This window comes from Pseudidiomarina indica (assembly GCF_900104245.1).
GTDB lineage: Bacteria > Pseudomonadota > Gammaproteobacteria > Enterobacterales > Alteromonadaceae > Pseudidiomarina > Pseudidiomarina indica.
On sequence record NZ_FMXN01000003.1, the window covers coordinates 115,343 to 224,458 of the forward strand.

Genomic DNA, 109,116 nt, shown 5'->3' on the forward strand with positions numbered 1-109,116 from the left:
ATATTCGGGTCACTTTCCAAGTGGATGCCGACGGGTTGTTAAGTGTTACCGCAATGGAAAAATCAAGTGGAGTGAGTGCTTCGGTACAGGTGAAGCCGTCTTATGGCTTGGCCGAAGAAGAAATCACCCAGATGATTCGCTCGTCCATGACCCATGCGAAAGAAGACATGGAAGCACGGATGTTGCGCGAGCAACAAGTCGAAGCCGACCGTGTGCTTGAAGCACTCATGAGTGCATTAGCCGCAGATGCAGAATTATTATCAGCAGCTGAACGAGACACCTTAGCGCAAGCCATGGACGAACTACGCCACGCGCGTCAGGGAAGCTCTGCTGAGGTGATTGAGCAAGCCATCGAACGGGTTGATCAAGCCAGTGCCGATTTTGCTGCTCGCCGAATGGATGCAGGAATACGTAAAGCGCTCGCTGGTAGCAACATTGACGATATGTAAGCGTGACCAAGTTAGTTTTTACCAGCTGGGAAACGTCGAGCTGGTCCAGATGAGGTAGTTAGAATGCCAAAAATTATTTTTCTTCCCCACCATGAGCTGTGCCCTGAAGGGGCGGTGGTCGAAGCGCAAGATGGTGAGAGTGTATTGGATGCTGCACTACGGAGTGGCATTGGAATCGAGCATGCGTGTGAGAAAGTTTGCGCATGCACGACCTGTCACGTGCATATTCGTGAAGGCGGCGATTCGCTCAATGATATCGAAGAAAATGAAGATGATATGCTCGATAAAGCATGGGGCTTAGATCCTGACTCACGGTTAGGATGCCAAGCCCGTGTAAATGGCGAAGATTTAGTGGTTGAAATACCGAAATACAGTATTAACCACGCACGCGAAGGTTAAGCTAATTTGCTGGCAAAGGTGCGTCGAAACTTCGCGAGTTTCGGCTGCACCACGGCTTGGCAATACGCATTTTCAGGATTACGCTCAACGTAATTCTCATGGTAGGATTCCGCGGGCCAAAATACCGTGATCGCTTCGAGTGCTGTAACGATAGGTTGAGGCCACACCTGTTCTTGCTCCATTTCAGCAATGATTGCTTCTGCCGCTAGGCGTTGTTCGTCTGTATGATAAAAAATTGCGGACCGATATTGCGTTCCAATGTCATTCCCTTGCCGATTTAATTGGGTGGGATCGTGGATCGCAAAGAATATTTCTAAAATTTCCCGTACTGAAATAACGGTTGGATCAAAGGTTAACTGTACGACTTCCGCATGCCCCGTTTGTCCGGTACATACTTCTTCATAGGTTGGGTGTTCCGTGTGCCCACCGGCATAACCTGATTGCACTTCGGTAATGCCCCGTACTTGCTTATAGGCACCCTCGGTGCACCAAAAGCAGCCCCCGCCTAAGGTAATTTGTTGCGTCATAGTGACTCCATGAAAGAATGATTGGCCGTCTAAGCGGCCAAATTATTTTTTCAAGATACGCCTTTGCAGGGGCTTTGTAAAGCATTGAACTCGACCTTTAGGCCCGTTCTTTAAATGGGGACGTGCCAGGTCAACACCCAAAAGTCGAGACCGTCGTTAGGGCGTGCTAAATCAGCTTGTGAATAGTGTGCATAACTAAAACTTAGCCGTGCTTCAGAGATGGGGTCGTATTGCCAGCTTAAGCCAATGCGGTCTTCGAACTGGAAAGAAATGGATAAATCACGATCAGAGATCTGTTGGTCATCCAATAGGGACACACCAATCCCAGCTTCAAGGAAAAGTGGGCGATTCGATTGCGTTAACGTCCATTGCAAGACCGGGCTAAAGGTTAATGCATTCAGGCGGTCGTCGGAATGACGCGAGTTGACCCAAGTATTTAAGCCCAGCTCCCAGTGGACACGCGGTGAGCCCACCAAGGCGAACCACGACTCTGGCAAAATTTTGGGGCCATCAGTCCAGCGATAACCGACGCGTAGCCCATTTAAATGATCGGTGGAATAGCTGGCGGCAACATGCAATTCATCGGCCTGCACAGGGGAGCTTAACAGGGCTGGCAAGAGCAACCCTCCCAACAGCACCCCAAATGTTTTGTTCTTAATATTTTTCATACGCCTACATCCTTACAACAAGCGTTCCTTGCAAAACAAAAGGGCTATTATTTTACATACATTCATGCATGTATGTAAGTTTTGGGGGTGTTATTTAATCGAACGCAGCAATCGATTTTTTCGAATGAGTGAGAATTGACAAAACGGTGGATTCACTAGCTCTAAAGCTGGCTTTTCGGTATAATCCGCGCGATTTCAATTTTGCTTATTAATTCAACTTAATCGGAGAAAACCATGGCTTTAGAGCGCACTCTTTCAATCATCAAGCCAGATGCCGTTGCTAAAAACGTCATCGGCGCAATCTATCACCGTTTTGAAACAGCAGGTTTCCGTATTGTTGCTGCTAAAATGATGCACTTAAGCACCGAGCAAGCCGAAGGCTTCTATGCTGAGCACAAAGAGCGTCCTTTCTTCCGTGCTCTGGTTGATTTCATGACCTCTGGTCCAATCATGGTACAAGTGTTAGAAGGCGAAAATGCGGTTAAACGCCATCGTGACATCATGGGTGCAACCAACCCAGCCGACGCATTGGCGGGAACCTTACGTGCAGACTATGCTGTATCTATTGATGAAAACGCAGTGCACGGTTCAGACGCACTCGAATCAGCGGCTCGTGAAATCGCCTACTTCTTCACTGAAGAAGAGCTTTGCTCACGCACTCGTTAATTCATTAACATCACACACAGCAAGCCATTTACGACAACGACTAACGGTTATCCATGAACATTAATGATAAGAAAGTAAATCTCCTTGATTTGAACCGTCACGCCATGCGTCAGTTCTTCGAGGAATTGGGAGAAAAACCATTTCGAGCCGATCAGGTGATGAAGTGGTTGTATCATTATTGCGTGGATGACTTTGAGCAAATGACGAATCTCAATAAGGGATTACGTGAAAAGCTCAGCCAAGTGGCCGAGATTCGTGCTCCGGAAGTTCGTCTGCAACAACAGTCAGCGGACGGCACGATCAAGTTTGCGATGACGTTATTCGATGGTCAAGATGTCGAAACTGTCTGGATTCCAGAACGGGATCGGGCCACGCTGTGTGTGAGTTCGCAGGTTGGGTGCGCGTTAGAGTGCACCTTCTGCTCAACCGCCCAACAAGGGTTTAACCGTAACCTTCGGGTGGCGGAAATTATCGGCCAAGTTTGGCGGGTGAATAAATTATTGGGGCCATTTGGGGAAACTGGGGTGAAACCCGTGACCAACGTGGTCATGATGGGCATGGGAGAACCCTTGCTCAACTTGGCGAATGTGGTTCCTGCCATGGATTTAATGCTGGATGACAATGCTTTTGGTTTGTCAAAACGCCGCGTGACCCTGAGTACCTCAGGGGTGGTGCCGGCCCTTTATAAATTAAAGGAAGAAATTGACGTTGCTTTAGCCATTTCGTTGCATGCTCCGAATGATGAATTGCGTAACGAAATTGTGCCGATCAATAAAAAATATAATATTCAAGAGTTTCTACAAGCTAGCCGCGATTATATTGAAGGCTCGAAAGCCAATAAAACCATTACCATCGAATACGTGATGTTGGATCATATTAATGACTCCATGGAACAGGCGGCAGAATTAGCGGAATTATTGAAAGATACTCCTTGCAAGATTAACCTCATTCCATTTAATCCATTCCCAGGTTCTGATTATGGTCGTTCGTCGAATTCGAGAATCGACCGATTCGCAAAAGTGTTGATGGAAAAAGGCTACATTGTTGTGGTGCGTCGCACGCGTGGCGACGATATCGACGCTGCTTGTGGTCAGCTGGTGGGTGATGTGATTGACCGGACCAAGCGCATTGTCAAGAAACAACAGGCCCAACGGGGTGGTGCCGAAATTTCTGTGAAACCCGTTTAACTGCCGTTGATAACTGTCCGCGATAACTTAGTGAGCCAGTAGTGATTGGCTCCTCCTTACCAAAACTTCCTCAATGGATTGCTTCTGATAGCTTGATCTGACCTGAATAACCGTTAAGATAACGGTCTTTACAGGGGATTCGTGATGCGAATAATGCTGCTGATGGTGTTGGCTGGGATGCTGACCACAGGGTGTGCGCAACCAAGGTCGCACAATGATGCGGCCGCAAACACGCGGTTAGCGCTGGGCTTACAGTATTTGCAAGGGGGCAACCTGGAGCAAGCAAAAGCAAATTTAGTGCGAGCCCTGCAGCATAGTCCTCAATCCGCCAATGTTCAGGCTGGGTTGGCGCATTATTACCAGCATGTTCATGATTGGCCAAAAGCAGAGCAGCATTATCAACGTGCCATTGAATTAGCTCCAGAAAATGGTGATAACTATAACAATTTAGGCGTATTATTATGTCGCCAACAACGCTATGCCGCGGCGCAGCGAATGTTTCAGCGAGCATTGACGCAGCCCAGTTATGCAAAACTGGCCACCACGTACCAAAATGCGGCCCATTGTGCGCAACAACAAGGTGATTCAGCTCAGGCAAGAGCATTGCTAAAACTTGCTCGTATTCATAGTACGGGTGAACGTCAGTAGGCATCTCGCCACCACTGATGAATTTTGATAGACAATTAAACAGCGATAAATTATGGCATCTGAACACGAACAAGAGCACGACCACGTACAAGAACAAGATCAAGAACAGCAGGTTGCGTCGGGTCCGGCGAGTGTCACTCCGGGGCAGCTATTGCGGGCTGCACGAGAAGAAAAGCAGTGGACCACACATCAAGTGGCCGCCATGCTGCGGCTGCGCGTGAGTCTGGTGGAGCAATTAGAAGCTGATAATTACGATAAAATTGAACCGACGGCGTATGTGCGTGGTTATTTGCGCATGCTTTGCAAAGTGTTAGAGCTTGACGAAGGTCAATTGATGGCTGCGTACCAGCAGATGGGCTTTGCAGAAGTTGCCCCTGCTGCCATTAACATGAAAAGCTTTTCAAAACGCAAAACCCGCGAGCGCAATGATCATCGATTAATGCTGATCAGCTATGCTGTTATTGGGGTTGTGATTGCAATGGCGGTAATTTGGTGGTGGCAAGATATGCAAGCCGAAGGGCTGTTTGGTGGCGAAGACGCTGATGCTCGTTCCACGGTTGCGGTTGAAACAGTGACGCAGCCTGCCCCTGTGGTGACACCGCAAGTAGAAGAAACGGCTCCGCCGGAAGCCGCCGTAGTCGATGACTTGTTTGAGCTGACGGAAGATGAGCCTGTGTTCGAGCCAGTGGTCGAGGATGCGCCACCGGCCGATGAAATGATTGCAGACGTCATTGCGGAAACCACTGAGGACACGACTGAGGAAGCTGCGGCAGAAACTGTACGCGCTACCGAGAATCCATTGGTCGATGAGCCACTGGCGAACTTACATTTCACCTTCAGCGGCGAGTGCTGGGTGAAAGTGACGGATGCGACGGGCCGGGAGATTGCTATTGGAGTGAAAGCAGCGGGCTATGAAATGCCGCTGACGGGAACGCCGCCGTTTGATATTATTGTGTGCAAACCTGAATTCGTCACATTAATCTATAATGATGAGCCGGTCGATTTGAGTGGTTATCGCCGTAATCGAAGCGTTAGCCTCACGCTCGACTAATCGTTACGAACCCAACACGCGAAATGAGCATGACTTATACACCCCCAATTCAGCGCCGTCCTTCACGTCGTATTTATGTCGGTAACATTCCAATTGGGGATGGTGCCCCGATTGCTGTCCAATCCATGACGAATACTGAAACCACCGATGTGGCGGCAACAGTGAAGCAAATTCAAGCCATCGCTAATGTCGGGGCTGACTTAGTACGAGTCAGTGTTCCTACCATGGACGCTGCCGAAGCATTTCGGTTGATCAAAGAGCAAAGCCCGATTCCCGTGGTGGCCGACATTCATTTCGATTATCGGATTGCTTTAAAAGTAGCTGAGTACGGGGCAGATTGCTTGCGTATTAACCCAGGGAATATCGGTAATGAAGAACGCATTCGTGCTGTTGTTGATGCGGCTCGTGACCGCAATATCCCGATTCGGATTGGTGTCAATGGCGGGTCGTTAGAGCGCGAATTGCAGGAAAAATATGGTGAGCCTACGCCTGCAGCCCTAGTCGAATCAGCCATGCGTCACGTGGATATTTTAGATCGCCTTAACTTTCATGATTTTAAAGTTAGCGTGAAAGCATCGGATGTATTCCTTGCCGTTGAGTCGTATCGATTGCTCGCGCAACAAATTGAACAGCCGCTGCACCTTGGAATTACTGAAGCGGGTGGCATGCGTAGTGGTGCCGTGAAGTCAGCGATTGGGCTCGGCATGCTGTTGGCGGAAGGCATTGGTGACACCTTGCGAATTTCGCTAGCGGCTGACCCGGTGGAAGAAATAAAAGTTGGTTTTGATATTCTTAAATCCTTGCGCATACGTAGCCGCGGCATCAACTTTATAGCCTGTCCGAGTTGTTCGCGCCAGGAATTTGATGTGATTGGTACCGTCAATGCGCTGGAACAACGGCTCGAAGATATTACTACGCCAATGGATGTTTCCATTATCGGCTGTGTGGTTAATGGTCCTGGTGAGGCGTTGATTTCTCACGTGGGTTTAGCAGGCGCCAAAAATAAAAGCGGATTTTACCTGAACGGTGAGCGGCAAAAAGATCGGCTCGATAACGAGAACTTGGTGGATGAATTAGAAAAACGCATCCGTGACCAAGTAAAACGGCTATCTGCCGAACAGATTCCCGTGAAGCAAAAATAAAGCTGCGGTATACTGTGCGCCATTTTTCGTATTAGGTTAATCGAACGTGGCAAAAAATATTCAAGCAATTCGCGGTATGAACGACATTTTGCCGAGTGACACGCCAGCGTGGCAATACGTTGAAGGCGTGCTTCGGCGCGTGGCCGCACAATACAGTTATCAAGAAATTCGGATGCCGGTGCTGGAAAGCACCGATCTCTTCAAACGCTCTATTGGCGAAGTCACTGATATCGTTGAAAAGGAAATGTATACCTTTGACGATCGAAACGGTGATAGCCTTACTCTACGTCCCGAAGGAACCGCAAGCTGTGTTCGTGCTGGCAACGAGCACGGGTTGTTGTATAACCAAATACAACGCTTGTGGTACTTAGGTCCGATGTTTCGTCATGAGCGCCCTCAAAAAGGTCGCTATCGTCAGTTCCATCAATTTGGCATTGAAGCATTTGGGATGGAAGGCCCGGATATCGATGCTGAAATCATTTTACTCACCGCTCGGTTGTGGCAAGAATTTGGGATTGCTGAGCAAGTTGAGCTGCAATTAAATTCACTTGCCTCGAATGAAGCACGCGCTGCCTACCGTGAAGCATTGCGCGAATTTTTGCGCGCCCATGAAGATGGTTTAGATGAGGACTCCAAGCGTCGCTTAGACACGAACGTGTTAAGGGTTCTTGATAGTAAATCACCAGAGACTCAAGCGATTTTAGCCGATGCTCCCAAGCTGTCTGATTATTGGGATGATGAATCACGCGCTCACTTTGATGGTTTATGTCAACGTTTGGATGCAGCCGGCATTCGTTACGTGTTGAATGAACGCCTAGTGCGTGGCCTTGATTATTATAACCGTACGGTATTCGAGTGGGTCACGACTGAGTTGGGTGCTCAAGGGACAGTGTGCGCTGGCGGTCGTTATGATGGCCTGGTCGAACAATTGGGTGGTAAAGCAACACCAGCGGTTGGTTTTGCGATGGGAATGGAGCGATTAGTCCTGTTATTAGAAGCGCAGGGCAAAATTCCGCCGTCACCCACGCTTGATTTATACGTGATGGCCGTGACACCCGCAGCGGAACTAAATGCACCTGCTGTTGCCGAACAGATTCGGACAGCACAGCCGCAATTACGTGTTCAGCTGCATAGTGGCAGCCAAAACATCAAGAAAAAACTAGCACGTGCTGATAAATCTGGGGCAACCTATGCTTTGTTAGTCCGTGATACGGATTTTGAGTTAAAGCATTTACGTCAGCGTGAGATTGAACCGGTAGTGTTGACGTCACTCAGCGATTTGAACCTGGGAGTAAACGGATGAATACCGAAGAACAACAAATTGAACAAATAAAAGATTTTTGGCAGGAGCATGGCAAAGGCATTGTGGCGGGGCTGGTGATTGGCTTTGCGATTTTTTATGGCTGGCGTTATTACGGTGATCATGTCCGTACCGAACAGGAAGCAGCATCGGAGCAATTTGAACAAGTCGCGGCTCAATTGTTTGCCGGAGACGGATTGACTGAAGCACAGACGTTTGTCACGTCAAGTAACAGTGCTTATCGCCATTTAGCAGCGATGCAATTGGCAAAAGCTGCCATTGATGCCGGTGATTACGCAACTGCGGTGAGTGCGCTGCAACAAGTGCGTGACGCTGGTGAGCCGGAGTTGGCAGCATTGGCTGCGATTCGTCAGGCGCGTGTGTTGTTGGCGCAAGAGCAATATGATGCTGCGATTGAAGCGGCCACGGCAGCGACTCAGGTGAAAGCATTTGCTGCCAGTGCGTATGAATTGCAGGGTGATATTCTGCTAGCCAAAGGCGATTACGCTGGTGCACGCCAAGCCTACTTGGCTGCTCAGCAGCAGGGGGCTGATGGGTTAGCTGAACTTAAACTGAACAGTATTGTGGCGGGTTCATGAAACACGTAAAAAAACTCGGACTGATTGGTGCGATAGCAGTTTTATTGTCAGGGTGCTCAATTTTCTCTAAAGAAGAAATCACCTACAAGTTACTGCAACCGATTGATGCCCAAATACAACCCCAGGTCGCCTGGAAAACAAGTGTCGGGAAGGGGGTTGGTCATTATTATTCCCAGCTAAACCCCGTGTTTGTCGACGATAACTTAATCGCTGCCGATCGTGACGGTGTGGTCATGGCAATCAACCCCTCCACTGGTAAAACACTGTGGCGTGTTGATTTGCGGACCGACGTTGGGCAGCAGGGTAGCTCTTGGTGGCGTAAAGGCGAACCTTTTCGTATTGCTGGCGGGCTAACCGCAGCAGACGGCGTGGTTTATCTTGGGACTGAGAACGGCGATGTGGTTGCACTTGAGGCTAGTACGGGTGCAGTAAAATGGCATCAAAGTGTCCGTGCTGAAATTCTCGCAGACCCCGCCGTGGGTGGTGGCATGGTTTATCTGGCCGGTTCCACCGGTGAGGTGATTGCACTGGATGATGAATCCGGTGCGGTCAAGTGGCGCAACACCTCTGAAACGCCATCACTTTCATTGCGTGGCACGGCTGCCCCCACATACGCGCAAGGCGGGGTGTTTGTTGGCACCGCGAATGGTAAGTTGGTTGTGTTGGTGTCAGAAAACGGACAACCAGCGTGGGAAACACGGTTAGCGATTCCAACGGGCACGACCGAGCTACACCGCTTGGTGGACGTTGATACGCGCCCAGTTATTTCGGGGCGTCAAGTCTATAGCGTGGCCTACAACGGTGCCCTGTATGCGCTGGACGCAGGTTCGGGCCAAGTGATTTGGCGTCGTGATTACTCGTCTTATCAGAATTTACTATTCGCTGGCGGCCGCTTATTCGTCACCGACGTTGAAGACACAGTGACAGCGCTCGACGCTCAAGGGGGCGTGGAAATCTGGTCTAACAATGATTATACCGGGCGTCATTTAACCGCCCCAGTGCGCTTTAATAATTATATTGTCGTAGGCGATCGGCATGGTTATTTGCATTTTATCAATATCCTCACAGGGGTCACCGAAGGGCGTCTTGAGGTAGGTCAAGATGTGTACACTGCGCCGGTAGCTAGTGATGATACCCTTTATGTACAGTTACGCGACGGCACGTTACTCGCGGTAAGGATTTAACTTAGCATGTTACCAGTCGTTGCTTTGGTCGGGCGCCCGAATGTGGGCAAATCAACCTTATTTAACCGGCTCACCCGTACTCGGGATGCGCTGGTTGCAGATTTTCCCGGGTTAACGCGTGATCGTAAATACGGTCAGGCCAACTACGATGGGTTTCAATTTATCGTTATCGACACTGCCGGGGTGCATGGCGAGGAAGTGGGCATTGACGCTGAAATGGCGGCTCAGTCCATGCGCGCCATTGATGAAGCCGATGTGGTGTTGTTTATGGTGGACGCTCGTGAAGGGGTGACCGCAGCGGATCAAAACATTGCGGACCATTTACGGCGTATCAACAAGACTGCGTTTGTGGTGGCTAATAAAATTGATGGCATTGATGCCGATGCTGCCCGTGCGGACTTCTATGAATTAGGCTTAGGCGAAGTTCACGGCATTGCTGCAGCACATGGTCGAGGCGTTGAGCAACTCTTGAAGACCTGTTTCACTCCGTTGCTTGAAGACTATCCTGATATCTTAGTGCAAGCCCCGAAAGAAGCCACCGTCATCACCCACGATAAAGACGGCAATGTCATTGATGCGGATGGTGCTATCCTTGACGCCGACGGCCAAATCATTGGGCAAGTAAGTGATCATGCCGAAGCCGCGATCGATTATGACAGTTTACCCTTAAAGCTTGCGATAGTCGGACGTCCCAACGTTGGTAAGTCCACACTAACCAACCGAATTCTAGGGGAAGAGCGGGTGGTGGTCTATGATTTGCCTGGAACCACACGTGATTCAATTTATATCCCCATGGAGCGCGATGGGCGCGAATACATTCTTATTGATACCGCTGGCGTTCGTCGTCGTGGACGCATTGATGAGATTGTTGAAAAGTTTTCGGTGATTAAAACCCTGCAAGCCATTGAAGATGCCAACGTGGTGATTGTCGTCATTGATGCGCGTGAGACCGTGTCGGACCAAGATCTGAACTTGATCGGTTTTGCCATTAATGCAGGGCGTTCAATTGTAATTGCGGTGAATAAATGGGACGGCTTAGACCAAGACCATCGTGACGAAATTAAACGCGAACTCGACCGTCGTCTTGGTTTTGTTGATTTTGCTCGAGTGCATTTTATTTCTGCGTTACACGGCAGTGGCGTGGGGAACTTATTTGAGTCGGTGCTTGAAGCCTACGCATCTGCAACGGCTCGTGTGGGTGCCGCAAAGCTGACTCGGATTCTGGAAGCCGCCGTAGATGACCATCAGCCGCCGTTAGTTGGAGGCCGTCGGGTTAAGCTCAAATATGCGCACGCGGGTGGCTATAATCCGCCACGGGTCATTATTCATGGCAACCAAGTGGATTCATTGCCAGGCTCATACAAACGTTATTTAACGAATTATTTTCGGAAGTCACTGGGTGTGATGGGTACGCCGATTAAAGTTGAGTTTCGTGAGTCGGTGAACCCTTATGCGGGGAAGAAAAACCAATTAACCTTGTCGCAGCAGCGCAAGCGGCGACGTCTGATGAAACACCTGAAACGAAGCTAACCTTCGTTTCAGGGGCTATCATTCGTGCTTGAGTTTAGCGATGAACGGTCGCAACATCCTCTGCGGTAAACTCATAAACATTCTGACAGTAGTCACAGGTCATCGTAATGTGACCATCTTCAATTAAAATCTCTTCCAATTCTGCGGGGGAAACGGATGCCAACGCATTCAAGGTGTTCTCTCGCGAACAACCGCACTTGAACTGAACCGGTTGTGCAGGATAAAGCTCGACCTCTTCTTCGTGATACAGGCGATGCAGAACTTCCACCCCCGGTAGGGTAAATAGCTCATTAGCCGTGATTGTTGCGGTCAAATGCTCTAAGTGTTCGAAGTCTGCTGCCGACGTACCCGCTGCAGGCAATACCTGTAGCATCATTCCCGCTGCATGTTCTCCGTCAGCATCTAACCACAACCGCGTATGCAATTGTTCAGACTGCGCAAAGTAGGCTTCTAAGAATGCCGCTATCGAGTCCCCTTCAGCATTCACCACCCCTTGGTAGCGTTCACCCACCAAAGGCGTTATGGTAATGACTAATAGGGCCTTTGCACCTAATAGCTCTTTAAGCGTTTGCGCCTCGGCGGGTAACTCGTCACGCATTCGGGCTACGCCGCGTAACTCTTGCTGATGAGTGCCGTTCACAGTAATAAAGTTAACGGGACCATCGCCATGAATTTGCAGGCTAATTTGACCTTCAAATTTCAAGGTAGCGGTGAGCAATGAGGTTGCAGCCATGAGTTCGCCAAGTAAACGTTGAACCGGTGCAGGGTAATCGTGTCCAAGCATCATGCGCTGGTAACTTGTGCTTAATTGCACCAGTTCGCCCCGCACGTCTTTGTCGATAAAAGTGTAGCGTAATAGCTGATCAGTAGGGTAATGATTCGTTTGCTTACTCATGATTGTTGGGCGTCTGTCATACGAATGAAAAAAAGTTAACGCAGTATACCAGATTCCGCAAATTTGATCTGTTCTCTTGAGGTGAGTAAGGCTAGAATGACTAAAAGACGAATGTGTCACATAATTATAACGAAAGTGTAGTTTTCATCCATGCAAATACAGAACACCCACGTCAACACTGTCCTTACCATCGTGTTTGCTGTGGCCGCAACTTGGCTCGCAGCACAACTGACGTGGCGTTTGGTGACGCCGTCGCCGACCATTGCTGCGGGGCCTATCCGTATGACCGAAACCCCCGCTCATCAGCAAAATTCTGTTCGACCGTTATTGGCCTTGAACCTATTTGGCACGGCCAATGCCGAAGCACCTGTCACAACCGTTAACGCCCCCCGCACCTCACTAAATATTCGCTTGCTGGGAGTTTCTGCTGCGACGGTCGCGTCACGTTCGGCCGCAATTATTGAGCGCAACGGTACGCAACAGGTCTATGGGGTGGGTGAAAAGCTGGATGGCACTGCCGTCGAAATTAAAGAAATTTATGCTGACCGACTCATTCTGGACAATAACGGCCGTTTAGAAACTCTGGAATTGGAAGATATTGGCGAATTAAGTCCAGGCTTATCACTCAGCATGGCGAATAGCGCCAATACCGAAGTTCGGACATCACAGCGGGCGGCAGCGCGCAACCCGAATGTGCAAGCACAAATTGTGTCGAATGAACGCCTTAGCGATGGGTCGATTTTGGATGTCGTACGCATTACCCCAGTACGAGCTGGCAATCGTTTGACAGGTTATCGATTACAAGCCGGACGGCAGCCACAGTGGTTTGAGCAGGTCGGATTCAAAGATGGCGATATTGCCATTGTGATTAATGGCAAGGACTTAACCGACGTCAGGGGGGCGATGGCGATAACCGGGCAACTCGGACAGTTGACGGAAGCGACGGTCACCGTTTTACGAGATGGCGAGACGTTAGATATCCCCATCAGTATGACTGAATTACTTACTGCACTCCCGACCGTCGAACCAGAACAAGAGAATTAAGGGAACCCTATGCAAAAAACGTCATTGGCATTCGCGATTTTACTCAGCTTAGCGCTGGCGAGCTCTCTTCCTGAAGTGAGCGCTCAACAATCGCGTCAGCTGAGCCCGGGCAGTGAGCCAGTGGAATATGCAGCCAGCTTCAAAAATACGGATATTACCGAATTCATTCAAGTGGTTGGTCGAAACTTAGAACGCACCATTATTATTGACCCAGACGTGCGTGGTCGTATCGATGTACGTAGCTACGACGTCATGAATGAACAACAATATTGGCAATTCTTTTTGAATGTGCTGGAAGTGTATGGGTTTGCCACCGTTGAAATGGAATCCGGTGTCATTAAAGTCATGCGTGATAAAGACGCGCGCAATGGGGCGATTCCAGTGGTGGATGATAACTCCCTAGGCGGTGATACTTTAGTCACGCGAGTGGTGCCTGTGGCGAACGTGAGTGTGCGTGAATTAGCGCCATTGTTACGCTTGCTCAATGACCAAAGCGGTGGTGGCAACGTGGTGAGTTATGACCCATCGAACGTGATTATGCTGACCGGCCGTAGTGAGACCGTCCAGCGCCTGGTCGAAATTATTGAACGGGTTGACCGCGCGGGCAACCAAGACGTGACCGTGGTGAAATTGAATCATGCGTCGGCGGCGGAAGTTGTGCGTATTGCGATTAGTTTGTACGAGCGAGTTACTGATGGGACCCCTCCATTATTGATTCCAAAAATTGTTGCTGATGAGCGTACCAATAGTGTGGTGATCAGTGGCGACCCGCGTGCTCGTGAACGCGTGATGGGGCTCATTAAGCAATTGGACCAAGATTTAAAAAGTGAAGGCAATACGCGCGTCTATTACCTGAAATATGCGAAAGCCACAGAGTTGGTCGATGTATTACAAGGAGTGAGCCAGTCGTTACAGGCTGAGCGCGATGGAAGCACCGCGGCGCCTACTCAGGGCGTACCAGGGGCACGCCGTGCTGCCTTGGGGCGCAATAATAGTGCGGTTTCGATTAATGCCCATGAGTCGTCGAACTCGTTAGTTATTACGGCACAGCCTGACTTGTTAGCAAACTTAGAAGGTGTCATTCGCCAGCTCGATATCCGCCGTGCACAAGTGCATGTGGAAGCCATTATTGTCGAAATTATGGAAGGCGATGGCATGGATTTTGGGCTGCAATGGATCAGTGAAGACGGCGGGATGGTTCAATACAACAACGGTCGTCAAGCTGGGATTGGGCAAATTGCAGCGGGAGCTTACCTAGCGCGTGAAGAAGAAGGCCGCGAAACCACCACGGTAGTGGATGGCAATATGGTGACTACCAAAGAACCGAATCGCCGAGGCGATATGACGTTGCTGGCGCAAACATTGCAAAATGTGAATGGCATGATGGTTGGGGTGGTGAAAAATGATTGGGGCGCGATTCTGCAAGCCGTCAGTACCAATACCAACTCAAATATTCTCGCTACTCCTTCATTGATGACCGTCGATAACGAAGAAGCATCCTTTATTGTTGGCCAATCCGTGCCAACCATTACCGGTTCCACCACCGGGGCTAACAATGATAATCCGTATCAGACAGTCAAACGTGAAGATGTGGGGATCAAGCTGAAAGTGACGCCACAAATTAACGAGGGCAGTGGGGTGCAGCTGATTATTGAGCAAGAAGTCTCCAGTATCAGCGGCGCGACAGCAGTCGACATTACCATCAGCAAGCGTGAGTTGAAAACTGTGGTCATGGCGGATGATGGTGAAACCATTGTGCTGGGCGGATTGATTGACGAAGACGTGCAAGAATCGATCTCAAAGGTGCCGATCCTAGGAGATATTCCAGTGTTGGGGCATTTATTTAAAAGCACCTCAACCACCAAAAGTAAGCGCAACTTAATGATCTTTTTAAAGCCGACCATTGTGCGCGATGGCTTAACCGCGTCACAGCTGTCTTCGCGGAAGTACAACTACATTCGGGCAGAGCAAATCAAAGCAGATGATAAAGGAATTTCGTTGATGCCCTTCACGGCGCAACCGGTGTTACCTGAATGGGATGGCCCGCTGACATTGCCGCCGAGCTTTGATGAATATATGCAACAGCAGGAAAGCACCGCGGTCAAAGACGAAGGTGACAATCATGACTGATATCGCGAATGTGGCCGCGCAAGTGGCTCCGCGACGGTTACCCTTTTCTTTTGCTAAACGTTACGGGGTGGTCGTGGCCTATACGGCGAACGAAGACACCCCTGAAGCTGTGGTGCATGCGCGTGAGTCAGTGAGTGCTGCCGCCTTGTTAGAAGTCCGTCGGGTATTAGGGACACCCTTTACCTTGCAACGCCATCCTGACGAGGAATTCGAGGCCATTCTGACCCAAGCGTATCAACGTGATTCCTCCGAAGCGAAACAGCTGATGGAGGATATTGGCAACGAAAGCAATTTATTTTCGTTGGCGGATGAGTTGCCGCAAACCGAAGATTTATTAGAAAGTGAAGATGATGCGCCCATCATCAAATTAATCAACGCCATGCTATCAGAAGCGATTAAAGAAGGTGCGTCAGATATTCACATTGAAACCTTCGAAAAAGAATTGGTCGTGCGCTTCCGGATTGATGGAGTGTTGCGGGAGATTATTCGACCGAACCGCAAGCTAAGTTCATTGTTGGTATCCCGGATTAAAGTCATGGCGCAATTAGACATTGCCGAGAAGCGTGTTCCGCAGGATGGCCGGATCAGTTTATTGATTGCTGGACGAGCGGTGGATGTGCGGGTATCGACCATGCCATCCAATCATGGTGAACGGGTGGTGTTGCGGTTATTAGATAAAAATAATGCACGGTTGAATTTGAAGCAACTGGGAATGACGGAAGCCAACCGTAAGATTTTTGCGGAACTGATTAAAAAGCCCCATGGCATTATTTTAGTGACTGGCCCTACGGGCTCTGGGAAATCGACCACCTTATATGCAGGGTTAACCGATATTAACTCGCGCGACCGTAATATTTTAACGGTGGAAGACCCCATTGAATACGCGATTGATGGCATTGGGCAGATGCAGGTAAACCCCAAGGTAGATATGACCTTTGCCCGAGGGTTGCGTGCTATTTTGCGGCAAGACCCCGATGTGGTCATGGTGGGGGAAATCCGGGACGTTGAAACTGCCCAGATTGCGGTGCAAGCGTCATTAACGGGGCACTTGGTGCTTTCGACATTGCACACCAATACCGCCGCCGGCGCCATTACCCGCTTAGAGGATATGGGGGTTGAACCTTTTTTACTGAGTTCGTCATTGTTAGCGGTGCTTGCGCAACGGTTAGTGCGGACGCTCTGTGATGAATGCAAGGAAACTTATCCTGCTAGCGCGGAAGAATTAGCCTATGTGGCCGGCCTGAACGTGGCGGGGCAAACTCACCTGTATCGTGCCGTTGGTTGCGATAAGTGTAGTCATACGGGCTATCGTGGGCGTACCGGAATTCATGAAATGCTGGTGGTGGATGAGCAAATACGATCGTTGATTCACAACGGCCATGGCGAACAAGCCATTGAGAAATATTTACGTGGCCGCGCACCTTCTATTCGTGATGATGGCTTAGTAAAGGCGTTAGCTGGAATCACCACACTGGAAGAAGTGTTGCGTGTGACGCGTGAGGAGTAAGCGGTGGCAGCCTACTCATTTCAAGCGTTAAACGCCAGTGGTCGCACCACGAAAGGGGTGATGGAAGCAGACACCGAACGTCAGGTACGCGCACAATTGCGTGACCAAGGGCTGATTCCAATTAAGGTGGAACTGGCCGAAAGCACCACCTCAGGCGCCACATCGACCAGCCAAAAGCCCCTCTCAAATTGGCGCAAACGCTTACAAACCCGAGGCGTGAGTGCAGCTGATTTAGCGCTAATTACACGTCAGTTGGCCACCTTGGTTGCCGCTGCGTTGCCGATTGAGCAAGCGTTGCTGGCGGTGTCGGAGCAGACCGATAAACCGCGTCTCCAAAAACTATTGATGGCCGTCCGCTCGAAAGTGGTGGAGGGGTATTCCTTGGCTGAAGCCATGGCCGAGTACGCCCACGTATTCGACCGGCTGTACACCGCGATGGTGGCAGCGGGTGAGCGTTCTGGGCACTTAGATGAGGTATTGAGTCGGCTGGCAGATTACACCGAGCAGCGTAACCGATTGAAAGGGCAATTGATTCAGGCGTTGGTGTACCCGAGTATTTTGACCTTGGTCGCTATCGGTGTCATTATTTTTTTATTGGTCAGCGTGGTACCACAAATTGTCGATCAGTTTACCGGCTTGGGCCAAACTCTCCCGCCGACTACCACATTTTTATTGGCCGTAAGCGAGTTTCTACAACGCTTTGGCATGTATCTACTGGTGGCGTTAGTAGCGGGCTTAACGCTTGGTGCTCAGCTTTTAAAAAAGCCAGAACGGCGTGATCGCTTCGATGCCTGGTTGTTAAAAGTACCTGTCTTTGGGCGAGTGATTAAAGGGGTTAACACCGCGCGCTTGGCACGCACGCTAAGTATTCTGACCGCCTCAGCGGTGCCGTTATTAGATGGTCTGCGGATTTCTGGCCGGGTGTTAAGTAACCGTGCGATGCAAATTGCGGTGGAGGAAGCCGCGGATCGGGTGCGAGAAGGGTCCTCGTTACGAGCGGCTCTTGCGCAAACCAAACTGTTCCCGCCAATGATGTTGCATATGATTGCGGCTGGTGAAAAATCGGGAGAACTTGAACAGTTGCTGGGTCGCGCCGCCGATAACCAAGATCGTGACTTTGAAACTACCATGAACGTGGCACTAAAAATATTTGAACCTGCGTTGATCGTGGTGATGGCTGGGGTAGTCTTATTTATTGTGCTGGCGATTATTCAGCCCATATTGGCATTGAATCAAAGCGTTGGCTTGTAACAACAAGAGGTTGAAGATGAAACGAAATCATGGATTTAGCTTGATCGAAGTGATGGTAGTCATTGCGATTCTCGGATTATTGGCATCCTTAATTTTACCAAACGTATTAGGGTCAGCTGATCAAGCCAACCGACAAAAAGCACGGACTGATATTGTCGCGTTGGAAAATGCCTTAGCGCAATATCGACTAGATAACGGCACTTTCCCCAGCACTGAGCAGGGCTTGGATGCGTTAATTAATGAGCCGACGGTTGAACCGCGGCCGCGTAATTATCGTCGGGGTGGCTATATTCAACGCTTACCGCAAGATCCATGGGGCAACGATTATTTGCTGCTTAGCCCAGGTGAATATGGCGATTTTGACGTGTTTTCGGCAGGTCCGGATGGTCAAACCGGCACCGATGACGATATTGGTAACTGGAATATTGAGTAATTAATGCTGCGGCGCTGGCAAGGGTTTACCTTAGTTGAAGTGATGGTGACGATTGCGGTGATCGCCATGCTGGCGCTGACCGTGAGTTTTGTGGTTCCTAGTCGTCAGCAAGATACCACTGCCGAAGCGGCACATACCCTCTATGAACGCCTCCGTTATGCGCGCGATTATGCGTTACTTCGTCATGCCGTGATTGGCCTTAGAATCGATAATGGCGATCACTATCGATTTTTGGAATTTACCGAGGGGCGTTGGCAAAACCTCCAGCATCGCGCGCTGCCACCGACGACGGTCGAAGGTCTCGATCTGATGATTGCGACCGATGACTTGGCATTGCTCGCACAAGACGGCACTCGCGTCGAAGATGTGTTTGGGGAAGAAGAAAAAGATTACGGGGTGCGTCGTGACAGCGATGAAGATCCGCGCGAACCACCCCCGCAATTAATGATCTTGGGCAGCGGAGAGCTCCCGCTATTTGAACTCGTGCTGCGGCATTTTGACCGCTTAGGCGATAGCCATAGCTGGCGCATTGCCAGTGATGACGGGTTGCATCTTACCTTAGAGCGAATCGACTAATGCTAGGGCAGCGAATGCAGGGATTCACCTTGGTGGAAGTGATGTTCGCCTTGGGGCTGTTTGCACTGGCTGCTCTGGCTGGCGTGGTGGCCACCAGCCAACATTTGGCGAGTCTCACGCAACTCCAACAAAAAACCTTTGCTCAATACGCTGCCAGCAATGCGTTGGCACGAGCTAGCTTGGCCTATCCCCCTACGGATAAACAGACGGGGATGGAACTCATTGCCGATCAAGAATGGGGCTGGCAAATTGAGGTAACGGAAACTGCGACGGATAAGGTGTTTTACCTGACTGTGCGAGTTTATGCAGGCGAGGTGGATACCAATAACAACCCAGTGGTGGTGATGAGCCGTTATCTTGGTCCACGCAACGGCACGGCACCCACAACCGAGGCCATGCCATGAAGAGAAACGCCGGCTTTACGTTAGTGGAAGTCCTAGTGGCCGTCGTGGTAATGGCCATCATTGGGCTGGCCTCTGCCGCGGTGATTCATACCATGATGCGCGCCAGTGAACAAAGTGAAGCCGCGCTGCTTGAATTGGAAGAATTACAGTTTGCCATGCTGACACTGGAACAGGATGTGCGCCAGATCATCAAGCGCAGTAATATCACGCGTAGTTATTTGCTGATCGATGAAAATCGACTGGCATTTATCCGCACTGGCTGGCTCAACCCACAAGGATTATTCCCGCGCAGTGAGCTGCAACCCGTGGCCTATTTCATTCGTGATGACGCGTTAATCCGAGAGCATTATTATTACGTGGATGTTAGTGAGTCGACCGAGCCTATCGCGCGGCAATTATTGACCGGCGTGACAGGGCTTGAGGTGACACCGTTGAGCGACGCTGAGGTGCGCAATTGGTCTAAACGCAATGCTGGACTCAGTGCTGGGCCACGATTCACTCACCAACTTCCTCCTGCACTTGAAGTAACCCTGACGACTGAACGCTGGGGCACCATGACGCGGGTGTTTTTGATTGCTGAAGGAGGGGATGATGTCACCTCAGAGAATTAGCAATTGCGCCCGTCCTCAGCAGCAACAAGGCGTCGCTTTATTGATGGTGCTCCTTGTGATTGCACTGGTGACGGTGCTCGCGGTGAGTCTAAGCGGGCGTTCACACCATGCGGTACAGCGCACCCTCAATTTGGGACAAGCCGAGCAAGCGTATTGGTATTGGTTAAGTGCAGAAGACATTGTGCGTGAGTTGGTGCAAACTGAGATTAAAGAAGATGACGGCATCGCTCATCTGCAGCAATTATGGGCGCAGCAAAGTACCGGAGCAGGAATGGCGTTCCCAGTTGAGGGGGGCGTGATTCAAGGAAAAGTCAAAGATTTGCGAAGTTGTTTCAACTTGAACTCGCTTGCTTTCGGGGCAAGTGAGGATGATGCTTTGTTACCAAGACGGAAAGCTCAATTACGGCATTTATTGCTGGCCGTTGTCACGGAGATTGATGCTTATACGGCGGATGTCATTGTGGACTCGGTGGCCGATTGGTTGGATGAAGACAGTGATATTGGGGGCAGTTATGGCAGTGAGTCCATTGATTATTTGAGCCTGCCGTTCCCCTATCAGGCGGCGAATGCGTGGTTTGCTCAGGTGAGTGAATTGCGTTTAATTCGAGGGGTCAGCGCGAGTATTTATCAGCAACTGCGGCCTTATATCTGTGTTTTACCCAAGGATAATAGCTTGCGTATCAATGTGAATACCGTCAGCCCAGACCACCCAGAGTTATTACATGCGGTAACCGTCGGCGCCATGACAGAAGATGATGCGACGAGTTTTTTAGCAAACCGTCAGCACGGGGGGTATGATTCGATTGATGCTGCCCGCCAGCAAGGTGCATTAAATCATGCTGCTGGACGCGAGCTTGAGGCAAATCTGGGGCAGCCATTGGATGATTTGGATGTGAGCAGTAATTATTTTCAATTGAATGCAACCATTGGTGTCGGCGATTTCAAACTACCCGTAGAAAGCCAATTGATGATCACGCAAGACACCACGGCCGTGATTTACCGCGGTTTAGGAGAGCCCTAACATCATGGAACAATTATTCATTCGCTTAAGTGCTGCGCCGCAAACTGTGGTGCATTGGCTGATTTGGAACCCGTTGCATCAGGAACTCATTGCCAGCGGCACCTTGGCGCAGGTTGAGGAACTGACCCAGCTAACTGAGCATGCGCGGAGTCGTCAGGTGATTGTCTATGCCAGTGGGACAGAAATCCTAATGACCCAAGTTGAGTTGCCCAGCAGCGCCTTGCGCATGTTAACGCAGGTAATTCCGAACGCGTTAGAGGATGAGCTGGCACAAGATATTACTGAGCTTCACTTTGCTTGGCCGCCGATTAAAAAAACCGGACCAATGGTTACCGTGCCGGTGGCGGTGGTTGGGAAACAGCAAATGCACGCATGGTTGGACGCCTTGCAACAAGCGCAGATTATTTGTGATGCCATTTACCCGGATATTTATTTTCTACCCAAACCAGAGGAAGCAGACCACGCAACCACGTTAACTTTGGGTAACCAAATGGTGGTGCGAACAGGCGAGCATCAGGGCTTTGCGTGCGAAGCGCATTTGGCCGAGGCGCTCACTGAAGGATGCACTCTTAATCCGGTGGAGCAGCAAGATATTGAAGTTCCCTTGAGTGTGATGGCAAGTACTTACTACGCGGCTATCCAATCAGGCGCGCTGCCATGGATTAATTTACGGCAGCAACAATTTCGAGCGCTCCGGCAGCGCAGCAGCCACTCAGGCTGGCGAAACTATCGAGGTGCAGCCATTGCAGCCAGTGTGTTGGTGGTGATCGCGTACGCCACTCAATGGGTCCATTACTGGCAATTGGGGCAACAGCAAGCACAATTGCAAACCGCCATTGAAGCAACCTACCGCACCACCTTTCCTGATGAAACGCGCATTGTGAACGTGCGAACTCAGTTAAATAGACATTTGGAAAGCCTTGGCGCGCAGCGAGAAGGTCGTTCTCCGCTGGAGCTCTTGTTGTATCTCGAAAGCGCCTTTCAAGCGAATCGAGATATTCAGCTCGAGTTATTGCGTTATGATAATCACACTTTACGTCTCCAGGTGAGGGCAGATAGCTTTGCGAGTTTGGAAAAATTTCTAAAAATTGCGAACGAGAGTGGTGCAGTGTTGGTGGAGCAAGGGCCGGTATCCAATCAAAATGGGGCCGTGAGTGGCACGTTGACGGTGAAGAAGGAAGCGTAATGGCGATGAAACAACAATGGTTACAGCCCTTATTACAGCGCTTTCCAACCTTGGATGAGCGATTACGACAACTCAACCCGCGGGAACGTATCTTGTTAAGCGTCGCCGGTGCTTTGCTGGTGCTGCTCTGTCTTTACTTAATTTGCTGGCAGCCATTGCAAAGTGGTCTCCAACAGCGAGCCATGCAAGTTGAAGCGCAGCAGCAATTATTACAATGGGTGCGAGAAAACACCGGGCGTTATCAGTCATTACAGCAAGCACAAGGTCCTGGTGGAGCCGCCGCAACCCAGCGGCAAGTAACGATTACCGGCAGCCTGACCGAGCGCATGACTCGGTTAGCGAGTGTTCTCGACATTGAATTGACACGCTTACAACCGCAAAACGACAGTCTCGTTATTGTGATTGATCAAGCGCCTTTTGATGCCCTGCTGAAACTCCTGGAAGCAACGGAGCAGCAGGCAGGATTAACCATTGAACAACTGGATGTCGCACCGGCCTCCCAACCTGGCGAAGTTCGCGTGCGCCGACTACAGGTGCGGTTATGATGAAATGGTGGTGGTTGTTGCCGTTATTTATTCTTGGGTTGGTGGTACAAGCACCTGCGCAATTGTTGCCTTGGGTGCTCCAGCAGGTGAATGGCGCCGATGCTGTGCAATTAACGCACGTGCAAGGAACGCTTTGGAAGGGCTCCACGAATGTCAGTGCGCCCCTTAGTACGGGGGGCCAGGTTGAATTCCAACAGGTGCAATGGCAACTGAGCCCGTGGCATTTATTGTTGGGGCGCGCGGTGGTTCAACTACAGATTCCACAGCGTGCTGGGAATGAGCTGTATGGCGAAGCAAATGTGCAGCTACGGGCCACTGAAGTCAGTGTCAGCAGTCAGTTGCATGGACAACTACAACCGCTTATCCAGCAGTGGCGACTCCCGGTCCCGATTACGGTGGCAGGGCAATTGGAGTTACGCCTTGATGATTATGGTCTGAGCGACTTTGACAGCCAGCAGTGGTGTCATCGACTAGCGGGGCAACTGATCACCCGCAATACTGAAATGCGAATTAACCATGTTTGGCATCCCCTCGGTGATTTTAATACGCAACTTGGCTGCGTCACTGATGGCAATCAGCAGGCAGTGCAGCTGCGGGTCGAGCCACCGAATTTAATCGGGTTGACGGTTGCGGCACAAGTGGGGGGAAGTTGGCGTGCTCCGCGAGTGAAAGTCAATGGTACGCTCCAACCAACCGCGCAGACCCCTGCGCCGATCCGTGAGCTCTTGGTGTTTTTAGGGCAAGCTGATGCGCAAGGGCGCTATCCATTCTCGTGGTAATGCTGCGGTAACAATGCAAACTTCTTCTATAAGCCGCAATTGCCACTTGCGAGTGTGCCTACAGGCGCTTAAAATAACCCGTTTCGATTAACAAATTTACAAAGATTCATATCATACTACAAGGATGAGGTCGTCATGAAAATTGCAGTTGCGGGAACCGGTTATGTCGGTCTTTCTAATGCCGTGTTATTAGCCCAGCATAACCATGTGGTGGCAGTTGATATTGTCGAAGCGAAAGTCGCTCAAATTATGCAACGGCAGTCACCCATCGTTGACGCAGAAATCCAAGACTTCCTAACGCATAAAAATTTACACTTAACCGCGACCACTGATACCAATGCGGCCTACCGGGACGCTGATTTTGTGGTGGTGGCAACCCCGACTGATTACGACCCTAAAACTAATTATTTTAATACCAGCAGCGTTGAAGCAGCCATCGATGCGGTGCGTGCGGTGAACACAAGCTGCACCATCATTATTAAATCCACGGTGCCGGTTGGCTATACGAAGCAATTGCGTGAAGAACGCAATGATGAAAACATCATTTTCTCACCTGAATTCTTACGTGAAGGCCGCGCACTATACGATAATCTTCATCCTAGCCGTATTATTGTTGGCGCACAAACGGCGGCTGCGCACCAGTTTGCAGAGCTGTTGCAACAAGGCGCAATCAAGCAGGATGTTCCGGTTTTATTCACCGACTCAACGGAAGCTGAAGCCATTAAATTATTTGCGAATACCTATTTGGCAATGCGTGTGGCGTATTTTAACGAGTTGGACTCTTATGCGGAAACCCACGGGTTGAACGCCCGTCAGATTATTGATGGGGTGTGTTTAGATCCACGAATTGGTGACCACTATAACAACCCGAGCTTTGGCTATGGCGGTTACTGTTTGCCGAAAGACACCAAACAATTATTAGCCAACTATCAAGATGTTCCGCAAACCTTAATTAAAGCCATTGTGGATGCCAACCGTACGCGCAAAGATTTTGTCGCCGAAAGTATTTTAAAACGCCAACCGAAATGCGTGGGCATTTATCGCTTGGTGATGAAGTCAGGCTCGGATAATTTCCGTGCATCGGCCGTGCAAGGCATTATGAAACGCCTCAAAGCCAAAGGGGTTGAGGTGATTGTTTATGAACCCGTATTGCAAGAACCAACCTTCTTCAATTCCAAAGTGGTGAATGACCTCGATGAGTTTAAGCGTTCATGCTGTATGATCGTTTCGAATCGACTCACGGAAGAACTTAGCGACGTCGCTGATCGCGTGTACACCCGCGATTTGTTCGGCTCGGATTAAAACAAGGAGTAGGGCGATGGTAAACAACCCCCCAGTAACAGCAGCACAGTGCATCGAAACCGAATGGTTAAACTTGGACTATAGCTATCAAGGGTTGACCGACGAACAATTGCGCGCTTATGCGCAGCAAAAACTGCCGGCTAATTTTACGGCCTTAAAGCAGCAGTTGGTGACCGGTGAATTTGAAAACAAAACGGAGCAGCGGAAAGTCACTCATGTGTTGAACCGTAGCATCCATAATGTTGTGAAAGCAGCGAATGGGAAAAACCGTTTTGTCGAAATTGTACGCTTATTGCGTAGTGGTAATTGGTTAGGAGCAACAGGCAAGCCGATTACTGATGTGGTCAATATCGGTGTTGGCGGCTCGGACCTTGGGCCAATGATGGGGGCCTTTGCCCTGCATGAATTTGCCGATGACTATAGCTTACATACCTTGCATACGCACTTTGTTAGTTCGATGGATGGCGGGCAATTGTATGCAGTACTGCCAATTGTTGATCCTGAAACGACACTTTTTATCATTGCGAGTAAAAGCTTTAGTACGGTCGATACACTCGCCAACGTACAGACGGTTAAAGAGTGGATTAAGCCGGTATTGAGCGAAGCCGATTGGTTGCAGCATCACGTGATTGGAGTTAGCTCCAATAACCAGGCGATGATGGAATTTGGTATTCCTCCGAACCAGCAATTAAGTTTCGCTGATTCAGTGGGTGGGCGCTTCAGTATTTGGTCAGCCATTGGTTTGCCCATCGCGTTGTCCATTGGCAGTAACCAGTTCAGTAAAATGCTCGAGGGGGCACAAGCCATCGATGAGCACTTTGCCCAAACCGACGACATTACCCAGAATATTCCAGTGATGTTAGCGCTGCTGGGGGTGTATAACCGCGAAGAGCGGGGCATTAACAACCTTGCGATTTTGCCTTATGACGGGCGTCTGCGGTATTTGCCTAACTACATGCAACAATTGGATATGGAGAGTAATGGCAAGCAAGCAACCCATGACAATCAGCCGTTAACAACTCCCACGGGACCGATTATTTGGGGAGGCTATGGCCCCAACGGGCAGCACGCGTTTTTCCAACATTTGCACCAAGGTTGGGATAGCTTCACGGCAGACTTTATTGCGGTCCTGCATCGCGCTGCGCCAGGTTTTACGCCGCCCGTTCAAGACGCGTTACGTGAACAACAGCGGTTAGCTGTGAGTAACTGTTTAGCGCATCGGAAACTGATGTGGGAAGGGTTTCGTGCGGTGGGGCCGGATGGTCAAGAGGACCCGCGCAATACTTACACTGGGCAACACCCCACCAATTTATTGTATGTGGATGAGCTCACGCCGCAGAGTTTTGGTGCACTGATTGCCGTCTATGAGCATAAAGTGTTTACCCAAGGGGTCATTTGGGGCATCAACAGTTTTGACCAGCCCGGTGTTGAAAAGGGTAAAAATTGTGCAAAAGATATTTTAGCAGTGATTGATGGGGTTAAATCACAAAGCTTCGATGCGAGTACAGATCGTATTATCCGACGTATGTAAGCCTTGATTCACTAATAGGTAAGAAAAAACACAATGACTTGGTACGTGGTACGCACCAAGCCACGGCAAGAGCGTCGTGCCTTGGTAAATTTGACGAATCAACAGATGGTCGCATTTTTGCCAGAGTTCACGGTACATAAAGTGCGGCGAGGGAAGCGAACTCCGGTTACGGAACCTTTATTCCCTGGGTACTTGTTTGTCAATTTAGATGATTATGCGGAGCAGTTTTATAAAATTCGTAGCACCTTTGGCGTTAACAAGTTATTAACGTTTGGTTCACGAGTGGCGACGGTGCCAGACTCGCTCATCGCGGAATTACAACAGTTGAATCAAAACTCAGATGTGGTCCAAAAAGCGACGACAGCAGCGATGCCTCAAGTGGGTGAAAAGGTTGAAATTGAAACCGGTCCTTTTGCCGGTTTTATCGCTGAAATCATTGAGTTAGATGGCGATAGTCGCTGTATCGTCTTGTTGAATTGGTTGCAGCAAGATGTTCAGGCTACCTATTCGTTTGACGAAATCAGACGAAATTAGCGTGATAGTTTCGCACTTTTAAGAATTTTCCCTAATGTAAAAGTTGTTAAATCTGCGTTGATCCATGTTTATCGATATGGTCTAATGGCGTTGCACTCTAGCGTGCAGAAATACAGGCGTTAGAGGAATACGATGAAGTATAACAATTGTTATGTATTGAATGGTTTTTAGGATGCCGCAACCTAAGGGCGGTAGCGTGCCTAAGTGATTATCGTCACACCGATATCACGAAAAATAGGTTGCAAAATGAGCAAGGCTTGTTATGCTTCTAGTGTGTGCGTGTACGACAAGCATTTTAGCAAGCAGGTTACTCTCAAGGAGTTTATGATATGAAATTATTAACAGCTTTATTAGCTGCAGCAACATTGGTATTGACGCCAGTTGCAATGGCACAACAAGAAGGTGCTGCGGGTAGCGCTGGTGGTGCTGGTGCTGGCGCCGCTGGAGCAGGCGCTGCTGCAGGTGCAGCGACTGGTGTTGGAATCACTGTTGGTGCTGCAGTTGCAACTGCGGTTGCTGTCGGTGTTGCCGTGACTGTGGCCAACGATAGCGATGACGAACAACCAACAACGCCACCTACTCCACCAAACCCACCAGTAACAACAACGACTGTAACCACGACAAACTAATTGGTTTGTGTCAAACGAAGTCGTTGAAATGATTGGAGGGTGGTTGTTTGATTAAATCAACCGCACAGAAAAAAAAGCCGCTGAATTACAGTGGCTTTTTTGTTGTCTGTAGCACATTGCTGGCCACACTTTTTATTCCAAATAGTGTAGCGCGAACCCTGCCTAATGACGCCGAAGTGCTGACCACTGAACCCCAAAAGTCTTGGTACGATTCGTTATTAGGACGGACTGCTCGCGAAAGCCTGGATTGGCTATTAAACAAGCATCAAGACGTTGAATTAACGCCAGCAGAAGCAAGAGCCTTACCTTACGCTGCGCAATACATGCGAATGGGCGAAGGTGCACGGAACCTTGTGGTTTTAGGGGAAGTGGATAACGTGGCAGGCGAACCCCGCTTGCAGTGGTATTCAGCCACCGATGAAGTGATCGATACGTATCAAGGACGTATCCTTAGTATTGAAAATTTAAAACATGCGCAGGTGAAGGCTGTGTGGCTCGCTGCAGTCAGCGCGGACCAACTGGTGTTCGATAAACGGATAACCTCCCCGTATCATACCGAGCACGTTCCTCACCTGATGACCATGCGCGAAAGTTATCGAGTGCAACGGCATCAAGAAAGCTCAAGCTTAACCATGCCAAATGGTGATCAGGTGACAACGCGGGTGGTGCTTGAATCCTTATATCCCGCAACTGAACCAACAGATACGGCGGTGAAAACGCCAATAGCCGTGAACGAGTTTCATTACGATGTGGTTAGTGGTCGCGCGGTTAAAACAAAACAATGGCTGGGGACTGAGTTAGGCTATCTCGAGTCTCTGGAAGTGCAACCCTACCTTGCCTCAGCGCCGAACAATCATTCGGTAGCTTGGGGGTTTGAGCCTGCTGCTGGCGTGGTCGATTTAAAACGCCAAGACGGTGGCAACCCAACGGATTACCTTCAAATTCATGTGCTGTGTGGAGTGTGTAGCGATGAGGTTAACGACCCGACACAGCACCATTTTAGTGGCTTGTTTTATAGCCATAAAATGCGCCTGAACACCGTTGTCACCGAGTTTCATCAACAAGGCTTCGCACAACTCCCTTATGAGCCGCTAACCCGTCTTCATAGTCCGAAGCTCGATCAATGGTTTGCCGGCCGTAAATCCGGTATGCTGATGCGTCTGCGCATGCTCGAACAAACGTATCGGAGCGATGGTGAAGAGCAACTCGCAGCGCAAGCTGCTGAATTAGCCGAAGCATTTCTAACTTGGCCGCTACGGGCGACTTACCTCCATGGCTGGTCACTTGGTACCGCCCGGTTGTATCAATCTGATAACCCGATGTTATCGGTCGCTGATGCTGTCGCTGATGTGCGCACCACGGCAGTGATCCCTCGTTATGAAGTGAGTTTTCAACCAGCCCCTCCTGCAGCGGTTCACGTGGGGCTTGCAACACCATTAGCAGCTCATGAATTAGTGTATGTGACTGATGTCACCGGCAAGATCACACGAGTGCCCGTGCAGGGGTATAACAGCACACCTGCGCTGCGAACCATGACAGAACAACCTGGGGCTATTGTTTTACACAGTATTGCCGATAAAGACTTACCCAAGGGGTTTCGTGACTTAAATGAACAATTGGCACTGTTTTTACAACATTGGGACTGGTCGGTTCGTCCCGAATAACAACGATGCATAAAACTTTATCCCAAGTAATTCCACAGCCCAAAGGTAATCGATACAGCGCTGCTCTGGCTTGCGTGGTCGGTGGACTGTTATTGCTGAGTGGCAACGCTTACGCTACATCGGCCCATGGCCCCTACGCCCAAAATGATTTCGGCGTGGTAGGATTATTGCAAACGCCAACAGCGCGGATGAACGCCCACGGCGAGTTCTCAATTAACTACAGTGATACCAATGAATACCGTCGCAGCGCAGTGAGTTTACAGGTATTTCCTTGGCTAACAGCTACTGCACGCTATACGGATATTCGTAATCGACTGTATAGTGAAGACCCCAACTTTAGTGGCGATCAAACCCTCAAAGATAAGGCGTTTGACGGTAAATTATTGTTGTGGCAAGAGTCACGATATATTCCACAAATCGCGTTAGGCCTCCAAGACGTAGGGGGCACGGGAATCTTTGCAGCGGAATATTTTGTTGCGAATAAGCGTTGGGATTTAGACAGTTTCGGCTTCAACAACTGGGGTGGCATTGATGTCAGCCTAGGAATTGGGTGGGGCTATTTGGGCCAACGCGATAATATTACCAACCCTTTTTGTGAAATTGCCGACCGCATGTGTGACCGTGAACGTGGGTTCAGCGGGCGGGGCGGTAAGTTTGAAATCGATAAGTGGTTTCGAGGGCCTGCCGCGTTATTTGGTGGCATTCAGTACCATACGCCTATCCAAGGATTAAGCGTGATAGCCGAGTATGAGGGGAACAACTATCGTTATGATAATGCTGGGGTTCCTATCGTACCTGACTCACCGTGGAACTTTGGGGTTCATTACGCATTAAATCCAAACGTTAGCATGAAGCTTGGCTATGAGCGTGGCAATACGTTCACGTTTGGTTTTACCTTTAATTTCAATTTCAACGAACTTCACCAATTAAAAATTGAGCCGGAAAAGCGGCAAGCCCGTGCCGAATCAGAACAAGCACGCCCGACCGATTGGTCGCAAGTGAATTACGCACAAATAGCGAATGATCTGATTGAAGAGGCAGGCTGGAGCGTTGGTTGTATCGCAAATGAGCTCAATGACGGTGGGAGTGATTGTGATCAGCGAGCCATCCAAGTGGTCGAACAACCGCAAGGAGCGGTGGTTGAGATTGCCGCACAACAAGCCCGTTTTCGCGATACCGACGATGCTGTTGACCGCGCGGCTCGGATTCTGAGTGATTCACTCCCGCGTGACGGCGTGGCGGAGTATCGGATCACGGAATACCAAGGGAACTTGGGATTAGCAACCCACGTCATTCAAGTGCCTGCGTTTGAAACCGCTTACCGCGGTGAACGCTTTTTTGCGGATGAGCAAGATGCCATTCGCACGACCAGTGCCCAACCGATGCAAGAGCGTCCCAACCTGTTAGAGCCGCATTGGAATAAAAATCGGTTTGGTTGGGCAATTCAACCTGACCTAGAGCAAAGCTTCGGTAACGCTGAAGCGTTTTATATGTATCAGTTAAGTTTGAAAGCGGTCGGTTGGTATGTGTTTGATGACTCGCTGATGGCTGTCGGTGAAATGGGAATTAACTTAATCAATAACTATGATAAGTTTAATTACCTGATTGACGGCAGCGATACTCCATTGCCACGGGTTCGTACGCGGGTACGAGAATACGCTGAAAACCAAGATGTGTGGGTGAATAGTCTGTATTTATACAATACGCATCACCTTTCTAAAAACGTTTATGCGGCTGCGTATGCGGGCTATTTAGAACGTATGTTTGGGGGCGTTGGTGCGGAGCTTCTCCACCAAGCGCCGAATAGTCGCTGGGCCTATGGTTTCGATATTAACTACGTGAAGCAACGTGATCCTTATCGGGACTTTGGATTTGACGATTATGAAGCCTTTACTGGGCACGCATCGGTGTATTGGCGCCCAACGTGGCTAGAAAATACGACCTTGATTGCGCGTGCAGGACGTTTCCTAGCGAAGGATGACGGGGTTCACCTCGAGTTACAACATGAGTTTGACTCGGGCATTATTGCGGGGGCTTTCGCCGCATTCACCAATGTTAGTTCAGAAGACTTTGGCGAAGGGAGCTTCACCAAAGGGTTCTATTTGAGCATTCCGTTTGATTTATTTATGCTACGACGGACGAAATCGCGAGGCACCATTGCTTGGATGCCAATCATGCGAGACGGAGGCCAGTTGCTTGGTCGCCCGCAACTTTATCGATAGTTGGAAGAACGCTAATGACACCCATGAAATTAACTCTACTCTCTTTGTCTGCTCTGCTGTGTGCTAGTTGTGCGTTTGCTCCTGGCAGTCATATCGATACCAAAAGCTCGTTGTTTGAAGATTCGAATAACGAATTCAGCGAGGCTGATCTCAGTAAGTTGGTGGCGACTCATAGCATTTCACCGATGTTACTCGCCGAGCTTAACACGCCGAATACGGCACCGCAGTTCAATGAGCAATTGCAAGCTGCGCTGGGCAATTATGACTACCAAGTCGGTAAGGGCGATGTCCTGTTAATCACGGTGTGGAACCACCCCGAATTGACGATTCCAGCTGGTTCAATGCGAAACCCTATTGATGCGGGTAACTGGGTGCATAATGACGGAACCATTTTTTATCCTTACGTGGGTAAGGTCAAAGTTGAAGGTCTGAAAGTCACCGAAATTCGCGATATTCTTGCCAAAAAATTGGCCAAGTATATCGAAAGCCCGCAAGTCGATGTCACGGTGGCAGGGTTCCGAAGCCAGCGCGTGTACGTCACGGGAGAAGTTAACAAGCCGGGCGTATTGCCGGTAACTAACGTGCCGATGACACTGATTGAAGCCGTCAGCGCGGCGGGTGGATTAAATCCTGAAGCCGACTGGACCAATGTGACCCTCACTCGAAATGGTCAAGAACGACAGTTTAATTTGCGTGAGTTGTATCAGCAGGGGAACACCGACCAAAACATTCTTTTGCAGCCGAATGATGTGGTGCATGTGGCACGGAATGACCAAAACAAAGTGTTTGTCTTGGGTGAAGTCCGCCAGCCACGGAGTTACATGATTGGTCGCAATGGCATGAGCTTAGCCGAAGCCTTGGCTGAAGCAGGCGGTTGGTTTGAAGCAACGGCGAATGCTGAAGGTGTGTTTGTGATTCGAGCGGCGGATCCAAATTCCGGTCGCATTGCTGATATCTATCAACTGCATGCAAAAAATGCGACTGCCCTGGTCCTAGCGGAGCAGTTCCCACTGCAACAGCGTGATATCATTTATGTCACGGCCGCACCAGTGGCGCGTTGGAACCGTGTAATTAGCCAAATCCTGCCATCAATTTCTGGGCTTTATAACTTAAGCCGTACGCGCGATGAAATGAGGTAATCGGGAGTATGTTTGATCGAATTTTAGTGGTGTGTTTGGGCAATATCTGTCGCAGCCCCACCGGTCAATTTTTATTGCAACAAAAGTTACCGCACAAAACCATTGATAGTGCTGGAATTACGGCGATGATTCATAGTGAAGGGCACGGCTGGGATATGTGCCCGAAAGCTCGTGCTGTGGCGCAAAAGCATGGTTACGATTTCCCCGTGCATGAGGCGCAGCAGTTAACGCGAGAACTCATTAGCCAGTATGATTTGATTTTGGTCATGGAACAGGCCCATCGACGTCACATTGCCCAGCGTTACCCTGAAGCGCAAGCAAAGACAATGCTGTTAGGGCAATGGCTCGAAGCGGGTGGCAAGGAAATTCCAGACCCGTATAAGAAAAGTGAAGAAGTGTACGATCATGTGCTTAAGCTGATTGTACAAGCAGTGGATTTATGGGGTCAAAAGCTGAATTAATAGGCTGCTTCATGGACTCGAAGATGGTGTGTAACCATCGCTTTAACTAGATTTCGACACCCAACGATTTGAACAAGGTATTTTCGAATGCAACAACAAAAATCAGCTCCCGTTCAGCAGCACCATAACGATGATGAAATCGATTTGGGACGTTTGTTTGGGCTTTTAATTGACCACAAATGGCTGATTGCCATTATCACGGGTGCTTTTATGTTTTTAGGGGTGCTGTATGCGCTATTAGCCACCCCGATATACCAAGCAGATGCGTTATTGCAAGTAGAAAAGAAGTCGTCTGGCATTCCAGCGCTGGGTGAAATGGCGGATATGTTCGCCAGCGAAAGCGAAGCCGCAACAGAAATCGAAATTATCAAATCACGGATGGTGATTGGTGCCGTGGTTGATCAATTGAAATTAACCAACGTGGTGCAGCCGAATTATTATCCAGTAATCGGAAAGTTTTTGGCGCGCCGTGCTGAAGAAGAAGATCGGTTATTGATTGACGTACTCCAAGTGCCAGCTGATCAGCTAGGAGAACCACTGAAGCTTGAATTTGATCGCTTGGGTGGCACTAGCTACACCTTGTACAACAGTACCGGCGACGAGGTGTTAACAGGTGAAGTCGGCAACCGTGCAGAACAGGGTGACTGGGTATTACACATCACCGACGCAGTGGTGGCCAATACGGATTCCTTTACTCTGGTTAAACGGAGTCGTTTGAGAGCCATTCAGCTGATTCAGCAAGAATTAGCGGTCAGCGAGCGTGGCCGTCAAACGGGCATTCTCAACGCCAGCATCCAGCACGCGGACGGGCAACTTGCCGCACAAGTGTTGAATGCGGTCACGCAAGAGTACATGTTGCAAAATATTCGCCGCAACGCTGCGGAAGCTGAGAATAGCCTGGAGTTTTTGCAAGAACAGGTTCCTAGTATCCAAAAAAATCTGCGGGAAGCCGAAGATGAGCTAAACCGCTATCGGTTGGAAAGCAGTTCGGTTGACTTAACACTCGAGACTAAAGGTATTTTGGATCGTGTTGTTGAGCTAGAGAAAGGCATTAATGAGCTGACGCTTAAAGAAGCGGAACTCAGTCGTTTATATACGAAACAGCACCCGACCTATCAAGCCCTCATTCAGCAAAAGCAAGAGCTGATCGCTGACCGTGAGCGGTTATCAAGTCAAGTGAAAGAGTTGCCTGAAACCCAACAGCAAGTGTTACGTTTAGCGCGTGATGTGGAAGTAAACCAAGAGATTTATCTGCAATTATTGAACCGCATGCAAGAGCTGAATGTTCTGAAAGCTGGCACTGTGGGGAATGTGAGAATTCTTGATGAAGCCATGGTCAACCCAATAGCTGTCGCGCCGCGTAAAGCTCTTATTGTCGTGCTTGCAACCATGTTGGGTGGCATGATTGCAGTTGGCTTCGTGTTTGTCCGTTCACTCTTGAATCGTGGTTTAGAAAGCTCGGAAGAGCTGGAGCAAGAAGGAATTAACGTTTATGCGTCAGTTCCTAAATCAGAAACGCAAGATGCGATTAACGAAAAATTACTGAAGCTTTCCAAACGCCGCTCCAATGAAGTCATACGAGCTCCGTTGCTGGCGAACGAAGATCCAACCGATTTGGCGATTGAAGCATTGCGTGGTTTACGGACCAGCTTACACTTTGCCATGTTGGAAGCGCGCAATAACATTATTATGATTTCGGGCCCGAGTCCGGGCGTTGGAAAGAGCTTTGTCACCGCGAACTTGGCTGCAGTTTTGGCCCAAGGTGGTTCGAAAGTTTTATTGATTGATGGCGATATTCGTCGTGGCTATCTGCATAACATGATGAAAGCAGATAACATTAAAGGCTTAGCGGATTACTTGGCTGGCACCTCTGACAATGATGATTATCATGAGTTCGTACAGTCTGGGTATATTGAAAACCTTCACTTTATGCCGCGTGGAACGAGTGCGCCAAACCCTGCAGAATTGCTCATGCATACCCGCATGACTCAATTAATGGAAAAATCAGCGCAGGAGTTTGATTACGTGTTAGTGGATACTCCGCCGATTCTTGCAGTCACCGACCCAGCGATCGTTGGTCGTTATGCGGGAACGACGTTGCTCGTGGCACGTTTTGGTATGACGCCAGTGAAAGAAATGATGTATACGGTCAAACGTTTTGAACAAAACGGTATTGAGGTGAAAGGCGCTATCCTGAACGGTGTTGAGCGTAAAGCAAGCTCTTATTACGGATATGGTTATAACTACCATTACGGTTACGCCTATAAAAGCGAATAATTAATGTGATTCAAAGCCAAGCACGGGGTAAGGTGAACGCACTCAACCCGTTGCTTGGCTAAGCTTATTTAATTCTCCTCTCCCCCTCTCTTGCGATTCTGCTTTCCTGCTTACTAAGCTCTTCCCCCTTAACAGATTCCTACTTTTAAGTTATAACACCTCCCAGTAAGATATTTCGATCAGCGCCTTGGTGTTGCAAACAGGGCAGGAGGGTTCCATGAATATCGATGTTTTCAACGGGGATGCCGATGGAATATTCTCCTTAATTCAACTACGGCGCTACGCTCCCGTTGCGACCTCGCAGCAACAGCTCATTACCGGTGTTAAACGCGATCATGCCTTATTGCAAACGATCACGGATGCACAAGCCAAGGATGCGGAGCTGTGGGTGTTGGATTTACCCTTCGACAAAAATAGCGTGGCGTTACCGCGGCTACTTCAGCAAGTTCGCCATATTCACTATGTGGATCATCATTTTACCAAGTCACGGTTTCACCATGAGCGGCTGACGACGGTCTTCGATTTTTCTCCTACCGTTTGCACGGGGCTGTTGGTGAGCGCACACTTAGGCTATCAGCAGCATGTGTGGGCGTTGCCCGCCGCATTCGGAGACAACTTGTTTGATGTGGCTTATCGTGATTGCCAAGCGTTAGGGCTCTCAACTGCGCAGACTGAACAGCTTCGGGAGCTGGGCATGCTGGTCAATTACAATAGCTACGGTGCCACGGTCGCGGATTTACACATGCATCCAGCCCAACTGTATTGCCAATTAATGGCCTATGAGTCGCCGTTTGCGGTGGTGGCAGATAATGATCGGGAAGCTCCTTTTCTGTTGCTACAGCAAGGTTATGTGAACGATCGTGAACAAGCGCGAAATGCACAAAATTTGGAACACCATCAAACCATACTGGCCATTCGGTTACCTGCCACCGCGTGGGCGCGTCGCATTAATGGTTCCCTCGCGAACGAACTAGCGCAAGAGCACCCGGACCAAGCCATTTTAATTGCGACTGAAAATATGGATGGCAAAACCTATTCCATTAACCTACGAGCTCCGCAAACGAACCGAGTGGGAGCAGGCTCCATCTGTGAGCGCTACCCACATGGTGGGGGGCGTGCAGGGGCAGGTGGCATCAACCACCTGCCGGAGCATGAGCTGGATGGCTTGTTGCGGATCGTGTCAGATTATTACAGCAAGGGGTCAATCGGCAACAATGAGAAAAAGCCGATCAGCAAGCGTTGAAGCCAGCTTGTTTCAGGCTCAATATGATATACCGCAATAATATCCCCTTGCTCATTCCGTTCATGCCATTCTAGCTTGTCTTTCTCGTTTAACACCACTTCATAGGCATGATAGGGGGTGTTATTAAGAAACGTTTGAGCCATCTGTTGTCCCAACGCCTCACTTTCGACGACTAAGCCGAGTTCCGTATTGAGATTGGCGGAACGCGGGTCAAAGTTGAATGAACCGACAAAGACACGATGGCGATCAATGATAAAGGTTTTTGCGTGCAAGCTACTTGCCGACACACTGGAAAATGGCAAATCATTGTCTTCTGGCTCTTCCACCAAAGGGATCGCTAGGGCGGTGGGGCGCAATTCAAAGAGACGCACCCCAGCACGTAGCAACTCTTTGCGATGTTTGGCGTAGCCCGAATGGACCAAGGTGACGTCATTGGTGGCATAAGCATTGGTTAATACCTGCACGTTTACCCCGTGTTCGACCAGAGCGCCCAATGACTGAATCAGCTCAGTGCTCGGTATAAAGTACGGGGAGATCAATAACATCTCTTGCTGAGGCTCATCGAACACAATTCTAAATTTATGGGTAATGAGTTCTTCGGGCGCTGCGTGGCCTAATAGTTTGGTCGGAGAATCGCTGACCACCACGGCATGAACGCCATACCAAGTGGCATTGGAAAAAAAGGTTTGCAAGTGGGGTAAGCGCGGTTGGTAATCAAAGATGACTGCCGCAGGTGCTTTGCTCGGTGGATTTTCTAGCAGCTCGAGTGGGTAAGCCGAATCGCTGTTCCAGTAATTATCAAAGCGCACCGAAATATCCTGCACGATAGGCCCAACAGCAAGCAAATCCATATCCGAAAATAAGATATCAGTATGACCGTTCAGAAAGTAATCATTGCCAATATTCCGGCCCCCAACAATGGATGCTTGGTTGTCTACCGTAAGTGATTTGTTGTGCATGCGGCGATTCGAACGATCAAAGTCGGTGAGAAACCCTAACACCAGAGCCCCTCGCGGCATAAAGGGGTTCATTAAGCGAATTTCCACATTGGGGTAACGATTTAACTCATGCAAAAAAGGCGTGACCGCGCCACTATGAATATCATCGAGGAGCACACGCACGCGCACGCCACGCTGTGCAGCTTGCTCTAAGGCTTGGATGATTAGCACCCCAGAGGTGTCATCACGCCAAATATAGTATTGAATATCGATGCTACGCTCGGCGTTTTCGATCAACAGCAAGCGTGCCGTCAACGAAGGTTCGGCTTCGTCCAATACCAGGACTCCCGCATTGACTCGGGAGTGAGGGTCTGCCTTGATCTCGAAGGCACGAGCAATCAAGGAGCCCAGTTGGGTTTGCGCGGTATCGACAGGATGAATGGCATAACTTGCCTGGCGTTGAGATAAATCGGGTAGGCTAGCACAGCCGGGAGCACCGACCAGCGAGGTCATGAGGATTAACACTTGAATGAATCGCAACAACGTCTTTTAGCTCTCATCAATAATTACTTTGTGTAGTTATAGCATACTGTTAACATTGGCGAAACATTCTCAATGTGACAGAGGACCTAGGGAAGCTTGTTATGTTGTTGAAAGAAAAAGTTTTTCTTTCGAACTGTGATTCAGTTCGAGCGCTTGAACCCACGGAGCTTTATAAGCGCTTATTGCTGGGTTTAACCATGGCATCCGGGGTGGTGGTGTCCCCCAATACGTTATTAGATAATCGTGATGTGGGGGCGTTTTTACGTCGTGCAAATGTCGTGAAATATCTGAATGAGGAAGGGGCAGGGCAACTGGTTGTGCGCGGCTTAAATTTTACCGCCGACCTCACTCTGGAAGACTATTTTGCGGGGCTGCCGGGGGACTACATTGTCTCAAGTATGGATGGTGCTCCGCAAAAACAACAGTTAACCCGGGTGCAAGTGCAGCACTTGAATGCCCGTTTACGCGAAACTCAAAATGCCCTTACAGCATTGCAGCCCGTTTATCATCCGCTGGAGTTACATGCTGATAGTCTGCAACGAGCGATTCACGAGCGGTTACAAGATCCGGCCATTGTTGGACACTTTTTTGCGGATGCCGAGCAGCAATATCAGTTTCTGCAGCAAACGGTGGGCTTGATCAGCCGCTCACAGTGGTATCAAGCCACTCAATCACTGGGCGACGCGTTTCGCAGCGAAGTGATTGACCCTGCTTATCACTCATTGTTTGTCGAACGTGGTGAAGGGTTTTTACAAGATCATATTCGTCATCTCTCCATGATTCCAGCAAGCTTCCTGAACACTGGGTTAACCATTAAATCACTCCAGCGTGAGTTGAGTGTTTTACAATTGCCTTATAAGCTGTTCCAACTCATCAGTAGCTTGGGAAGTACTGAATTGCTCCATTTCATTGCGGATGAAACGATGAGCTATATCGAAGATAAAGCCACAGAAAAAGGGTATGATTTTGCCACCCGTAAAAACTGGTTTGGGCTGTATCCGAAATTACGCCATTATATTGGTTTGGAAATAAAAAAATGACTGCCAAAACTGTCTATCAAAATCCTTGGTTTGAGGTGGTTCAAGATGGCCGCTGGCATTATATTTATGAACCTAATGCGCAGCAGGGGGCGGTGATTATTGCCCGTCAGGAGCAAGAATTTATTTTAGTTCGGGTACCGCGTCACGCTCAGCAAAGTTTGCAGTTGGAATTTCCTCGTGGCTACGGTGAGCCCAACGAACCAGCTGTTCATGCAGCGGTGCGTGAATTACGTGAAGAAACCGGGTTTACCGTGGCGCCGGATACGTTGATTGAGCTAGGGCAAGTCCGGCCAAACACAGCAATACTGGCGAGTCGACTGCCGGTTTTTTACGTGGACATTCCACCTGGCCAAGTACCTGAGCCGCATGATGAAGAAGCAGTTGCAGTGGTACGGCTCACTGGGGAACAACTTGATCAACAAATTGCCGCAGGGGCGATTAGCTGCGGGATAACCTTAGCGGCGCTGCAATTATTATATGTTAAACAACGCACGGATTTTTCAGCGAACGGATAGAGCAAAGGAAATAGTATGATTTTAGTCACAGGCGGTGCAGGTTACATTGGATCCCACACGGTTGTTGAGTTGTTGACGGCAGGGCAGCAGGTATTAGTGCTGGATAATTTTTGTAATAGTTCTGTCGAAAGCCTTCGCCGGGTGGAACAAATCACCAACCAGCCCGTACCGTATATTCACGGTGATGTACGCGATTTATCACAATTAGAGCAGGTATTTGCAGAGCATCCGATCAGCTCCGTGATTCACTTTGCCGGCTTAAAAGCTGTGGGTGAGAGTGTTGCGAAACCCCTTGAATATTACGAAACCAACGTGCAAGGCACACTTAACTTACTGAAAGTGATGGCCGCAAACGGTATTAAAAAGTTCGTATTTAGTTCCTCCGCAACGGTCTATGGCGATCCAGCCACGGTTCCGATTCAAGAACATTTTCCAACCGGCGGCACCACGAATCCGTATGGCACCTCAAAATATATGGCGGAGCGGATCCTTGCGGACTTATGCAACGCGGATCCTGAATGGTCGGTCTTTGTGCTACGCTACTTTAATCCGGTTGGCGCCCATGCGTCTGGGTTGATTGGGGAAGATCCCAACGACATCCCTAATAACCTGCTCCCTTATATTTCTCAGGTAGCCGTGGGGCGGTTGTCGCAATTGAGTGTGTTTGGCAATGATTATCCCACCCAAGATGGCACGGGTGTTCGCGATTATATTCATGTGGTCGATTTAGCACTCGGTCATTTGGCAGCACTGAAGCAATTGGCCCATCGGACTGGCTTTGAGGCGGTCAATTTAGGGACTGGCAACGGGTATTCTGTCTTGGAAATGGTGAAAGCTTTTGAACTGGCTTCAGGTCGCACCGTGCCCTACCAAATTGTCGCTCGCCGGCCTGGCGATATCGCTGTTTGTTATGCGGACCCGAGCAATGCGGAGCGCGTGTTAGACTGGCGTGCAACTCGAGGGCTCGATGAAATGATGGCCGATACTTGGCGTTGGCAACATCAGAACCCGCATGGCTATAAAGTCGACTAAATAAAGACCTCTCCGGTAATGATATTGCTCGCTGTAATGGCTTTCTGAAGAGCCATTTTGGCGGGCAACTCTCCATGCACTAGGCGAACATGATGAACGGGTTTGATTTGCGTTGCTAAGAACTCGATGAGTCCAAGTTGATCGGCATGGGCACTGTACCCTCCTAGTTGATGGACATAAGCTTTAATGGTGTAACGCTGTCCGTCTAACTCCACATAACCACCTCGGGGGCCATAGGTTAAAATATCCCGTCCTGGTGTTCCTTCCGCTTGATACCCCACAAAGATAATATCGGTAATATCTTGTTCGATGAGCGCTTTCAGATAGTTCACGATGCGTCCGCCGGTACACATGCCGCTGGCCGCAATCACGATGGCTGGATAATGTTTGGTACGTAATAACTCGACAATATCGAGATGTTGCTGATGACTTTCGACCACGTGCAAGCGTTCAAAGTTTAACGGGTGGCGCTCATCAGCCAAACGCTCTTTAGCCTCGTCATCCCAGAGTCGCTTTAAACGTCGATACTGAGCAGTGTATTGGCTTGCTAACGGTGAGTCGAGAATGACGGTCACCTTCTGCCAGCTGGGTTCATGATGAATAATGTCTTCAATTTCGTACAGCAGCTCTTGGGTGCGGCCAATGCTAAAGGCTGGAATTAAAACGGTCCCACCGTCTGCAAATGCTTTATTAATGGCTCGTTTTAATCGGTCTTGGCGATCTTCCCGATTTTCATGAACCGAGTCACCGTAGGTGCTTTCCAAGATTAAATAATCGGCATACTCTAACGGTGTGGGGTCCGGCAACAGGGGAGTGTGTTTGCAACCCAAGTCACCGGAGAATACCACTCGAGTTGGCAGTTGTTGTCCCGGCTCGAGGTGCCGCTGCTCCAGTTCAACATAGGCTGAGCCCATAATATGCCCAGCATTTCGAAAGCGAAGTCGCCAGTGATGGTGAACGTCATACCAGGTGTCGTAGGGGATGGGTTCCAGTCGTTGCTGAATTTCGGTGAGAACCTGATCGGCGTTCGCAACCTTGGTGATCTGCATGGCATCGCGGAGCACAATCGGGAGCAGCGATGCAGTGGCTGGTGTGCAATAAATGGGTTCACGGAATCCCTTCGCCCATAAACTGGGTAAACGTCCCACGTGATCTAAATGGCAGTGGGTAATGACCAACCCGACTAGTTGTTGAATCGGGAAATCAATGTCGTTATTACGAGACGATTGACTCCCGCGGAATAGTTCGTCATTGCCTTGAAATTGGCCACAGTCGATGAGCAGCGATGCCGTACGTGATAGTAAAAACTCATGACACGAACCTGTGACCCCCTGATGAGCTCCATGATGAAGAACCCGTTGATGAACCTCCATGACCCACCCTTAATATATTTTTAACCTATTGATATGACAAATTAACATGAATGTCATGAAAAATCTTATTTTTGTTTTAATATTAATCAGCTATTATTTACAAGTGGGTTAAGGAAGATATGAATTAGGTATGAAACCTAATGGGATACCAATATGGAGAATGCGGACGTGAGTGGCTCTGAAAACGTACAAACAAAACAAATAAAACAAGTACAAGCGCCCAAGTCATACTTGCGTCGCAAACTATCCCTTTATAATGGCACTGAGAAGCTGTCAGACTTGGGCGTTCCCAGTCATGAATCGAATCGTGCGGTGGTGCGACGGGCGTTACAGGAACTGAGAAGTTCACCGATTGTGACCCATGTTGTCTTCCGCGATCGGAAGGGCCGTGAATGGAAAATATCGAGAGCGACCTCATTGATAGAACGGCTGAAAATACAACTGCTTGCTAACTAATCATTTTTTGATTTAGCGCTAGTTATTCCTGTGCCGTTATGGTTATATTGAATCTATAACAAAAATAACAGAGCGCAGGGGCTGTGTGATGCGAATCATACAAGTGGATCAACAGGCCAGATCGGTCGTTAACTTGGTGCTGAGCGCCTCGTTGCTTGTTGCTGCCTTGGTGATACTCTGTTACCGCTTTATCGAGACCAGCCAACTCCAACTCTATCAATCATTTAGTGTTTCTTTCCTAGTAGGGATTGCTGCTATTGGTGCGGCGTTGCTGCTGTTTGATCTGAATAGCAAACGCGAATGGTTGAATCTGGGGTCAAGATGCTTTGCGTTGATCGCGATTGCCGCCGCGGCGGACGGGTTAACGGGCGGTATTTTTGATATCCATGATGCCCAAATCCATCCTGCTCTTTATTACGCCATCGGCATCACAGGTGGCTGGGTTTTCCTCCGCTTAAAATCCGCTTGGGCCGTTCGCCTGCAATCCATCGTGGCGGGATTGGCCGCAATTGCTACGCTGATTATCATCCTGCTGCATTTTAATTACTCCACCCCGTTGCTCGCGCGTCACCCTTCAGGAAGTTTGATTTCGGCATCGCTGCTATTGATTCTATTTGGTGCACTGTGGAATTTAAGTACCGCGGCAGCAAGTGAATTACCGCGTGTTAGTGGATTGACGATGTTACTAGCAATCGGCGGTTTAGTGATTGCAACATCTGCCGGAATCGTTTTATTTCACCACGACATGACGGAAGCCCGCTCACGTGGTGAAGAGGCAGCGAAAGCGCTCGCAGCAAGCCGTTCGGTGTTAGGGCGTGAACAAATGAGTTTGTTGCTGCGAGTAGCGGAGCGTTGGGAGCACTATCCGGCTGGCATTCACGATGACATGATGGAACTCGACATCAAGGCGATATTCCGTGATGTGGCTTATCTTGAGAGCTTAATATTGCGGCGCGGGGATAAATTGGTTTGGGAACGGGCCCGCGCAGAGGATTATCGCTTCCGTGAGCATCTGCTCAATGATGCGTTTATTAATGAGCAGTTTGATGAACACCGTAAGGATGCGGTGCAGATGATGATTGGTTCACATCCAGAACCTGACAAAGGAGCACTCCTGTACGTGCATGTTCCCGTCACATTCGATGCCCAAGATTATGAAAATGGGTATTGGGGAGTGTTCGCGGTGTTAAATATCCCACGCATGTTAGCCAACCAAGTGGCTTTGCGTTCGCCTATCTTTACCTACACTGCCGTGAGTGAAGATTTGTTGCTGGATCAGGCGGGCTTTTGGGTGACACCAGAAACGCTGGATTATTTACAAAATCATGCGCTGTTTCTATACCAAGGGAAAATGGTCACGGAGTATATTATTGACCGCCCGGTCTACTCCTTTATGTATGACTTAACCGATTTACAAGCTCGGGCGCTGTTGCAAATGCTGATCAGCGTTGCGGGGATTATCATCGTGTTGTTTATGGCCTTAACAGTCGAACGCAACCGAGAATTAGTGATTCAAGGGCGGCAGTTAAAATTTCAAGCGGAGCATGATGCGCTCACCGGGCTTTATAATCGCACTACCATTGAAAATGCCATTGCCGATCGCTTCCACCACAAACGCGATTTGACGGTTCTCTTTATCGACTTGGATGGTTTCACCCTGATCAATGATAGCTTGGGGCTCCACGTGGGTGACCGCTTACTTCAAGTGTTGGCGCAACGGCTGACCAAAATTGTCGGTAAGATAGGAACCTTGGCACGGTTTGGTGGCGATGAATTTTTATTCGTCACGGTGAAGATGCATGGCGATGCCGAAGCCGTGGCTCATTTGACCCAAGAAATTCTGCAAGCGGTGGCGCAACCATATCGCATTATGCATCACAAAATTTATCTAACCGCGAGTATTGGCGTTGCTCATCAATCTGCTGAACAACACACGCCGCTTGAATTGATTCAACATGCAGATATGGCCATGCACCAAGCTAAACGCTTAGGGCATAACCACGTCCAAATTTATCAAGATAGTATGAGTTTGCAGCTGAAAGCATCTGCTGTCATGCGCTCTAGTTTGCAAGAGGCCATCGAGCGTAATCAGCTCACCTTGCATTATCAGCCCATTGTCCGCTGTAGTGATAGTGCGACGGTGGGGTATGAAGCGTTATTACGTTGGGAGCGAGAACCGGGCAAGTTTGTTTCCCCCGGCGAGTTTATCCCGCTTGCTGAAATGACCGGTCAAATTATTCCACTGAGTGAGTGGGTATTCCGACGTGCGTGTGAAACTGCGGTACGACTGCAAGAAGCTGAAAGTACCGTGAAGATTGCGGTGAACTTATCCACGTTGCATTTTAATCGCACAGAATTTGCCCCATTCTTGGCGCAAACACTGGCAGAAACTGGGTGTAAGCCAGAGTGGTTAGAGCTGGAATTAACCGAAAGTATTTTAATGGATAATACCGACTACGCCGTTGAAGTATTACAAAAACTGCGCGAACAGAAGATTACCATTGCCATCGATGACTTTGGTACCGGCTTTTCATCCCTGAGTTATTTAAAGAAGTTACCGGTTGATAAAGTGAAAATTGATCGCAGTTTTGTGGCAGGCATTCGCACTCACCGTGCCGACCGAGTGCTGATTGGTTCGGTGATTAAAATTGCGCAGAGCTTGAATTTTGAAGTGGTGGCCGAAGGAATAGAAACGCCGCAACAAGCCGAATTTGTCAGTGAAATGGGCTGTGATTATATGCAGGGGTACTATTTTGGACGCCCTGTTCCCTTCGAGGAATTGTAAAACTCACGTTAATCTCGATTTTTTGGTCTATAAGTTACATACACTTAGCTGGGTAATATACATTATCAAGGCCAAATTATGTCGATACCTATTTTATTAAGTATTGTAATCCTGCTGTGGCTGGTGTTAGTCATTGCAGGTGCATTTGAAGCCATCCAACATCGTCTTCTCCTTCGTAAAATTCCCATTCGGGTGCATGTGAATGGTACCCGCGGTAAAACCAGTGTGACCCGTCTAATCGCCGCAGGACTGCGTGGTGGTGGTATGCGGGTCTGTGCAAAAACTACCGGCTCGGCTGCTGCGATGACAGATCCCGAAGGCCGAGAGTTTCCTATTTACCGCATTAGCGGAGCCAACATTATTGAACAAATGCGGATGCTAAAACGCATGGTCAGCTTACAGCCTGAAGCCGTGGTGATTGAATGCATGGCATTGCAGCCGCAATATCAGAGCTTGTGCGAGTTGCGGATGGTTCGCTCAACCGTTGGTGTGATCACCAATGCACGGGCCGACCATTTAGATGTGATGGGGCCAGGTGAACGCGACGTCGCATTGGCCTTAGCGGGAAGTACGCCAGTGCGTGGCACGCTGTTTACGGCGGAGCGGGATTTAATCGATGTTTTCCAAGAAGCCTGTCAAGACCGCCGAAGCCAGTTGCAAGGTGTCACGGAAGAAGAAGTTGCCGCAATTCCCGATTCAGTGCTCGCTCAATTTAACTATGCGGAGCATGCCGAAAATGTCGCGCTGGCACTAAAAGTGTGCGAGTTCATTGGGGTCGATAGAGCTCGCGCGTTACAAGGCATGATTGCATTGGAACCTGAAACGGGTGCCATGCAGGTGATGCATGTGCGGTACTTTGAACGGGATCTGATTTTTGTGAATGCCTTTGCTGCCAATGATCCTGAATCAACCGGACGAATTTGGGAAACCATGGTAGCGAAACACGGTGCCGGGCGGCGTACTATGATGTTGATTAACTGCCGTGCGGATCGACCGCATCGTTCTGCGCAAATGGCGGAAGCTGTCGTGCAGTGGACCGCGCCGGATAAAGTTGTGGTGATTGGCTCGGGCTCCTTCATTTTTGTGCGAGAAGTAACGAAGCAGGGCTTTGATCCTGACAAAATCATGGTGTTAGAAGGCGCTCAAATGACAGAAATCACGGAAGTATTGCTAGAACAATCGCTCGGCAAAGCGCTGATTGTTGGCATGGGTAATATTCATGGGGGCGGCGAGGATGTCGCTCGCTTTTTCCAAAACCGAGCAATGAATAAGGAAGACGTATGATTGCGCTGAACATTCTTGCGGTGGCCATTGGCATCGGGTTGTTTTTTACATTGCTACTTACCACCACCTTAGGGTTGGCAGCCGGGGGATTAGTCGTTCCCGGTTATGTTGCTCTGCAGTTGACCGACCCGCTGAGTTTATCCCTGACATTATTAGCGGCGTTTGTAACTTACTTGGTGGTAAAAATCGTGGCCAGCTTCGTGATTGTGTATGGCCGTCGGCAAACCATCATTATGATTTTAACCGGTTATATCATTGCCGGTTTACTGGATTTACTGCTGGGACATTTGGTGACCTGGGTTGATCTGCAAATGGTCGCTGGTTCAGATAATGCGCAAGCCCATGTGCAAACTCTTGAGTCTGGGTTCATGATGGCGGTGATGGAAAGCAGCATTATTGGTTACATCATTCCAGGTTTAATCGCTATTTGGTTCGAACGCCAAGGCGTTTTACAAACCTTATGTGGATTGGCGGTGACGGCCGTGTTAGTGCGGTTAGCGTTGATTGCCCTGATGCCTGAATCGCTGCAAATGTATGAAGCCAGCCGAGCCTTTCAAATGCCGGGATGGTAATTGAGCGCAGCAATAAGGAGAGCAATGAAATGAGTCGGTTTACAAAAATTTATTGGCGCTCGTCAGGAGTGCCTTTGTGGGGCCAAGTATTTTTGATTGGCTTGGCGCTCATTGCGTTATTCATGGCGGAGAACTTACGGCAGCGGGACCCCACGGTTGACAGCAATTATGCCACCATGGTGAATGCCGCCAAAACCATGCGTGAAGGCATGGATACCTTAATGCCGCTACGGGCGAGAATCGCCCCGATTAATCCCGAGTTTGATCCGCAGCGAAGTGGCCTCATTGGCTTAGAAAACTCCATCATCACCACGAACCAAGGTGGCCGAGAAGCGAAGCAAACCACCATTAACCCTAATTGGGCAGCAGTGGCAGTCAAATTACTGGCGGACGCGGGCGTCAAAGAAGGGGATCTGGTTGCAGTGACGGTTTCAGGCTCTTTCCCCGCCTTGAACTTAGCAGTGTATGCCGCTATTGAAGCGCTGGGGGCTGATGCCGTGATCATTGCTTCAGCATCGTCTTCGCAATGGGGAGCCAACGTACCACAGTTTGCTTGGCTTGATATGGAGCGTGAACTGCGCCGTGCTGGGGTGATTCGGTTGCAACCCGTTTATGCTTCGATTGGAGGTATTGAAGACCGGGGAGTAGGCATGTCGAGTGAAGGCGTGCAAGCCTTAAAAGAGAGTATTCAGCGAGCGGGAATTCGCTACTTAGAACCTCGAAATTACCAAGAAGCGGTGGCCGATCGGATTGCTATTTTCCGAGAGTATTCGGCGGGACGGAATTATCAAGCCTTTGTGAACGTGGGAGGAGGAGCGACCATCGTAGGGCCGCCAGGAATCGATGATTTATTCCGGTCAGGAATGCAACAAGATGCTCCGGCGCGCGCCTTTGCGGTGGACACGGTGATGGGCTATTTTTTACAGGAAAATATCCCCAGCATTCATTTCTCCGGCGTGAAAAACCTCGCAGAACGTTATGGGCTCCCGATTGCGCCGATTGAGCCTGTTCCAGTTGGCAATGGCGGTATTTATTCGGCGACGGTCTATAACCGATGGTTAGCGATTGTGCTTGGCCTCGCATTATTTGGCATGACGTGGTTGATAGTTCGCTCTGCGCGGATTACAAGTATTTTTGAGCGCGCCGGTCGCCATGGCAATATCACCAAACCCATGGTGTGATCAGCCGTTACTTGAGTCAGTGGTCAGAGGACCTTGCGCACGCCTAGGTGGGCTAGAACTCTGACCAAATTCCCCCCGATTTCTCACCGCTGCCGTCGAAATTTTAGATGGCTCCTCTACGTTTGCTGATCCGACTGTGGTAGATTCGCTTCATGTGTATCAGTTAAATTGATGAAAATCAGTGCTCTATTCGTAGGTAGTAGGCACTCCACAGCGGACTTAAGCATGGCGAAATTTTTAATTGCGGATGATCACCCGTTATTTCGTGAAGCCCTGCAAGGGGCTCTCGCTAACCATTATTCTGATTTACAGTTACGGGAAGCTGAGGATCTCGATAGTACGCTGGTGGCCTTGCAAGAGGACGATGATCTCGATCTGCTCTTGCTTGACCTTCATATGCCAGGGAGTGGTGATTTGTATGGATTAATTCGCATCCGCGAAGACTACCCATTGGTGCCTATTGCCATTATTTCGGGCACTGAAGAGCCAGCGGTGGTGGCCAAATGCATTGGCTTTGGTGCGCTTGGCTTTATTCCTAAATCCTTACCCTCTCTTGAAATTGCTGCTGCAATCGATGTGATTTTGCAGGGCGATACCTGGGTTCCCGCAGAAGTGCGGGGCCGGCTCGCAGAGCTGACCAATGAAGAACAAGAGCTCGCTAAAAAAGTTGCCGATTTAACCCCTCAGCAATATCGCGTGCTGCTGCTGTTGCATGAAGGATTGCTGAATAAACAAATTGCTTATCAACTAAATATCACGGAGGCCACGGTTAAAGCTCATATTACTGCTATCTTTAAAAAGTTAGGGGTTTATAGTCGTACCCAAGCTGTTTTGCTAGTCGAACGGCTGCAGTTAGAGCCCAATAAGAATGATTAAAAATATTTGTGGAATTGTTAACACAATGTGGTAACTTTTAGGAACGACTCATTGGTCAGTCGTTCTTTATTGATTTACAGAACACACAAGGGAAGAGCAATGAAAAAAATAAAAACTGCTCATTGGTCTATGGTGGCAATGGCGGTTGCGGCTGCAACATCCATTTCAACACTCACGGCCCAAGAGATTCAACAGGCGGACCTTTCGACGCTGAAGGCAACTCAAGCGATAGAAAGCAAAGCGGGCAAAAAATATAAAATGACGAATGCTGAACGTCAGCTTCAGCGCCACAATAGCAAGCGTTATATCATTGAATTTGAAGCTCCAGCGGCAGCAGTATACAAAGGCGGCGTGCCGGGGTATGCAGCAACTTCAACTCACGTGACTGGCCAAGAACGACTGGATGTCAAGTCGGCACCGGTCCAGTCTTATACGGCTTATCTGAAACAGCAACAAGAACAAACACTAGGATTGGCCGCTCGCGCAGTGCCAAACATGAGTGTGAAAGCGCAGTTAGCGCTGACATTCAACGGTGCGATTGTTGAATACCAAGGTGACGATTTAATTCAACGCTTAAAAGGCGTGCCAGGAATTAAGTCGGTTTATGAAGATTCCGTGGTTTACACTACCATGGATGCCTCCAATAGCTTGATTAACAGTGATGCTGCATGGCAAGCACTCGGTGGTCAAGATGCTGCAGGTAAAGGCATTAATGTTGCCATTATCGACACCGGGATTGATTTTGAACACCTGATGTTTGCCGACAATGGCCATGATGCGGTCATTGTTGAAACCGAGGCAGGCGAAGATTTTTGTGCCGCCAATGAGGGCATTTGTAACGACAAGATTGCCATTGCCCGCTATTACGATGTGCCGAGCTCGGTTCACCCTGAGGAATTCTTTGATTCCCCGTGGGATATGAACGGTCACGGAACCCACGTGGCAGGAACAGCTGCAGGTAACCCTGTCAGCGTCACCTATAATGGGGTGGCCATGAACATGTCCGGGGTCGCACCAGGAGCAACGTTGTTTGTCTACAAAGCGCTATGGAACACGGCTGATGGTCGTGGTTCTGGTGTAACGTCAGCGTTAGCCGAAGCCTTAGAAGACGCCGCGATGGACGGTGCGCACGTGATCAATAACTCATGGGGTGGCAATGCTGGCGCTCATCCATCAACGAGTCCTTATCAAACGATTATGCAAGCGCTTGATGAAATGGGTGTGGTGACGGTGACTTCAGCCGGTAACTCAGGGCCAGGCGCTCAGACTGTTGGCTGTCCAGGGTGTATTGAAGAAACAATTACCGTAGCGAGTACGCATACGGGCCGTGTTTTTGAAAACTGGCTGGCCGTTGACGGCATGGACCCGATTACAACAGCACCGGGTAACGGTGATTTTGAAATGACCGCTGACATTACCGGTGCCTTGCTTCCTTCTATCAGCATCGATGAAGATAATTTCGAAGGTTGTGCTGCGTTTGAAGAAGGCGCGTTTGCGGGTGGCATTGCAATGATTCCACGGGGCTCCTGTGCTTTTACTGAAAAAGCAAATAATGCCCAAGCTGCAGGTGCGATTGGCCTTATCGTTTATAACAACGTTCCTGTGGAAATGGTCAACATGGCGCTGGATGGGGTGACCTTACCGAGCGTGTTCATTTCCCTTGAGAGTGCAGAAGCTGTTCTTGAAGGATGGGAAGAAGGACTGACCGCGACTATTCAGGCAACCACAAAGGCGATTCGTGACGAACAAGTCGATATGATGTCTGACTTCAGTTCACGTGGTCCAGGTGGTGAATCAAGCTTCTTGAAGCCAGAAATTGCAGCACCAGGTCATAATATCTTGTCAGCAGCCCCGGGTGGCGGCTATCAAACCATGAGTGGTACCTCCATGGCGAGCCCACACGTGGCCGGTGCAGCAGCCTTATTGTTAGCAGCTAACTCTGATTTGTCACCGCAGCAAGTGAAGTCGGTACTGATGACTTCCAGCGTGACTGGCACCAAGAAAGAAGACGCTGAAACCCCGACGGATCCGTTCGATGTGGGCGCAGGTCGTCTTGACTTGGCGAACGCGTTCAACACCGGTCTGGTGGTCGATATTCCATCGTTTGCTCACTCCATGTGTGTGAATGTGTGTGATTTCACCCGTACCTTGACCAACTTAGGGGACGGTGAAACCACGTGGAACGTCACGGTTGAAATGAGCAATCCAGGCGTAACCGTAGAACATCCTGACAGTGTCACTGTTACTGCGGAAGGTGCCGAGTTTGCGCTTTCAATTAACGGTTCTGCTGCAGGTGAAGGTTGGCAGTTTGGTACGGTAACGCTCACTGATACCAGCGGTAATTTCGTGGATGCACGGTTACCGATTGCGGTTTATACCGCTCTTTCAGAAAACTCCAGTGCGTTAGCTGCTGCGGTGACTGAAGGGACTGTTGCTGCCAATGAGGACATGACGTTATCAGTCTATGGCGCCATGGGCTCCGTAGCTGGTGCGGAAGTCACCATTACCGCACAACTCCCGATGGATGAAGTGTTTGAGTTGAATCAGGACTCGATCAGTGTCGTCGAAACCTTATCAACCACCACTGATTTAACATTCGATCCTGACACTCGTACCATCACCTGGACGGGCACCCAAACGGATGAAGCACCAATGAATAATTTGGCACTGGTTGGTTTCCCGTTCGGTGGATTGGGTTTGGATGATTTGGAAGCACAATTTGGTATTACCCATCAGAAAGCCTGTACCGCAGGGTGTGATGAATCCGTCCTCAACCTAACTGTGCCTGGTGTGTGGAAATTTGATGGTGTCGACTATTCAGTGTTGGGTATTTGGAGTAACGGTATTGTCGAAGTGGGTGGGCGTCGTTCACCTTCTACATGGGCTTTACAAGCATTCCCGAACCCGGCTCAGCCGAATGGCGTTGTTGCTCCATTTTGGTCAGATTGGGTCACGCTCGCTGGCGAAGGTGAGCTTCGCTATACTTCAGTGAATTATGGCGGTGATCTCTATGTTATCGTCGAGTGGTATAAGGTTCGTGAGTATGATAGCACCGGCGTTTACGACGGTCCTACGTACACCTTCAACACTTGGTTCCGTATGGAGAGCAATGAGGTTCTGTTCAACTATGTTGACGTGAACACGGGCAAACCAACCGATGACATGCTGGTGATTGGTCAAGAAAGCATGGATGGTACCGTAGGTTTCTTAGCCTATGCGTTTGGCCAAGGCTATTACCCAGCGGATGGCGACGTGATGCTCGCTACCAGTGCAGCAGGTGCCGCGGCGAATGTGTTGATCAGCGTCGATGCGAAAGTAACCAGCTTTGGTGACGTTGCTGGTATGAGCGTGGTCGGCAAACATAGCCGTACAACGGCCATTGATTTGACTGCTGCGATAGGAACTCAGCAACGAGACCTGTTGACGCTCTTGAATATCACTGATGGTAACGTTGATTATGATGGCATCCTGCCGTTAGCGATTAAACCGACCGGTGAGTTAAGCATTGAAATTGTCGAAGGACCAGAACATGGAACCTTGGCAACAGACGGCTTTGTCACCAGCTTTACTCCGAACGAAGCCGGCTGGCTTGGAACGGACAGCTTCACCTACCGTGTGGTTGATGAAGCAGGAGCGGCGTCGACTGAAAACACCGTTGAAATCGCTATTGTTAACACGGCGCCAGCAGTGAAAGTCAATGCGCCAAGTTCGGTAGGTCCTGATGCGACAGTTCGCTTAGACGCGTCTGGCACCACTGATGCAGACGGTGACCAACTGACTTACAGTTGGGCCTTTGCTGGCGGCGTTACGGTGAGTTTGAGCAATGCCAATACGCCAGTTGCAACCTTCACTGCGCCACGTCTGGATGAGGCGGGTCAAGCGAAGTTTGTGTTGACAGTATCGGATGGTCTTGAAACGGTTCAACAAGCTGTGACCGTGAACATTGAGCCGCAAAAATCAAGCGGTGCAATGGGCTGGTTCTTAGTCTTGTTAGCTCTACCGTTAGTATGGTTACGTCGTCGCGCGTAATTGAATTGCTAAGTTAGCCTCAACGGCGATAGGATGATTTCTATCGCCGTTTTTTTTCTGTCTGGGAATAACATGCAGAGGTATCATGATGCTAAATAAACGAACTCAAGGTTTTGTTTTGCTTTGCTGCATTACTGCAGTACTTGGCTGCGTCGATGCTGAGCAGTCGGGTGCAGTGAGCCAAGCGGAAACAAGTGTGACGCTGAATACCGATCAGGAGCGACAAACCCAACTTGCCGCCCTCGACCAACAAATTCGCAGTACTGTGGGGTTTCCACGGGCGAGCGAGTTCAGCCAATGTCGACTGTTGGAAGTTGGCATGCGTGCGTGCGGTGGTCCTGAGTATTACATGGCATACTCCACGCAAGTGACCGATGAAGCGACATTGTTGCAGTTGGTGGAGCAATACAACCGGTTACGACAAGAACATATCGAAGCAACTCAGGAGGTCAGTACCTGTGAGATGATTCCGCGTCCGCAATTGGTCCTTGAAGGAGGCCTGTGTCAGGCCGTCTCAACCAGCTATATGTAATGGCTTAGCCGTGCCGCTCTAAATGTTTGAGCAAGGCCTTTAGAGCGGCCGGTTTTATCGGTTTGGTCAGGAAGTGCAAACCGTAATGACGCGCGCGTTTGCGTACGTCATCGTCGCTCATGGCGGTTACCAGAGCCCCTTGCAAAGGTTGTTGCCAACGTTCGCGTAGCGCTGCGGCTAGGCTGAAACCATCATGCTCATCGTCGCCCAGTTGGTAATCTAGCAGGACGCCTCCGGGCGCTGGATGCCGGCTGGCGTAATCTAACGCTGTTGCGCTGCTGGTAAAGGTTTCAACCGTACACCCCCATTTTTCGAGCAGTGCTCGCAATGCGTTCAGGTTTTCAGCATCATCGTCGACACAGATCACCACCATGCCTGGATGCAGATCAGCGGTGTATTGGTGCGCTTGCTGTTTGGCAACCTGCGCCTCATCACCAATGGGCACTTGAACGGAAAAACAGCTGCCTTTGCCTTCTTGAGTACGCAGTTGCAGTTCACAACCTAATTGCTCACTCATTCGCTTCGCCACACTTAACCCTAATCCGACACCTTCAACACGAGATTGAGAGCCTCGATAGAAGGCATCAAAAATTCGTAGCTGCTGCGCGGCATGAATGCCTGGCCCGGTATCCCACACCGCAATTTTGAGTTCATCACCGCGTGCACGTACACCCAGCAGAACTTTGCCTTGGGGACGGTTGTACTTAATGGCATTGGATAAAAAGTTTTGAATGATCCGACGCAAGTAGGTCGGGTCAGTATAGACCACTCGATTCGGGTAGGGGCGTACCCGCAAGGTGACCCCTTGCTGTTCAGCCATGACACTATATTCTTGGAGCAATGGGTCTAAAATGGTGCTGAGATGAATATTGCGGAAGTTCGGCTTCAGCGCTCCTTGTTCCATTTTCGCAATTTGCAATAAGGTGCTGAGTAGATGTTCGGTGGAAGAAAGTGCCGTATCCAGTTTCCCCAGCAGTTGGACATTGTGGGGATCCATGGTGCTCTCATCCACTGCAGACAGGTACAGACGTGCCGCATTCAATGGCTGGAGAATGTCATGGCTGGCAAGTGCCAAGAACCGAGTTTTAGAAGCATTGGCTTGCTGGGCTGCTTCGGTTGCTTTTTTAAGCTCAATTTCGACCCGTCGTCGCCGTTCTATTTCTTCCGTCAATTCATTATTGATTTCCCGGATTTTTTGCTGGCGCACGTCAATGCGTTGTTCTAAATCGATATTTGCTTCTTGCAATGCTTGCTGCGTTTCCACGTGCTCGGTGATGTCCGTAAATGATGTTACGAAACCACCGTTCGGTAGTGGATTGCCCACCATTTCAATCACTCGGCCATCACCACGGCGTCGAATAAACCGATGGGCAGAGCCCATTTGCATGTAATTTAATCGTTTTTCGACCAGTTCATCGATTTCACCAGGGCCGCATTCACCGCGTTCGGCGTTGAAGCGAATGAGTGTGGCAATGGGCTGACCGGGTTTGACCATGCCTGCGGGATAGTTGAACAGCTCTAAATAGCGTTTATTCCAGGCCACCAAACGTAATTCAGCATCAACGACCGAGATTCCTTGTGCAAGATTCTCGAGCGAGTTAAATAAAATGGCTTGTTGTGTTTTTAATGCCAGGGTGGTGTCGTCGAAGAAGTTCACCACTTCTTCTAAATGCATGCGACGGTCGCGCAGCGCTGCCTCTACGAGAGAACGCGCGGTGGCGGCGCCAAGTACGCTGGTCAGCGCATGTTCGACGTACTCGATAAACGCAGGGGTGGCTAGGGCATGACCAGGAAGCACTCCAGTCGTGGTGTCGTTCGTTGGCGCATCCGGCTCGGTAAAGTAACTCAGCAGTTGATAGGTACGCTGCTCTCCGACAAAGGTTTGCAGCAAGACGATAAGATCAGCATTGGTGGCCTGATGCGGGTACGTCAACAAATGAGCTGTTCCTCGTACTCGTGGTTTAACAAACGCAGTGGCTTGAATGCGATCGATGAGCCGTGGCGGCGATAGCAAGGAAAACACCAGATAGCATGCAAGGTTCACTGCCATACTGATTGCTGTGCCTTGGGTAATAATGCTGGTATCGTCTTGGGGCAGTGCGTTGAACATGGGCAGTGCCACGGTGAATCCCCAAGTTAGTAGACCAGCGATGAGACCGGCGTACACACCGCGCGCATGACCACGACGCCAATAAAGCCCACCCAGCATGGCGGGTAATAAATGAAGCACGACCGAAAATGCGAGTAATCCAATACTCACCAGCGCTGTTTCTGCGGCCCAAAAGTAATAGCATAAGTAGCTAAACAGCATGATCATGCCAATTGTAATACGGCGAATCTTTAGTAAATGAGGGCGAAAATTTACCGGGAGGTGACGTTTCCGCTGTAATAATATCGGCATGATGACATCATTACTGACCATGGTGCTGAGCGTGACCGAGGCAATGATCACCATGGCCGTCGCAGCCGAGAACCCGCCAATAAAAATAAACACAGCCAGCCAGGTTTGATCATGAAGAAGGGGCAACTGCAAGGCGTAGGTATCACCGCTTACGTCACCGCCAAATAATAGCCCGCCGCTAATCGCGATTGGAATAATGGCGGATGCCACCAAAAATAAATACAACGGGAAGCCCCAGCGCGCCGTTTTTAAATGATTCACTTCGGCATTGTCGACCACCAGAACGTGAAACTGGCGCGGTAAGCAAAGAATCACTCCCGCCGCCATTAAGGTCTGCACAATAAAATCAAACTCAAACAAGGTTTGCCAACGCCATTGACTGGCAGAGGCTTCCAGCACATGTTGACTCAAACTGGTGGGGGACAGATCACGAAAAATAAGATAAGCCACCACGGCTGCGGTGACCAAGGCAATGAGTTTCACTGTAGATTCAACCGCAATGGCTAAGATCATGCCGCTTCGGTATTCAGTCACTTCAATATGGCGAGTGCCAAATAACATGGCGAAGACCGCCATGATCACTGCTGCTCCGAGCTCGTTGATTGAAAATTGAGAAAGAGCGGAACTGTCTGCAGTTAAGACCGTAAAAGCTGTGCCCACGGCTTTCAGTTGCAGGGCGATATAGGGAATGGTCGCCAAGGCGGTGATTAAGGTGACGAATAACGCTAAATGGCGCCGCTTGCCATAACGACTCGCAATAAAGTCAGCAATGGAAGTGACGTTTTGTTGCTTAGCGACACTCACTAGTTTTTCTAACAGCGAGTGCCCGAAAATAAATAATAGGAAGGGGCCTAATAAAATAGCTAAAAATGCCCACCCATCCGCTGCTGCATTCCCCACCGCGCCATAATAAGTCCAACTACTGCAATAAATCGCCAATGACATGCTATAGACGAAGGGGCGATAACTAATTTGGTTGGCAAGCGTGTTGGGCTTATCCCCCCAATGGGCCACGGTAAACAGCAGGGCCACATAGGTGAGTGATGCCACTATTAAGAGGAGCGTCATGGCCTATCCGAATCCATTAAGTGAAAGCAATAATGGCTATTATGACATGCTCGGCGGAACATTGATAAAGTTCCTGTGATTAAATACCACTCAATTTAACAGGGTTCTTGACGATACAATCAATAATTTATAACATTTGATATAGGGCGTAGCATCTTGTCAACGCTTAGTTTCGAAAAAAAAACAAAAAAACCTTGTTTTTATGTGTTTACTAGGTTGCCGAGGGGAAAATTTTTGATTAGTATCGAGTACTGATCGATTGGTACTTATGAAATTTTAACGTTTCATACGTCTCGGTCGGAATGTGCACGATAGCGTTCACGTGCCGATTTTCAAAACCTAGTAAATCACTTTTAAGTGGTCCAGGGAGAAATTATGTATACTAATAACAAATTAGCTAAGTCTGTTCGCTTGGCGTTGTTGTTCGGTGGTGCATCAATTGCCATGACCGGTACTGCGGTAGCGCAAGACCAGTCAGCCGAAGCACAAGCGGAACAAGCACAAGAGCGTATCCAAGTTACTGGTTCACGTTTGAACCGTACGGATATGGAAGGCGCATTGCCAGTAACAGTCATCAGCCGCGACGATCTTGACGCGAGTGGTGACATCTCAGTTGCTGACTTCATGCGTGACACTAACTTCAACTCATTCGGTTCATACCAATCAACCTCTGGTTCATCAGGTGGCGGTGCCGCTCAGGTGAGCTTACGTGGTTTGGGTGCTCAGCGTACGTTGATCTTGATCGACGGTCGTCGTGCTCCAACAACCCCAATCTTGGGTTCTGGTCAAGACTTGAACTCCATCCCAATGGCAGCAGTAGAGCGTATCGAAGTATTGTCTGACGGTGCTTCAGCGGTTTACGGTTCTGACGCGATCGGTGGTGTTGTGAACATCATCACTCGTAAAGACTTCGACGGTGTTAGCTTCACTTATGGCGTGGGTCGTCCGACTAACGAAGGTGGTGACACTGAAGAAATGAGCGTCTTGATTGGTAGTTCAAACGCGAAGAGCCGTGTCTTACTCGGTGCTTCAATGAACAGCCGTGACGTAATCTATACCCGTGACCGTGATTACTGGTACTCACCAGATGCGCCAGGTTCCTCAGCCTACTCGAATAACTTCGGTATGATGCTGCCAATTAAAGATGATAACGATAACATCATTGGTTATGAGCATGCGTCTAGTTTAGGTGCAACCAACCGCTTGAAACACCCTACCTTCGGTGCCGCTGTTCCAGGCTTGTGTACTAACGGTGACGACAGTGACTTGTTCTATACCACAGGTATAATTGATGATGCTGAGAACATCAATACCATCACCTGTCAGTATAACCACAGTGCAACTTCTGCCAACTTGACCAGCTCGAAGAACATTTCAATGTTCGGTCGTGGTGACTACAAAATCAACAACGACTGGAACGTGTACTTCAACGCAGCTCTGAACAAAACGAAGAGCTTCGGTCGTTTCGCAGCGTTACCTTCATCACCATGGCCAGGCGGTGCAATTGAAATTACTCCAGATAGCCCGAACCATCCAGGTAACCCAAATGGCTATAACCCACACGCAACGGACCCGTACTATGCGGCATTAGCGGGTGACACTTTATCACTGTATCACCGCTTTGCATCATTAGGTCCACGTGACAACAACGTCGAAAACACCACCACCAACTTTGCGGGTGGCTTCGAGGGAATGATTGGTAACGTTGGCTTAGACTTCGGTGTGCGTTATGTTGAATCACGTGCCATCAACTTAGGTGAAAACTATGTTGTTGCTGGTTTAGCACAGCCGTACATCACTAGTGGTGCTTACAACATCTACGACCCGTTCAACGTATATGATCCAGACACTGGTGTAGCCACTGGCGAAAGCCCAGTTGGTTTAGGTATGACTACCACCACCAACCGTGACATGTACTCAACAGTTAAAGAGTTCTACGTGAACAGCAACTTTGACTTGTGGGAAATGAATGCGGGCGTAGTTTCAGCCGCTGTTGGTGCTGAGTACCGTGAAGAAACCTACCAAGATAAGTATGACTTATTGTCAGCATCTGGTCAGGTATCAGGTTCATCAGGTGCTTCTGCACGTGGTGAGCGTGACGTGACTGCATTCTACGGTGAAATGTTGTTACCAGTATTGGATACCTTAGACGTTGAATTAGCGGGCCGTTTTGACCGTTACAGCGACTACGGTAGCGACTTCTCACCTAAAGTGGCAGTTCGCTGGCGTCCAACCGACACCTTATTGATCCGTGGTTCGTGGGGTGAGGGTTTCCGTGCTCCAACACTACGTGACATGAGCTTAGAGCCTGCGTTCTCTGCAACATACACCAGCGACGAAGCTACTTGTGTTGCGTTAACTGGTGCATCGTGTGTAGGCGCTTCTAACGTTCAGGTTAACACTTACAGTATGGGTAACGTAAACCTGAAATCAGAAAACTCTGAGCAGCTTGGTTTAGGTATTGTCTGGGAAGCGACTGATTGGTTGAACATGAGTGTCGACTACTACGACATCGAAATCACCAACAGTATCACCAGCGTATCAATGGCGACGATCGTGAGCTGCTTACGTGGCTTAACCTCTGTGTGTCCAGATGGTTTGACGCGGTTTACTGAAGGAACACCAATTCCTAACCCAGCATTGGGTCTGGGTGCAGCGTTCGCGGGTAACGACGTGAATGCAGCCATCGTTGGTGCTCAAACGGGTTACGTAAACATCGGTGTTATCGAAACTGATGGTTTTGACTTCAACGCACGCACCAACTTCGATTTAGGTTGGGGTCGTTTAAGCAATAACTTCCAAGTCAGTATCGTAAATAACTATTCAAGCAATAACGGTGCTAACGCTGTTGGTGAATATGGTTATCCGAAAATCCGTGCGAACTTGAACAACGGTTTGCAAGTGGGTGACTTCTCTGTGAACTGGAACATCAACTACATGGATAGCCAGACGGAAACCCTTCAGAACGGTACGAACCATATCCCAAGCTGGACCATCCACAACCTGCAAGTTAACTACAATGCTCCGTGGAACGGTACCTTCACATTGGGTGTAAACAACTTGTTTGACCGTGATCCAGCAGATGCTCATCTGCACGGTACAAGCTATGATTACTACCTGTACAACCCGTGGGGTCGTGTACCATACTTCCGTTATACTCAAAACTTCTAATCGAGTTGTATAACGAAACGGTCTAACCTGCTACGGTGGGTTAGACACTTAAAAGCCTAGTTTCGATTGCTCGAAGCTAGGCTTTTTTATTGATACGAACAATGGTGAAGCATCATGGTGATGAAACAATGGATGAAAGGACTGCGCCTTAGTTTAATTGCGCTGTTATTGAGTACACCTATGGCGGTGATGGCTGATGCTAAGCAGCTGGCTCCGCCTACGGATGTGCGCGACTACTTTTCTAATAACGGTTATAAAAATATGGTGATATCACCGAACGGTAAGTACTTCATCGTGCATGCGGATGCCGGAGATCGTGACCGTTTGGTGGTGATTGACCGAAAAAATAATCAACCTAAAAGTAGTTTCGAGGTGGGGAAGAATAAACGCATTTCAGGTGTTCATTGGGTCACCGATGAGCGTTTTATTTTCCAAGGGCGCACCCGAGTCGGCTTGTATGATGATAAAGAGGGTTTGCCGAATTTATATGCTGCCAATGCGAATGGTCGGCAGCGCAAAGAAATATTCACCAGTGATGTCGCGGCCTTTGAAGTTTTAAGTTTGCTCCCAGATGATCCCCAGCACATCCTGATTTCACGGTATTTTTGGCGCGATGGCGGAATGCCAAAATCCTACCTCCTAAACGTTCACGATGGACGTTTACACTACCAAGCCGATCAACCTGAAAACGCGCGTGCGCTGTTCGCTGATAACGCAGGTAACTTGCGTTTAAGTGCGTTTTATGAAGAAAAAAAGAATGATGAATTTGGCAAAGGAAAATCTGAATTCTATTTCAAACGCCTGAATCATGAGACTTGGGAACGAGTTAGTTTAGATGAATTTAAACCAGGTGATTCACTACGTTTGGTAGGCTTCAGTGATGACAACCGCTATGCCTATTTCTTTTCTGATATGGGTTCGGATGTTCAAGAAGTCTTTGAATTCGACACGGTTGACGTCAAAATTAGGCCCATTACGCAAGGTAATATTGTTGATCCGGACCAGCTAATCTGGGGGCTGGATGGTAGCCTTGTCGGCGTTGAATTTACCCCAAGTAAAATTGAGCGGACTTACCTTGACGATAACTTTTCAGCCAAGCTCATCCAGGGCATTACTCATGCATTTGGCGAGCAACGGGTGATTATTGCTAGCGCTACGCGTGACCAAAAACTGGCGGTGATGCTGGTGTATTCGGATCAGAATCCCGGTGAGTTTTATTTGTTTAACACCGAAACCTTCGAAGCCAAATTTATTGCGAGTCGGTTAAATGGCATTGATCAAAAACTGATGTCACCCATGGAACCGTTCTCGCTAGAAGCTCGTGATGGGGTGACCCTCAATGGTTATTTAACCTTACCTAAATTCCGTGCTGATAACACCACCAAGCCACCGCTGATTGTTAAGGTTCATGGGGGCCCTCATGGGGTTCGGGATTACTGGGGGTTTGACCATGAAAACCAATACCTTGCAGCTCATGGTTTTGCTGTGTTGCAGGTAAACTTCCGCGGATCCGGCGGCTATGGCCGTGAGTTTTTACAAAGCGGTTATCGCCAATGGGGGCGAAAAATGCAAGATGACGTGACGGACGCGACCTTATGGGCCATTGAGCAGGGTTACGCCGATGCGGACAAAATTTGCATTTATGGAGGAAGCTATGGCGGCTATGCGGCGTTAATGGGGGTTATCCGTGAGCCGGATTTGTACCAATGTGCCGTTGGTTACGTTGGTGTCTATTCCTTACCAAATATGTATGAGGATGGCGACACGGCGGGGAATGCGAGTGCCGAACGGTACTTAACCCTTGCCATTGGGCGTGACCAAGAAGAATTGCGGGCGAACTCGCCGGCTTTCTTAGCGAATCGTATTAAGGTGCCGGTATTTTTAGTGCATGGAAGTGAAGATGTTCGGGTTCCAATGAGCCATTATCATGCGTTGGAGAAAGCCTTTAAGGAACATGGCGTCACTTATGAAACCATGGTACGCAAAGAAGGGCACGGCTTTGAAAAAGAAGAAAACAAGTTTGACTTGTATCCTCGGTTAGTCGAGTTTTTCCAGAAGCATATGGGGAATTAACCTTCCCCATTTTCTCACCCCGAGAATTGTAGCCACAAAAAAACCAGCCGTAGCTGGTTTTTTTATGTGCTGTTGACAGCAGATTACATTGCAACGATTTTCGCTGCTAAACGGCTCTTGTGACGAGCAGCTTTGTTCTTTGCGATTAAACCTTTGGTTGCATAGCGATCAAGTACCGGTTGAAGGCTAGCAAATGCCTGCTGTGCAGTCGCTTTATCGCCTGCTTCAATAGCGGCAATTACTTTCTTCATCAGGGTACGCATCATTGAGCGACGGCTCGCGTTGTGGCGACGGTTTTTTTCCGCTTGAACCGCACGCTTTTTAGCAGACTTAATATTTGCCAAGGTGAACTCCTAAAATTCGTTGTCTTTGTCTTAGTGCGTTAATACACATTCATGCATGTTCATGCAAAAGTGCAATAGGTTTTCTAGGGCGGGGAATATGCCTGTTTTTTGACTTGAAGTCAACCCTGATATTCACTATTCCTGTATGCCTACGCCTAAAAATACATTATGATTTGATCTATCAGTCAGAATAAATAGTACCGATGATAGGATACCCTCGCTGGTCGATGACAGCAATTCATTGGTCCATAATATTGAGGTTAAATTGTCCAAACAACTGGCCCGTTCAGGTTTGATTGTCAGCTTAATGACGTTGATTTCACGCGTTCTTGGGTTGGTGCGCGATGTGGTGATCGCCAATTTAATGGGCGCCGGCGCAGCGGCCGACGTGTTCTTTTTTGCCAACAAAATCCCTAATTTCCTCCGCCGCCTGTTTGCCGAAGGTGCATTTGCGCAAGCCTTTGTACCGGTCTTGACGGAATATAAACAAGGGCGAACGCTCAGCGAGCAAAAGTTATTAATCGCTCGAGTTTCCGGTACCTTAGGAACCTTGGTAACCATAGTGACATTGGTTGGCGTCATTGCTTCACCCATTGTGGCGGCGTTGTTTGGTACCGGGTGGTTCTTGGATTGGTACCATGATGGGCCGCAAGGGCATAAGTTTGTATTAGCTTCAGATTTATTGCGAATCACCTTTCCTTATTTGTGGTTTATTACCTTTACTGCGCTCGCCGGGGCAATTTTGAATACCTTAGGGCGGTTTGCCGTGGCGGCATTTACGCCAGTATTTTTAAATATCGCCATTATTGGTTTTGCTATTTGGTTAGGGCCACACTTAGAGCAACCTGAATATGCGCTCGCATGGGGTGTGTTTGTCGGTGGGGCAGTTCAGTTTCTGTTCCAGCTGCCCTTTTTAAAACGGGCAGGGCTGTTAGTGCGTCCTCGCTGGGCTTGGACTGATCCGGGCGTGACCAAAATCCGCACCCTGATGATTCCGGCGTTGTTTGGCGTGTCTGTGAGCCAAATTAACTTATTGTTGGACACGCTGATTGCGTCCTTTTTGATGACGGGCTCAATCAGCTGGCTGTATTACTCAGATCGGTTATTGGAGTTTCCGTTGGGACTCTTTGGCATTGCCATTGCCACGGTTATTTTGCCGGCCTTAAGTTCCCGCCATGTGGATAAATCGGCGGAGGAGTTTAGCAAAACCTTAGATTGGGGCATTCGCACTGTGGTGTTGTTAGGCTTACCGGCGATGGCTGGCTTACTCGTGCTGGCAGAACCCATGTTGATGGTGCTTTTTATGCGGGGCGAATTCACCCCCGAAGACGCGCGGTTTGCGTCTTACAGTTTGTATGCATACGGCTCGGGGTTGTTGAGCTTCATGTTGGTGAAAGTGCTGGCCACGGGATTTTATTCACGGCAAGACACCAAGCGCCCCGTCCGTTACGGCATTATCGCAATGGTCACCAATATGGTGTTTAACCTGATTCTCGCCATTCCTTTTGGGTACGTAGGGCTCGCCATTGCCACCTCCTTATCTGCAGCGATTAATGCCGGTTTGCTGGGCTATCACCTCTGGCGTGACGGAGTTTTGAAACGCTATCCCGGAACCGTTACTTATTTAGTTAAAGTGACCGTGGCGGTGATTGCGATGGTGACAGTGGTGCTCGTGTTACTGCCAACGCGGGAGTGGTGGCTGACTGTTGATTTTATGACGCGAGCATGGCAGCTAGCAGTGTTAATCGGGGCTGGCGCTGCAACTTATGGTATTTGCCTCTTGGTCTTACGGGTTAAATTTAGGTAAGCGCATGAGGTTCCATCGGCAGAATCAGCACAGGTGTCTGGTTAGCCTTTGGCGACCCTGTTATAATCGCCACTTTCTTTTATGACGGTAACATAGGCTTGCAAGGCAGCCATGCAATTGATTCGTGGTATCCATAATATTCGCCCAGAACACCGTGGGTGTGTACTCACTATCGGCAACTTCGATGGGGTGCATTTAGGTCATCAAGCTGTGCTCGCACAAGTGCGTGCACAAGCCCAGGCGCGTGGCTTACCTGCCATGGTGATGACCTTCGAGCCTCAGCCGCAAGAGCTGTTTCAGCCGGACCGTGCGCCAGCGCGGTTAACCAACCTTCGCGAAAAACATGATGCTTTGGCGCAGCAAGGAATTGAACGCCATTTGGTGGTCCACTTTAATCAAAGGTTTGCCAACCAACCAGCACGAGACTTTATTGAGCAAGTATTGGTTGCCCAATTAGGGGTGAAGTTTCTCGTCGTGGGTGATGACTTTCGCTTTGGCAAAGGTCGTGAAGGTGATTTTACCATGTTGCAACAAGCTGGCCGTGAGCTTGGTTTTGAAGTGGTCGACACCCAAAGCTATCGCCGTCAGCAAGAGCGCGTGAGTAGCACGGCAACTCGCCGCGCCCTAGCGGCCGGTGATTTTGCTCAAGCCGAGGCCCTACTAGGGCGGGCCTATGCGTTTCAGGGGCGAGTGGTGCATGGCCAGAAGAAAGGGCGCACCATTGGCTATCCAACGGCAAATATTCAACTCAAGCGCTTGCATTCACCGCTTCAAGGGGTATTTGCGGTGCAGGTTCAAATCAATGATGGCAAAATGTATGCAGGCGTTGCTAATATTGGGAGACGGCCTACATTAAATGGCAAGCAGATGCAGATTGAAGTGCATCTGTTCGATTTTAACGGCGATTTATATGGTCAGCAGCTGCGCGTCATTCCCAAACAATTTATTCGAGCCGAACAAAGGTTTGCAGACTTTCGTCAATTGCAGCAGCAAATTGCAGCCGATACAGCGGTTGCTTGGCAATCGCTTAAGCACCTAATCTAATCCAAATTACGACAAGACGTACAAGAACAGGAACCGAAATAATGACCGACTATAAACACACACTGAATCTGCCGGAAACTGAGTTTCCGATGCGCGGGAATTTAGCGCAGCGTGAACCGCAGATGTTGGAACAGTGGTACGCGGATGACGTGTACGGTTTGATTCGTCAAGCGAAAGCGGGCAAACCAGTGTTTATTTTGCACGATGGCCCTCCGTATGCGAACGGCGATATTCACATTGGTCATGCGGTCAATAAGATCTTGAAGGACATGATTGTCAAAGCGAAAACGCTGAGTGACTTTGATGCCCCCTATGTGCCTGGCTGGGATTGCCATGGGTTACCGATTGAATTACAGGTCGAGAAAAAATTTGGGAAGCCGGGGCAAAAACTGTCAACGGCGGAGTTTCGTCAGAAATGCCGTGACTATGCACTCACGCAAGTAGATGGCCAGCGCGAGAGCTTTAAGCGATTGGGTGTGTTGGGGGATTGGGACCGTCCTTACCTCACCATGGATCCGAAACAGGAAGCGGACAGTATTCGTGCGTTAGGCAAAATTATTGCCAACGGACATTTGCAGCAAGGCTTTAAGCCCGTGCATTGGTGTACAGACTGTGGTTCAGCGTTGGCGGAAGCAGAGGTTGAATATCAAGATAAACGTTCACCAGCAATCGACGTGGGTTTTGCACCGGTTGATACCAGTGCATTCGTGGCGTTATTTGACCACCCAGAACAGCATGCGGGTGAAGGGGATGTCATGGTGGTTATTTGGACCACCACGCCTTGGACGATTCCAGCCAACCGAGCGATTTCACTGCATCCAAGTTTGGATTATGCCCTAGTGCAGGTGGCGGCAACAGCCGACCGCCCTGCGCTACGTTTGGTGCTTGCCGATGAGCTTGTGAGCACCGCAATGGCACGTTGGGGGATTGATGATTACCACAAATTAGGATTTGCAAAGGGTGAGGCATTGGAGCATCAATTGGTGCAGCATCCCTTATTAGCTGATGTGCAGGTTCCACTCATTCTTGGTGAGCATGTCACCACCGACTCCGGTACCGGCTGTGTGCATACCGCCCCTGGACACGGGGTGGATGACTTTATTGTGGGCCAGCGTTATGGGCTTGAAGTGTATAACCCGGTGGGTGATAACGGTGTTTATAAGGACGATACCCCGCTGTTTGCCGGTCAACATGTGATGAAAGCGAATGACAATATTGTCGAAGCGCTGAAAGAAACGGGACGTTTAATTCATCATGAAGCGTATCATCATTCTTATCCCCATTGCTGGCGTCACAAAACGCCGATTATTTTCCGTGCGACCCCGCAATGGTTTATCAGCATGGATAAGCAAGGGCTACGGCAGACTGCTTTGGACGAAATTAAACAAGTACGTTGGGTGCCTGAGTGGGGACAAAGCCGCATTGAAAACATGGTGGATGGGCGTCCTGATTGGTGTATTTCGAGGCAACGCACTTGGGGCAACCCAATTGCGGTCTTTGTGCGACGTGATAACGACGAATTGCATCCACGCACCCTCGAGTTGATTGAAGAAGTAGCCAAGCTCGTGGAGCAGGACGGTATCCAAGCTTGGTTTGATTTAGATCCAGCAACCCTCCTTGGCGACGAAGCGAGTGAGTATCGTAAAGTGACCGACACCTTGGATGTGTGGTTTGATTCAGGGGTCACCCATGACACCGTTCTGAATACCACCGCGGGTTTACAGTGGCCAGCAGATTTATACCTAGAAGGTTCTGACCAACACCGTGGTTGGTTCCAGTCGTCACTGCTAACGGCCGTCGCCATGTATCAGCAGGCACCCTATCGACAAGTATTAACGCATGGGTTCACCGTGGATGGACAGGGGCGGAAAATGTCTAAGTCCATTGGTAACGTGGTTGCTCCGCAAGATGTCATGAATAAGCTGGGCGGTGACATTCTTCGTTTGTGGGTGGCTGCGACTGACTACTCCGCAGAAATGACCGTTTCTGACGAAATTTTAAAGCGTGCCGCGGACAGTTATCGACGGATTCGTAATACCGCGCGTTTCTTGCTAGCTAACATGAATGAATTTGAGCCACAGCAGCATGCAGTGCCAGCCGCTGACATGGTCGCAATTGACCGTTGGATTGTGGCGCGCGCGGTCGCTCTACAAGCAGAAATTTTAGCGGCGTTGGATGACTATCAGTTCCACTTAGTGGTGCAAAAAGTGATGCACTTCTGCTCGATTGAATTGGGCAGCTTCTATTTGGATGTGATTAAAGATCGCCAGTACACAGCGAAACGTAACAGTGTGGCACGTCGTTCGTGTCAAACCGCGCTCTACCATATTGCTGAAATGCTGGTGCGCTGGTTGGCACCAATCTGTAGCTTTACGGCCCAAGAGGTGTGGGTTGCGTTACCGCAACAATTAGCCGATGGGAAGCAACGTTCGCCTTATGTCTTTACGGAAAGCTGGTATCAAGTGGATGCCGGCATGCAGGTCAGTGACGATGAGCTGGCGCGCTGGCAAATGGTGCTAGAAGTACGAGACGAAGTGAACCGAGCGATTGAGCAAGCGCGTCGTGCAGACAAAGTAGGTGGCAGTTTAGAAGCCGAAGTAACGGTGTATGCAGAACCTGCAATTGCGGCCCAGTTACGTAGTTTGGAAGATGAACTGCGCTTTGCCTTTATTACCTCGGCGGTGGTGGTGAATGAAGTAACCAGTGCGCCGTCAGGTGTTGAGGCCGGTGAGTTGGCAGGAGTTTGGGTGAGTGTGCAGGAATCAAGCCACCAAAAATGTGAGCGTTGTTGGCATCACCGTGCTGAAGTCGGTACCATTACTGAGCACCCAACCTTGTGTCAGCGTTGTGTGACGAACGTTGATGGTGCCGGAGAGGAGCGACATTTTGCGTGATACAACACAACAGCAGCAATCAGCAAGTGGGCTCAAGTTTTTGTGGCTCACCTTGGTCTTGATCGTGATTGACCAGCTGACCAAACAATGGGTGATTCGGGTTTTCGATCTGTATGAAAGCATCGAAATTATGCCGTATTTGAATTTTACCTATGTGCGAAATTTTGGCGCGGCTTTCAGTTTCCTCAGCGAACAAGGTGGTTGGCAGCGTTGGTTGTTTACCTTGCTAGCGATCACCATCAGTGTGGTACTGGTTATTTGGCTACGCCGCAATCCTGGGCATTTGTGGCGGCAGAATTTAGCGTTTTCCTTGATTCTTGCAGGGGCAATTGGCAACGTTATCGACCGCTTGATATATGGGTATGTCATTGACTTTATTGATGTGTATGTCAACCAATGGCATTGGCCTGCGTTTAACGTGGCAGATTCAGCCATCACAGTTGGTGCTATCTTAATGTTAGTAGAAGCAGTTTTTGAGCCGCGGCGGGAGTCTCAGTCATGATCAGTCGTCTGGCGATCGAACATGGTCGCGAAGTGATTTTGCATTTCACCATTAAACTGACCGATGATTCGGTGGCTGATAGCACCAAAGTAGCGGGGAAGCCAGCGAAGTTTCGGATGGGAGATGGCTCGCTGACTGAAAATTTTGAAGCTTGCTTGGTGGGTCTCAAAGCTGGGGATGAACGCGAGTTCGAACTGGCCCCTGAAGATGCTTTTGGCATGCCAAATCCGGACAACTATTATCAAGTCGCGACAACGAAGTTTGGTGAGCGGCCTGACATTGGTCAGATTTTTATGTTCCCCCAGCCTGAAGGCGTGGAGCTTCCAGGTATTGTGCGTGCAGTGAACGAACAATTTGTGACCATTGATTTCAATCATCCGCTGGCGGGGCAACGGGTGCGCTTTGCGGTTGAAATTATTGCAGTGAACCCCTAATAAAAGCCTGTACTGATGCAGGCGTGATTGGAGTTTATCATGAATATTGTATTGGCAAATCCACGAGGATTTTGTGCGGGAGTTGACCGTGCGATCACCATTGTGGAACGAGCACTGGAGATCTTTGAGCCGCCCATTTATGTGCGACACGAAGTCGTGCACAACAAATACGTGGTGGATTCGTTGCGTCAGCGCGGTGCGGTGTTTGTTGATGAACTGCATGAGGTGCCAGACGATAGCATTGTGATTTTTTCTGCCCACGGGGTATCACAAGCAGTGCGCCAAGAAGCTAAAGACCGAGGGTTACGGGTGTTTGATGCCACCTGCCCACTGGTGACGAAAGTACATATGGAAGTCACGCGGGCTAGTCGTAAAGGACAAGAGTGTGTGCTGATTGGGCATGCAGGCCACCCTGAAGTTGAAGGCACCATGGGGCAATATGACAATGCCACGGGCGGGATCTACTTGGTAGAATCTGTTGAAGATGTGGCCACCTTGGAAGTAAAAGACCCCACGCAATTGCACTATATGAGCCAAACCACTTTGTCAGTGGATGATACGGCCGCTGTCATTGATGCCTTACGGGCTAAGTTTCCTACTATTCAAGGGCCTCGTAAAGATGATATCTGCTATGCCACCCAGAATCGTCAGGATGCAGTACGCGAGATTGCCGCAGAAGTCGATTTGCTCTTGGTGGTAGGAGCGCGTAATAGCTCAAACTCTAACCGGCTGCGTGAACTGGCTGAAAAAATGGGCACCACTGCCTATTTGATTGACGACGCATCTTGTATTGACCGAGCGTGGCTCAATGACTGTGAGAATATTGGTGTGACAGCCGGCGCTTCAGCTCCCGAAATTCTGGTACGGGATGTGATTGCCCAGTTGCAAGCTTGGGGTGGCAGTACTGCACAAGAGCGCAGTGGGCGCGAAGAAAACATTACTTTTTCAATTCCACCCGAGTTGCGAGTGGTCGAAGTTCAATAACACCCTACATTAGCGCCAGCACTCTGCTGGCGCTTTTTCATCTCGATGGGATAACGACAGTATCTCACATGGCCCATCACCAGCAGTGGTTGCTTGGGCAATTAAGGTATAGCTGGTAGCGCTCATGTCGGCAATCTGAAACCGATAATGCGGATTAACAGGTACCGTATTAAGCAAGTTCAGATCAGCGTAATGCCCATAAACTAGGTAGTGATGTTCTTGCGCCAGCTGCAAGGTTAACAGTTGCTGAATCGCTTCGGCGCGTCTGGCTTGGTATACCTGCGTACTCGCATTGGGGAGTAATAAGGATGTCAGGAACCCGATAATTGCGACGACCACCATCAGTTCCAGCAGTGACCAGCCCAAACTTTTGCCTCTTCTTCGCATTATTTTCTTTCCTTCGATTAAGCTTATCCTAAGGTTAGTTAAACGAATTGGAGGGCAAGCTGCAATGCCGACAGGATTCTCGTTATTGGAGTTGATGGTGGTATTGGTGATTCTGATTGTGGCCCTTGGCTGGGGGCTACCCAGTGTGCAAGCACTCACCACCACGTTGCGATTACAGGCGGCAGCCCATGATACCTATGCGTTATTGCAGCAGGCTCGATGGCAAGCAATGCAGGATCATGTGCCTCGGTTTGTGGTTTGGCAGGGCAGTGGTGAACATTGGTGTGTGGCGATTAGCTTACAGGCAGAGTGCGATTGCCGACAGCAGGAATGCGCCATCACTGATGGCGATTTCCGTCTCCACAGTCATGCTTATCCTGGGGTGATGTTACAAGGGAATACCTTTGCGCAAGGCTCCATGACCCGGTTCGATGGTCAGCGAGGGCTCACTCACGCCTATGCGGGGGGTGTGTCTTATGCAGCGAGCTTAGGAGCGCAGGACTCGAGAGGGTTGCGGGTGATTGTCAGTACCCTAGGGCGGGTACGCATCTGTCAACAAGGCGTGGTGGGGAGCTATGCTGCTTGTTAATTTCGAACAGCGGCAGCAACCGCTCTGGACCGTGACAGCGGGCTTCAGTTTGCTTGAATTGATCGTGGGCATGGCGCTTGGTTTGCTGCTAATCACTGGAATGATGACCATGGTGACGCAGGTGTTGGCCAGTCAAGCCCGCACTTTGCAATTAGCGCAAGCCCAAGAAGAGGCGAACATGGCCTTAGCATTCATGGTGCAAGAGCTTCGCCGTGCTGGCTATTGGGCTCATGCAGCACAACGTTCTAGCGAGCCAACGCCATTTGAACTGCCATCAAAGGGGCCGTTTCATTGCGTTTTGTTTAGCTACGATGCCAATGGGAATGGGCAGCATGATGGCGACTCCGAATTATTCGGCTTTCGTTTGCATCAGTATCAAATCCAACGTCGCCAACGCGGGGCAAACTGCGAACAGTCGGGTTGGGAGAGTATGACCCATTCAGCTCAGTTACGGGTATTAGCGTTGAACTTTGAATCTCTGCCACGACATCACTCTAAGCTCCCATTACTGCGCATTCGCATGACCATTAGCCATCCGCAGCAGCTGCAGTGGCTACGCGAACTCCAAATGACAGTGAGCGTGCGTAATGGGGAGCTGCAGGTCGAATGAGCGAGACAACTCCTACGCGAATGCGCGGCTTCGCCACCTTAGGCACGGCGGTGTTGCTATTGAGCATGATGGTGATGGCCACGCTCTATCGCGCTCAATTTGCTCGCTTCGAGCAACGGATCCTTACTCTCGATATTCGCCAACAGGCGTTGCTTCTCGCCGCAGATGCTGTGTTAGAGAGAGGGGTGGCGCAGGTCATGGCGGAACCTTCATTGCATGTCCCTTTACTGCAACGAGGGCAATTGAATGACATCGACTATGTGCTCGAAGTACAACGGTATGAGCCGCGGGAGGAGTTTGCTGATGAAGAATTGCTCCTGATTCGCGTTATCGTTCAGCACCCCCAGGACGGCGGGGAATTACGGCAAGAGCAACAGGTCCGCTTCAGTCCCCGAGGAATTGAGCGGGTGAGGGGGAGTTGGCGTGACTTTTGAGCGGATGAAGGGGCCTCGTTGGCAAGGGTTTAGTTTGGTTGAGGTGATGGTCACGTTACTGATTGTGAGTATTGGTATTACAGCGACGGTCACCTTTCAACGTGAGCTGGTGCGTCGTGCTGTGGCTGCCGAGCAGGTCATGTATGCGTGGCAGGTGCTCAGCGAATTTCATGAGCGCTTGCGGGCAGGCGATCACCCATTAAATGTTTCTGGGCAACAGCAGGTGGCGCGACCTCCTTATCTATTTGAGGTCAGCTGGTCATCAGCTGCAGGAAAGGGCGCTTTCGAAGTTCAAGTGCAATGGCAAAGTCAGGCACAAAAAAAGCAGACAATTACTGCGAAAAGCCATGAAATCCGTGATAAACAGTGATCCAAAATGCTGCCAGCTATGATAGTATCACATCACTTTTGTTGGCCGTATAGGTTGCCCTAAGACACATGTCCGCAGTAATAGAAGCCAAACAATTAACCTCGGTACGCGCTGAGCGCTTATTATTCTCTGAACTCTCTTTTCAGTTGCAGACCGGCGAGATTCTCCATGTTGAAGGCCCCAATGGCGCCGGGAAATCCACCTTGTTGCGGATCATCGCCGGGCTTTTAGAACCTTTGGCAGGTAGCATTCATTTATTTGGCCAACCTCAATGGGGTGATCCTGAATGTTGGCGGCGGCAACTTCTCTTTATTGGTCATAAACCCGCGGTAAAAGCAGAGTTGTCTGCGTTGGAGAACCTTCATTTTCAAGCAACGCTTGATGGCGTGACCAATGTAGATGCTTGGGCGTTATTAGAAACTGTCGGGCTGTTAGGGCTTGAAGATATTCCTGCACAGCAGTTATCAGCGGGGCAACAACGTCGCATTGCGCTTGCACGGTTATGGTATAGCCAAGCGTCCTTATGGATTCTGGATGAGCCGTTTACCGCTTTGGATACTTATGGGATTCAATTGCTGCATGAACGCTTTCAGCATCATCTGCAGCAAGATGGAGTGATTATTTTAACCTCACACCAGCCATTGACATGGTCCGGTGATCGCCTCAAAAAAATACGAATTGAATTCCAAGATGATGGAGAGCTGCATGAATAACATGAGCATGTGGCGTCTGTTAACCACGGTGATGCGGCGGGACTTGGCGGTTGCATTGCGGCGGCGTAGCGATGTGGTGAACCCGTTATTATTCGTGGTGATTGTCGTCACGTTGTTTCCCTTAGCAGTAGGACCTGGCCCAGATATTTTGGGCCGCATTGCCACCGGGGTGATTTGGGTGGCGGCATTGTTATCATCGCTGCTGGGATCGGAGCGCTTATTTCGCGATGATTTTCTCGATGGTACGCTGGAACAGTTAGTGTTAAGCCCAGCTCCCTTACCCTTGTTGGCCTTTGGGAAGGTTGGCGTGCACTGGTTGCTGAGTGGCCTCCCTTTAGTGGTGTTAGCGCCTTTGTGTGCCATGCTCTTAAAATTGCCAATCGCTGGTTGGGGGACGCTGATGCTAACTTTACTGGTAGGAACCCCAATTTTAAGTGCGATGACGGCCATTGGAGCAGGGTTAACCGTGAGTTTAGGGCGTGGTGGAGCCTTGCTCAGTTTGCTATTACTGCCGTTATTTATTCCGTTGCTTATTTTTGCTGCAGCGGCGGTCGAGAATGCCCTGTTGGGTACCTCTGCCATCGGGCAAGTGTTATTATTAACCGGACTAATGCTATTAACGTTGCTACTGGCCCCCTTTGCGGTGGCAGCAGCACTACGAGTGAGCGTCAATTAATATGTGGAAATGGTTACATCCCTACGCCAAAGGTGAAGCTGCATATCGGTTGCTGGGTCATTGGCAGCCGTGGTTATCGGGTTTAGCACTCATTCTAGTGAGTGTTGGTGTGATCTGGGGGCTCCTATACGCACCGGCTGATTATCAGCAAGGCGATAGCTATCGGATTATTTTCATTCATGTGCCGAGCGCAATGTTTGCGATGGGTGCTTATACGGGGCTCGCCATTACGGCGTTTATCGTGTTGGTGTGGCAGATTCGTACTGCGGAGTGGGCCATTGCAGCCATCGCTCCGGTGGGTGCGGTGTTAACCTTTATTTCATTATTTACCGGTGCGGTGTGGGGTAAACCCATGTGGGGCACATGGTGGGAGTGGGATGCACGCCTCACCTCACAACTGATTCTATTCTTTTTATATGTGGGCGTGCTGGCGCTATACTATGCCTTTAATGATTCTCGTACAGGCGCGAAAGCAGCTTCAATTTTAGCCTTGGTAGGGGTGATCAACGTTCCTATCATCCATTTTTCAGTGTACTGGTGGAATTCGTTACATCAGGGGGCAACCATTACTCGGTTTGGTGACACACTGATGCCAAGCTCAATGAAAATGCCATTGTATATCAGCATCTTAGGCTTTATGTTTTTGACGGCTGCACTAATTGTCTACCGCTTACGTAATGAAATATTAAAACAAGAGTTGCATCGTCCATGGGCCATGGCCCAGTTGGGAGTGGAGAACGACCATGGCGTTTGATAGTTGGCAAGAATTAATTTGGATGGGCGGCTACGGCTGGTATGTGTGGCTGGCCTACGGCATGACCTTTTTAGCCATTGCGCTGTTAACGATTCACGGCTTACTGACGCGTAAAAAGCTACGTCAATTAGCTGTGAAAAAACAACAGCAGCAGCAACGGATTGCTCGTCGCAAACAGCAAGAACGTAATAGGAGTAAATTGGCAGATGATTCCACGTCGTAAAAAACGTCTTGTATGGGTAATTTCTCTCATTGTGGGTGTGGCCGCATCCGTTGCACTGATTTTGTTTGCCTTGACCAAGAATATCGATCTTTTTTATACCCCATCTGAAATGTTAGAAGGCAAGGGCTCGCAAAAAGTACGTCCTGAAGTAGGGCAACGTCTGCGCGTGGGTGGAATGGTCGTTGAAGGGTCGGTTAAACGTAACCCCGAAACACTGGAAGTCAGTTTTAACGTGACCGATACCGGCCCTGAAGTGACTGTTTTATACACGGGGATTCTGCCGGACTTATTCCGCGAGGGACAAGGAATTGTTGCCCAAGGTGTGCTGATTGAGCCGACGGTGCTGAAAGCGACCGAGGTGTTAGCTAAGCATGATGAAGAATACATGCCGCCGGAATTAGCCGAGGCCATGAAAGGCATTCAGCATGTGAATCCAAACCGTCCTGACTACACGGGTTCTGCCCCAGAACAGGATGATCCCCAACCGAACAATTCAGGAACAAATCCATGATTGCTGAGTTTGGACAACTCACATTAGCCGCCGCGCTGGCATTTTCTATCCTACTTGCGGTTTATCCTATGTGGGGTGCGTGGCGTGGTCATAGTGGTGCGATGTTATTGGCACGGCCGTTAGCCTATGGCCAATTTATTTTTACTGCCTTGGCTTATGGCGCATTAACCTACGGCTTTATCGTTAATGACTTTAGCATCTCCTATGTGGCCTATAACTCGAACACTGCCTTACCGCTGATTTATCGCATCACCGCAGTGTGGGGCTCCCATGAAGGCTCGTTTTTGCTGTGGATGTTGATGCAAGCTGGCTGGATTGCCGCCGTTGCGATGTTTTCACGGCGGATGCCATTGATGATGATGGCACGGGTGTTGGCGGTATTAGGCCTGATTAGCATCGGCTTTTATTTGTTTATGCTCAGCGTATCCAATCCATTTGATCGCGCATTGCCGTTGATTCCAGTGGATGGACGTGACTTAAACCCGCTGTTGCAAGACCCTGGGATGATTTTCCATCCGCCGCTATTGTATATGGGCTATGTGGGCTTTTCGGTGGCATTCGCCTTTGCTATTGCCGCACTTATCAGTGGCAAGTTGGATGCTTCATGGGCGCGCTGGTCACGCCCTTGGGCGACCGCTGCGTGGTGCTTTTTAACGCTCGGGATTGCGTTAGGAAGCTGGTGGGCGTACTACGAATTAGGCTGGGGTGGCTGGTGGTTCTGGGACCCGGTCGAAAATGCGAGCTTTATGCCATGGCTGGTCGGTACTGCCCTGATTCACTCCTTAGCCGTGACTGAAAAACGTGGCACCTTTAAATCTTGGACGGTGCTACTGGCCATTGCAACCTTTAGTTTAAGTCTGCTCGGTACCTTCTTAGTCCGTTCCGGGGTGATTGTTTCGGTGCATGCTTTTGCCACCGACCCTGCTCGTGGGCTCTTTATTTTAGGGCTACTGGCCGTCGTGATTGGTGGGTCGCTGTTGCTATTCGCCATGCGTGCAGGCGCGGTGAGTCATCAAACCAAGTATGAGCTGGTCTCGCGCGAAGTGATGTTGTTGGGTAATAATATTTTGCTCATGGCAGCGACGTTCGTGGTGCTAGTAGGCACCTTATTGCCGATGATTCACAAAGAGTTAGGGTTAGGTTCTATTTCCATCGGTGTGCCATTCTTTAATCAGATGTTTACCTGGTTGATCTTGCCCTTTGTGATCTTGATGGGGCTTGGTCCGCTGTTTCGTTGGCGTCGTCAAGAGTTACGACCGCTGGCGAAAGAGCTGATATTGGCCGTGGTGTTGGCGGTGGGGTTAGGTTATGCCTTACCGGCCATTATCGCAGACCAAATCATGGGCATGACTGTGTTTGGCTTGATTCTAGCCCTATGGTTGGTGATCACCACGGTCACGGAATTGAAGTTACGGGTACAACAACGAGGCCAAGGGCTGGCAGGGTTAGCCAAGCTAGGGCGCAGCCACTGGGGCATGGTGATTGGGCACCTTGGGTTTGCAGTGACGCTGATCGGAATTGCCGTTGTCACTCAATATGAGGTGGAGCGTGACGTTCGTTTAGCCCCCGGTGAGTCGGTGATAGTGGCTCCTTATCGAATTCAATTTGATGAATTGAGCCAGCAACAGGGCCCGAACTATATGACCGACCACGGTGAATTCAGTATTTACCGCGATGATCGAAAAGTCGCTGACGTGGTGAGTGAAAAACGGTTTTACACGGTACAACGTATGAGTATGACGGAAGTTGGGCTCGACGTGAGTTTATTGCGTGACGTTTACGTTGCTCTCGGTGAGCCTCTTGACGAAGAAATTGGTGTCGAAGGGGCCTGGGCTGTCCGTATTTATATTAAACCTATGGTGCGCTGGATTTGGCTGGGTGGCCTGATTATGGCTCTCGGTGGCGCCTTAGCGATGAGTGACAAACGTTACCGTTCACAGCGCAAAGCACGAGGTGCTTATGGGACAAACTAATCGATTAAAGTGGTTGGTGCTCGCGTTACCGCTGATTGCCTTTTTGTGGTTAACGATTTTTCTATTGCGCGGTTTGTTTTCCGACCCAACCGAACTAAGTTCGGCCTTGGTTGGTAAACCGGTACCACAGTTTTCGTTGCCGGATATCTATGATCCAAGCACCACCTATACTGAAGCCGTATTGAAAGGGCGCCCCATGTTATTGAACGTGTGGGCAACTTGGTGCCCAACCTGTCGCGCCGAGCACGCGTATTTGAATCACCTGTCTCGACAAGGGGTCTACATTGTTGGACTGAATTACAAAGATGATTCGCGCGCCAAAGCGGTGGATTGGTTGAACACTTTAGGCGACCCTTATCAACTGAACTTGTTTGATGAACGGGGGCTGGTGGCCATCGATTTCGGAGTTTACGGCGCGCCTGAAACATTTTTAATTAATGCCCAAGGCGAAGTCATGTACCGCCATGTTGGTGATGTCAATGAGCGGGTTTGGGCAACAATTTTAGGGCCACAATATGATGCGCTTATGCAGGAATTTGAACAGGCAGGAGAACAACCATGACTCGTTTTTGGGAGTTGATGACAGCGTTATTGGTCGTGTTGTTTACCAGCATCAGCGTCAGCCATGCCGTGAACTTGGAAACCTATCAATTTGATGACCCAAGCAAAGAAGCGTTATTTCGTGAGTTGATTAATGAGTTGCGCTGCCCTAAGTGCCAAAATCAATCCATTGCTGATTCTGATGCGCCGCTGGCGAAAGATTTGCGTGACCGCACCTATTTGATGGTTCAACAAGGGGCCACCAAACAAGAAGTGGTGGACTACATGGTCGCCCGTTATGGGGACTTTGCGCATTATCGTCCGCCGGTCAAGTTGAGCACAATTGTGCTCTGGGTAGGGCCGGGGCTGGTGATTTTGATTGGGGCAATTGTGATCATTGTTCGCGTTCGCCAGCAACAACCCCATGAAGCGGAGCTGAGTGACCAAGAGCGGGAGCAACTGGCCGCCTTGCAAAGCACGAAACAGGATAAACAACATGGTTAAACATCTCGCCTTAATTGCGGCGGTGGCTATCGCAGCTGCACTTTTGTTGTTAGTGACAGGTCGACGCCAGCGTGAGCAACAGCGCACTCGGTTGGATGTGAACCGTGAGCTGTATCAGCAGCGTAAGCTTGAGTTGGTGGAAGAACGTGACGAAGGCTTGTTAACGGAGAGTACGTTTGAGCGAGCCAACGCCGAGTTGGATAAGCGCTTCGTCAGTGAGAATACTGAGCTCGAGCAATTGCATGATCAGCACGTGGGACGCAGTATTTGGGTGCCAGCACTGTTGGTGATGGTTGCTACGGTGGTTCTTTACGGCTTGTTTGGGAGTTGGAGTTTGCAGCGGGAGGCCGATGACGCCTTGGCCGCACTCCCCGAGTTAGGACAAAAAGTTTTGACCCAACAAGATGCGCAGACAACCCCTGAGGAATTACAGACCTTTGCTTTGGGGTTACGTCAGCGGCTTGCCCAAGAGCCGAATGATGCGGTCGCTTGGTTGGTGTATGCACGAACCATGGTTGCTTTGGGCAGTTTCGAACAAGCGATGGAAGCTTATAAAAAATCATTGCAACTCGAGCCCAATCGCGTCGGCACCCTCTTAGGTTACGCGCAATTATTACTGCAAAGCCAAGACGATGAGCTATTGCGTGAAGCAGCGGTGCATTTAGGTCGGGCATTGGAATTGGAGCCATTCAATATGGATGGTCTTTCATTGCTTGGTTTTGTTGCGTTTCAACGTGGTGATTGGCAGCAAGCAGTGACCGCATGGGAATTATTGTTGCATCAGTTACCCACGGACGATGAGCGCTATCAGCCAATTGCTGCAGCCGTTGCTGAAAGCAAACAACGCTTAGCGACAAGTGAATTGCAGTTGACCGTCACAGTGACGTTGACTGACGCCGCTCGCGAGCAAATCCCGACTGGCGCCACTTTATTTGTCTACGTGGTGGCGGCTGAAGGGCCGCGCATGCCGGCTGCCGTGGTGCGACAACCGGTAACAGAGTTTCCGGTGACCGTAACGCTTTCTGATGCTAATGCAATGTTGCCTGATTATCGTCTGAGTCAATTGTCGCAGTGGCAAGTCATGGCTCGTATTTCTGCCGATGAGCAAATTGAAGCGGCACCCGATGATTTGGATGCTGAGCCGGTGGTGATGGACCCGGCGACCGCAGCCATTGAGCTCACCATTGATCATCCTTAATGCCTCAGCAGGTTGGAGTAATTATGAGACAAGGACTTATTCTTAGCGTATTGCTACTGCTTGGTGGCTGTGCCAGTACACCTGCTGATGATCCGTGGGCGGATCCACGCGACCCCTATGAAGAATTCAACCGGGATATGTGGGCGTTTAACGAAACCCTCGATGATGCCGTGGTGCGTCCTGCGGCAGTGGCTTACAGCAAAGTGCCACAACCGGTACGCAAAGGCTTGTACAATGTGGTGGAAAACCTGGAAGAAGTGCCATCCTTTGTGAATAACACCTTGCAGGGCAAGGTGGCCGATGCTGGTGTGACGTTTTGGCGTTTCGCCATTAACAGCACGGTTGGGGTGCTGGGGATTTTTGATGTTGCAAGTCACATTGGGCTGAATAAACGAAAAGAAGGGTTTGGGGAAACCTTGGCCTCCTATGGTGTGATGGATGGGCCTTATGTGATGCTTCCAGGCATGGGGCCAACCGTAGTCGTTGACCGCGGTGGTGACGTGGTGGATGGCATGTATTTTCCCATCGATGACTTAAGTGGCCCTACGAACATTGTCCGCTGGGTTATCAAGGGGTTGGATGCCAGAGTGAAGCTCATGGAGCTGGAGCCGATGTTAGAAGATTCTCTCGATCCTTATTCATTTGTGAAAGAAGCTTATTATCAACGTTGGCGTGATAAGGTGTATGACGGAAATCCGCCAGAGTTACCAGAAGATGAGCTGGATGACGACTTCTACGACCAGTTTTAATAGTTGAAGCCTTGCACCTAGCAAGGCTTCTGCGTTATAAAGTCGCGTCGAATAAAATCTTTACATGATAAAAAACAGAATATCTAGAGGATACGTTTATGAGTCAGGCACCTGTGAAGTCTGAACTTTGGGGGCACCCGAAGGGGCTATACGTGCTATTTACTGCCGAAATGTGGGAACGGTTTTCCTACTACGGCATGCGTGCATTGTTAGTATTAACTTTAGTTGCTGCCACTGAGTCCGCCAACCCAGGGTTCGGCATGTCCGATGCGGATGCATTGTCACTGTATGGGGTGTATACAGGTTTGGTGTATTTCACACCAATTCTAGGAGGTTGGTTAGCGGATAACTATTTAGGACAACGTCGTGCCATTATGCTTGGCGGTGTCTTGATGGCCTTGGCTCAATTTACGTTGTTTGCGGCAACTCCGCATAGTCTCGAATTATTTTATGTCGGGCTGGGCTTATTAATTGCTGGTAACGGTTTGTTTAAACCGAACATTTCCACCATTGTTGGTGATTTATACCCGCAAGGGGATGCACGCCGTGATAGTGCGTTCTCGATTTTTTATATGGGCATTAACTTAGGTGCGTTTTTTGCACCGCTCATTACTTCTACCTTAGGTGAAAGTCCGGACTTTGGTTGGCGCTGGGGTTATTTTGCGGCGGGTGTTGGCATGACCTTAGCCGTCTTAACGCAAATGTTGATGTTTCCACGTTATTTAGGAGACGTGGGGATTGTCCCTGGCGCGAAGCGTGATCGTGAATTGTCAGGTGGCGTCAAACAACCGTTATCAAAAGTCGAGCACGATCGGTTACGGGTTATCTTATTTTTGTTCGTATTCGTTACCGTATTCTGGTTGGCCTTTGAGCAAGCCGGCGGCTTAATGAATATTTACGCCGATCGCTACACCGATCGAATGATTGGTGGAACAGAAGTTCCAGCCGGTTATTTCCAATCGTTGAACCCCTTGTTTATTTTGATGTTTGCGCCGGTATTTTCCTTCTTATGGATATGGCTGAATAAGAAAGATAAAAGCCCCGATGCTCCGATTAAAGTGTTTACGGGACTCATTTTGACCTCCATCGGGTTCGTATTCTTGATTCTTGGCTTGTTTGAAATTCAGGTATCAGGCAAAGCGAACATGATGTGGTTGGTCCTTGCTTACTTGTTCCATACATTGGGTGAATTGTGTATTTCACCGGTTGGGTTATCATTAATGACCAAACTGGCACCGCTACGTTTGGCATCATTAGTCATGGGTGTTTGGTTCTTAATGCCGGCAATTGCGAGCTTCCTGGCGGGCATGGTGGGAGCCTTTAGTGAAAAGGCAGACCAATATGAGTTCTCCATTAAGTTAGCACAGAGCATTGGGTTAGAAGCACAGTACTCTGGCTTACTGGTGGTATTCGGTGGCGTTGCTGTCGGGTTATTAGTATTTGCAGTTATTTTATGGTTAATTTCAGGCATGCTAGTGAAATGGATGCATGGCGCTGAGCGTGTACAACAATAGGATTGTGAAGCATGGTTAAAAAAGTTGTGATTCCGGTGGCTGGTTTAGGAACACGGATGCTGCCGGCAACCAAAGCAATTCCAAAGGAAATGCTGCCGTTGGTAGACCGACCGTTAATTCAATATATCATCGACGAGTGTGCGGCCGCAGGGTTCACCGAAATCGTGTTGGTGACACACTCTAGTAAGGCCGCTATCGAAAACCATTTCGATGCGAACTACGAACTGGAAGATATGTTGGCAAAGCGGAATAAAGCACAACTACTCGAAGAAGTACAAGCGATTTGCCCCGCAGGGATGACGGTGGTGGCAGTTCGCCAAGCCGAAGCCAAAGGGTTAGGGCACGCAGTGTTATGTGCGCGCCCCGTGGTGGGAGATGAGCCGTTTGCCGTCGTTCTGCCTGACGTGCTGGTGGACGCTGCGAGTTGTGACTTGAGCCGTGATAATTTAGCAGAAATGGCGGCCAATTTTCAGGCCTCTGGCGCTGCTCAGGTGATGGTGGAAAAAGTGCCTGCAGAACTCGTGAATCAGTATGGCGTGGCGGATATCGACGGCGTCGTCTTGGCTCCCGGAGAGCAAGCGCCAATCAACCAGTTGGTTGAAAAACCACCGGTCGATGAAGCGCCTTCAGACTTAGCTGTGGTGGGACGTTATGTATTCCCAGCAAGCTTATGGACACTGTTAGAAAAAACGCCAGTCGGTGCTGGGAACGAAATCCAGTTAACGGATGCTATGGCGATGTTGCTACAACAGCAGCCTGTGCATGCGTATTACATGAAAGGGCGCAGCCATGATTGTGGAAATAAGCTCGGCTATACTCAAGCGTTTGTTGAACATGCGCTACGCCACCCCAGTTTTGGTGCTGACTTTAAGGCGTGGTTGGCTCAAGTGCAGTAGGTGCACATGAGCCGCGTCACCCGACTGCTCGAGTCGGCGAAATCAATTTAAACCGTCGCAAGGATAACCGCACGGCGCGGAGCGGGATAGCCTTCAATGGTCCGCGTTGGATCTTGTGGGTCAAGAAAATCCACCAATGATTGCCCGGTCATCCACTCGGTGGCTCGTTGCTCACTGAGCTCCGTCAGTGATTCATCGACCACGCGAGCTTGCTTAAAGCCACAACGATGCAACCAATGCAACAGTGCCTTTGAACTCGGAATAAACCAGACATTACGCATTTTGGCGTAGGTTTCGCCCGGTACCAACACGGTCTGTTCATCGCCTTCCACCACGATGGTTTCCAGCACTAACTCACCGCCGGGCTTTAGTTGAGCTTTGAGTTGGGTGAGAAAATCAATCGGTGAGCGCCGGTGGTAGAGCACTCCCATACTGAACACGGTATCAAAGGCTTTGAGTTCAGGCAGGTCGTCCACGCCAAGAGGGAACCAATGCACACGTTTGGCTAGCTCTGCTGGCATAAAGTGACGAATGGCAAAAAACTGGGCCATAAATAATTGGCCTGGGTCGATCCCCCATACTTGGTCAGCGCCGGCTTCTAGCATTCGCCATAAGTGATAGCCACTGCCACAGCCGATATCGAGCACTTGGCGCCCGGTTAAGTCACTAATATGAGGAAGTAAGCGTTGCCATTTAAAATCAGAGCGCCACTCGGTATCAATGGTCACCTCATGCAAATGAAAGGGTCCCTTGCGCCAAGGACTGAGTTGCATGAGCAAACCACGAATGCGGTTTTGTTCCCCTGCGGAGACGTCCGTGCTGGTGACTGTGACGGTATCCCCCAAGGAGACTTGCTCAGGGGGAAGGTGAGGGAGCTGTGCCACACAGCGTAGCCACTTATCCAACTCGCCATGTTGCTGATGCCGTTGCCATTGCTCTAACTGGGCAGGCAAGGTTGTGAGCCAATGCTGTAATGGTGATTGGGCTACAGCAATGAGGTCAGTCGCAAAATGTTTCATCTTAAGCGCCTTCTTGAGTCGCGCCTTTTACGGCGATCATGGCAGCAAAGTTATAGCATTGAAACCACACTTGGATGTGTTGGAAACCAATGTCTTGTAACCGTTGGCGGTGGGTTTCAAGCGAGTCGATACGCATAACATTCTCGATAGCCGCTCGTTTTTGCGAAATTTCTAATTCGCTGTAGCCATTGGCACGTTTAAAGTTATGGTGAATATCCACCAGTAGCTCATCCATCATTGGGTCCATGCTGTGAAACTTTTCACTTAATAAGAGCACCCCCCCTGGTCGTAATCCTGCGTAGACATTCGCTAATACTCCATAACGCTGCTCTGGTGGCACAAACTGGAGGGTGAAGTTCATGGTCACCACCGACGCATTTTCAATGGGGGTGTCTTGCACATTTTCACACCGTAAGGTGACCGGAACCGAACTGCGATACCCTTGGAGTAACAGTTGGCAGCGTTCGATCATGGCGGCTGAATTATCCACGCCGACAATGGCCACTTCGGCGATATCGGCGACTTGTTGACGCATTGCTAAGGTGGCAGCGCCGAGGGAGCAACCTAAGTCATAAAGGGTTGAGTGAGGCTGGGCATAGCGTTTGGTAAGCTGGCCAATGCCTTGTAAAATACTTTGATAGCCAGGCACCGAACGATTAATCATATCGGGAAATACTTCCACCACCGTTTGGTCAAAGGCAAAGTCACTGACGTGCGCTAATGGCTCTGCAAATATTGAGTCTTTCTGTGTCATGATGTTCACTTCATTACGGCCTGCATCTCGGGACCGCTATTCTAACGTAATCAGTTTTTTCCTGCGACAGTTACTGACTTTCAGCGCAACTCCGCTATAATGTGCAGCTTTGTAAAACCTAATTTGTGGTAGGGATCCTCCCATGCGTAGCCATTACTGTGGACAGCTGAATACTGACTTAGTCGAACAAACCGTAACCTTATGTGGTTGGGTAAATAAACGCCGCGATTTAGGCGGATTAATCTTTATCGATATGCGTGACCGCTCAGGTCTTGTGCAGGTGGTATTTGACCCTGATTTGCACGAGTTATTTGAGACAGCGAATAAGTTACGGCAAGAGTTCTGCATTCGTTTGGTAGGGACTGTTCGAGCACGTCCAGAACATCAGATTAACGCGACAATGGCGACGGGAGCCGTTGAAGTCATGGCCACTGAGCTTGAAATTATCAGCCGCTCAGAACCATTGCCCATCGACTTTAATCAGCAAGTGAGTGAAGAGCAGCGGTTACGCTATCGTTATCTTGATTTGCGCCGCCCACAGATGAGTCATCATCTTCAGTTTCGCGCTCAGGTCACCAGCACCGTGCGACGTTTCTTAGATGAGCAAGGCTTTTTAGATATCGAAACCCCCATGTTAACTCGAGCGACTCCAGAAGGAGCGCGTGACTATCTAGTCCCCAGCCGAACCCATAAAGGAAAGTTTTTTGCGTTGCCGCAATCGCCTCAGCTATTTAAACAATTACTGATGATGTCGGGCTTTGACCGCTATTATCAAATTGTGAAGTGCTTCCGCGATGAAGATTTGCGTGCGGATCGGCAGCCTGAATTTACCCAAATTGATATCGAAACCTCGTTTATGTCGGCCGACCAAGTGATGGCGGTGACAGAAACCATGGTGCGACAACTGTTCGCGCAATTGTTGCAGGTGGAATTAGGGGATTTCCCACGCATGACGTGGCATGAAGCCATGCGCCGATATGGCAGTGATAAGCCTGATTTACGGAACCCGTTAGAATTAGTCGACGTTGCTGATCTGTTGCAAGACGTCGAGTTTAAGGTGTTTTCTGGCCCAGCGAATGATCCCAATGGCCGCGTGGTTGCTCTGAAAGTACCGAGCAAAGCGGAAGCGATTTCACGTAAGAACATTGATGAATATACCCAATACGTTGGGGTTTATGGGGCGAAAGGCTTAGCTTGGATGAAAGTGAACGATCGCGCAGCGGGTCGTGACGGCATTCAATCCCCCGTCTTAAAATTCATTCCTGATGCGGCGCTGCACGGAATTTTAGAACGGACCGACGCACAGGACGGCGATATTATTTTCTTTGGCGCAGACAATGCGCTGGTGGTTGCTGAGGCTATGGGCGCCTTACGTTTGAAGTTAGGCCAAGATCACGGTCTAGTGAGCGATGCTTGGCGACCGTTGTGGGTGGTCGATTTCCCGATGTTCGAACACCACGAAGGACGCTGGCATGCTATCCACCATCCATTTACAGCACCAGTAAACGTGACTCCGGAGCAGTTGCAAGCAGACCCAGGCAATGCGTTATCCAATGCATATGATATGGTACTCAACGGCGTGGAAGTGGGCGGTGGCTCGGTACGGATTCATCGTCATGAGATGCAACAAGCAGTATTTAACATCCTTGGCATTGATGAAGAAGAAGCGACAGAAAAATTTGGCTTCTTACTCGAAGCGTTGAAGTACGGCACCCCTCCTCATGCAGGATTGGCGTTTGGGCTGGATCGGTTAGTGATGTTAATGGTTGGAGCGCAGTCGATCCGTGAGGTGATTGCCTTCCCGAAAACCACGACCGCCGCTTGTGTCATGACCGATGCTCCAGGTGTTGCGAATCCAGAAGCCTTGGCTGAATTGAATGTAGCTGTTACTGTGAAGGAACAGGACTAACATAATTAGCAAAACAGGAGCGAATCATGGCCATTATTCTGGGAATCGACCCAGGTTCGCGTATGACTGGCTATGGTGTGATTCGTCAAACCGGCAGGCAGATCACCTATTTAGGTAGCGGCTGTATTAATGTCGTGCGCAGCTTAAAAGGCGAGGAGGCAACCCTCGCCGATAAATTAAAAGTGATTCACGACGGCGTGATGGAACTGATTCAACAGTTCCAACCCACGGAATTTGCCATTGAACAGGTGTTTATGGCGCGTAACCCTGATTCTGCGTTAAAGTTAGGCCAAGCGCGGGGGGCCGCCATTGTGGCTGCGGCCGTTGCTGGTCTGCCCGTGGCAGAGTATGCCGCACGACTGGTCAAGCAGGCGGTCGTCGGCACGGGTGCCGCCGATAAGCAACAGGTTCAACACATGGTCATGGCCTTGTTGAAACTGACAAACAAACCTCAAGCAGACGCTGCGGACGCATTAGCTGTGGCGCTATGCCACGCCCACATGCGCCGCCAACCATTATTACCAACAACAAGGGGAACACTGTGATTGGTCAAATCAGCGGCATCCTCATTGCCAAGCAACCACCTGAAGTCGTCATTGATGTCAACGGGATTGGTTACGAGATTCAAATGCCGATGACGAGTTTGTATGAATTACCCGATGTCGGCGAGCCTGTCACTCTGATCACCCATTTTATCGTGCGTGAAGATGCTCAATTGCTGTATGGCTTTAATTCTTTTGCGGAACGCAGCTTATTTCGGCAGTTGATCAAAACCCAAGGAATTGGCCCGAAGTTGGCCATTACCATGATGTCAGGATTAACCGCGCATCAGTTTGTGCAAGCAGTGGTGCAAGAAGACTTCGCACGTTTAACCAAAATCCCAGGCGTGGGCCGTAAAACGGCAGAGCGGTTAGTGCTCGAATTGGCCGATAAATTTAAGCAGTGGGGTTCAGCAACCCCTGCCACAGATGCTGCCCCGATAGATACCAGCGGGCTGCAACCAACCCTCACCCCGCATCGCCCCCAAGATGATGCCTTGGATGCACTCATTGCACTCGGCTATAAGCCTGCACAAGCAGAGAAAGCCATCGCAGCGGCACTCAAAACCGAGCCTGACGCAACCAGTGAAGTCCTGATACGTTTTGCCCTAAAGAGCATGTAACCCATGATAGAGCCGGATCGCATTAATCAACCACATAAGCTGCCCGACGATGACGTGATTGATCGGGCCATTCGGCCTAAATCACTCCGTGATTACACCGGCCAAAAGCATGTGGTTGAACAAATGGAAATCTTCATTCAAGCCGCAAAACAGCGTCAAGAAGCATTGGATCACTTGTTGATTTTTGGCCCGCCTGGGTTAGGTAAAACGACGTTAGCACATATTGTAGCGAACGAGCTCAACGTAAATATCCGGCAAACATCGGGTCCAGTACTGGAAAAAGCAGGGGATCTTGCGGCATTGTTAACGAATTTAGAAGCCGATGATGTGCTGTTTATTGATGAAATTCATCGCCTTAGTCCGGTAGTCGAAGAAATTTTGTATCCGGCGATGGAAGATTATCAACTGGATATTATGATTGGTGAAGGGCCAGCGGCGCGCTCCATTAAGTTGGACTTACCACCCTTTACCTTGATTGGCGCGACCACTCGAGCAGGAGCTTTGACGGCTCCGCTACGTGACCGATTTGGGATTGTGCAACGACTTGAGTTTTATCAGGTGGAAGAATTGACCACCATTATTCAGCGGTCTGCCAAGTTTTTGAATTTAAACTTGGATGCGGCGGGTGCGTTAGAAATTGCTCGCCGCTCACGTGGAACACCGCGTATTGCCAACCGCTTATTACGGCGCGTACGCGACTTTGCCGAAGTGAAGAATCATGGCCACATCGATCAAGCGACAGCAGCAGCGGCGTTGACCATGGTGGATGTGGATGAAGCTGGTTTCGATTATATGGACCGTAAGCTGTTATTAGCCATTATTGAAAAGTTCTTTGGTGGGCCGGTGGGGTTGGAAAATTTAGCGGCCGCTATTGGTGAAGAAAAAGAAACCATTGAAGATGTGCTGGAACCTTATTTGATTCAGCAGGGCTTTTTACAGCGGACGCCACGAGGACGTATTGCGACGCCGCATGCCTATGCTCACTTTGGTTTAACGGTGCAGGAATAAAAAAAAAGCCCACTCAAAAGAGCGGGCAAAATACAGAACAACAAGGAAGTTAAATCCAGGGAACAATAACAGGAAGAAGTGACAACCGGTCTCTTCATATCTGGTATCTGGTGCCTATTATACTGAGGACTGACCAGTGTTCAAACGAGAAAAATTGCATTTCGCATTAGATAAACTAATAACCGTATATTTTTAGTGTTTAAAAAATGCGCAACAAATAAATGGTCAGACCATTATAGGCCATGTTTTGTAAGCACTTGAGAAATTATGGTCAATTATAATTGATAAAAAATATTAGGTGGTCTTTAGGTAATGTTAACATTTGAATGGCCGGTCCGAGTCTATTACGAAGATACCGATGCAGGTGGTATTGTTTATTATGCGAATTATCTCAAATTCCTTGAGCGTGCCCGTACCGAGTGGTTACGCTCATTAGGAATTGAACAAGATGCATGGCTTGCTCAAGGAGTTGGGTTTGTAGTGCGCCAGGTGCAGTTGGATTTGCTCCAACCGGCACGGTTTAATGATGAACTGATAGTGACCGTTGTGGTCGAACGGCTAGGCAAAGCATCGATGGTGTTTACCCAGCAAGTACGGCACCGTCATGGAGCTATTTTATGTCAAGCACAAGTGAAAGCGGCTTGTGTGCAATTTGGTCAATCGGGTGCGTCTGTGAAAGCAGTGCCGATGCCGCCAGCAATTTTTGAGGTGTTACAACGTGCAAACTGAATTGTCGATCACCGCATTGATTTTTGAAGCAAGTTTAGTGGTACAACTGGTTATGTTGCTGCTACTTGCGTTTTCTGTCGTGGGCTGGATGATGATTTTTCAGCGTTCAAAGGTGCTGAAAAATACCGCCGCACAAGCATTATCATTTGAAGATCGATTTTGGTCGGGAGTGGATCTTGCGCGCCTATTTCAGGAAGTCACTGCCCGCGCGCAGCATGCCTCAGGGATGGAAAAACTGTTTCATGCTGGGTTTAAAGAATTCGCACGGTTACGCAACAACTCAGCGTTATCTCAGCAACAAGTATTAGAAGCTTCCTATCGCGCCATGCGAGTGGTGCATTCGCGGGAAATGGATCGGTTGGAAAGTAACTTGTCGACGCTTGCCACCATTGGCTCGATTAGTCCCTATGTGGGCTTATTTGGCACCGTCTGGGGAATCATGAACGCATTTATTGGGTTAGGGGCGGTTCAGCAAGCGACCCTCGCCATGGTGGCGCCGGGGATTGCGGAAGCTTTGATTGCAACCGCCATGGGGTTATTCGCGGCAATTCCAGCGGTGATTGCATATAACCGATTTAGCCACAGTGTGGAGAAAATTGATAACCAGTACCTTAACTTTATGGATGAGTTATTGGCAATTTTACAACGCCAATGGGCGCAATCAAAAGCAGGTAACGCAGCATGATGACGGTGACACGCCGCCGCCGTAAGCCGGTGTCAGAAATCAACGTGGTCCCCTACATTGACGTGATGCTCGTGTTGCTGATTATTTTTATGGTAACCGCACCCCTGATCACCCAAGGTGTGGTGGTGGATTTACCAAAAGCTGCCGCTGAACCTTTGGATTCAGACAGCAAACCACCGATTGTCGCATCGGTGGATAAAGATGGGCAATATTATTTAAGTACTCATAGTGATCCGAATGCCTCCTTGGATGTGGTAGATTTGGCGGTAATGGTTCGTGCTGAACTACAAGTCAGCCCAGGGCGACCAGTGGTCGTCAAAGGGGATGGGGCAGTGCAGTACAACCAAGTGGTGCAATTGATGGTCTTACTGCAACGGGCAGGAGTGCCACAGGTAGGCTTAATGACTGATAATTCGGCGGGTGAATAACGGTGGCTAAAAAGGTTGGGTCCTGGCGCAAAGAGTGGACAGTCCCGTTACTGCTGTCCGTAGCGGTGCACCTTGGTATTGTGGTGCTACTGGCGTTCGGTATGAACTTTAAATGGCCGGTAGATAGTCTTCACATGCCTGCAACGGTCATTAGTACTGAGCAACCCGATGAAGAACAGGTGGAAATTGTGCAAGCGGTGACGGTTGATCAAGCGGCCGTTGAGCAACGCGTGCAAGAGATTCGAGAACGGGAGCGTCAACAACAGTTGCAAGAAGAACGCCGCCAAGCCGAGTTAGAGCGCCGCGCTGAGGAAGCGCGAAAAGCCCGAGAAAAAGAACAACAACAGTTACGTGAACTGCAAAAGCAGCAAGAGGAAGAGCGCCGCCGGTTAGAGCAAGAAAAAGTTGCGGCGCAGAAAGAACGTGAAGCAGCCGAAAAAGCGGCAGCGGAAGCGGCGGAGCGCCGTAAACGCGAAGAAGAAGCGGCTCGCAAAGCGGAAGAAGAACGCAAGCGGAAAGAAGCGGAAGCACGGAAAGCTGAAGAAGAACGCCAGCGCCGCGAACAAGAAGCGAAAGAACGCGCCGAACGCGAACGCCAGTTACAAGAACAATTGCAACGTGAAGCCGCACAACGGCAACGGGCACGGCAACAGCAAGTACAGAGTGAAGTGGAGCGTTATTCGGCGCTGATTCGCGAAACCGTTCGTCGTAATTGGATTGTCGATGACAGTATGCGAGGCAAAGAATGCCGGTTAAGTATTACCTTGTCGCGCAGTGGTTTTGTCACTTCCGTGAATGAAGGTCAAGGTGACCGTGCGGTGTGTGAGTCCGCACGTCGTGCAATTTTACGAATCGGTACCTTGCCCATGTCGCAAGACCCAGAAGTGTATGAACAAATGAAGAGTATTACGTTCCCATTTATCGCGGAGTAAACGAAGAAGGTTATGATGAACAAGTTATTTATACGGATTGTCGCAGCAATCAGTTTGCTGCTGGCCAGTGTATCAGCGCAAGCTTCGTTGGAAATTGTGATCACGGGGGGAATTGATTCTGCTCGTCCTATCGCAGTGGTGCCTTTTAAATGGCTGGGTGCGGGGCCAAAGCCCCAAGGGCTGACCGAGGTGGTCGCCGCGGATTTAATGCGCAGCGGTAAATTTAATCCAATCCCCGTTCACGGCATGCCGCAGCAGCCTTCGACCGCCGCTGAAATCGACTACGCACAATGGGCCAGTTTAGGGGTAGAGGCTGTATTAGTTGGCACCCTGAGTCCTCACTCCATTGACCGCTATACCGTCTCGTTTGAAATCGTGGATATCTTCCGCGGTCAAATTACCAGTGGCACGCAGATTTTGCGTAACGGCCAACTGGTAACCTCCGATGATCACATTTTGGATGCACGCTCCAGCGTGATTGCGGGCGATCAATTCCGGCAATATGCCCACCGTATTTCCGACATCTTCTACGAGACTCTGACTGGCCAGCCTGGGGCCTTTATGACTCGTATTGCCTACGTTACTGTGAACCATGATCGGGATCGTCCATACGAATTAGTGGTTGCCGATTATGATGGCTACAACGAACAGGTGCTACTCCGCAGCCCGGAACCGCTAATGTCACCTTCGTGGTCGCCGGATGGCAATAAAATTGCCTATGTGAGTTTTGAGAACCGTCGGCCAGAAATTTTCATCCAAGATATTTATACCCGTCAGCGAGAGCGGATGACGCAATTCCCCGGTATTAACAGCCGTCCCGTGTTCTCACCCGACGGCAAACAGCTCGCGATGGTGCTTTCGAAAGATGGTAATCCCGAGCTTTATGTGATGGATATTGCAACCAAACAATTGCGTCGGATAACCAACCACCATGCCATTGATACCGAGCCAAATTGGTCTCCGGATGGTAACTCGCTGATTTTTACGTCAGAAAGAGGTGGCAGACCGCAACTTTATAGCGTAAATTTAAGCTCAGGACAGGTACGTCGACTCACTTTTGAGGGCGAACAGAATTTAGGTGGGACGTTTTCACCTGATGGCAAGCAAGTGATTATGGTAAACCGTACCCAGGGGAACTATCACATTGCGCGCCAAGACTATCCAACGGGCAACCTGCAGATCTTAACGCAGACCGCGTTGGATGAATCGCCAAGCGTGGCACCCAATGGTAGTATGGTGATTTATAGCACCACTCATAATAACCAGCAGGTACTAGCGCTGGTATCCGTTGACGGACGCTTTAAGGCGCGCTTACCGGCGCGCCAAGGTGAAGTAAAGTCACCAGCGTGGTCACCGTTTTTACGCTAGTACAAAGGAACTTGTTTAACTTTTTTACCTGAAATAAGGAATGCGGACATGAACGCAAAAAATGTTTTAAGAAGCTTGTTCATTGTGGCTCCGATGCTGACGTTGGCAGCTTGTAGCTCGAATCAAGGTGCTGAAGAAATGGTTGATCAACAAACCAATCAACAGCAAATGAATCAACAAGGGCAATCAGGTGTTGATGTAGGTGCGGTTGAGCGAGCTAAAACTCCAGAAGAAATTCGGGCAGAAAAAGTCGCTGAATTGCGTCAAGAGAATACCATTTTCTTCGCTTTTGACGATTCACGCATTGCGCCAGAATATGCACAAGTATTAGCGGCACATGCTGATTTCTTGGTACAAAACCCAAACATCACGGTTACTGTGGAAGGTCACTGTGACGAGCGTGGTACTCCTGAGTACAACATTGCGTTAGGTGAGCGTCGTGCGAAAGCTGTGGCGCAGTACTTACAAAACCTGGGCGTGAGCGCTCGTCAAATCAGCACAGTATCCTATGGTGAAGAAAAACCATTGGTGAATGCATCGACTGCTGAAGCTTACGCTAAAAACCGTCGTGGTGTTCTTGTTTACTAATCACAACTGGTAGAGCCAATGCACAAACTAGTCCTCGTATTGGCCTTTCTGATGCCCGGTGTCCTGCTTGCGCAGGCGCCGGTTTCTAAGTTAGGCAGTGGTTCATTAGAAGAACGGTTGAATCAACTTGAGCGGGTGATGGATGCGCGTAATGCAGCACAAATGGCGCTGCTTGATCAAATGGCGCAGCTGCAAGATGAGGTTGCTGAATTACGTGGGCGTAGTGAAGAACATGCCTATCAAATTGAGCAAATTCTGCAACGCCAACGTGAAATCTATCAAGAGCTCGATCGGCGCTTGGCCCCGACGTCATCACCGACTGTTGCAGGCGGTTCCACGCCAGCGGTGACAACGGATACGTCGTTGCCAACGTATTCCTCGAATTTATCGGAAAATGAAGCGTATGAGCAGGCCATCCAATTGGTGCTGCGAGATAAGCGCTATGAAGCGGCGATTCCTGCGTTCGAACAGTTTATTGCCAATTATCCTAACTCTAGCTATGTTCCCAATGCCCATTATTGGCTCGGGCAATTGCTATTTGCTGAAAGTAAATATGACCAAGCCAAAGTACACTTTACGACCGTGGTAGAGAATTATCGCGACAGCAATAAGCGCGGCGATTGTATTTTGAAACTGGGAATTATTGCGCAACAACAGAATGACGCAACCACGGCGCGTCGTCTATTTGAACAGGTCGTTTCTGAGTACGCGGATTCCACGGAAGCAGGGTTAGCGAAGAAGCGCCTCGAAAGTTTGTAAACATCATGTTTAAATAAGGCTTGAGTGCTCGTTAATTAAGCAAACGAACTCAATTCTTTCAATTTTCAGTTGCAACGAGCGGCTTTTTAAGTAAACTATGCCGCCGTTGCCACTGATAAGTGCGCACGATGATGGAAATGGGTTGTTAGCTCAGTCGGTAGAGCAGTTGGCTTTTAACCAATTGGTCGCAGGTTCGAATCCTGCACAACCCACCACTTTCTTTCATCCCCTTCAGTAGTTTTTTTGTGGGTTGTTAGCTCAGTCGGTAGAGCAGTTGGCTTTTAACCAATTGGTCGCAGGTTCGAATCCTGCACAACCCACCACTTTATTTCCCTTCTGATAGCAATATGTTTTATAATCATCAAACCTTTATCTACGTTTTGAAGTGGTAGCATGAGCATTACTGAAGAAATTCAAACGCGGGTGATTAATCATTTTGATTATCCTTTCCCACCGAAACCAAAAGTTTTAAGTGACGTTGAGAAAGCTCAATACACAGCACGCATTAAGCAATTATTGCGCGAAAAAAATGCTGTGTTGGTTGCGCATTATTATACGGATCCTGAAATTCAAGCGTTAGCTGAGGAAACCGGCGGCTGTGTTGCTGACTCTCTAGAGATGGCTCGATTTGGGGCTCGGCATGATGCTGAAACCTTGATTGTTGCTGGGGTTAAATTCATGGGTGAAACCGCGAAGATTTTAACGCCAAACAAGCGTGTGTTGATGCCAACGCTAGAAGCCACCTGTTCATTAGACCTCGGCTGTCCTATTGAAGAGTTCTCGGCGTTTTGTGATGCCCACCCTGACCGCACCGTGGTGGTGTATGCCAATACCTCTGCTGCGGTCAAAGCGCGTGCAGATTGGGTGGTCACCTCCAGTATTGCGTTAGAAGTGGTGGACCATTTAGACGCCAACGGTGAAAAGATTCTGTGGGGTCCTGATATGCATTTAGGGGCTTACATCGAAAAACAAACCGGTGCCGATATGATCATGTGGCAGGGAGCTTGTATTGTCCACGATGAATTCAAAACCAAAGCGTTAGAAGATTTAAAACGCGTGTACCCGGACGCAGGGGTGCTGGTTCACCCAGAGTCTCCTCAGGCCATTGTGGATTTAGCCGATGCGGTTGGTTCAACGTCGCAATTGATTAAAGCCAGCCAAGAACTTCCTCATGAAATGTTCATTGTGGCAACGGATCGAGGCATTTTCTATAAAATGCAGCAGTTATCGCCGCACAAGCGTTTCATTGAAGCGCCAACCGCAGGAAATGGTGCAACGTGCCGTAGCTGTGCCCATTGCCCGTGGATGGCAATGAACGGCTTGGCCGCCATTGCTGCCGCTTTGGAAAATGGCGGTGCTGCGCATGAAATTCATGTGGATGAAGCATTGGCAAAGCGCGCGTTGATGCCGCTTGATCGCATGTTGAATTTCAAATTATAAGCGTACTTAAAATCGGGTCGGATAGATAAAGCGGTAGCCCGTGGCACGCATGGCATCATTGCGTAGCCGCTTGCTACCGCGTGGCCCTACTTCTGCTGATCGTGGTAGATGCGCTGTGGTGAGGCCTAACTGGGCTGCAATGCGTTGATAAACCTCTGCTTGTGGAAGCGGTTGATGATCGCTGACCACATAGACCTTTCCTTGATGCTCTTGATGCTCGAGCAGATACACAATAAAGCCCGCAATATCCGCGCTATGGATATGATTGGTCCAAGCCAGTGTCAGCGTGGCTCGACCAGATTGAATCAAGTTTGATAGCCGTTCACGTCCAGGGCCATAAATACCCGCACAGCGTAGAATGGTGACCTTCGCTGGACTTCCTAACAATACCTGTTCAGCTTGTAGAAGCATTTCACCACTGGCAGTGGTAGGTTTTGTAGGGCTGGATTCATCGACCCATTCACCGTGCCGATGCCCATACACCTGAGTGCTCGAAACATAAATGATTTGCGGCGGGTGAGGGTGCTGGTACAACAGATGCTGTAAATGCCGACAGGGCACCACATACCCTTGGTGATAGCCGTCCCGATCGATGCTGGCGGGCGTGAGAGTGATCACGATGGCATCGAAGTTCTGCGCTAATAATTCCCTTAAATCTGTTTCGCTATTTGCATCTGCACTCACCAGCTCTACGTTGGGTAGAGCTGGTTTGCGCTCAGGCTGGCGACAAGCGCCTACGACTTGCCATTGGCCGGCAGTGAGCAACTGGGCTGATTGATGGGCAATATCTCCGTAGCCAAGGAATAACACTTTTTTCATGCTTAGGCCGCCAACCACACGTCAAAGAATAGCATGAGGACTAAGCCGACCATCAACCCACCGGTGGCGCGGCGGTGGTGCCCCTGACGATGAGTTTCCGGGATGATTTCATGGCTAATCACAAACAGCATGGTCCCGGCAGCAAACACTAATGCCCAAGGCAGCAGTACGTTGGAAATATTGACAAAGATACCGCCTACCAAGCCGCCCAAGGGTTCGATCAGTCCGGTTAAACCTGCCACCCAAAATGCCTTCCAACGGCTATAACCCACGGCCACTAACCCGGCAGCAACCGCAAGCCCTTCGGGCATATTTTGCAGCCCAATTCCCATAGCAAGCGAGAACGCTTTGTCGCCTTGGTTACTGCCATAAGCAACTCCAACGGATAACCCTTCAGGAAAGTTGTGAATCGCAATGGCGATGACAAATAACCATACGCCGGTTACCTTAGAATTCCGTGCCCCCTCATGGCCTGTTACAAAATGGCGATGTGGCGATAACCGATCGGCCATGGCAATGGCTCCCGCTCCCAGTAAGATGCCAATCACAGCAATCGCTGCAGGCCAGGGCCCGGGTCCGTACATTTCGGTTGAAATATCAATGGATGGAATAATGAGGGAGAAAAACGACGCGGCCAGCATGACTCCCGCAGCAAACCCTAGCAGCGTGTCATTAAACCGCTCGGATGGCGCTCGATTAAATAAGATCGGCAGCGCACCCACAGCCGTTAAACACCCTGTGATAGTACTGGCAAACAACGCGACCAGAATCGAATCCATTACTTCATCTCCTTAAGGATTAATAACCGGCGGCATGGCCATCTTTGCGGCTTTCAGAAGCCCCATAATAGACGCCTTCTTCATGGTTCCGCCAGATTGCTTGGTAGCCTCCGTACGGCCCTACGGCTTCTTGTAAACGGTGTCCCATTTTGATCAGTTCGCGGCGGGTGTGGTCGGAGAAACCGTTCTCTAAGCTTAGTATACCGCCTTCAATCATGCGCTCTCCCGTTGGTTGGCTGGAGCCTTCATGAAGAATACGTGGAGCATCGCCTGCTTCTTGCAAGTTCATGCCAAAATCGATCATGTTAATGAGAATTTGTGCGTGCATTTGTGGCTGAGTGGCACCCCCCATCACGCCAAAACTCATCAGCGGTTTCCCATCTTTGGTAACAAATGCAGGAATAATGGTATGGAACGGACGTTTGTTCGGTGCGTACACGTTACGATGATTACGGTCGAGCGCAAATAATTCACCTCGGTTTTGGAGGACAAAGCCAAGCCCGGTGGGAGTAATCCCTGAGCCCATACCGCGATAGTTACTTTGAATCAGAGACACCATATTGCCTTGGGCATCGGCCGTGGTCAGATAGATGGTATCACCTTCCGTGGGGGGATTACCCGGCTCATAGACTTTTGCCGCACGCGTTAAATCAATGAGCTTGGCGCGTTCTTTCGCATAGTCTTTGTCAAGCAGTTGCTGGACAGGGACCTCATTAAAGTCAGGATCAGAGTAATACTTCGCGCGGTCTTCGAACGCAAGTTTCTTCGCTTCAACGAATAGATGCACGTACTCAGGGCTATCGAAGCCGAGCTCCGCAAGCGGGTAGTTTTCTAAAATATTGAGGATTTGCTGAGCCGCAATGCCTTGGGTATTCGGCGGCAATTCCCACAAGTCGTAGCCGCGGTAATTCGTGGAAACTGGTTCGATCCACGTGGAACTGTGGTTGGCGAGATCCTCATAACTTAAAAAGCCACCGTGCTCTTTCACAAAGCGGTCGATGGTTTTTGCGATATCGCCTCGATAAAAAGCATCGCGCCCCTGTTCTGCAATCAGCCGATAGCTATTTGCTAAGTCGGGGTTTTTAAATCGTTTTCCTTTTTGTGGGGGGCGTCCATCGGTCAAAAACACCTCTGCAAAACCAGGCTGATTCTTTAAGACTTCAGCATTGCGTTCGAAGTAGTAGGCTATCACTTCGGTGACCGGGAACCCTTCTTCAGCATAGGCAATGGCGGGGGCCAAAATCTGTTGCATTGGCAAACGGCCCAGCTTCTCGTGCATCTCAAACCAGCCGTCGACCGCCCCGGGCACCGATAACGGCAGCACACCCCGTGCTGGAATGGCGCTGTAGCCGTTGTCGATAAAGTAATCGAGGGTGAGAGATTGAGGGGAGCGCCCGGAAGCATTTAACCCCAACAGCTCGCCGTTTTCTGCATCCCAAATAATGGCAAACAAATCACCACCAATGCCATTGCCGGTAGGCTCAACCAAGCCTAATACGGCATTGGCGGCGATTGCAGCATCAATGGCGTTGCCTCCGGCTTGCATAATATCCAAGGCCACCTGGGTGGCTAATGGCTGGCTGGTAGCGGCCATGGCGTGAGGTGCCATGGCTTCGGAGCGAGTCGCAAAATGGTGGCCAGTGATGCGATCTGCAGCACTGCTAGAAGAGATACTCACGGCCGTTATGCCAATGGCAATAATAGTATGGGCTAGACGGGCGATTGGCTTCATGATCAGACTCCGATAAAACACGAGGATTGAAAAGTGTTGTCGTCAACTATATGGGCAGTTGAATCGATGAGCAACCTTTAATATGAGGGGCTAAAGCGATTGACTCTATTGGATATTTCTCTTACTATACGCGCCCTGTAATGGAGAGATGTCCGAGTGGTTGAAGGAGCACGCCTGGAAAGTGTGTATACGGCAACGTATCGAGGGTTCGAATCCCTCTCTCTCCGCCAATTCCCCTGGCTAGTCATTTGCAACGCATTATTTATTCCTTACATAGAAACATTTAACTTCTTCCTGAGCATCTTACGGATCGTCTGTAAGGCTCTATGTGCGATTTTGTTATGTAAGTTATAAGCTATAAGCTATAAGAGCGTGATGATGCCACTACTCAGCGGCATCATCACGCTCTTAAAATAGGAAGGGACAATGACCAGTGGGTCTAATCCGGCCTACTCAGCGTCGCTCCACCGAGGTGGAGCAGTTAGCAGAGGCGTATCCGTCATACGCAAGGCGTTAGCTCAAAGAGTTAACGGATTTGCGCTTGGAGATACAGTTCCAGTCCCAATTTTTCGATCAATTCAAGCTGCTGGCGGAGCCAGTAAGCGTGATCTTCTTCAGTATCTTTTAAGATGCTGATAAGCATATCGCGGGTGACAAAATCACCTTCTTGCTCACAAAACCGAATGGCCTGACGTAACGCCTTAGCATTGCCTTGCTCTACCGCTAAGTCATTTTTTAGCATGGTGGGCACATCGGTGGCGATAGTGTGCGGAATGCGCTGGGTTAAATTTGGTTGGCCGCCTAAAAATAGAATCCGGCGAATCAGTAAATCGGCATGTTCACGCTCATCATCGGCTTCATGACTAATACGCTCATAGAGTTTGTCTAAGCCTTGGTCTTCATAAATGCGTGAGTGGGCGAGGTACTGATCAATTGAGGTAAGTTCAATTGCCAGTAATTGATTGAGTTGGTCAACAATGGCTTGATTCTGTACTTTGTTCATGATCATGACTCGCTACTTAATTTGGATTGCAGATATTTTGGTAACCCTAAACGCTCAATGAGATCTAATTGAGTTTCTAACCAATCAAGATGCTCTTCTTGATGCTCAAGAATTTCTGTTAGCTCATCGCGGCTAACATAATCTTGGCCTTGTTCACAGACGGCAATCGCTTCTCGTATGGCCAGCACGTCGGCGAGCTGCACCTGATGGTCCAACTGCAACATTTCATGGGGTTCTTCACCAATGTAGAGTTTGCCCAACTCTTGTAAATTTGGCAGGCCACCCAGAAATAGAATGCGTTCGATGAGCTCATCGGCGTGTTTCATTTCTTCGATAGAAGCTTTGTAGATTTTGCTATTAAGCTCACTGAAGCCCCAATTTTTATACATGCGCGCATGTAGAAAATACTGGTTAATGGCGGTGAGTTTACGGGTGAGGATGCGATTCAGTTCTTGTAAAATCTTACGATCGCCTTGCATGGCTACCACTCCTAACTGTCTAAATAGAACAGCTTAAGCGTAGCATACTTCGACGGGCAATAAACCTTCGGATTCTAAGAGGGAGGTATTACGAGCAGCAATGGCATCGTTAAGAACATCTTTTGCACATTGCGTACAGCAGCCGCACTGGCCGCCAACACCAAATTCTTGTCGTAGTTCACGCATGCTACTCACGCCATGATCGACCGCTCGTCGAATGGTTTTATCCGTAACGCCTTTACATAAACATACGTACATAATCTGCTCCGTATACAAACTGAGCAAATGATAACGCAAACAAGAACGATTCGCAATAACTTTTAGCAAAATCCGCGTAAACCCTCGCCCAATCGGGCGGGGATATAAGCGGATAACTGCGAGCAGTTATGGATTGTTTTATACCCATCAACTGTTATTATATACAGTATGAATAAAGCCATTAAAGTGCGTATCTATCCAACATCTGAGCAGGCGGAATTTTTAAACCGCCAGTTCGGCGCTGTGCGCTTTGCGTACAACAAGGCTTTGCATATCATCAGCTCACAATACAAACGCCACGGACTTAAACTCAACGCCAAGAAAGACCTAAAGCCTCTGCTTTCTGTCGCAAAAAAGTCCCGTAAGTATCACTGGCTCAAAGATTTTGATTCGATTGCACTCCAGCAGGCATGTATCAATCTGGATAAAGCCTTTCAACATTTCTTTGATCCCAAACTGCCTTCTCGTTATCCCAAGTTCAAGCGCAAGCACGGCAGGCAGTCCAGCTATCATTGCATGAGCGTTGATTGTGGTGATGACTGGATTAAAGTGCCGAAGTTAAAGCAGCCCATTAAAGCGCGTATTCATCGCAAGGTTGAAGGAAAACTGAAAAGCATCACCCTGTCCCGTACCGTGACAGGTGAATACTATGCCTCACTACTGCATGAAGATGGGCAAGAAGCTCCTGCGCCCATTCAAAACCTGAATGCTGCTCAAGTGCTCGGATTGGATATGGGTTTAACACATCTTGCCATAGACTCAAACGGCACGAAAAAACCGAATCCACGCTTTTTGAAGAAAGCCAGTGCCAATCTGCGCCGAAAACAAAAAGCCTTATCACGCTGCCAAAAAGGTAGCAAAGGTCGTGCAAAAGCCCGACTTAAACTCGCTAAGGCGCATCAGCGTCTGGCGAATGCTCGTGCTGATTTTCAGCACAAGCTGTCTCGACAACTCATTGACGAAAACCAAGCGGTGATTGTCGAGACACTGAAAGTCAAAAACATGCTGAAGAACAAGAAAGTGTCCAAACACATCGCCGATGCGAGTTGGTCAGGCCTGATCCAGAAACTGGAGTACAAAGCAAAAGCACAAGGTAAGTATTTGGTCAAAATCGACCAGTGGTTTGCCAGCTCTAAAACCTGCTCTTGCTGTGGACACAAGCTGAAAGAATTGTCGCTGAACGTGCGTGATTGGCACTGTCCAGCCTGTTCAACACGGCATGATAGGGACATCAATGCAGCCTTAAATATCAAGGCGCAAGGCATTTTAAAATTAAAGACCGCAGGACTGTCGGTTTCTGCCAATGGAGGCAAGCGTCAATCTGGTCACGTACCAGTTGCTGCCTGAGAAGTTGGAAGCCCCGCCCGTGGCGCTTTAGCGCTTAGGGCGGGGAGCAGTCACGTTGAGTGGGTAATTATCATGACTACATGCAAAGCGACCGTAGTAAAAGTCTGCCGCGCACGCATCTCGAGATACCACGGATGTTCTGATAATTTACGACGTTCGTAGTTAAACCAAAACAAATGAAAAAGTGCCAATAAACTCAGCATCAAAATGACGGGGTAGGGAAGAGTGACGAGATGGCCAACCACTAAAATAGCGAAACCGGCAACAATAGGAAGTAAGCTCCAGGTGAGCCGGCGTTGTTCGTCCGAGGAGGTTGGTAAGCGCATACTAAGACCCCAGTGAATGCCGCCACAAAAGCTTAACAGGGCGGCACTGTAGAGCACGCTTAACTGAATGGCCAAGCCGCCACAGAGGTCGAGCAAGGCCATTAGAGTAAACACAACAAGGGGCGCTAACCCTAATAGACCTAGTTGTTGCGCCCGGTATTGTGAGGTTACGTTCATGCGCTGAACCCGCTATAAATGAGGTAAGTGGTATAGCCAATATAGCAGGCAAGGAATATACCGCCATGGACTCGGTTAATACGATTCGGCCGATTATTCGGACGGAACGCGAAAAGCATCAGTAATAGCGTTAAGCCCATCATCACGCTCCAGTCACGGGTTAGTAATTCAGGCTCGAGCGTGATTGGATGAATTGCGCCGGCAATCCCTACGACGACAAGTGTGTTGAAAATATTTGAGCCGATAATGTTGCCGATGGCGAGATCGTGTTCATTTTTTCGGATTGCTGCGATGGAGGAGGCAAACTCTGGCAGCGAGGTACCTATGGCGACAATGGTGAGACCAATAATGAGGTCACTCACACCGAGTGCGGTCGCCACTTCCACCGCACCCCAAACCAAAAATCGTGAACTAATGACCAAGAGAATGAGGCCTGCCACCATCCAGAACACAGCGATACCGCGTCCAAGTTCTGGAACCTTGACGTTAACTGAGAGTGAATCTGCGTCACTTTTCATGCCATTATAGGTTGTCCAACCTAAATAAAAGGCAAAGATTGCTAGCAGGGTCCATGCTTCTTGACTGGTGACTTGGCCATCAACAAGTGGCCATACGGATAATAAGGTGATGGCGATAAGAATAGGAGCTTCACGCTTTAATACAGTGCTGGTGACTAAAATAGGAGCAATGAGTGCCGTGGTTCCTAAAATCAACGCAATGTTAGTGATGTTAGAGCCGAAGGCATTTCCTAGGGCAATTCCCGGATTGTTATTTAAGGAAGCGAGTGCTGACACCATCATTTCAGGTGCCGAAGTGCCAAAACCAACCACAATGAGGCCGATAAGAAGTGGTGGCATGCCGAGGTGACCGGCAGTGGCCGCTGCGCCGTCAATGAATCGATCTGCACTCCACATCAGCAGAATCAATCCACCAATAATGGCGATAAAAGCTAATAACATAGTGTTCCTTTCAACCGTTCGAATAAGAGGGCACTATTCTACCGTGAATTATTATGCGCTCGCTAGGCTGTTTGTGCCTTTGGTAGCACAGAAGGAAGCGGTTGTACCGTCGGTGCTTGGTCATAAAAACCCGGAAGTTCGCATAAGTTGGCGGCAAAAATAACCAAATGATCGAGTTCAGGACGTAACCCAATATTTGCCCCAACTTGAAATTGCTCATGGGATGGACTCAAAGTGAGTAGTTTGATCCCTCCAGGAAGCTCAACGGTATAAAGATTATGAGCACCACGGAAGCCGCGTGCCTTGATGGTGGCGCGTAACCGCGATGTGGCATCGGGCACGATATCGTCGGGTCGGACGAGGAAACTGACTTGGGTGCCAGCTTCAATCGTTAATAAACTTGGATGGGACAATTGCCCCAAGGGGGAAGTTAATGATGCATCGTGATTCACTACACCTTGCAGTAACACTCCATGGCCAATAAAGTCAGCCACTAACTGATGCTTGGGTTGGTGATACAGTTGGTAGGGGGTATCCCACTGCAGCAGTTCGCCTTGGTACATGACCCCAGCTTTGTCAGCCATCGCAAAGGCTTCTTGTTGGTCATGGGTGACCAATAAGGCAGTAATATCTTCGTTTTTCAATAATTCACGTACTTCAACGGCCAAACGTTCCCGTAATTCTGCATCAAGACTCGAGAAAGGTTCATCAAGTAATAATAGGCGGGGACGCGGTGCTAGCGCTCGTGCTAAGGCGATTCGTTGCTGCTGGCCACCGGATAATTCATGCGGAAAACGGTGCTGATAACCGGGTAAACCAATTCGATTTAATAATTCTTCGACCCGAGCTTTACGTTCGCGAGAGGTTGCTTTGCGCATTCCAAAGCTAATGTTATCGGCAACATTTAGATGAGGGAACAGAGCAAAGTCTTGAAACACCATGCCAACTCCACGCAACTCAGGAGCAACATTCAAATGGGCACTTGCAACCAAGGAATCATCGATGTGGATAGCGCCTTGTTGCAATGTTTGAAAGCCAGCGATACTACGTAATAACGTGGTTTTACCACAGCCACTGGGCCCTAAAAGGCAGCCGATTTCACCTTGCTGTAGCTCTAAGGTAACGTTTCGGACAATGTGGGAATCGCCAAAACTCACGTTGATGTTATCAAGCTGTAACCGGGACAAACTCTTGCTCCTTTAATGCTGCTTGCTGCGATTTAAGCATGGCTCGAGACAATAAGATAACAGGGATTAACCCCACCAATACCATCATTAAAGCGGGGGGACCTGCATCTGCCAGACGCTCATCCGTTGCCATTTCATAGGCACGAACGGCTAAGGTATTAAAATCGAAGGGCCGTAATACAAGCGTGGCAGGTAATTCCTTCAGGACGTCCACTCCAACCAAAATTAAAGCAGTGAAGACACTAGGCCGCATCAGAGGTAAGTGAATTTTACGCAGGACTTGTAAAGGGGAATAACCTTGAATTTGTGCGGCTTCATCCATGCTGGGGCGAATTTCTCCCAGACCTGCTTGAATGGTTTGCAATGATACGCTTAAGAAGCGAACACAATAGGCGAATAACAGGGCGACCAGTGTGCCGGATAATAATAGACCGGGATTATAGTTAAACCAACGCTGACTGATATCGATGAGAACGTGGTCAATGCTGGTTAGAAAGACCATTAAGCCTACCGCGATCACTAGTCCTGGAATCGCGTAACCCATTCCGGCAAAGGCGACACTGGTGCGGACCGGGCGCGTTGGAATTTGACGCCGTCCATAAGCTAACCATAAGGCCATCATTACGATGATAATGGCAGCAATGACGGCTAAGCTAAAGCTATTAAAAGTCAGTCGCCAAAATTCACTATCCTGCCAAACCTCAGCACGTTCAATGGACCAATGGGTTAATTGCAACGCTGGTAAAATAAATCCAAATACGAGGGGCAACCAGCATAACACGCTGGCGCCGTATGCTCGCCAACCATGCAGCTCGAAGGGTTGTGCCGGGCGCGGGTTACGCTGATCATAGCGGGCTTGGCGACGCGAATGGCGCTCAATAAAAATCAATGCCATAACCGCAATCAATAACATACCCGCTAATTGCAATGCGCCGACTAAATCACCCAACCCGTACCAGGTTCTAAAAATACCCGTGGTAAAGGTGGTGACGCCAAAATGTTGAACCGTGCCGTAATCAGCTAAGGTTTCCATCAGGGCGAGGGTGGTGCCTGTCACGATAGCAGGACGTGCAAGCGGTAATGCTAAGCGATAAAAACATTGCCATGGGCTTAGACCTAAACTACGTCCAGCTTCGAGGGTCGTGGCCGATTGTTGAATAAAGGTCGCGCGGGCAATTAAATACACGTAGGGAAATAATACTAAACTGAGTACCACGATGGCGCCGCCAAGGCTACGCACTTCAGGGAACCAGTAGTCACCATAGCCCCAATCAAACCAATGACGGAGTGCTGTTTGGACCGGCCCAGCGTAATCGAACATGCCGGTATAGGTGTAAGCAACAATGTACGCTGGAACGGCTAACGGTAGCAATAACGCCCAACTGAGAAGACGTTGGCCGGGGAAACGACACGCGGTGGTCAGCCAAGCGGTGCTAACCCCCAACAAAATAACCCCCACTGATACGCCCAATAGCAAGATCAGTGAATGGCGAATATATTCAGGAACAACCGTATCCCATAGGTGGGAAAGGGTACTGAGATCATCTGCCCACAGTAACTGGAGCATGGACCAACAAATAATCAGCAACGGCACGCCAATCATGACGGCCGTTGTGATCAGTGTTAGTTGACGCCAGCGACTGTAGCGCATTACCGCCAGCCAGCGCGGTTCATAATTTTCACCGCAGTTGCGTTATTTTCACCTAAGTGACGCATGGGTAAATCGTCTGCTTTAAATTCACCCCAGCCGATGAGAGTTTCGCTCCACTTGGCTGACGTCACTGCAGGGTACTCACTGTTGGCAGCGGCGTACCAAGCTTGCGATTCAGGCGATAACAAGAACTCGATGAGCTGTTTCGCTTCATCTTTATTTTTAGCGTATTTTGTCAGACCAATCCCCGACACGTTCACGTGGGTGCCGAAGCTGTCTTGGTTTGGCCAAAAGATCTTTAACTTGGTGGTAACTTCGCGATCAGCGGCGTTATCACTGTTTTGCATCAGTCCAAAATAGTAGGTATTGGAGACGGCAAGATCACAAACACCCGCGGCGGCTGCTTTGAGCTGATCGCGGTCACCACCCACTGGTGGTTTTGCGAGGTTACTGACTAATCCTTTTGCCCAAGCTTCAGTTTTCTCTTCACCCCAATGTTCAATCAGCGCTGCGGTAAGTGATTGGTTGTAAATATTATCGGATGAACGAATACAGACGTTTTTCTTCCATTCCGGCTTAGCCAGATCTTCATAACCAGTTAATTGGGCTGGATCGACTCGCGCTGGATTGTAAAAGATCGGCCGTGCACGAAGGCTTAAACCAACCCATAACTGGTCCCCGCCCACTAAGTGTGACGGAACCGCTTCCAGCAGATGGGCTGCCGTAAGAGGTTGGAAGACGTCAGCCGCTGCGGCCCGGTGCAAATTCCCCGCATCGACGGTTAAGAATAAGTCGGCCGGTGTATTGGCGCCTTCATTCTGCAGCCGTGCCAACAATGCATCGCCGCCCCCAGTTAATAAGCGGACTTCAATGCCGGTCTCAGCGGTAAACTTATCGAGCAGTGGTTTGATTAACGCTTCTTTACGAGCGGAATATAAATTGACGGTGGCTGCTTCAGCAATGGTTGCGCTGAGGCTTGCGGCAACAACGGTCATGGTAAGTAGTTTGCGTAACGTGCTTGAACTCATGATGATTTACCTCGTTGGTTTGGCTGCAGTATATCTAAAAATTAAAATAAACGATATTGATTCGCATTTCTTTTCGTATTATAGTTTCGCTCAAATGAGAATCGTTATCAATAACAACTTTTCAGATTTTACATAATTTCAACAAACACGAATGAACGCTTCGCACTTTTCACCTAAAAACACGGCTAAATCAAATGGATAGGCGTTGTTATCAAAATGTAATTGAAATGATATTAATTGTTTGATATTGTGTTTTCTAGGGATTGAGGGATAGCGCTCAAGGATCGAATGCTATCATTGGAACAAGGAGGTTCCTTTAACTTTTTTATTTGCTTGTTTACCGATATACTGCATGGCTCTCTTAGTTATTGAGTTGGGGCTGTGTCATGCCGTTTTCATTATCAATTCACGTTGCCATCCCACGTTTTGCCTTGATACTCCTCGTTGGGCTCTTGTTAGGTGCGTGTCGCCCTTCATTAACAGACTCTACAGACCATTTACATACCATTACTACGCTCGACCAACAGCAACTTCCTGCGGGGCGCTGGGCCTTATCTGAAAGTGTCATTCAATTAGGTTTTTGCCGCGATCGGATCAACGCAGCACTACTCGCTGAGGAAGACGAATTGCGTCGGTGGCGGTTAATTGGAGACAATTCTGCGTTTCCGAAACATCGCCAAGAAGGGTTAGAGCAACTGGCTTATTTTTATCAGCAATATCAAGTTCGGTTGTATCAACTTCACGGGAACTTTGGGGCACAATGGTTTCGTGTCGCTTACCTTTCCCACGAGCCCGAACCTAATATTTTTGATATTTTCGCTAAACTAGGACGTGATGAGCACGTTTGTTTTAGTTCGCTAGAGCATCGCTAGGAGGAGGGTGTCATGACCGCATTACAGCAGCACTTACATCAGAAGCTGATGGCTCATTTCCAACCAGAGCACTTGCAAGTCATCAATGAAAGTCACTTGCATGGCACGCCCAGCAATGATTCCCATTACAAAGTTGTGATGGCCGCTGACGCGTTTGAAGGAATGCGTTTATTACAGCGCCATCGTGCGGTGAATCAATTATTCGTTGATGAGCTTGCAGGCCCTGTGCATGCATTAGCACTCCATTTATATACGCCGGCTGAGTGGCAAGAACTCGGAAATGTGCCGCAATCGCCACAATGTTTAGGTGGTAGCACCTTAGCAAAACCCGCGTAGACCCTCGTCCAATCGGGCGGGGATATAAGCGGGAAACGCGAAGCGTTTCTAGTCAGGTGTGGCCTGACTTTGTACATATTCTTTCAGCGTTTCAATCGTTGCACCACCTGCGCTACAGGCAAAATAGGA

At 49.4% G+C, this 109,116-nt stretch carries 104 protein-coding genes, 3 tRNA genes and 1 pseudogene (1 of these 108 running past the window's edge); 86 read left to right on the plus strand and 22 right to left on the minus strand.

Features of this window, described 5'->3' with window-relative positions; translation table 11 throughout:
• Positions 1 to 449, plus strand: the 3' portion of a protein-coding gene (gene hscA, locus BLP64_RS03815; protein WP_092591921.1) for a Fe-S protein assembly chaperone HscA. 1,411 nt of this gene lie to the left of the window's left edge; only the last 449 of its 1,860 coding nucleotides appear in the window; its start codon lies beyond the left edge, outside the window; its stop codon occupies positions 447 to 449.
• Between the two features lie 63 nt (positions 450 to 512).
• Complete coding sequence (gene fdx / locus BLP64_RS03820) at positions 513 to 848, plus strand: ISC system 2Fe-2S type ferredoxin (protein ID WP_092591923.1); 336 nt, start codon at positions 513 to 515, stop codon at positions 846 to 848.
• On the opposite strand, the gene msrA is transcribed toward fdx, so the two are convergent.
• Both msrA and BLP64_RS03830 read right to left on the minus strand, forming a co-directional pair.
• A complete protein-coding gene (msrA, locus tag BLP64_RS03825; protein WP_092591925.1) occupies positions 845 to 1,375 on the minus strand; it encodes a peptide-methionine (S)-S-oxide reductase MsrA in 531 nt (176 codons plus the stop codon). The two genes, fdx and msrA, sit on opposite strands and share 4 nt — an antisense overlap.
• A gap of 110 nt (positions 1,376 to 1,485) precedes the next feature.
• Complete coding sequence (locus BLP64_RS03830) at positions 1,486 to 2,043, minus strand: acyloxyacyl hydrolase (protein ID WP_092591927.1); 558 nt, start codon at positions 2,041 to 2,043, stop codon at positions 1,486 to 1,488.
• A 234-nt stretch (positions 2,044 to 2,277) separates the two neighbouring features.
• Here BLP64_RS03830 and ndk point away from each other — a divergent pair, with 234 nt between their 5' ends.
• From ndk to der, 9 genes are all read left to right on the plus strand, one after another.
• On the plus strand, positions 2,278 to 2,709 hold the full coding sequence (gene ndk, locus BLP64_RS03835; RefSeq protein ID WP_092591929.1) for a nucleoside-diphosphate kinase: 432 nt from the start codon (positions 2,278 to 2,280) through the stop codon (positions 2,707 to 2,709).
• Positions 2,710 to 2,762: 53 nt separating this feature from the next.
• Positions 2,763 to 3,896, plus strand: coding sequence for a dual-specificity RNA methyltransferase RlmN (locus BLP64_RS03840; RefSeq protein ID WP_092591931.1), 1,134 nt, complete (start codon positions 2,763 to 2,765; stop codon positions 3,894 to 3,896).
• 144 nt (positions 3,897 to 4,040) lie between these two features.
• Positions 4,041 to 4,544 (plus strand): tetratricopeptide repeat protein, encoded by a 504-nt coding sequence (locus BLP64_RS03845; protein ID WP_092591933.1) that lies wholly within the window; start codon positions 4,041 to 4,043, stop codon positions 4,542 to 4,544.
• Between the two features lie 52 nt (positions 4,545 to 4,596).
• On the plus strand, positions 4,597 to 5,595 hold the full coding sequence (locus tag BLP64_RS03850) for a RodZ domain-containing protein (protein WP_092591935.1): 999 nt from the start codon (positions 4,597 to 4,599) through the stop codon (positions 5,593 to 5,595).
• A gap of 29 nt (positions 5,596 to 5,624) precedes the next feature.
• On the plus strand, positions 5,625 to 6,737 hold the full coding sequence (gene ispG, locus BLP64_RS03855) for a flavodoxin-dependent (E)-4-hydroxy-3-methylbut-2-enyl-diphosphate synthase (RefSeq protein WP_092591937.1): 1,113 nt from the start codon (positions 5,625 to 5,627) through the stop codon (positions 6,735 to 6,737).
• Positions 6,738 to 6,783: 46 nt separating this feature from the next.
• Positions 6,784 to 8,040 (plus strand): histidine--tRNA ligase, encoded by a 1,257-nt coding sequence (gene hisS / locus BLP64_RS03860; RefSeq protein WP_092591939.1) that lies wholly within the window; start codon positions 6,784 to 6,786, stop codon positions 8,038 to 8,040.
• Positions 8,037 to 8,636: a YfgM family protein gene (locus BLP64_RS03865; RefSeq protein WP_092591941.1), complete on the plus strand. Its 600-nt coding sequence runs from the start codon at positions 8,037 to 8,039 to the stop codon at positions 8,634 to 8,636. Before hisS ends, BLP64_RS03865 begins: the two co-directional genes overlap by 4 nt.
• Entirely contained in the window at positions 8,633 to 9,820 is a 1,188-nt protein-coding gene (gene bamB / locus BLP64_RS03870; protein ID WP_092591943.1) for an outer membrane protein assembly factor BamB, read from the plus strand. Before BLP64_RS03865 ends, bamB begins: the two co-directional genes overlap by 4 nt.
• Before the next feature lie 6 nt (positions 9,821 to 9,826).
• Positions 9,827 to 11,350: a ribosome biogenesis GTPase Der gene (gene der, locus BLP64_RS03875; protein WP_092591945.1), complete on the plus strand. Its 1,524-nt coding sequence runs from the start codon at positions 9,827 to 9,829 to the stop codon at positions 11,348 to 11,350.
• Positions 11,351 to 11,384: 34 nt separating this feature from the next.
• Here der and hslO read toward each other — a convergent pair whose 3' ends face one another.
• Positions 11,385 to 12,245, minus strand: a complete 861-nt coding sequence (hslO, locus tag BLP64_RS03880) for an Hsp33 family molecular chaperone HslO (RefSeq protein ID WP_092591947.1) — start codon at positions 12,243 to 12,245, stop codon at positions 11,385 to 11,387.
• 150 nt (positions 12,246 to 12,395) lie between these two features.
• On the opposite strand from hslO, the gene gspC reads away from it, so the two are divergent.
• The 22 genes from gspC to BLP64_RS03990 all read left to right on the plus strand — a co-directional run bounded on the left by gspC (position 12,396) and on the right by BLP64_RS03990 (position 36,734).
• On the plus strand, positions 12,396 to 13,289 hold the full coding sequence (gene gspC, locus BLP64_RS03885) for a type II secretion system protein GspC (protein ID WP_092591949.1): 894 nt from the start codon (positions 12,396 to 12,398) through the stop codon (positions 13,287 to 13,289).
• A gap of 9 nt (positions 13,290 to 13,298) precedes the next feature.
• Positions 13,299 to 15,419, plus strand: a complete 2,121-nt coding sequence (gene gspD / locus BLP64_RS03890) for a type II secretion system secretin GspD (protein ID WP_092591951.1) — start codon at positions 13,299 to 13,301, stop codon at positions 15,417 to 15,419.
• A complete protein-coding gene (gene gspE, locus BLP64_RS03895; protein WP_092591953.1) occupies positions 15,412 to 16,926 on the plus strand; it encodes a type II secretion system ATPase GspE in 1,515 nt (504 codons plus the stop codon). The genes gspD and gspE overlap by 8 nt, the downstream gene beginning before the upstream one ends.
• Before the next feature lie 3 nt (positions 16,927 to 16,929).
• Positions 16,930 to 18,177: a type II secretion system inner membrane protein GspF gene (gspF, locus tag BLP64_RS03900; protein ID WP_092591955.1), complete on the plus strand. Its 1,248-nt coding sequence runs from the start codon at positions 16,930 to 16,932 to the stop codon at positions 18,175 to 18,177.
• Between the two features lie 10 nt (positions 18,178 to 18,187).
• Complete coding sequence (gene gspG, locus BLP64_RS03905; RefSeq protein WP_176754909.1) at positions 18,188 to 18,610, plus strand: type II secretion system major pseudopilin GspG; 423 nt, start codon at positions 18,188 to 18,190, stop codon at positions 18,608 to 18,610.
• A 3-nt stretch (positions 18,611 to 18,613) separates the two neighbouring features.
• Positions 18,614 to 19,186, plus strand: coding sequence for a pilus assembly FimT family protein (locus BLP64_RS03910; RefSeq protein ID WP_092592126.1), 573 nt, complete (start codon positions 18,614 to 18,616; stop codon positions 19,184 to 19,186).
• Positions 19,187 to 19,200: 14 nt separating this feature from the next.
• Positions 19,201 to 19,590 carry a type II secretion system minor pseudopilin GspI gene (gspI, locus tag BLP64_RS03915; RefSeq protein WP_176754910.1) on the plus strand — a complete coding sequence of 130 codons (390 nt, stop codon included), beginning with the start codon at positions 19,201 to 19,203 and terminating at the stop codon, positions 19,588 to 19,590.
• Positions 19,587 to 20,201, plus strand: coding sequence for a type II secretion system minor pseudopilin GspJ (gene gspJ / locus BLP64_RS03920; RefSeq protein ID WP_092591961.1), 615 nt, complete (start codon positions 19,587 to 19,589; stop codon positions 20,199 to 20,201). Before gspI ends, gspJ begins: the two co-directional genes overlap by 4 nt.
• Positions 20,182 to 21,222, plus strand: a complete 1,041-nt coding sequence (gspK, locus tag BLP64_RS03925; protein WP_176754911.1) for a type II secretion system minor pseudopilin GspK — start codon at positions 20,182 to 20,184, stop codon at positions 21,220 to 21,222. The genes gspJ and gspK overlap by 20 nt, the downstream gene beginning before the upstream one ends.
• Before the next feature lie 4 nt (positions 21,223 to 21,226).
• Complete coding sequence (gspL, locus tag BLP64_RS03930; protein ID WP_092591965.1) at positions 21,227 to 22,408, plus strand: type II secretion system protein GspL; 1,182 nt, start codon at positions 21,227 to 21,229, stop codon at positions 22,406 to 22,408.
• Complete coding sequence (gspM, locus tag BLP64_RS03935; protein ID WP_092591967.1) at positions 22,408 to 22,953, plus strand: type II secretion system protein GspM; 546 nt, start codon at positions 22,408 to 22,410, stop codon at positions 22,951 to 22,953. The genes gspL and gspM overlap by 1 nt, the downstream gene beginning before the upstream one ends.
• Positions 22,950 to 23,732 (plus strand): type II secretion system protein N, encoded by a 783-nt coding sequence (locus tag BLP64_RS03940; protein ID WP_092591969.1) that lies wholly within the window; start codon positions 22,950 to 22,952, stop codon positions 23,730 to 23,732. Before gspM ends, BLP64_RS03940 begins: the two co-directional genes overlap by 4 nt.
• Positions 23,733 to 23,867: 135 nt before the next feature.
• Positions 23,868 to 25,034, plus strand: coding sequence for a nucleotide sugar dehydrogenase (locus BLP64_RS03945; protein WP_092591971.1), 1,167 nt, complete (start codon positions 23,868 to 23,870; stop codon positions 25,032 to 25,034).
• Between the two features lie 16 nt (positions 25,035 to 25,050).
• Positions 25,051 to 26,565 carry a glucose-6-phosphate isomerase gene (pgi, locus tag BLP64_RS03950; protein WP_092591973.1) on the plus strand — a complete coding sequence of 505 codons (1,515 nt, stop codon included), beginning with the start codon at positions 25,051 to 25,053 and terminating at the stop codon, positions 26,563 to 26,565.
• A gap of 33 nt (positions 26,566 to 26,598) precedes the next feature.
• On the plus strand, positions 26,599 to 27,099 hold the full coding sequence (gene rfaH, locus BLP64_RS03955) for a transcription/translation regulatory transformer protein RfaH (RefSeq protein WP_092591975.1): 501 nt from the start codon (positions 26,599 to 26,601) through the stop codon (positions 27,097 to 27,099).
• A 329-nt stretch (positions 27,100 to 27,428) separates the two neighbouring features.
• Positions 27,429 to 27,728 carry a hypothetical protein gene (locus tag BLP64_RS10780; RefSeq protein ID WP_176754912.1) on the plus strand — a complete coding sequence of 100 codons (300 nt, stop codon included), beginning with the start codon at positions 27,429 to 27,431 and terminating at the stop codon, positions 27,726 to 27,728.
• Positions 27,729 to 27,775: 47 nt separating this feature from the next.
• Positions 27,776 to 29,392, plus strand: a complete 1,617-nt coding sequence (locus tag BLP64_RS03965) for a YjbF family lipoprotein (RefSeq protein WP_176754913.1) — start codon at positions 27,776 to 27,778, stop codon at positions 29,390 to 29,392.
• A 5-nt stretch (positions 29,393 to 29,397) separates the two neighbouring features.
• The gene (locus BLP64_RS03970; protein ID WP_092591979.1) at positions 29,398 to 31,614 is read left to right on the plus strand and encodes a YjbH domain-containing protein; all 2,217 of its coding nucleotides are present in this window, start codon (positions 29,398 to 29,400) and stop codon (positions 31,612 to 31,614) included.
• A 14-nt stretch (positions 31,615 to 31,628) separates the two neighbouring features.
• A complete protein-coding gene (locus BLP64_RS03975; RefSeq protein WP_233340097.1) occupies positions 31,629 to 32,753 on the plus strand; it encodes a polysaccharide export protein in 1,125 nt (374 codons plus the stop codon).
• Positions 32,754 to 32,761: 8 nt separating this feature from the next.
• Positions 32,762 to 33,214: a low molecular weight protein-tyrosine-phosphatase gene (locus tag BLP64_RS03980; RefSeq protein ID WP_092591981.1), complete on the plus strand. Its 453-nt coding sequence runs from the start codon at positions 32,762 to 32,764 to the stop codon at positions 33,212 to 33,214.
• 87 nt (positions 33,215 to 33,301) lie between these two features.
• On the plus strand, positions 33,302 to 35,491 hold the full coding sequence (locus BLP64_RS03985; RefSeq protein ID WP_092591983.1) for a polysaccharide biosynthesis tyrosine autokinase: 2,190 nt from the start codon (positions 33,302 to 33,304) through the stop codon (positions 35,489 to 35,491).
• A 217-nt stretch (positions 35,492 to 35,708) separates the two neighbouring features.
• Positions 35,709 to 36,734, plus strand: a complete 1,026-nt coding sequence (locus BLP64_RS03990; RefSeq protein ID WP_092591985.1) for a hypothetical protein — start codon at positions 35,709 to 35,711, stop codon at positions 36,732 to 36,734.
• Here the strand turns inward: BLP64_RS03990 and BLP64_RS03995 are convergent.
• On the minus strand, positions 36,680 to 38,185 hold the full coding sequence (locus BLP64_RS03995) for a phospholipase D-like domain-containing protein (protein WP_176754914.1): 1,506 nt from the start codon (positions 38,183 to 38,185) through the stop codon (positions 36,680 to 36,682). The genes BLP64_RS03990 and BLP64_RS03995 overlap by 55 nt on opposite strands.
• Positions 38,186 to 38,316: 131 nt before the next feature.
• On the opposite strand from BLP64_RS03995, the gene BLP64_RS04000 reads away from it, so the two are divergent.
• Genes BLP64_RS04000 through galE form a run of 3 tightly spaced genes read left to right on the plus strand, consistent with a single transcriptional unit; the run spans position 38,317 to position 40,802 of the window.
• Positions 38,317 to 39,255, plus strand: a complete 939-nt coding sequence (locus tag BLP64_RS04000) for a hypothetical protein (protein ID WP_092591989.1) — start codon at positions 38,317 to 38,319, stop codon at positions 39,253 to 39,255.
• On the plus strand, positions 39,252 to 39,770 hold the full coding sequence (locus BLP64_RS04005; protein ID WP_092591991.1) for an NUDIX hydrolase: 519 nt from the start codon (positions 39,252 to 39,254) through the stop codon (positions 39,768 to 39,770). Before BLP64_RS04000 ends, BLP64_RS04005 begins: the two co-directional genes overlap by 4 nt.
• Positions 39,771 to 39,785: 15 nt before the next feature.
• A complete protein-coding gene (galE, locus tag BLP64_RS04010; RefSeq protein ID WP_092591993.1) occupies positions 39,786 to 40,802 on the plus strand; it encodes a UDP-glucose 4-epimerase GalE in 1,017 nt (338 codons plus the stop codon).
• Here galE and BLP64_RS04015 read toward each other — a convergent pair.
• A complete protein-coding gene (locus BLP64_RS04015) occupies positions 40,799 to 42,175 on the minus strand; it encodes an MBL fold metallo-hydrolase RNA specificity domain-containing protein (protein WP_092591995.1) in 1,377 nt (458 codons plus the stop codon). The genes galE and BLP64_RS04015 overlap by 4 nt on opposite strands.
• A 168-nt stretch (positions 42,176 to 42,343) precedes the next feature.
• Between BLP64_RS04015 and BLP64_RS04020 the strand changes: the two genes are divergently transcribed.
• The 8 genes from BLP64_RS04020 to BLP64_RS04055 all read left to right on the plus strand — a co-directional run bounded on the left by BLP64_RS04020 (position 42,344) and on the right by BLP64_RS04055 (position 53,890).
• A complete protein-coding gene (locus BLP64_RS04020; protein WP_143001066.1) occupies positions 42,344 to 42,631 on the plus strand; it encodes a hypothetical protein in 288 nt (95 codons plus the stop codon).
• A gap of 88 nt (positions 42,632 to 42,719) precedes the next feature.
• A complete protein-coding gene (locus BLP64_RS04025) occupies positions 42,720 to 45,416 on the plus strand; it encodes a putative bifunctional diguanylate cyclase/phosphodiesterase (protein WP_092591999.1) in 2,697 nt (898 codons plus the stop codon).
• A 78-nt stretch (positions 45,417 to 45,494) separates the two neighbouring features.
• On the plus strand, positions 45,495 to 46,700 hold the full coding sequence (gene pgsB, locus BLP64_RS04030) for a poly-gamma-glutamate synthase PgsB (protein WP_092592001.1): 1,206 nt from the start codon (positions 45,495 to 45,497) through the stop codon (positions 46,698 to 46,700).
• Complete coding sequence (gene pgsC, locus BLP64_RS04035) at positions 46,697 to 47,272, plus strand: poly-gamma-glutamate biosynthesis protein PgsC (RefSeq protein WP_092592003.1); 576 nt, start codon at positions 46,697 to 46,699, stop codon at positions 47,270 to 47,272. Before pgsB ends, pgsC begins: the two co-directional genes overlap by 4 nt.
• 29 nt (positions 47,273 to 47,301) lie before the next feature.
• A complete protein-coding gene (gene pgsW, locus BLP64_RS04040; RefSeq protein ID WP_092592005.1) occupies positions 47,302 to 48,453 on the plus strand; it encodes a poly-gamma-glutamate system protein in 1,152 nt (383 codons plus the stop codon).
• 225 nt (positions 48,454 to 48,678) lie between these two features.
• Complete coding sequence (locus BLP64_RS04045; RefSeq protein WP_092592007.1) at positions 48,679 to 49,329, plus strand: response regulator transcription factor; 651 nt, start codon at positions 48,679 to 48,681, stop codon at positions 49,327 to 49,329.
• 99 nt (positions 49,330 to 49,428) lie between these two features.
• Positions 49,429 to 53,358, plus strand: coding sequence for a S8 family serine peptidase (locus BLP64_RS10985; RefSeq protein WP_092592009.1), 3,930 nt, complete (start codon positions 49,429 to 49,431; stop codon positions 53,356 to 53,358).
• A gap of 85 nt (positions 53,359 to 53,443) precedes the next feature.
• A complete protein-coding gene (locus BLP64_RS04055) occupies positions 53,444 to 53,890 on the plus strand; it encodes a hypothetical protein (RefSeq protein WP_092592011.1) in 447 nt (148 codons plus the stop codon).
• Positions 53,891 to 53,894: 4 nt separating this feature from the next.
• On the opposite strand, the gene BLP64_RS04060 is transcribed toward BLP64_RS04055, so the two are convergent.
• A complete protein-coding gene (locus BLP64_RS04060) occupies positions 53,895 to 57,359 on the minus strand; it encodes a PAS domain-containing hybrid sensor histidine kinase/response regulator (protein WP_092592013.1) in 3,465 nt (1,154 codons plus the stop codon).
• A 375-nt stretch (positions 57,360 to 57,734) separates the two neighbouring features.
• On the opposite strand from BLP64_RS04060, the gene BLP64_RS04065 reads away from it, so the two are divergent.
• Together BLP64_RS04065 and BLP64_RS04070 are read left to right on the plus strand one after the other, a co-directional pair.
• Complete coding sequence (locus BLP64_RS04065; protein WP_092592015.1) at positions 57,735 to 60,530, plus strand: TonB-dependent receptor; 2,796 nt, start codon at positions 57,735 to 57,737, stop codon at positions 60,528 to 60,530.
• 114 nt (positions 60,531 to 60,644) lie between these two features.
• A complete protein-coding gene (locus tag BLP64_RS04070; RefSeq protein WP_092592017.1) occupies positions 60,645 to 62,603 on the plus strand; it encodes an alpha/beta hydrolase family protein in 1,959 nt (652 codons plus the stop codon).
• Between the two features lie 83 nt (positions 62,604 to 62,686).
• On the opposite strand, the gene rpsT is transcribed toward BLP64_RS04070, so the two are convergent.
• A complete protein-coding gene (gene rpsT / locus BLP64_RS04075; RefSeq protein WP_092592019.1) occupies positions 62,687 to 62,947 on the minus strand; it encodes a 30S ribosomal protein S20 in 261 nt (86 codons plus the stop codon).
• A 265-nt stretch (positions 62,948 to 63,212) separates the two neighbouring features.
• Between rpsT and murJ the strand changes: the two genes are divergently transcribed.
• From murJ to ispH, 6 genes are all read left to right on the plus strand, one after another.
• Positions 63,213 to 64,754 (plus strand): murein biosynthesis integral membrane protein MurJ, encoded by a 1,542-nt coding sequence (gene murJ / locus BLP64_RS04080; protein WP_092592130.1) that lies wholly within the window; start codon positions 63,213 to 63,215, stop codon positions 64,752 to 64,754.
• 111 nt (positions 64,755 to 64,865) lie between these two features.
• Positions 64,866 to 65,798: a bifunctional riboflavin kinase/FAD synthetase gene (gene ribF / locus BLP64_RS04085; RefSeq protein ID WP_092592021.1), complete on the plus strand. Its 933-nt coding sequence runs from the start codon at positions 64,866 to 64,868 to the stop codon at positions 65,796 to 65,798.
• 41 nt (positions 65,799 to 65,839) lie between these two features.
• Positions 65,840 to 68,692, plus strand: a complete 2,853-nt coding sequence (gene ileS, locus BLP64_RS04090; protein ID WP_092592023.1) for an isoleucine--tRNA ligase — start codon at positions 65,840 to 65,842, stop codon at positions 68,690 to 68,692.
• On the plus strand, positions 68,661 to 69,194 hold the full coding sequence (gene lspA / locus BLP64_RS04095) for a signal peptidase II (RefSeq protein WP_092592025.1): 534 nt from the start codon (positions 68,661 to 68,663) through the stop codon (positions 69,192 to 69,194). The genes ileS and lspA overlap by 32 nt, the downstream gene beginning before the upstream one ends.
• Entirely contained in the window at positions 69,194 to 69,628 is a 435-nt protein-coding gene (fkpB, locus tag BLP64_RS04100) for an FKBP-type peptidyl-prolyl cis-trans isomerase (RefSeq protein WP_092592132.1), read from the plus strand. The genes lspA and fkpB overlap by 1 nt, the downstream gene beginning before the upstream one ends.
• Before the next feature lie 39 nt (positions 69,629 to 69,667).
• Positions 69,668 to 70,612 carry a 4-hydroxy-3-methylbut-2-enyl diphosphate reductase gene (ispH, locus tag BLP64_RS04105; RefSeq protein ID WP_092592027.1) on the plus strand — a complete coding sequence of 315 codons (945 nt, stop codon included), beginning with the start codon at positions 69,668 to 69,670 and terminating at the stop codon, positions 70,610 to 70,612.
• Positions 70,613 to 70,621: 9 nt separating this feature from the next.
• Here the strand turns inward: ispH and BLP64_RS04110 are convergent, their stop codons facing one another.
• A complete protein-coding gene (locus tag BLP64_RS04110; RefSeq protein WP_092592029.1) occupies positions 70,622 to 70,999 on the minus strand; it encodes a type IV pilin protein in 378 nt (125 codons plus the stop codon).
• Between the two features lie 64 nt (positions 71,000 to 71,063).
• Between BLP64_RS04110 and BLP64_RS04115 the strand changes: the two genes are divergently transcribed.
• The 16 genes from BLP64_RS04115 (at position 71,064) to galU (ending at position 83,253) form a co-directional block, all read left to right on the plus strand.
• Complete coding sequence (locus BLP64_RS04115; RefSeq protein ID WP_092592031.1) at positions 71,064 to 71,588, plus strand: GspH/FimT family pseudopilin; 525 nt, start codon at positions 71,064 to 71,066, stop codon at positions 71,586 to 71,588.
• Positions 71,575 to 72,198, plus strand: coding sequence for a hypothetical protein (locus tag BLP64_RS04120; RefSeq protein WP_092592033.1), 624 nt, complete (start codon positions 71,575 to 71,577; stop codon positions 72,196 to 72,198). The genes BLP64_RS04115 and BLP64_RS04120 overlap by 14 nt, the downstream gene beginning before the upstream one ends.
• Positions 72,195 to 72,632 (plus strand): hypothetical protein, encoded by a 438-nt coding sequence (locus BLP64_RS04125; protein ID WP_143001067.1) that lies wholly within the window; start codon positions 72,195 to 72,197, stop codon positions 72,630 to 72,632. The genes BLP64_RS04120 and BLP64_RS04125 overlap by 4 nt, the downstream gene beginning before the upstream one ends.
• Complete coding sequence (locus tag BLP64_RS04130) at positions 72,622 to 73,002, plus strand: type IV pilus modification PilV family protein (protein WP_092592037.1); 381 nt, start codon at positions 72,622 to 72,624, stop codon at positions 73,000 to 73,002. The genes BLP64_RS04125 and BLP64_RS04130 overlap by 11 nt, the downstream gene beginning before the upstream one ends.
• A 68-nt stretch (positions 73,003 to 73,070) precedes the next feature.
• Positions 73,071 to 73,715 carry a cytochrome c biogenesis heme-transporting ATPase CcmA gene (gene ccmA, locus BLP64_RS04135; RefSeq protein WP_092592039.1) on the plus strand — a complete coding sequence of 215 codons (645 nt, stop codon included), beginning with the start codon at positions 73,071 to 73,073 and terminating at the stop codon, positions 73,713 to 73,715.
• A complete protein-coding gene (ccmB, locus tag BLP64_RS04140) occupies positions 73,708 to 74,391 on the plus strand; it encodes a heme exporter protein CcmB (RefSeq protein ID WP_199286033.1) in 684 nt (227 codons plus the stop codon). The genes ccmA and ccmB overlap by 8 nt, the downstream gene beginning before the upstream one ends.
• Before the next feature lies 1 nt (position 74,392).
• Positions 74,393 to 75,145: a heme ABC transporter permease gene (locus BLP64_RS04145; RefSeq protein WP_092592041.1), complete on the plus strand. Its 753-nt coding sequence runs from the start codon at positions 74,393 to 74,395 to the stop codon at positions 75,143 to 75,145.
• Positions 75,135 to 75,368: a heme exporter protein CcmD gene (gene ccmD, locus BLP64_RS04150; RefSeq protein WP_092592043.1), complete on the plus strand. Its 234-nt coding sequence runs from the start codon at positions 75,135 to 75,137 to the stop codon at positions 75,366 to 75,368. Before BLP64_RS04145 ends, ccmD begins: the two co-directional genes overlap by 11 nt.
• Positions 75,352 to 75,879: a cytochrome c maturation protein CcmE gene (ccmE, locus tag BLP64_RS04155; protein WP_092592045.1), complete on the plus strand. Its 528-nt coding sequence runs from the start codon at positions 75,352 to 75,354 to the stop codon at positions 75,877 to 75,879. Before ccmD ends, ccmE begins: the two co-directional genes overlap by 17 nt.
• The gene (locus BLP64_RS04160) at positions 75,876 to 77,852 is read left to right on the plus strand and encodes a heme lyase CcmF/NrfE family subunit (RefSeq protein WP_092592047.1); all 1,977 of its coding nucleotides are present in this window, start codon (positions 75,876 to 75,878) and stop codon (positions 77,850 to 77,852) included. Before ccmE ends, BLP64_RS04160 begins: the two co-directional genes overlap by 4 nt.
• A complete protein-coding gene (locus tag BLP64_RS04165; protein WP_092592049.1) occupies positions 77,839 to 78,414 on the plus strand; it encodes a DsbE family thiol:disulfide interchange protein in 576 nt (191 codons plus the stop codon). Before BLP64_RS04160 ends, BLP64_RS04165 begins: the two co-directional genes overlap by 14 nt.
• Positions 78,411 to 78,896 (plus strand): cytochrome c-type biogenesis protein, encoded by a 486-nt coding sequence (locus BLP64_RS04170; protein WP_199286034.1) that lies wholly within the window; start codon positions 78,411 to 78,413, stop codon positions 78,894 to 78,896. Before BLP64_RS04165 ends, BLP64_RS04170 begins: the two co-directional genes overlap by 4 nt.
• Positions 78,889 to 80,094, plus strand: coding sequence for a c-type cytochrome biogenesis protein CcmI (ccmI, locus tag BLP64_RS04175; RefSeq protein ID WP_092592051.1), 1,206 nt, complete (start codon positions 78,889 to 78,891; stop codon positions 80,092 to 80,094). Before BLP64_RS04170 ends, ccmI begins: the two co-directional genes overlap by 8 nt.
• 23 nt (positions 80,095 to 80,117) lie before the next feature.
• Positions 80,118 to 80,843 (plus strand): MlaA family lipoprotein, encoded by a 726-nt coding sequence (locus BLP64_RS04180; RefSeq protein ID WP_176754916.1) that lies wholly within the window; start codon positions 80,118 to 80,120, stop codon positions 80,841 to 80,843.
• A 98-nt stretch (positions 80,844 to 80,941) separates the two neighbouring features.
• On the plus strand, positions 80,942 to 82,357 hold the full coding sequence (locus tag BLP64_RS04185; protein ID WP_092592053.1) for a peptide MFS transporter: 1,416 nt from the start codon (positions 80,942 to 80,944) through the stop codon (positions 82,355 to 82,357).
• A gap of 11 nt (positions 82,358 to 82,368) precedes the next feature.
• On the plus strand, positions 82,369 to 83,253 hold the full coding sequence (gene galU, locus BLP64_RS04190; RefSeq protein ID WP_092592055.1) for a UTP--glucose-1-phosphate uridylyltransferase GalU: 885 nt from the start codon (positions 82,369 to 82,371) through the stop codon (positions 83,251 to 83,253).
• A gap of 47 nt (positions 83,254 to 83,300) precedes the next feature.
• On the opposite strand, the gene cmoB is transcribed toward galU, so the two are convergent.
• Together cmoB and cmoA are read right to left on the minus strand one after the other, a co-directional pair.
• Positions 83,301 to 84,272 carry a tRNA 5-methoxyuridine(34)/uridine 5-oxyacetic acid(34) synthase CmoB gene (gene cmoB / locus BLP64_RS04195; RefSeq protein WP_092592057.1) on the minus strand — a complete coding sequence of 324 codons (972 nt, stop codon included), beginning with the start codon at positions 84,270 to 84,272 and terminating at the stop codon, positions 83,301 to 83,303.
• A 1-nt stretch (position 84,273) separates the two neighbouring features.
• Complete coding sequence (gene cmoA, locus BLP64_RS04200) at positions 84,274 to 85,026, minus strand: carboxy-S-adenosyl-L-methionine synthase CmoA (protein ID WP_092592059.1); 753 nt, start codon at positions 85,024 to 85,026, stop codon at positions 84,274 to 84,276.
• 142 nt (positions 85,027 to 85,168) lie between these two features.
• Here cmoA and aspS point away from each other — a divergent pair, with 142 nt between their 5' ends.
• The 14 genes from aspS to nadA all read left to right on the plus strand — a co-directional run bounded on the left by aspS (position 85,169) and on the right by nadA (position 96,034).
• Positions 85,169 to 86,935 carry an aspartate--tRNA ligase gene (gene aspS / locus BLP64_RS04205; RefSeq protein WP_092592061.1) on the plus strand — a complete coding sequence of 589 codons (1,767 nt, stop codon included), beginning with the start codon at positions 85,169 to 85,171 and terminating at the stop codon, positions 86,933 to 86,935.
• Positions 86,936 to 86,961: 26 nt separating this feature from the next.
• Complete coding sequence (ruvC, locus tag BLP64_RS04210; RefSeq protein WP_092592063.1) at positions 86,962 to 87,480, plus strand: crossover junction endodeoxyribonuclease RuvC; 519 nt, start codon at positions 86,962 to 86,964, stop codon at positions 87,478 to 87,480.
• Positions 87,477 to 88,097: a Holliday junction branch migration protein RuvA gene (gene ruvA / locus BLP64_RS04215; RefSeq protein ID WP_092592065.1), complete on the plus strand. Its 621-nt coding sequence runs from the start codon at positions 87,477 to 87,479 to the stop codon at positions 88,095 to 88,097. The genes ruvC and ruvA overlap by 4 nt, the downstream gene beginning before the upstream one ends.
• Before the next feature lie 3 nt (positions 88,098 to 88,100).
• Positions 88,101 to 89,105, plus strand: coding sequence for a Holliday junction branch migration DNA helicase RuvB (gene ruvB / locus BLP64_RS04220; protein WP_092592067.1), 1,005 nt, complete (start codon positions 88,101 to 88,103; stop codon positions 89,103 to 89,105).
• Positions 89,106 to 89,417: 312 nt separating this feature from the next.
• The gene (ybgC, locus tag BLP64_RS04225; protein WP_092592069.1) at positions 89,418 to 89,834 is read left to right on the plus strand and encodes a tol-pal system-associated acyl-CoA thioesterase; all 417 of its coding nucleotides are present in this window, start codon (positions 89,418 to 89,420) and stop codon (positions 89,832 to 89,834) included.
• Positions 89,824 to 90,519 carry a protein TolQ gene (gene tolQ / locus BLP64_RS04230; protein ID WP_092592071.1) on the plus strand — a complete coding sequence of 232 codons (696 nt, stop codon included), beginning with the start codon at positions 89,824 to 89,826 and terminating at the stop codon, positions 90,517 to 90,519. The genes ybgC and tolQ overlap by 11 nt, the downstream gene beginning before the upstream one ends.
• The gene (tolR, locus tag BLP64_RS04235; RefSeq protein WP_092592073.1) at positions 90,516 to 90,947 is read left to right on the plus strand and encodes a protein TolR; all 432 of its coding nucleotides are present in this window, start codon (positions 90,516 to 90,518) and stop codon (positions 90,945 to 90,947) included. Before tolQ ends, tolR begins: the two co-directional genes overlap by 4 nt.
• Before the next feature lie 2 nt (positions 90,948 to 90,949).
• Positions 90,950 to 91,879 carry a cell envelope integrity protein TolA gene (gene tolA, locus BLP64_RS04240; RefSeq protein ID WP_233340099.1) on the plus strand — a complete coding sequence of 310 codons (930 nt, stop codon included), beginning with the start codon at positions 90,950 to 90,952 and terminating at the stop codon, positions 91,877 to 91,879.
• A gap of 15 nt (positions 91,880 to 91,894) precedes the next feature.
• Complete coding sequence (tolB, locus tag BLP64_RS04245) at positions 91,895 to 93,247, plus strand: Tol-Pal system beta propeller repeat protein TolB (RefSeq protein ID WP_092592142.1); 1,353 nt, start codon at positions 91,895 to 91,897, stop codon at positions 93,245 to 93,247.
• Positions 93,248 to 93,295: 48 nt separating this feature from the next.
• Positions 93,296 to 93,835, plus strand: a complete 540-nt coding sequence (gene pal, locus BLP64_RS04250) for a peptidoglycan-associated lipoprotein Pal (RefSeq protein ID WP_092592075.1) — start codon at positions 93,296 to 93,298, stop codon at positions 93,833 to 93,835.
• An 18-nt stretch (positions 93,836 to 93,853) separates the two neighbouring features.
• Positions 93,854 to 94,594: a tol-pal system protein YbgF gene (gene ybgF, locus BLP64_RS04255; RefSeq protein ID WP_092592077.1), complete on the plus strand. Its 741-nt coding sequence runs from the start codon at positions 93,854 to 93,856 to the stop codon at positions 94,592 to 94,594.
• 139 nt (positions 94,595 to 94,733) lie between these two features.
• A tRNA-Lys gene (locus BLP64_RS04260) sits at positions 94,734 to 94,809 on the plus strand.
• 32 nt (positions 94,810 to 94,841) lie between these two features.
• A tRNA-Lys gene (locus BLP64_RS04265) sits at positions 94,842 to 94,917 on the plus strand.
• Between the two features lie 70 nt (positions 94,918 to 94,987).
• Entirely contained in the window at positions 94,988 to 96,034 is a 1,047-nt protein-coding gene (gene nadA, locus BLP64_RS04270) for a quinolinate synthase NadA (RefSeq protein WP_092592079.1), read from the plus strand.
• A gap of 6 nt (positions 96,035 to 96,040) precedes the next feature.
• On the opposite strand, the gene BLP64_RS04275 is transcribed toward nadA, so the two are convergent.
• From BLP64_RS04275 to ggt, 3 genes are read right to left on the minus strand one after another with little or no spacing between them, the layout of a single operon-like run.
• Positions 96,041 to 96,853, minus strand: coding sequence for an SDR family oxidoreductase (locus BLP64_RS04275; protein ID WP_092592081.1), 813 nt, complete (start codon positions 96,851 to 96,853; stop codon positions 96,041 to 96,043).
• Positions 96,854 to 96,855: 2 nt separating this feature from the next.
• On the minus strand, positions 96,856 to 97,632 hold the full coding sequence (locus tag BLP64_RS04280) for a ZIP family metal transporter (protein WP_092592083.1): 777 nt from the start codon (positions 97,630 to 97,632) through the stop codon (positions 96,856 to 96,858).
• A gap of 19 nt (positions 97,633 to 97,651) precedes the next feature.
• On the minus strand, positions 97,652 to 99,364 hold the full coding sequence (ggt, locus tag BLP64_RS04285) for a gamma-glutamyltransferase (protein ID WP_092592085.1): 1,713 nt from the start codon (positions 99,362 to 99,364) through the stop codon (positions 97,652 to 97,654).
• A gap of 142 nt (positions 99,365 to 99,506) precedes the next feature.
• Here ggt and BLP64_RS04290 point away from each other — a divergent pair.
• Positions 99,507 to 99,594, plus strand: a tRNA-Ser gene (locus tag BLP64_RS04290).
• Between the two features lie 296 nt (positions 99,595 to 99,890).
• Here the strand turns inward: BLP64_RS04290 and bfr (BLP64_RS04295) are convergent.
• From bfr (BLP64_RS04295) to BLP64_RS04305, 3 genes are read right to left on the minus strand one after another with little or no spacing between them, the layout of a single operon-like run.
• Entirely contained in the window at positions 99,891 to 100,367 is a 477-nt protein-coding gene (bfr, locus tag BLP64_RS04295; RefSeq protein WP_092592144.1) for a bacterioferritin, read from the minus strand.
• 2 nt (positions 100,368 to 100,369) lie between these two features.
• Positions 100,370 to 100,846 carry a bacterioferritin gene (bfr, locus tag BLP64_RS04300; RefSeq protein ID WP_092592087.1) on the minus strand — a complete coding sequence of 159 codons (477 nt, stop codon included), beginning with the start codon at positions 100,844 to 100,846 and terminating at the stop codon, positions 100,370 to 100,372.
• Between the two features lie 33 nt (positions 100,847 to 100,879).
• Entirely contained in the window at positions 100,880 to 101,104 is a 225-nt protein-coding gene (locus BLP64_RS04305; RefSeq protein ID WP_092592089.1) for a bacterioferritin-associated ferredoxin, read from the minus strand.
• 168 nt (positions 101,105 to 101,272) lie between these two features.
• On the opposite strand from BLP64_RS04305, the gene BLP64_RS04310 reads away from it, so the two are divergent.
• Positions 101,273 to 102,451 carry an RNA-guided endonuclease InsQ/TnpB family protein gene (locus tag BLP64_RS04310; protein WP_092592091.1) on the plus strand — a complete coding sequence of 393 codons (1,179 nt, stop codon included), beginning with the start codon at positions 101,273 to 101,275 and terminating at the stop codon, positions 102,449 to 102,451.
• Positions 102,452 to 102,501: 50 nt separating this feature from the next.
• Here BLP64_RS04310 and BLP64_RS04315 read toward each other — a convergent pair whose 3' ends face one another.
• From BLP64_RS04315 to BLP64_RS04335, 5 genes are all read right to left on the minus strand, one after another.
• The gene (locus tag BLP64_RS04315; RefSeq protein ID WP_092592093.1) at positions 102,502 to 102,954 is read right to left on the minus strand and encodes a DUF3429 domain-containing protein; all 453 of its coding nucleotides are present in this window, start codon (positions 102,952 to 102,954) and stop codon (positions 102,502 to 102,504) included.
• Positions 102,951 to 103,913 carry a calcium/sodium antiporter gene (locus BLP64_RS04320; RefSeq protein WP_092592095.1) on the minus strand — a complete coding sequence of 321 codons (963 nt, stop codon included), beginning with the start codon at positions 103,911 to 103,913 and terminating at the stop codon, positions 102,951 to 102,953. The genes BLP64_RS04315 and BLP64_RS04320 overlap by 4 nt, the downstream gene beginning before the upstream one ends.
• 62 nt (positions 103,914 to 103,975) lie before the next feature.
• Entirely contained in the window at positions 103,976 to 105,100 is a 1,125-nt protein-coding gene (locus BLP64_RS04325) for an ABC transporter ATP-binding protein (protein WP_092592097.1), read from the minus strand.
• Positions 105,081 to 106,751 (minus strand): ABC transporter permease, encoded by a 1,671-nt coding sequence (locus BLP64_RS04330; protein WP_092592099.1) that lies wholly within the window; start codon positions 106,749 to 106,751, stop codon positions 105,081 to 105,083. Before BLP64_RS04330 ends, BLP64_RS04325 begins: the two co-directional genes overlap by 20 nt.
• Entirely contained in the window at positions 106,751 to 107,779 is a 1,029-nt protein-coding gene (locus BLP64_RS04335) for a Fe(3+) ABC transporter substrate-binding protein (protein WP_092592101.1), read from the minus strand. Before BLP64_RS04335 ends, BLP64_RS04330 begins: the two co-directional genes overlap by 1 nt.
• A 386-nt stretch (positions 107,780 to 108,165) precedes the next feature.
• On the opposite strand from BLP64_RS04335, the gene BLP64_RS04340 reads away from it, so the two are divergent.
• Positions 108,166 to 108,651 carry a hypothetical protein gene (locus BLP64_RS04340; protein ID WP_092592103.1) on the plus strand — a complete coding sequence of 162 codons (486 nt, stop codon included), beginning with the start codon at positions 108,166 to 108,168 and terminating at the stop codon, positions 108,649 to 108,651.
• A gap of 12 nt (positions 108,652 to 108,663) precedes the next feature.
• A complete protein-coding gene (locus tag BLP64_RS04345) occupies positions 108,664 to 108,987 on the plus strand; it encodes a BolA family protein (RefSeq protein ID WP_092592105.1) in 324 nt (107 codons plus the stop codon).
• 48 nt (positions 108,988 to 109,035) lie between these two features.
• Here the strand turns inward: BLP64_RS04345 and BLP64_RS04350 are convergent.
• Positions 109,036 to 109,116, minus strand: a pseudogene (locus BLP64_RS04350) (IS200/IS605 family transposase); the annotation flags it as partial.

Coding starts and splice junctions, on each gene's coding strand:
- BLP64_RS04305 (WP_092592089.1), bottom strand. CDS start 101,104: ATGTACGTATGTTTATGTAAAGGCGTTACGGATAAAACCATTCGACGA.
- BLP64_RS03980 (WP_092591981.1), top strand. CDS start 32,762: ATGTTTGATCGAATTTTAGTGGTGTGTTTGGGCAATATCTGTCGCAGC.
- ispG (WP_092591937.1), top strand. CDS start 5,625: ATGACTTATACACCCCCAATTCAGCGCCGTCCTTCACGTCGTATTTAT.
- bamB (WP_092591943.1), top strand. CDS start 8,633: ATGAAACACGTAAAAAAACTCGGACTGATTGGTGCGATAGCAGTTTTA.
- BLP64_RS10985 (WP_092592009.1), top strand. CDS start 49,429: ATGAAAAAAATAAAAACTGCTCATTGGTCTATGGTGGCAATGGCGGTT.
- BLP64_RS04055 (WP_092592011.1), top strand. CDS start 53,444: ATGATGCTAAATAAACGAACTCAAGGTTTTGTTTTGCTTTGCTGCATT.
- ybgF (WP_092592077.1), top strand. CDS start 93,854: ATGCACAAACTAGTCCTCGTATTGGCCTTTCTGATGCCCGGTGTCCTG.
- gspL (WP_092591965.1), top strand. CDS start 21,227: ATGGAACAATTATTCATTCGCTTAAGTGCTGCGCCGCAAACTGTGGTG.
- BLP64_RS03830 (WP_092591927.1), bottom strand. CDS start 2,043: ATGAAAAATATTAAGAACAAAACATTTGGGGTGCTGTTGGGAGGGTTG.
- galE (WP_092591993.1), top strand. CDS start 39,786: ATGATTTTAGTCACAGGCGGTGCAGGTTACATTGGATCCCACACGGTT.
- BLP64_RS03975 (WP_233340097.1), top strand. CDS start 31,629: ATGACACCCATGAAATTAACTCTACTCTCTTTGTCTGCTCTGCTGTGT.
- nadA (WP_092592079.1), top strand. CDS start 94,988: ATGAGCATTACTGAAGAAATTCAAACGCGGGTGATTAATCATTTTGAT.
- BLP64_RS04345 (WP_092592105.1), top strand. CDS start 108,664: ATGACCGCATTACAGCAGCACTTACATCAGAAGCTGATGGCTCATTTC.
- BLP64_RS04160 (WP_092592047.1), top strand. CDS start 75,876: ATGATTGCTGAGTTTGGACAACTCACATTAGCCGCCGCGCTGGCATTT.
- gspI (WP_176754910.1), top strand. CDS start 19,201: ATGCAGGGATTCACCTTGGTGGAAGTGATGTTCGCCTTGGGGCTGTTT.
- ccmI (WP_092592051.1), top strand. CDS start 78,889: ATGGTTAAACATCTCGCCTTAATTGCGGCGGTGGCTATCGCAGCTGCA.
- BLP64_RS04165 (WP_092592049.1), top strand. CDS start 77,839: ATGGGACAAACTAATCGATTAAAGTGGTTGGTGCTCGCGTTACCGCTG.
- cmoA (WP_092592059.1), bottom strand. CDS start 85,026: ATGACACAGAAAGACTCAATATTTGCAGAGCCATTAGCGCACGTCAGT.
- pal (WP_092592075.1), top strand. CDS start 93,296: ATGAACGCAAAAAATGTTTTAAGAAGCTTGTTCATTGTGGCTCCGATG.
- bfr (WP_092592087.1), bottom strand. CDS start 100,846: ATGCAAGGCGATCGTAAGATTTTACAAGAACTGAATCGCATCCTCACC.
- BLP64_RS04025 (WP_092591999.1), top strand. CDS start 42,720: ATGCGAATCATACAAGTGGATCAACAGGCCAGATCGGTCGTTAACTTG.
- BLP64_RS03940 (WP_092591969.1), top strand. CDS start 22,950: ATGATGAAATGGTGGTGGTTGTTGCCGTTATTTATTCTTGGGTTGGTG.
- BLP64_RS04065 (WP_092592015.1), top strand. CDS start 57,735: ATGTATACTAATAACAAATTAGCTAAGTCTGTTCGCTTGGCGTTGTTG.
- aspS (WP_092592061.1), top strand. CDS start 85,169: ATGCGTAGCCATTACTGTGGACAGCTGAATACTGACTTAGTCGAACAA.
- cmoB (WP_092592057.1), bottom strand. CDS start 84,272: ATGAAACATTTTGCGACTGACCTCATTGCTGTAGCCCAATCACCATTA.
- ribF (WP_092592021.1), top strand. CDS start 64,866: ATGCAATTGATTCGTGGTATCCATAATATTCGCCCAGAACACCGTGGG.
- BLP64_RS04005 (WP_092591991.1), top strand. CDS start 39,252: ATGACTGCCAAAACTGTCTATCAAAATCCTTGGTTTGAGGTGGTTCAA.
- BLP64_RS03985 (WP_092591983.1), top strand. CDS start 33,302: ATGCAACAACAAAAATCAGCTCCCGTTCAGCAGCACCATAACGATGAT.
- bfr (WP_092592144.1), bottom strand. CDS start 100,367: ATGAACAAAGTACAGAATCAAGCCATTGTTGACCAACTCAATCAATTA.
- BLP64_RS04070 (WP_092592017.1), top strand. CDS start 60,645: ATGGTGATGAAACAATGGATGAAAGGACTGCGCCTTAGTTTAATTGCG.
- ruvC (WP_092592063.1), top strand. CDS start 86,962: ATGGCCATTATTCTGGGAATCGACCCAGGTTCGCGTATGACTGGCTAT.
- ccmE (WP_092592045.1), top strand. CDS start 75,352: ATGATTCCACGTCGTAAAAAACGTCTTGTATGGGTAATTTCTCTCATT.
- ileS (WP_092592023.1), top strand. CDS start 65,840: ATGACCGACTATAAACACACACTGAATCTGCCGGAAACTGAGTTTCCG.
- BLP64_RS04330 (WP_092592099.1), bottom strand. CDS start 106,751: ATGCGCTACAGTCGCTGGCGTCAACTAACACTGATCACAACGGCCGTC.
- gspC (WP_092591949.1), top strand. CDS start 12,396: ATGCAAATACAGAACACCCACGTCAACACTGTCCTTACCATCGTGTTT.
- BLP64_RS04320 (WP_092592095.1), bottom strand. CDS start 103,913: ATGTTATTAGCTTTTATCGCCATTATTGGTGGATTGATTCTGCTGATG.
- BLP64_RS04280 (WP_092592083.1), bottom strand. CDS start 97,632: ATGGATTCGATTCTGGTCGCGTTGTTTGCCAGTACTATCACAGGGTGT.
- tolB (WP_092592142.1), top strand. CDS start 91,895: ATGAACAAGTTATTTATACGGATTGTCGCAGCAATCAGTTTGCTGCTG.
- msrA (WP_092591925.1), bottom strand. CDS start 1,375: ATGACGCAACAAATTACCTTAGGCGGGGGCTGCTTTTGGTGCACCGAG.
- BLP64_RS03990 (WP_092591985.1), top strand. CDS start 35,709: ATGAATATCGATGTTTTCAACGGGGATGCCGATGGAATATTCTCCTTA.
- BLP64_RS03845 (WP_092591933.1), top strand. CDS start 4,041: ATGCGAATAATGCTGCTGATGGTGTTGGCTGGGATGCTGACCACAGGG.
- pgsB (WP_092592001.1), top strand. CDS start 45,495: ATGTCGATACCTATTTTATTAAGTATTGTAATCCTGCTGTGGCTGGTG.
- BLP64_RS04170 (WP_199286034.1), top strand. CDS start 78,411: ATGACTCGTTTTTGGGAGTTGATGACAGCGTTATTGGTCGTGTTGTTT.
- gspE (WP_092591953.1), top strand. CDS start 15,412: ATGACTGATATCGCGAATGTGGCCGCGCAAGTGGCTCCGCGACGGTTA.
- ybgC (WP_092592069.1), top strand. CDS start 89,418: ATGTTAACATTTGAATGGCCGGTCCGAGTCTATTACGAAGATACCGAT.
- ndk (WP_092591929.1), top strand. CDS start 2,278: ATGGCTTTAGAGCGCACTCTTTCAATCATCAAGCCAGATGCCGTTGCT.
- pgsC (WP_092592003.1), top strand. CDS start 46,697: ATGATTGCGCTGAACATTCTTGCGGTGGCCATTGGCATCGGGTTGTTT.
- BLP64_RS03840 (WP_092591931.1), top strand. CDS start 2,763: ATGAACATTAATGATAAGAAAGTAAATCTCCTTGATTTGAACCGTCAC.
- ccmA (WP_092592039.1), top strand. CDS start 73,071: ATGTCCGCAGTAATAGAAGCCAAACAATTAACCTCGGTACGCGCTGAG.
- BLP64_RS04000 (WP_092591989.1), top strand. CDS start 38,317: ATGTTGTTGAAAGAAAAAGTTTTTCTTTCGAACTGTGATTCAGTTCGA.
- fdx (WP_092591923.1), top strand. CDS start 513: ATGCCAAAAATTATTTTTCTTCCCCACCATGAGCTGTGCCCTGAAGGG.
- BLP64_RS04145 (WP_092592041.1), top strand. CDS start 74,393: ATGTGGAAATGGTTACATCCCTACGCCAAAGGTGAAGCTGCATATCGG.
- BLP64_RS04315 (WP_092592093.1), bottom strand. CDS start 102,954: ATGAACGTAACCTCACAATACCGGGCGCAACAACTAGGTCTATTAGGG.
- tolR (WP_092592073.1), top strand. CDS start 90,516: ATGATGACGGTGACACGCCGCCGCCGTAAGCCGGTGTCAGAAATCAAC.
- BLP64_RS04060 (WP_092592013.1), bottom strand. CDS start 57,359: ATGACGCTCCTCTTAATAGTGGCATCACTCACCTATGTGGCCCTGCTG.
- BLP64_RS04275 (WP_092592081.1), bottom strand. CDS start 96,853: ATGAAAAAAGTGTTATTCCTTGGCTACGGAGATATTGCCCATCAATCA.
- der (WP_092591945.1), top strand. CDS start 9,827: ATGTTACCAGTCGTTGCTTTGGTCGGGCGCCCGAATGTGGGCAAATCA.
- BLP64_RS03850 (WP_092591935.1), top strand. CDS start 4,597: ATGGCATCTGAACACGAACAAGAGCACGACCACGTACAAGAACAAGAT.
- BLP64_RS04125 (WP_143001067.1), top strand. CDS start 72,195: ATGAGCGAGACAACTCCTACGCGAATGCGCGGCTTCGCCACCTTAGGC.
- ccmD (WP_092592043.1), top strand. CDS start 75,135: ATGGCGTTTGATAGTTGGCAAGAATTAATTTGGATGGGCGGCTACGGC.
- BLP64_RS04180 (WP_176754916.1), top strand. CDS start 80,118: ATGAGACAAGGACTTATTCTTAGCGTATTGCTACTGCTTGGTGGCTGT.
- BLP64_RS03945 (WP_092591971.1), top strand. CDS start 23,868: ATGAAAATTGCAGTTGCGGGAACCGGTTATGTCGGTCTTTCTAATGCC.
- galU (WP_092592055.1), top strand. CDS start 82,369: ATGGTTAAAAAAGTTGTGATTCCGGTGGCTGGTTTAGGAACACGGATG.
- gspD (WP_092591951.1), top strand. CDS start 13,299: ATGCAAAAAACGTCATTGGCATTCGCGATTTTACTCAGCTTAGCGCTG.
- BLP64_RS03970 (WP_092591979.1), top strand. CDS start 29,398: ATGCATAAAACTTTATCCCAAGTAATTCCACAGCCCAAAGGTAATCGA.
- BLP64_RS04015 (WP_092591995.1), bottom strand. CDS start 42,175: ATGGAGGTTCATCAACGGGTTCTTCATCATGGAGCTCATCAGGGGGTC.
- BLP64_RS10780 (WP_176754912.1), top strand. CDS start 27,429: ATGAAATTATTAACAGCTTTATTAGCTGCAGCAACATTGGTATTGACG.
- ggt (WP_092592085.1), bottom strand. CDS start 99,364: ATGAAGCCAATCGCCCGTCTAGCCCATACTATTATTGCCATTGGCATA.
- BLP64_RS04310 (WP_092592091.1), top strand. CDS start 101,273: ATGAATAAAGCCATTAAAGTGCGTATCTATCCAACATCTGAGCAGGCG.
- BLP64_RS04185 (WP_092592053.1), top strand. CDS start 80,942: ATGAGTCAGGCACCTGTGAAGTCTGAACTTTGGGGGCACCCGAAGGGG.
- ispH (WP_092592027.1), top strand. CDS start 69,668: ATGAATATTGTATTGGCAAATCCACGAGGATTTTGTGCGGGAGTTGAC.
- pgi (WP_092591973.1), top strand. CDS start 25,051: ATGGTAAACAACCCCCCAGTAACAGCAGCACAGTGCATCGAAACCGAA.
- BLP64_RS03995 (WP_176754914.1), bottom strand. CDS start 38,185: ATGACCTCGCTGGTCGGTGCTCCCGGCTGTGCTAGCCTACCCGATTTA.
- ccmB (WP_199286033.1), top strand. CDS start 73,708: ATGAATAACATGAGCATGTGGCGTCTGTTAACCACGGTGATGCGGCGG.
- pgsW (WP_092592005.1), top strand. CDS start 47,302: ATGAGTCGGTTTACAAAAATTTATTGGCGCTCGTCAGGAGTGCCTTTG.
- gspK (WP_176754911.1), top strand. CDS start 20,182: ATGTCACCTCAGAGAATTAGCAATTGCGCCCGTCCTCAGCAGCAACAA.
- BLP64_RS03910 (WP_092592126.1), top strand. CDS start 18,614: ATGCTGCGGCGCTGGCAAGGGTTTACCTTAGTTGAAGTGATGGTGACG.
- BLP64_RS03865 (WP_092591941.1), top strand. CDS start 8,037: ATGAATACCGAAGAACAACAAATTGAACAAATAAAAGATTTTTGGCAG.
- BLP64_RS04335 (WP_092592101.1), bottom strand. CDS start 107,779: ATGAGTTCAAGCACGTTACGCAAACTACTTACCATGACCGTTGTTGCC.
- gspJ (WP_092591961.1), top strand. CDS start 19,587: ATGAAGAGAAACGCCGGCTTTACGTTAGTGGAAGTCCTAGTGGCCGTC.
- BLP64_RS04110 (WP_092592029.1), bottom strand. CDS start 70,999: ATGCGAAGAAGAGGCAAAAGTTTGGGCTGGTCACTGCTGGAACTGATG.
- gspM (WP_092591967.1), top strand. CDS start 22,408: ATGGCGATGAAACAACAATGGTTACAGCCCTTATTACAGCGCTTTCCA.
- ruvB (WP_092592067.1), top strand. CDS start 88,101: ATGATAGAGCCGGATCGCATTAATCAACCACATAAGCTGCCCGACGAT.
- BLP64_RS04340 (WP_092592103.1), top strand. CDS start 108,166: ATGCCGTTTTCATTATCAATTCACGTTGCCATCCCACGTTTTGCCTTG.
- BLP64_RS04120 (WP_092592033.1), top strand. CDS start 71,575: ATGCTGCTTGTTAATTTCGAACAGCGGCAGCAACCGCTCTGGACCGTG.
- BLP64_RS04115 (WP_092592031.1), top strand. CDS start 71,064: ATGCCGACAGGATTCTCGTTATTGGAGTTGATGGTGGTATTGGTGATT.
- lspA (WP_092592025.1), top strand. CDS start 68,661: ATGGTGCCGGAGAGGAGCGACATTTTGCGTGATACAACACAACAGCAG.
- hslO (WP_092591947.1), bottom strand. CDS start 12,245: ATGAGTAAGCAAACGAATCATTACCCTACTGATCAGCTATTACGCTAC.
- rfaH (WP_092591975.1), top strand. CDS start 26,599: ATGACTTGGTACGTGGTACGCACCAAGCCACGGCAAGAGCGTCGTGCC.
- BLP64_RS04045 (WP_092592007.1), top strand. CDS start 48,679: ATGGCGAAATTTTTAATTGCGGATGATCACCCGTTATTTCGTGAAGCC.